111 protein-coding genes and 1 tRNA gene (2 of these 112 only partly in view) are annotated in these 113350 nt (G+C 62.9%); 66 read left to right on the top strand and 46 right to left on the bottom strand.

Going from position 1 to position 113350, the window contains the following annotated elements; genetic code table 11:
- Positions 1–237 carry the start of a peptidylprolyl isomerase gene (locus WNZ15_RS14965; RefSeq protein ID WP_342893786.1) on the bottom strand. It extends 651 nt beyond the left edge of the window, so 237 of the gene's 888 nt are visible here — the first part of the coding sequence; it begins with the start codon at positions 235–237; its stop codon lies beyond the left edge, outside the window.
- A 268-nt stretch (positions 238–505) separates the two neighbouring features.
- On the opposite strand from WNZ15_RS14965, the gene secA reads away from it, so the two are divergent.
- The 6 genes from secA (at position 506) to WNZ15_RS14935 (ending at position 8476) form a co-directional block, all read left to right on the top strand.
- Positions 506–3274 carry a preprotein translocase subunit SecA gene (gene secA / locus WNZ15_RS14960; protein WP_342893785.1) on the top strand — a complete coding sequence of 923 codons (2769 nt, stop codon included), beginning with the start codon at positions 506–508 and terminating at the stop codon, positions 3272–3274.
- Positions 3275–3377: 103 nt separating this feature from the next.
- Complete coding sequence (locus tag WNZ15_RS14955; RefSeq protein WP_342893784.1) at positions 3378–4427, top strand: glycosyltransferase family 2 protein; 1050 nt, start codon at positions 3378–3380, stop codon at positions 4425–4427.
- Entirely contained in the window at positions 4417–4848 is a 432-nt protein-coding gene (locus WNZ15_RS14950; RefSeq protein WP_342893783.1) for a GtrA family protein, read from the top strand. The genes WNZ15_RS14955 and WNZ15_RS14950 overlap by 11 nt, the downstream gene beginning before the upstream one ends.
- A gap of 17 nt (positions 4849–4865) precedes the next feature.
- Positions 4866–6371 carry a glycosyltransferase family 39 protein gene (locus WNZ15_RS14945; protein WP_342893782.1) on the top strand — a complete coding sequence of 502 codons (1506 nt, stop codon included), beginning with the start codon at positions 4866–4868 and terminating at the stop codon, positions 6369–6371.
- A gap of 55 nt (positions 6372–6426) precedes the next feature.
- Positions 6427–7641, top strand: coding sequence for an adenylate/guanylate cyclase domain-containing protein (locus tag WNZ15_RS14940; protein ID WP_342893781.1), 1215 nt, complete (start codon positions 6427–6429; stop codon positions 7639–7641).
- Between the two features lie 37 nt (positions 7642–7678).
- Positions 7679–8476: an alpha/beta fold hydrolase gene (locus WNZ15_RS14935; RefSeq protein WP_342893780.1), complete on the top strand. Its 798-nt coding sequence runs from the start codon at positions 7679–7681 to the stop codon at positions 8474–8476.
- Between the two features lie 42 nt (positions 8477–8518).
- Here WNZ15_RS14935 and WNZ15_RS14930 read toward each other — a convergent pair whose 3' ends face one another.
- Both WNZ15_RS14930 and WNZ15_RS14925 read right to left on the bottom strand, forming a co-directional pair.
- Complete coding sequence (locus tag WNZ15_RS14930) at positions 8519–9703, bottom strand: FAD-dependent oxidoreductase (RefSeq protein WP_342893779.1); 1185 nt, start codon at positions 9701–9703, stop codon at positions 8519–8521.
- A gap of 147 nt (positions 9704–9850) precedes the next feature.
- Positions 9851–11803, bottom strand: coding sequence for a methyl-accepting chemotaxis protein (locus WNZ15_RS14925; protein WP_342893778.1), 1953 nt, complete (start codon positions 11801–11803; stop codon positions 9851–9853).
- Between the two features lie 190 nt (positions 11804–11993).
- Between WNZ15_RS14925 and WNZ15_RS14920 the strand changes: the two genes are divergently transcribed.
- Positions 11994–12860, top strand: a complete 867-nt coding sequence (locus WNZ15_RS14920) for a DMT family transporter (RefSeq protein WP_342893777.1) — start codon at positions 11994–11996, stop codon at positions 12858–12860.
- A 35-nt stretch (positions 12861–12895) separates the two neighbouring features.
- Here the strand turns inward: WNZ15_RS14920 and WNZ15_RS14915 are convergent, their stop codons facing one another.
- Complete coding sequence (locus tag WNZ15_RS14915) at positions 12896–13822, bottom strand: YihY/virulence factor BrkB family protein (RefSeq protein WP_342893776.1); 927 nt, start codon at positions 13820–13822, stop codon at positions 12896–12898.
- Between the two features lie 126 nt (positions 13823–13948).
- Between WNZ15_RS14915 and WNZ15_RS14910 the strand changes: the two genes are divergently transcribed.
- Positions 13949–15649: an acyl-CoA dehydrogenase family protein gene (locus WNZ15_RS14910; RefSeq protein ID WP_342893775.1), complete on the top strand. Its 1701-nt coding sequence runs from the start codon at positions 13949–13951 to the stop codon at positions 15647–15649.
- A gap of 29 nt (positions 15650–15678) precedes the next feature.
- Here the strand turns inward: WNZ15_RS14910 and WNZ15_RS14905 are convergent, their stop codons facing one another.
- Positions 15679–16191 carry an MgtC/SapB family protein gene (locus WNZ15_RS14905; RefSeq protein WP_342893774.1) on the bottom strand — a complete coding sequence of 171 codons (513 nt, stop codon included), beginning with the start codon at positions 16189–16191 and terminating at the stop codon, positions 15679–15681.
- Positions 16192–16333: 142 nt separating this feature from the next.
- Here WNZ15_RS14905 and WNZ15_RS14900 point away from each other — a divergent pair, with 142 nt between their 5' ends.
- From WNZ15_RS14900 to WNZ15_RS14880, 5 genes are all read left to right on the top strand, one after another.
- On the top strand, positions 16334–16789 hold the full coding sequence (locus WNZ15_RS14900) for a host attachment family protein (RefSeq protein ID WP_342893773.1): 456 nt from the start codon (positions 16334–16336) through the stop codon (positions 16787–16789).
- A 37-nt stretch (positions 16790–16826) separates the two neighbouring features.
- Complete coding sequence (locus WNZ15_RS14895; protein ID WP_342893772.1) at positions 16827–17423, top strand: exopolysaccharide biosynthesis protein; 597 nt, start codon at positions 16827–16829, stop codon at positions 17421–17423.
- A gap of 134 nt (positions 17424–17557) precedes the next feature.
- Positions 17558–17725, top strand: a complete 168-nt coding sequence (locus WNZ15_RS14890; protein ID WP_342893771.1) for a hypothetical protein — start codon at positions 17558–17560, stop codon at positions 17723–17725.
- Positions 17726–17796: 71 nt separating this feature from the next.
- Positions 17797–18045, top strand: coding sequence for a hypothetical protein (locus WNZ15_RS14885; protein WP_342893770.1), 249 nt, complete (start codon positions 17797–17799; stop codon positions 18043–18045).
- A gap of 143 nt (positions 18046–18188) precedes the next feature.
- The gene (locus WNZ15_RS14880) at positions 18189–18563 is read left to right on the top strand and encodes a YkvA family protein (RefSeq protein ID WP_342893769.1); all 375 of its coding nucleotides are present in this window, start codon (positions 18189–18191) and stop codon (positions 18561–18563) included.
- A 551-nt stretch (positions 18564–19114) separates the two neighbouring features.
- Here the strand turns inward: WNZ15_RS14880 and WNZ15_RS14875 are convergent.
- Positions 19115–19606: a translation initiation factor IF-3 gene (locus WNZ15_RS14875; protein ID WP_342893768.1), complete on the bottom strand. Its 492-nt coding sequence runs from the start codon at positions 19604–19606 to the stop codon at positions 19115–19117.
- Positions 19607–19976: 370 nt separating this feature from the next.
- Between WNZ15_RS14875 and infC the strand changes: the two genes are divergently transcribed.
- Positions 19977–20516, top strand: a complete 540-nt coding sequence (gene infC / locus WNZ15_RS14870) for a translation initiation factor IF-3 (RefSeq protein WP_342893823.1) — start codon at positions 19977–19979, stop codon at positions 20514–20516.
- Positions 20517–20799: 283 nt separating this feature from the next.
- Here the strand turns inward: infC and WNZ15_RS14865 are convergent, their stop codons facing one another.
- The 3 genes from WNZ15_RS14865 to WNZ15_RS14855 all read right to left on the bottom strand — a co-directional run bounded on the left by WNZ15_RS14865 (position 20800) and on the right by WNZ15_RS14855 (position 23103).
- Positions 20800–21255, bottom strand: a complete 456-nt coding sequence (locus tag WNZ15_RS14865) for a hypothetical protein (protein ID WP_342893767.1) — start codon at positions 21253–21255, stop codon at positions 20800–20802.
- Positions 21256–21370: 115 nt separating this feature from the next.
- Entirely contained in the window at positions 21371–21838 is a 468-nt protein-coding gene (locus WNZ15_RS14860) for an Hpt domain-containing protein (protein WP_342893766.1), read from the bottom strand.
- A 359-nt stretch (positions 21839–22197) separates the two neighbouring features.
- Positions 22198–23103, bottom strand: coding sequence for an AraC family transcriptional regulator (locus WNZ15_RS14855; protein ID WP_342893765.1), 906 nt, complete (start codon positions 23101–23103; stop codon positions 22198–22200).
- Positions 23104–23198: 95 nt separating this feature from the next.
- Between WNZ15_RS14855 and WNZ15_RS14850 the strand changes: the two genes are divergently transcribed.
- Positions 23199–23948, top strand: coding sequence for an SDR family oxidoreductase (locus tag WNZ15_RS14850; RefSeq protein WP_342893764.1), 750 nt, complete (start codon positions 23199–23201; stop codon positions 23946–23948).
- A 33-nt stretch (positions 23949–23981) separates the two neighbouring features.
- Here WNZ15_RS14850 and WNZ15_RS14845 read toward each other — a convergent pair whose 3' ends face one another.
- Positions 23982–24989, bottom strand: coding sequence for a Gfo/Idh/MocA family oxidoreductase (locus tag WNZ15_RS14845; protein ID WP_342893763.1), 1008 nt, complete (start codon positions 24987–24989; stop codon positions 23982–23984).
- A 397-nt stretch (positions 24990–25386) separates the two neighbouring features.
- The gene (gene ppk2, locus WNZ15_RS14840; protein WP_342893762.1) at positions 25387–26295 is read right to left on the bottom strand and encodes a polyphosphate kinase 2; all 909 of its coding nucleotides are present in this window, start codon (positions 26293–26295) and stop codon (positions 25387–25389) included.
- Between the two features lie 334 nt (positions 26296–26629).
- Between ppk2 and WNZ15_RS14835 the strand changes: the two genes are divergently transcribed.
- The 7 genes from WNZ15_RS14835 (at position 26630) to WNZ15_RS14805 (ending at position 35116) form a co-directional block, all read left to right on the top strand.
- Complete coding sequence (locus WNZ15_RS14835; protein ID WP_342893761.1) at positions 26630–27301, top strand: TetR/AcrR family transcriptional regulator; 672 nt, start codon at positions 26630–26632, stop codon at positions 27299–27301.
- 1 nt (position 27302) lies between these two features.
- Complete coding sequence (locus tag WNZ15_RS14830) at positions 27303–28910, top strand: carboxyl transferase domain-containing protein (protein WP_342893760.1); 1608 nt, start codon at positions 27303–27305, stop codon at positions 28908–28910.
- Between the two features lie 3 nt (positions 28911–28913).
- Entirely contained in the window at positions 28914–29339 is a 426-nt protein-coding gene (locus WNZ15_RS14825; RefSeq protein ID WP_342893759.1) for an ASCH domain-containing protein, read from the top strand.
- 401 nt (positions 29340–29740) lie between these two features.
- Positions 29741–31735, top strand: a complete 1995-nt coding sequence (locus WNZ15_RS14820; protein ID WP_342893758.1) for an acetyl/propionyl/methylcrotonyl-CoA carboxylase subunit alpha — start codon at positions 29741–29743, stop codon at positions 31733–31735.
- Positions 31722–33350: an acyl-CoA synthetase gene (locus WNZ15_RS14815; protein ID WP_342893757.1), complete on the top strand. Its 1629-nt coding sequence runs from the start codon at positions 31722–31724 to the stop codon at positions 33348–33350. The genes WNZ15_RS14820 and WNZ15_RS14815 overlap by 14 nt, the downstream gene beginning before the upstream one ends.
- Before the next feature lie 105 nt (positions 33351–33455).
- Positions 33456–34316 (top strand): hydroxymethylglutaryl-CoA lyase, encoded by an 861-nt coding sequence (locus WNZ15_RS14810; RefSeq protein ID WP_342893756.1) that lies wholly within the window; start codon positions 33456–33458, stop codon positions 34314–34316.
- Positions 34313–35116 (top strand): crotonase/enoyl-CoA hydratase family protein, encoded by an 804-nt coding sequence (locus tag WNZ15_RS14805; RefSeq protein ID WP_342893755.1) that lies wholly within the window; start codon positions 34313–34315, stop codon positions 35114–35116. The genes WNZ15_RS14810 and WNZ15_RS14805 overlap by 4 nt, the downstream gene beginning before the upstream one ends.
- A 297-nt stretch (positions 35117–35413) precedes the next feature.
- Here WNZ15_RS14805 and WNZ15_RS14800 read toward each other — a convergent pair whose 3' ends face one another.
- From WNZ15_RS14800 to WNZ15_RS14775, 6 genes are all read right to left on the bottom strand, one after another.
- Positions 35414–36238 (bottom strand): hypothetical protein, encoded by an 825-nt coding sequence (locus tag WNZ15_RS14800; protein ID WP_342893754.1) that lies wholly within the window; start codon positions 36236–36238, stop codon positions 35414–35416.
- Between the two features lie 366 nt (positions 36239–36604).
- On the bottom strand, positions 36605–37423 hold the full coding sequence (locus WNZ15_RS14795) for a response regulator (RefSeq protein WP_342893753.1): 819 nt from the start codon (positions 37421–37423) through the stop codon (positions 36605–36607).
- A gap of 36 nt (positions 37424–37459) precedes the next feature.
- Positions 37460–39037, bottom strand: a complete 1578-nt coding sequence (locus WNZ15_RS14790) for a PAS-domain containing protein (RefSeq protein ID WP_342893752.1) — start codon at positions 39035–39037, stop codon at positions 37460–37462.
- A 361-nt stretch (positions 39038–39398) separates the two neighbouring features.
- Positions 39399–39474, bottom strand: a tRNA-Thr gene (locus WNZ15_RS14785).
- 171 nt (positions 39475–39645) lie between these two features.
- Positions 39646–41667 (bottom strand): heme biosynthesis HemY N-terminal domain-containing protein, encoded by a 2022-nt coding sequence (locus WNZ15_RS14780; RefSeq protein WP_342893751.1) that lies wholly within the window; start codon positions 41665–41667, stop codon positions 39646–39648.
- Positions 41668–41745: 78 nt separating this feature from the next.
- Positions 41746–43110: a mitofilin family membrane protein gene (locus WNZ15_RS14775; protein WP_342893750.1), complete on the bottom strand. Its 1365-nt coding sequence runs from the start codon at positions 43108–43110 to the stop codon at positions 41746–41748.
- Between the two features lie 67 nt (positions 43111–43177).
- Between WNZ15_RS14775 and WNZ15_RS14770 the strand changes: the two genes are divergently transcribed.
- Entirely contained in the window at positions 43178–43864 is a 687-nt protein-coding gene (locus WNZ15_RS14770) for a hypothetical protein (protein WP_342893749.1), read from the top strand.
- On the opposite strand, the gene WNZ15_RS14765 is transcribed toward WNZ15_RS14770, so the two are convergent.
- A complete protein-coding gene (locus WNZ15_RS14765) occupies positions 43861–44577 on the bottom strand; it encodes a uroporphyrinogen-III synthase (protein ID WP_342893748.1) in 717 nt (238 codons plus the stop codon). The two genes, WNZ15_RS14770 and WNZ15_RS14765, sit on opposite strands and share 4 nt — an antisense overlap.
- A gap of 2 nt (positions 44578–44579) precedes the next feature.
- Positions 44580–45506 (bottom strand): hydroxymethylbilane synthase, encoded by a 927-nt coding sequence (hemC, locus tag WNZ15_RS14760; protein ID WP_342893747.1) that lies wholly within the window; start codon positions 45504–45506, stop codon positions 44580–44582.
- 95 nt (positions 45507–45601) lie between these two features.
- Between hemC and tsaD the strand changes: the two genes are divergently transcribed.
- From tsaD to leuB, 11 genes are all read left to right on the top strand, one after another.
- Positions 45602–46708 (top strand): tRNA (adenosine(37)-N6)-threonylcarbamoyltransferase complex transferase subunit TsaD, encoded by a 1107-nt coding sequence (tsaD, locus tag WNZ15_RS14755; protein ID WP_342893746.1) that lies wholly within the window; start codon positions 45602–45604, stop codon positions 46706–46708.
- 104 nt (positions 46709–46812) lie between these two features.
- Positions 46813–47316, top strand: coding sequence for an NUDIX domain-containing protein (locus tag WNZ15_RS14750; protein ID WP_342893745.1), 504 nt, complete (start codon positions 46813–46815; stop codon positions 47314–47316).
- Between the two features lie 75 nt (positions 47317–47391).
- Positions 47392–47820, top strand: coding sequence for an NUDIX domain-containing protein (locus WNZ15_RS14745; RefSeq protein ID WP_342893744.1), 429 nt, complete (start codon positions 47392–47394; stop codon positions 47818–47820).
- The gene (locus WNZ15_RS14740; protein ID WP_342893743.1) at positions 47807–48814 is read left to right on the top strand and encodes an NAD(P)H-dependent glycerol-3-phosphate dehydrogenase; all 1008 of its coding nucleotides are present in this window, start codon (positions 47807–47809) and stop codon (positions 48812–48814) included. Before WNZ15_RS14745 ends, WNZ15_RS14740 begins: the two co-directional genes overlap by 14 nt.
- A gap of 231 nt (positions 48815–49045) precedes the next feature.
- Positions 49046–49336, top strand: coding sequence for a YciI family protein (locus WNZ15_RS14735; protein WP_342893742.1), 291 nt, complete (start codon positions 49046–49048; stop codon positions 49334–49336).
- A complete protein-coding gene (locus WNZ15_RS14730) occupies positions 49337–49762 on the top strand; it encodes an EVE domain-containing protein (RefSeq protein ID WP_342893741.1) in 426 nt (141 codons plus the stop codon).
- Between the two features lie 46 nt (positions 49763–49808).
- Entirely contained in the window at positions 49809–50474 is a 666-nt protein-coding gene (locus WNZ15_RS14725) for a 50S ribosomal protein L11 methyltransferase (RefSeq protein ID WP_342893740.1), read from the top strand.
- Between the two features lie 146 nt (positions 50475–50620).
- The gene (locus WNZ15_RS14720) at positions 50621–51793 is read left to right on the top strand and encodes a M20 aminoacylase family protein (protein WP_342893739.1); all 1173 of its coding nucleotides are present in this window, start codon (positions 50621–50623) and stop codon (positions 51791–51793) included.
- A gap of 299 nt (positions 51794–52092) precedes the next feature.
- The gene (locus WNZ15_RS14715; RefSeq protein WP_342893738.1) at positions 52093–52887 is read left to right on the top strand and encodes an ATP-binding protein; all 795 of its coding nucleotides are present in this window, start codon (positions 52093–52095) and stop codon (positions 52885–52887) included.
- Position 52888: 1 nt separating this feature from the next.
- A complete protein-coding gene (locus tag WNZ15_RS14710) occupies positions 52889–53662 on the top strand; it encodes a sulfite exporter TauE/SafE family protein (protein WP_342893737.1) in 774 nt (257 codons plus the stop codon).
- Between the two features lie 153 nt (positions 53663–53815).
- Entirely contained in the window at positions 53816–54928 is a 1113-nt protein-coding gene (gene leuB, locus WNZ15_RS14705) for a 3-isopropylmalate dehydrogenase (protein WP_342893736.1), read from the top strand.
- Between the two features lie 58 nt (positions 54929–54986).
- On the opposite strand, the gene WNZ15_RS14700 is transcribed toward leuB, so the two are convergent.
- Positions 54987–55673 (bottom strand): ElyC/SanA/YdcF family protein, encoded by a 687-nt coding sequence (locus WNZ15_RS14700; RefSeq protein WP_342893735.1) that lies wholly within the window; start codon positions 55671–55673, stop codon positions 54987–54989.
- A 251-nt stretch (positions 55674–55924) separates the two neighbouring features.
- On the opposite strand from WNZ15_RS14700, the gene WNZ15_RS14695 reads away from it, so the two are divergent.
- Both WNZ15_RS14695 and WNZ15_RS14690 read left to right on the top strand, forming a co-directional pair.
- Positions 55925–56344, top strand: coding sequence for a hypothetical protein (locus tag WNZ15_RS14695; protein WP_342893734.1), 420 nt, complete (start codon positions 55925–55927; stop codon positions 56342–56344).
- A gap of 7 nt (positions 56345–56351) precedes the next feature.
- Positions 56352–56741 carry a VOC family protein gene (locus WNZ15_RS14690; protein ID WP_342893733.1) on the top strand — a complete coding sequence of 130 codons (390 nt, stop codon included), beginning with the start codon at positions 56352–56354 and terminating at the stop codon, positions 56739–56741.
- Between the two features lie 33 nt (positions 56742–56774).
- Here WNZ15_RS14690 and WNZ15_RS14685 read toward each other — a convergent pair whose 3' ends face one another.
- The 3 genes from WNZ15_RS14685 to WNZ15_RS14675 all read right to left on the bottom strand — a co-directional run bounded on the left by WNZ15_RS14685 (position 56775) and on the right by WNZ15_RS14675 (position 59525).
- Complete coding sequence (locus WNZ15_RS14685; RefSeq protein WP_342893732.1) at positions 56775–57383, bottom strand: ferric reductase-like transmembrane domain-containing protein; 609 nt, start codon at positions 57381–57383, stop codon at positions 56775–56777.
- A 55-nt stretch (positions 57384–57438) separates the two neighbouring features.
- Complete coding sequence (locus WNZ15_RS14680) at positions 57439–58620, bottom strand: OsmC family protein (protein WP_342893731.1); 1182 nt, start codon at positions 58618–58620, stop codon at positions 57439–57441.
- A 161-nt stretch (positions 58621–58781) separates the two neighbouring features.
- Complete coding sequence (locus WNZ15_RS14675; RefSeq protein ID WP_342893730.1) at positions 58782–59525, bottom strand: GntR family transcriptional regulator; 744 nt, start codon at positions 59523–59525, stop codon at positions 58782–58784.
- 205 nt (positions 59526–59730) lie between these two features.
- Here WNZ15_RS14675 and WNZ15_RS14670 point away from each other — a divergent pair, with 205 nt between their 5' ends.
- From WNZ15_RS14670 to WNZ15_RS14640, 7 genes are all read left to right on the top strand, one after another.
- The gene (locus WNZ15_RS14670; protein ID WP_342893729.1) at positions 59731–60738 is read left to right on the top strand and encodes a TRAP transporter substrate-binding protein; all 1008 of its coding nucleotides are present in this window, start codon (positions 59731–59733) and stop codon (positions 60736–60738) included.
- A 103-nt stretch (positions 60739–60841) separates the two neighbouring features.
- Positions 60842–61603 carry a glutathione S-transferase family protein gene (locus tag WNZ15_RS14665; protein WP_342893728.1) on the top strand — a complete coding sequence of 254 codons (762 nt, stop codon included), beginning with the start codon at positions 60842–60844 and terminating at the stop codon, positions 61601–61603.
- A 23-nt stretch (positions 61604–61626) separates the two neighbouring features.
- Positions 61627–62166, top strand: a complete 540-nt coding sequence (locus WNZ15_RS14660) for a TRAP transporter small permease (protein ID WP_342893727.1) — start codon at positions 61627–61629, stop codon at positions 62164–62166.
- Positions 62163–63524 carry a TRAP transporter large permease gene (locus WNZ15_RS14655; RefSeq protein ID WP_342893726.1) on the top strand — a complete coding sequence of 454 codons (1362 nt, stop codon included), beginning with the start codon at positions 62163–62165 and terminating at the stop codon, positions 63522–63524. The genes WNZ15_RS14660 and WNZ15_RS14655 overlap by 4 nt, the downstream gene beginning before the upstream one ends.
- A gap of 18 nt (positions 63525–63542) precedes the next feature.
- Complete coding sequence (locus WNZ15_RS14650) at positions 63543–64982, top strand: aldehyde dehydrogenase family protein (RefSeq protein ID WP_342893725.1); 1440 nt, start codon at positions 63543–63545, stop codon at positions 64980–64982.
- Complete coding sequence (locus tag WNZ15_RS14645) at positions 64979–65800, top strand: glutathione S-transferase family protein (RefSeq protein ID WP_342893724.1); 822 nt, start codon at positions 64979–64981, stop codon at positions 65798–65800. The genes WNZ15_RS14650 and WNZ15_RS14645 overlap by 4 nt, the downstream gene beginning before the upstream one ends.
- Positions 65801–65815: 15 nt before the next feature.
- Entirely contained in the window at positions 65816–66571 is a 756-nt protein-coding gene (locus tag WNZ15_RS14640) for an SDR family oxidoreductase (protein ID WP_342893723.1), read from the top strand.
- Positions 66572–66668: 97 nt separating this feature from the next.
- Here the strand turns inward: WNZ15_RS14640 and ampH are convergent, their stop codons facing one another.
- The 7 genes from ampH to WNZ15_RS14605 form a co-directional block, all read right to left on the bottom strand.
- Positions 66669–67775: a D-alanyl-D-alanine-carboxypeptidase/endopeptidase AmpH gene (gene ampH, locus WNZ15_RS14635; protein WP_342893722.1), complete on the bottom strand. Its 1107-nt coding sequence runs from the start codon at positions 67773–67775 to the stop codon at positions 66669–66671.
- Between the two features lie 290 nt (positions 67776–68065).
- On the bottom strand, positions 68066–69373 hold the full coding sequence (gene chrA / locus WNZ15_RS14630) for a chromate efflux transporter (RefSeq protein WP_342893721.1): 1308 nt from the start codon (positions 69371–69373) through the stop codon (positions 68066–68068).
- Positions 69373–70236, bottom strand: a complete 864-nt coding sequence (locus WNZ15_RS14625) for a sulfurtransferase/chromate resistance protein (protein ID WP_342893720.1) — start codon at positions 70234–70236, stop codon at positions 69373–69375. The genes chrA and WNZ15_RS14625 overlap by 1 nt, the downstream gene beginning before the upstream one ends.
- A gap of 398 nt (positions 70237–70634) precedes the next feature.
- Positions 70635–71438 carry an inositol monophosphatase gene (locus WNZ15_RS14620; protein WP_342893719.1) on the bottom strand — a complete coding sequence of 268 codons (804 nt, stop codon included), beginning with the start codon at positions 71436–71438 and terminating at the stop codon, positions 70635–70637.
- Positions 71438–72499: an ABC transporter ATP-binding protein gene (locus WNZ15_RS14615; protein WP_342893718.1), complete on the bottom strand. Its 1062-nt coding sequence runs from the start codon at positions 72497–72499 to the stop codon at positions 71438–71440. Before WNZ15_RS14615 ends, WNZ15_RS14620 begins: the two co-directional genes overlap by 1 nt.
- Positions 72496–74706: an iron ABC transporter permease gene (locus WNZ15_RS14610; protein WP_342893717.1), complete on the bottom strand. Its 2211-nt coding sequence runs from the start codon at positions 74704–74706 to the stop codon at positions 72496–72498. Before WNZ15_RS14610 ends, WNZ15_RS14615 begins: the two co-directional genes overlap by 4 nt.
- A gap of 68 nt (positions 74707–74774) precedes the next feature.
- Complete coding sequence (locus WNZ15_RS14605) at positions 74775–75797, bottom strand: ABC transporter substrate-binding protein (RefSeq protein ID WP_342893716.1); 1023 nt, start codon at positions 75795–75797, stop codon at positions 74775–74777.
- Between the two features lie 153 nt (positions 75798–75950).
- Here WNZ15_RS14605 and WNZ15_RS14600 point away from each other — a divergent pair, with 153 nt between their 5' ends.
- Positions 75951–76946 carry a LacI family DNA-binding transcriptional regulator gene (locus tag WNZ15_RS14600; RefSeq protein ID WP_342893715.1) on the top strand — a complete coding sequence of 332 codons (996 nt, stop codon included), beginning with the start codon at positions 75951–75953 and terminating at the stop codon, positions 76944–76946.
- 29 nt (positions 76947–76975) lie between these two features.
- Here the strand turns inward: WNZ15_RS14600 and WNZ15_RS14595 are convergent, their stop codons facing one another.
- The 3 genes from WNZ15_RS14595 to WNZ15_RS14585 all read right to left on the bottom strand — a co-directional run bounded on the left by WNZ15_RS14595 (position 76976) and on the right by WNZ15_RS14585 (position 79776).
- Positions 76976–77695, bottom strand: a complete 720-nt coding sequence (locus WNZ15_RS14595) for a spermidine synthase (protein WP_342893714.1) — start codon at positions 77693–77695, stop codon at positions 76976–76978.
- 153 nt (positions 77696–77848) lie between these two features.
- Positions 77849–78280 (bottom strand): YqaA family protein, encoded by a 432-nt coding sequence (locus WNZ15_RS14590; RefSeq protein WP_342893713.1) that lies wholly within the window; start codon positions 78278–78280, stop codon positions 77849–77851.
- 458 nt (positions 78281–78738) lie between these two features.
- Positions 78739–79776 (bottom strand): aldo/keto reductase, encoded by a 1038-nt coding sequence (locus WNZ15_RS14585; RefSeq protein ID WP_342893712.1) that lies wholly within the window; start codon positions 79774–79776, stop codon positions 78739–78741.
- A gap of 100 nt (positions 79777–79876) precedes the next feature.
- Between WNZ15_RS14585 and WNZ15_RS14580 the strand changes: the two genes are divergently transcribed.
- The gene (locus WNZ15_RS14580) at positions 79877–80782 is read left to right on the top strand and encodes a LysR family transcriptional regulator (RefSeq protein ID WP_342893711.1); all 906 of its coding nucleotides are present in this window, start codon (positions 79877–79879) and stop codon (positions 80780–80782) included.
- 129 nt (positions 80783–80911) lie between these two features.
- Here the strand turns inward: WNZ15_RS14580 and WNZ15_RS14575 are convergent, their stop codons facing one another.
- Positions 80912–83125, bottom strand: coding sequence for an esterase-like activity of phytase family protein (locus WNZ15_RS14575; protein WP_342893710.1), 2214 nt, complete (start codon positions 83123–83125; stop codon positions 80912–80914).
- Positions 83126–83439: 314 nt separating this feature from the next.
- On the opposite strand from WNZ15_RS14575, the gene WNZ15_RS14570 reads away from it, so the two are divergent.
- Positions 83440–84639 carry a multidrug effflux MFS transporter gene (locus tag WNZ15_RS14570; protein ID WP_342893709.1) on the top strand — a complete coding sequence of 400 codons (1200 nt, stop codon included), beginning with the start codon at positions 83440–83442 and terminating at the stop codon, positions 84637–84639.
- 101 nt (positions 84640–84740) lie between these two features.
- On the opposite strand, the gene WNZ15_RS14565 is transcribed toward WNZ15_RS14570, so the two are convergent.
- Both WNZ15_RS14565 and WNZ15_RS14560 read right to left on the bottom strand, forming a co-directional pair.
- Positions 84741–85250: an arsenate reductase ArsC gene (locus WNZ15_RS14565; RefSeq protein ID WP_342893708.1), complete on the bottom strand. Its 510-nt coding sequence runs from the start codon at positions 85248–85250 to the stop codon at positions 84741–84743.
- 19 nt (positions 85251–85269) lie between these two features.
- Complete coding sequence (locus WNZ15_RS14560) at positions 85270–85605, bottom strand: metalloregulator ArsR/SmtB family transcription factor (protein WP_342893707.1); 336 nt, start codon at positions 85603–85605, stop codon at positions 85270–85272.
- Between the two features lie 156 nt (positions 85606–85761).
- Between WNZ15_RS14560 and WNZ15_RS14555 the strand changes: the two genes are divergently transcribed.
- The 13 genes from WNZ15_RS14555 to WNZ15_RS14495 all read left to right on the top strand — a co-directional run bounded on the left by WNZ15_RS14555 (position 85762) and on the right by WNZ15_RS14495 (position 98355).
- A complete protein-coding gene (locus tag WNZ15_RS14555; RefSeq protein WP_342893706.1) occupies positions 85762–86844 on the top strand; it encodes a pyridoxal-phosphate dependent enzyme in 1083 nt (360 codons plus the stop codon).
- The gene (locus WNZ15_RS14550) at positions 86837–87979 is read left to right on the top strand and encodes a Xaa-Pro peptidase family protein (RefSeq protein ID WP_342893705.1); all 1143 of its coding nucleotides are present in this window, start codon (positions 86837–86839) and stop codon (positions 87977–87979) included. The genes WNZ15_RS14555 and WNZ15_RS14550 overlap by 8 nt, the downstream gene beginning before the upstream one ends.
- Positions 87980–88026: 47 nt before the next feature.
- Positions 88027–88770, top strand: a complete 744-nt coding sequence (locus WNZ15_RS14545; protein ID WP_342893704.1) for an Asp/Glu racemase — start codon at positions 88027–88029, stop codon at positions 88768–88770.
- 164 nt (positions 88771–88934) lie between these two features.
- Positions 88935–89072: a hypothetical protein gene (locus tag WNZ15_RS14540; protein WP_342893703.1), complete on the top strand. Its 138-nt coding sequence runs from the start codon at positions 88935–88937 to the stop codon at positions 89070–89072.
- A gap of 107 nt (positions 89073–89179) precedes the next feature.
- Positions 89180–90214 carry an aspartate-semialdehyde dehydrogenase gene (locus tag WNZ15_RS14535; RefSeq protein ID WP_342893702.1) on the top strand — a complete coding sequence of 345 codons (1035 nt, stop codon included), beginning with the start codon at positions 89180–89182 and terminating at the stop codon, positions 90212–90214.
- A gap of 325 nt (positions 90215–90539) precedes the next feature.
- Positions 90540–90641: a pyrroloquinoline quinone precursor peptide PqqA gene (gene pqqA, locus WNZ15_RS14530; RefSeq protein ID WP_103223263.1), complete on the top strand. Its 102-nt coding sequence runs from the start codon at positions 90540–90542 to the stop codon at positions 90639–90641.
- 28 nt (positions 90642–90669) lie between these two features.
- The gene (gene pqqB / locus WNZ15_RS14525) at positions 90670–91617 is read left to right on the top strand and encodes a pyrroloquinoline quinone biosynthesis protein PqqB (protein WP_342893701.1); all 948 of its coding nucleotides are present in this window, start codon (positions 90670–90672) and stop codon (positions 91615–91617) included.
- Positions 91614–92465 (top strand): pyrroloquinoline-quinone synthase PqqC, encoded by an 852-nt coding sequence (gene pqqC, locus WNZ15_RS14520; RefSeq protein ID WP_342893700.1) that lies wholly within the window; start codon positions 91614–91616, stop codon positions 92463–92465. The genes pqqB and pqqC overlap by 4 nt, the downstream gene beginning before the upstream one ends.
- A gap of 4 nt (positions 92466–92469) precedes the next feature.
- On the top strand, positions 92470–92808 hold the full coding sequence (gene pqqD / locus WNZ15_RS14515; protein WP_342893699.1) for a pyrroloquinoline quinone biosynthesis peptide chaperone PqqD: 339 nt from the start codon (positions 92470–92472) through the stop codon (positions 92806–92808).
- Positions 92805–93920 (top strand): pyrroloquinoline quinone biosynthesis protein PqqE, encoded by a 1116-nt coding sequence (gene pqqE, locus WNZ15_RS14510; protein ID WP_342893698.1) that lies wholly within the window; start codon positions 92805–92807, stop codon positions 93918–93920. Before pqqD ends, pqqE begins: the two co-directional genes overlap by 4 nt.
- A gap of 286 nt (positions 93921–94206) precedes the next feature.
- Positions 94207–95922 (top strand): methyl-accepting chemotaxis protein, encoded by a 1716-nt coding sequence (locus tag WNZ15_RS14505; protein ID WP_342893697.1) that lies wholly within the window; start codon positions 94207–94209, stop codon positions 95920–95922.
- Positions 95923–96157: 235 nt separating this feature from the next.
- Entirely contained in the window at positions 96158–97051 is an 894-nt protein-coding gene (locus WNZ15_RS14500; RefSeq protein ID WP_342893696.1) for a DMT family transporter, read from the top strand.
- A gap of 221 nt (positions 97052–97272) precedes the next feature.
- Positions 97273–98355: an HD domain-containing phosphohydrolase gene (locus WNZ15_RS14495; protein ID WP_342893695.1), complete on the top strand. Its 1083-nt coding sequence runs from the start codon at positions 97273–97275 to the stop codon at positions 98353–98355.
- A 27-nt stretch (positions 98356–98382) separates the two neighbouring features.
- On the opposite strand, the gene WNZ15_RS14490 is transcribed toward WNZ15_RS14495, so the two are convergent.
- The 6 genes from WNZ15_RS14490 to WNZ15_RS14465 all read right to left on the bottom strand — a co-directional run bounded on the left by WNZ15_RS14490 (position 98383) and on the right by WNZ15_RS14465 (position 103763).
- Positions 98383–98925 carry a DinB family protein gene (locus WNZ15_RS14490; RefSeq protein WP_342893694.1) on the bottom strand — a complete coding sequence of 181 codons (543 nt, stop codon included), beginning with the start codon at positions 98923–98925 and terminating at the stop codon, positions 98383–98385.
- Positions 98922–99560 carry a carbonic anhydrase gene (locus WNZ15_RS14485; RefSeq protein ID WP_342893822.1) on the bottom strand — a complete coding sequence of 213 codons (639 nt, stop codon included), beginning with the start codon at positions 99558–99560 and terminating at the stop codon, positions 98922–98924. The genes WNZ15_RS14490 and WNZ15_RS14485 overlap by 4 nt, the downstream gene beginning before the upstream one ends.
- 186 nt (positions 99561–99746) lie before the next feature.
- Entirely contained in the window at positions 99747–100058 is a 312-nt protein-coding gene (locus tag WNZ15_RS14480) for a transcriptional regulator (RefSeq protein WP_342893693.1), read from the bottom strand.
- Between the two features lie 4 nt (positions 100059–100062).
- Complete coding sequence (locus WNZ15_RS14475; RefSeq protein ID WP_342893692.1) at positions 100063–101052, bottom strand: sodium-dependent bicarbonate transport family permease; 990 nt, start codon at positions 101050–101052, stop codon at positions 100063–100065.
- 156 nt (positions 101053–101208) lie between these two features.
- Positions 101209–101586 carry a hypothetical protein gene (locus WNZ15_RS14470; RefSeq protein WP_342893691.1) on the bottom strand — a complete coding sequence of 126 codons (378 nt, stop codon included), beginning with the start codon at positions 101584–101586 and terminating at the stop codon, positions 101209–101211.
- A 179-nt stretch (positions 101587–101765) separates the two neighbouring features.
- A complete protein-coding gene (locus WNZ15_RS14465) occupies positions 101766–103763 on the bottom strand; it encodes a protein meaA (protein WP_342893690.1) in 1998 nt (665 codons plus the stop codon).
- A gap of 283 nt (positions 103764–104046) precedes the next feature.
- Between WNZ15_RS14465 and ccrA the strand changes: the two genes are divergently transcribed.
- A complete protein-coding gene (gene ccrA, locus WNZ15_RS14460; protein WP_342893689.1) occupies positions 104047–105342 on the top strand; it encodes a crotonyl-CoA carboxylase/reductase in 1296 nt (431 codons plus the stop codon).
- A 190-nt stretch (positions 105343–105532) separates the two neighbouring features.
- Here ccrA and WNZ15_RS14455 read toward each other — a convergent pair whose 3' ends face one another.
- Positions 105533–106207: a class I SAM-dependent methyltransferase gene (locus tag WNZ15_RS14455; protein ID WP_342893688.1), complete on the bottom strand. Its 675-nt coding sequence runs from the start codon at positions 106205–106207 to the stop codon at positions 105533–105535.
- Between the two features lie 274 nt (positions 106208–106481).
- Here WNZ15_RS14455 and WNZ15_RS14450 point away from each other — a divergent pair, with 274 nt between their 5' ends.
- Entirely contained in the window at positions 106482–107033 is a 552-nt protein-coding gene (locus tag WNZ15_RS14450; protein WP_342893687.1) for a CAP domain-containing protein, read from the top strand.
- A gap of 19 nt (positions 107034–107052) precedes the next feature.
- Here WNZ15_RS14450 and WNZ15_RS14445 read toward each other — a convergent pair whose 3' ends face one another.
- Positions 107053–107571, bottom strand: a complete 519-nt coding sequence (locus WNZ15_RS14445; RefSeq protein ID WP_342893686.1) for an SH3 domain-containing protein — start codon at positions 107569–107571, stop codon at positions 107053–107055.
- A gap of 207 nt (positions 107572–107778) precedes the next feature.
- Here WNZ15_RS14445 and WNZ15_RS14440 point away from each other — a divergent pair, with 207 nt between their 5' ends.
- Positions 107779–108270: a hypothetical protein gene (locus WNZ15_RS14440; protein WP_342893685.1), complete on the top strand. Its 492-nt coding sequence runs from the start codon at positions 107779–107781 to the stop codon at positions 108268–108270.
- A gap of 75 nt (positions 108271–108345) precedes the next feature.
- Here WNZ15_RS14440 and WNZ15_RS14435 read toward each other — a convergent pair whose 3' ends face one another.
- The gene (locus WNZ15_RS14435; protein WP_342893684.1) at positions 108346–108882 is read right to left on the bottom strand and encodes a winged helix-turn-helix transcriptional regulator; all 537 of its coding nucleotides are present in this window, start codon (positions 108880–108882) and stop codon (positions 108346–108348) included.
- Positions 108883–108922: 40 nt separating this feature from the next.
- On the opposite strand from WNZ15_RS14435, the gene WNZ15_RS14430 reads away from it, so the two are divergent.
- Positions 108923–109297, top strand: a complete 375-nt coding sequence (locus tag WNZ15_RS14430; RefSeq protein WP_342893683.1) for a VOC family protein — start codon at positions 108923–108925, stop codon at positions 109295–109297.
- A 131-nt stretch (positions 109298–109428) separates the two neighbouring features.
- Here the strand turns inward: WNZ15_RS14430 and WNZ15_RS14425 are convergent, their stop codons facing one another.
- Positions 109429–110148 carry a GH25 family lysozyme gene (locus tag WNZ15_RS14425; RefSeq protein ID WP_342893682.1) on the bottom strand — a complete coding sequence of 240 codons (720 nt, stop codon included), beginning with the start codon at positions 110146–110148 and terminating at the stop codon, positions 109429–109431.
- A 188-nt stretch (positions 110149–110336) separates the two neighbouring features.
- On the opposite strand from WNZ15_RS14425, the gene WNZ15_RS14420 reads away from it, so the two are divergent.
- From WNZ15_RS14420 to xth, 3 genes are all read left to right on the top strand, one after another.
- Entirely contained in the window at positions 110337–111533 is a 1197-nt protein-coding gene (locus WNZ15_RS14420; protein ID WP_342893681.1) for a cation:proton antiporter, read from the top strand.
- A gap of 227 nt (positions 111534–111760) precedes the next feature.
- The gene (locus tag WNZ15_RS14415) at positions 111761–112657 is read left to right on the top strand and encodes a LysM peptidoglycan-binding domain-containing protein (protein WP_342893680.1); all 897 of its coding nucleotides are present in this window, start codon (positions 111761–111763) and stop codon (positions 112655–112657) included.
- A gap of 105 nt (positions 112658–112762) precedes the next feature.
- A protein-coding gene (gene xth / locus WNZ15_RS14410) for an exodeoxyribonuclease III (RefSeq protein WP_342893679.1) crosses the window boundary here: on the top strand, positions 112763–113350 show its 5' portion. 222 nt of this gene lie beyond the right edge of the window; 588 of the gene's 810 nt are visible here — the first part of the coding sequence; its start codon is at positions 112763–112765; its stop codon lies off the right edge, out of view.

The raw sequence follows: 113350 nt of genomic DNA, 5'->3' as shown, positions 1-113350 counted from the left end.
CATGTCGACCATGACGTCGAGAAGAATCTTGCGCCACTGGGCCGGCGGAAACCGCTGCAATTCCTGACCAAGATCCTTGGCGGCAAAAGCAATGTCTGCTTCCGTGATCTCCGCGTCGCCGACCTTTGCGACCACGTCGCCGGGTTCGGCGGCGGACAGCGAGACGGATCCGAGCGACAGGGCCAGAAAGGAAACGGCAAGCGCCCGGGCCGGCCCGCGCATCGAAATTCGGAACATGAGAAGTCCTTTACCTTTAGGAACAGTAATCTTTCTTCCCTCGATCAGGGAGGGCGTGGCTACATTGCGCATTCCTGCGGCGTTGACAAGCATACAGCCCCCTCTTATCTCTCGGGCGTTCTGGCTTGCGGGCCGGGATGGCATCTTTTCGGCCGCGTTTGCCGGCCAGCGCATTGCGTTCGGTGGCAACGTGGACAGCAATTGAGACGATTTCATGGGCAGGCGCCGGATTGCCGTTCGGCGCCGCCCCTTAGGGAAGGACCGCCACATGGCTGGCCTTGGCGCATTAGCACGTAAGATTTTCGGTTCGGCTAACGACCGGAAGGTAAAGGCATTTCGAGCAACGGTCGATCAGATCAACGAATTGGAGCCGGACCTTCAGGCTCTGTCGGATGATGCCCTCAGGGCCCGCACGGTGGAATTCCGCGAGCAACTGAAAAATGGCGCGAAACCGGATGACCTCCTCGTGCCGGCCTTTGCCACGGTGCGCGAGGCCGCCAGGCGCGCACTCGGACAGCGCCACTACGATGTTCAGCTGATCGGCGGCATGGTGCTGAATTCGGGCCAGATCGCCGAAATGCGCACCGGTGAGGGCAAGACGCTTGTCGCCACGGCGCCGGTCTATCTCAATGCACTGACCGGCAAGGGCGTCCACGTGGTCACCGTGAACGACTATCTGGCCCAGCGCGACAGCGAATGGATGGGCCAGGTCTACAAGTTCCTCGGCCTTTCGGTCGGCTGCATCACCCACGGCCTGTCCGACGAGGAACGGCGCGCGGCCTATGCCGCCGACGTGACCTACGGCACCAACAACGAATTCGGCTTCGACTACCTGCGTGACAACATGAAGCATGACCGCGAATCGATGGTTCAGCGGGATCATGCCTACGCCATCGTGGATGAGGTCGACTCGATCCTGGTCGACGAGGCCCGGACCCCGCTGATCATTTCCGGTCCCCTCGAGGACCGTTCGGAATTCTACAACACGGTCGATGCATTCATTCCGCATCTGACCGACGAGGATTTCGAACTCGACGAAAAGCAGCGCTCCGCGGCCTTCACCGAAGCCGGCAACGAGAAGCTCGAGAAGCTGCTCGGCGAGGCTGAACTGCTGAAGGGCGAGTCGCTCTATGACGTCGAGAACGTCTCCATCGTGCATCACCTGCAGCAGGCCCTGAAGGCGCACAAGCTGTTCCAGCGCGACAAGGACTATATCGTCCGCAATGACGAAGTCGTCATCATCGACGAGTTCACCGGCCGCATGATGCCTGGCCGGCGCTTCTCGGAGGGCCTGCACCAGGCGCTCGAAGCCCGCGAGAAGGTCCGGATCCAGCCGGAAAACCAGACGCTCGCCTCGATCACGTTCCAGAACTACTTCCGCATGTACGGCAAGCTGGCCGGCATGACCGGCACGGCCTCGACAGAAGCCGACGAATTCGCCGACATCTACAAGCTCGAGGTCGTCGAGATCCCGACCAATGTCACCGTCAGCCGGATCGACGACGACGACGAGGTCTACCGGACCGTTCAGGAAAAGTTCAACGCGATCGCCTTGCTGATCGACGACTGCAAGCAGCGCGGCCAGCCGATCCTGGTCGGCACGACATCGATCGAAAAGTCCGAGATGCTGGCTGAGCTTCTCAAGACCCACGGCTACAAGCAGATCGACCTGTCCGATCCGGCCGCCTTTGCCGCGGCTCAAAAGAAAGAGGACGGCAAGTCCAAGGTTTTCGCGGTGCTGAATGCCCGCTATCACGAGCAGGAAGCCTTCATCGTGGCCCAGGCGGGTCTGCCTGGCGCGGTCACCATCGCAACCAACATGGCCGGTCGCGGTACCGACATCCAGCTTGGCGGCAATGCCGACATGCAGATCGAAATGGAGCTCGGCGACATGCCGGCGGGCCCCGATCGGGATGCCAGGGAAACCGCGATCCGGGCCGAGGTCCAGAACCTCAAGCAGAAGGCGCTTGAGGCAGGCGGTCTCTACGTCATCGGCACCGAGCGTCACGAAAGCCGGCGGATAGACAACCAGCTGCGCGGCCGCTCCGGCCGTCAGGGCGATCCGGGCCACTCCAAGTTCTTCCTGTCGCTCCAGGACGACCTGATGCGCATCTTCGGCTCCGAACGCATGGACTCCATGCTGCAGAAGCTCGGTCTGGAGGAAGGTGAAGCGATCATCCACCCCTGGATCAACAAGGCGCTGGAGAAGGCGCAACAGAAGGTCGAGGCGCGCAATTTCGACATCCGCAAGAACCTTCTGAAGTTCGACGATGTCATGAACGACCAGCGCAAGGTGGTCTTCGATCAGCGCATCGAACTGATGGACAGCGACGCCATCCAGGACGCGGTTTCCGACATGCGCCACGATGTGATCGAAGGCCTTGTCAGCAGTCACATCCCCGAACGGGCCTATCCGGAGCAGTGGGACACGGAGGGCCTGCAGGAAGAGGTTCGCAAATACCTGAACCTCGACCTGCCCATCAAGGACTGGGCCGCGGAAGAAGGCATCGCCGACGAAGAGGTCAAGGATCGCCTGCTCAAGACCGCGGACGAGGCGATGGCGCAGAAAGTCGCCAAATACTCGCCGGACATCATGCGTCAGGTGGAAAAGGCGGTCCTGCTGCAGACCCTCGACAATCTGTGGCGCGAGCATCTGGCCAACCTCGATCACCTGCGCTCGGTGGTCGGCTTCCGCGGTTATGCCCAGCGCGACCCGCTGCAGGAATACAAGACGGAAGCCTTCACCCTGTTCGAATCCATGCTGGCGCAGCTCCGCCAGATGACCACCGCCCAGTTGCTGCGCGTCGAACTGGTCACCGAACAGCCCCCGCAGATGCCGGAAGAGCCGGAAATGCACGCCCATCACATCAACCCGCTCACCGGGGAAGACGAGATGGCACTTGCCGACAGCCAGGTCGGCCGTTCCGGCCAGCGTGATCCGGAAAATCCTGCTACGTGGGGCAAGGTCGGCCGGAACGAAGCCTGCCCCTGCGGCTCGGGCAAGAAATACAAGCACTGCCACGGCGCTCTCGTCTGACCGCCGGACAGCATTGCGACATGAAAGGCCAGTCCTGTCATCGGGCTGGCCTTTTTCATTTTTTTACGGCAGGTTGCGCCCACTGAAACGAGCTGAGCCACACATGAACGCACCCGCCGCCTCGAGCGTCTACATCTCCCGCCGGGAAGCCGCGCGTCCCGCCGCGCCCCTGCTGAGCATCATCGTGCCGGTCTTCAACGAGGAGGAGGTCATCGACCATTTCCTCGCCGCGACCCGGCCAGTGCTGGAGCAGACCGGACTGGCCTACGAATACGTGTTCATCGACGACGGCAGCCGGGACCGGACAGCGGATATCCTGACCCGGGAACTGGCCGCGGGACTTCCGGGCCGCCTTCTGGGACTGTCGCGCAACTTCGGCAAGGAGGCCGCTCTTTCCGCCGGGCTGGAAGCGGTCAGGGGCGATATTGCCGTCATCATCGACGTCGACCTGCAGGACCCGCCGGACCTGATCCCGCAGATGCTGGACGGGTGGCGCGCGGGCTACGATGTGGTCTACGGACTTCGGGTGGACCGCACCTCCGATACACTCATGAAGCGCTCGACCGCAGGCATGTTCTACCGGTTGTTCAACCGGCTCGCCCATATCGACATGCCCGCCAATGCCGGCGATTTCCGTCTGATCGACCGGGACGTCATCGACGCGTTGCTGCGCCTGCCGGAACGCAACCGGTTCATGAAGGGCCTGTTCGCCTGGGTCGGCTTTCCGGCCATGGCACTGCCCTATGAACGTCCGCCGCGCAAGGCCGGCACGGGCAAGTTCAACTACTGGAAGCTCTGGAACTTCGCACTGGATGGCCTGACCGGTTTCACCACGCTGCCCCTGCGGGTCTGGTTCTACGGCGGCGCCCTGATTTCGCTCGGTGCCTTTGCCTATGCGCTCTACCTGATCCTGAGCGTCTTCCTTTCGGGTGTCGATGTGCCCGGCTATGCGTCACTGATGGTGGCGCTGCTGTTTTTCTCCGGCGTTCAGCTGTTGTCGATCGGCATGATCGGCGAATACATCGCGCGCCTCTTCAACGAAGCCAAGCAGAGGCCGGTCTATATCCTGCAGGACGTGATCGAAAGCGGTCCATCCGCTGCAGCAGAGCCGGAAACAGGCGCCGGAACGGGCCGGGCCGGTAATGCCAGGTAACGCCCGGCGCCAGACCCTGAAGACGGAAACGGCGGCCGTCGGCAAATTCGCGATTGTCGGCGCCCTGGCCACCCTGACCCATGCCCTTGTCGCGGCGGGGTTGCTGCAATCCGGGATGCTGACAGCCTTTCCGGCGAACATCTGCGGGTTTCTGACCGCCTTTTCCGTCTCGTTCAGCGGTCACTATTTCTGGAGCTTCTCACACCTGCGCCAGGACGGCACGGCGCTGAAAAGCATGACCCGCTTCCTGGTCATCGCCGTGGCGGGCTTTGCACTCAATTCCTTCGTGCTGGCCCTCTGGCTCGAACTGACACCCTGGCCGGACCTTGTGGGTCTGCTGGTCTCGATCGCGATCGTCCCGGCCCTTTCCTTCCTCGGTGCGCGGTTGTGGGCCTTTTCCCACCGGCCGGCCGAAACCTGACCCTGGCGAGACCCGAAATGACCCCGGCACGCGCGGCAATCTGGTATTGCGGACTGGTCTGCCTCCTCTTCGCACTTGTGCCCAGCCTGACCTTTCCGACACCGCCACTCGACGTTGTCGAGGGCTTCGCATGGGGCCGGGAACTCCAGCTCGGATACACCAAACACCCACCGATGCAGGCCTGGCTGCTGGAACTCACCTACCGCCTGACCGGCGGCGGCACGTTCGGCGGCTACTGGCTGAGCGCTTTTTGCGCCGCCGCCGGCTACCTCCTGGTCTGGCGGCTCGCCAGGCGCCTCGGGCTGTCGGACCGGCAGGCGTTCTGGGCGGTCGTGCTGACCAGTGTCACGTTCTACTTCACCCTGCCGATGCCCGAATTCAATCCCAACATCCTGCAGGTTCCGGTCTGGGCCGGCATGATGCTGCTTTTTCACAGGGCTCTGGAAAAGGGCCGCCTGAGCGACTGGATCCTGCTCGGCGCGCTCGCTGCCTTCGGGCTCTACACGAAGTATTTCGTCCTGCTGCTGATCGGCACCATCGGCCTTTACACGCTGGTATTCGCCGATGCGCGGCGCATTGTGTTCACCGCCGGACCCTGGGTCTGCGCGCTGGTCTGTGCCGGTCTGACGGTGCCGCATGTCCTGTGGCTGATCGAGACGGATTTCCTGACGCTGCACTATGCGGCCAGCCGCAGCAAGGCCGCGCAATCGCTGCTCGACCACGCGGTCAATCCGGTGAATTTCCTGGGCGCGCAGATCGGCAACCATGCCGGTCTGTTTCTGGTCGTTCTCGCGGGGCTCGGCTGGACGACCCTGAGTCGTTTCTGCTCGTCCAGAAAACAGTCCGTCACCCGGCTTGCGCCGCTTCAGAACCGTTTCCTGCTCTGGTTCGCCTTCGTGCCGCTGGCGGTGGTCCTGTTCGCCTCCGCGCTCACCGGCGGCGAGTTCGAACACATGTGGGGCACGCCGATGTTCGTGCTGTCGGGAATTTTGACCGTCAGATATCTTGCCGTGCCGGCGATATGGGCTTTTCCCCGCAGGGCGATGGCGGCGGCAATCGCGATCCAGGCGATCTTTCTGGGCGTGCTTCTCGGTCAGGCACTGCTGGAGCCCCACTGGAAGCAGAAACAGACACGGCTCCACTATCCGGGCAAGGCCATCGCCGCGGATCTGGCCCACATCTGGAAAACGGAAACCGGGACGGAGCTTGCCTATGTCGCAGGCGATATGTGGTCCGCAGCCAACGTGACCCTGTTCGCCCCCGGGCGGCCGTCCATGTTCTACCGGCACAATCTGATGCTGAGCCCCTGGATCGACCCGCAAGACGTCCAGGACAAGGGCCTGATGATTGTCTGGCGGGGAGACCGGGAGACGCCGGAGAGCGACATGAGCGCACTTTATCCGGGCGCCACGCGCGACGGCTCCAGGTCGTTCCGCTACAGCACTCCGGCGGATCTGCCAGAGGCCATCGTCAACTGGATCGTCGTTCCACCGGGCAAGGTCACCCTGCCGCCTGTGAAATGACTCCAGGCCGCTGCCACGGGTGGAAACCGGGGTCAAAGATCTCTACCTTTGCGCCATGATCAGTATGGCGGAAATTGACGGCATCGAAGACTGGCTGATCGGCCAGGCCCTCGGCGCACCGGACATGGCGGCGATGTTCGGCGAAATGTGCGAACGTTTGCGCCGGTGCAACGTACCGGTCGACAGGGCCATGCTCGCCTGGTCGACACTGCACCCCCTGATCGAGGCCGAAATTGCGTTCTGGGAGAGCGGCAACGCCGTCCAGTACGAAAGGATCCCACATTCCGACGAGGACACCGAGGACTGGCTGCAAAGCCCTGTGCGCGCGGCCCTGATCAGCGGGGAACCGATGCTGCGCCGGCGGCTGGCCGGCGCCAATGCTCCGCAGGAATTTCCGCTGCTCGAAAATCTCTCCGCCTCGGGCTACACGGATTATCTGGTCATACCGACCGCTTTCGAAATCCCGGCCATCCCGAGCGAGTTCACTTCCACCGGCATTGTCGTCAGTTGGTCGACACGCGACGACAACGGATTTTCCGACGAGGCCCTGACGGCGATCCGGTACATTCAAAAACGGCTTGCCCTCGCCGCCCGCGCGACCATTGAAGGACAGATCAGCAAGACCATCGCCGAGACCTATCTGGGCACGATCGCCGGCAACAAGGTTCTCAGCGGTCAGATCCGGCACGGGGACGGAGAGACCATCGACGCGGTGATCTATTACAGCGACATGCGCAATTCGACGGCCATCGCCGAGTTTCTCGGACCCGACGCCTATCTGACATTTCTGAACACCTATTTCGAGGCAACCGCCGGCGCCATCCTGGACAAAGGCGGCGAAGTGCTCGACTTCATCGGCGATGCCGTCCTGGGCGTGTTCCCGATCGGCCGGCAGGGCCTTGACCAGGCCGTCAGTCAGGCCCTTTCGGCGGCGGATGAGACCCGCAGTCGGCTGCGGGCCCTCAACAGCGATCCGTCGCTGGCCCATCCCCTGAAAGCCGGCATCGCCCTCTCGGTCGGTTCGGTGATGTTCGGCAATATCGGCGTTGCCAGCAGGCTGACCTTTTCCGTGATCGGCCAGACGGTCCATGCCGCCGCCCGCATCGAAAGCCTCACCAAGTCCGTCGGAACCGATGTCCTCATGACGGAGGATGTCGCCCGGCTGGCCGCCGCCAGATCCAGACCGGTCGGCTCCTTCGAACTCAGCGGCTTCACGGACCCGCAGCCGCTTTTTTCCCTGGACGGGGCACCCCGTCCCGATAGATCCTGAAGCCCCTCATTTCAAACGCCTCAAAACAGCAGGAATCATGACAGACCAAAGCTCCGACGCTCCAATGCATCTGCCGGTCCGGGACCAGGCGTCGACAGACCCGGACACAGGTGCCCCGATCGTGCTTCTGCACGGCTTTGGCGGTGACAAGCAGACCTGGATCAACATCCAGACGGGTCTTGCGTCCGCAAAGCGGTCGCTTGCTTTCGATCTCCCGGGTCATGGCGATGCGCTCGGCTGGCCGCGGATCGGCAACGCCGGCGTGTCGGCCAAGGCCGTGGCACGGTCCCTGGAAGCCCTCGGCCTGACACGGGTACACCTGGTCGGCCATTCCATGGGCGGCGCGATCGCCGCACTGATCGCCCTGCGCGATCCGGAGCTGGTCGCCAGCATGACCTTGCTTGCTCCGGGAGGGTTCGGGCCGGAAATCAATCATCGCCTGTTGCGCCGTTACGCGGCGGCCACCGATCCGGACACCATGGAAACGCTTCTGGAGCAGTTTTTCGGCTGGGAATTCAAGCTGCCGAAATTTCTTGCAAGAACAGCCGCAGAAAGCCGGGCGCGACCGGGTGCGGCTGCGACGCTCGAGACGATCGCCGGCGAAATCATCGACGGCTCGGTGCAAAAGACGCTGCCGCGCGGCGAACTGGCGGCCCTGCCGATGCCGATCAAGGTGGTATGGGGCACCCAGGACCGCGTGCTGCCCACCCGCCAGGCGCACAAGTTGCCCGGCACCGTCGCCACCCACATCTTCGAGCGCGTCGGCCACATGGTCCATCTGGAAATCCCCCAGGAAACCATCCGGCTGATCCTGCAGAATGCGGCAACCGACTAGGTCGAGGGGGCGCACAAGAACACGCGCCGGGGAAGCCCGCCCCTAGGCCGCCGGCAGCAGGTCGTCGCGCCAGTTCTCGCCGATCACCCGGCGGGCCATCATGTGCGAGCGCGGCGAATTGATGCTGTCGACCGCGATCAGGCGCCCGGCCTGCAGATAGGCGACATAGAACTTGTGGTCGTCTGGCGAGCCGACGACCCTGGTGTCGTCATAGCCCTCCGAAAGGCCGGCGATCTGCAGCTTGATGTCGTACTGGTCGGACCAGAACCAGGGCATCGGGTCGTAATCAACGTCCTGGCCGACAAGGGACTGCGCCACCGCCTTGGCCTGGTCGATCGCGTTTTGAACGCTTTCCATGCGCACCGACCGCTGGTAGCGGCCCGAATAGAACCGGGTACAATCGCCGGCGGCGTGGATATCCGGGTCGCTGGTCTGGCCGCAGCCGTCGACCAGAATGCCATTGTCGACTTCAAGACCTGCCTCCGCGGCCAGACGGTCATTGGGTTCGGCGCCGACCGCGACAAGCACAAGGTCCGCAGGCACGACCTCTCCGCCCTGCAGCTTCACGCCTGTGACCGCGTCTCCACCCTCCAGGGACTCGATCCCGGTGTTCAGGCGCAGATCGACGCCGTGGCTCTCGTGCAGCCGGATGAAGAAGTCGGAGACCGTCTGGCTTACGACACGCTTCATCGGCCGGTCCTGCGCTTCGAGAACCGTGACGTCCTTGCCGAGTGCCCTGGCGACGGCGGCAACTTCCAGGCCGATGTATCCGGCGCCGACGATCACGATCCGCCCGGTCGCCTGGAGCCGGTCCCGGATCAGGTCCACATCTGCAATGGATCTCAGCGTGACGACGCCGTCCTTGTCGGCCCCGTCAAATTTGACAAGCCGGGCATGGGTGCCAGTTGCCAGAACGAGTTTGCCATAGGAAAGCGTGTCGCCGCTCTCCAGCTTCAGGCGTTTCGCGTCCCGGTCGATCGCGGCGACGCGCGTGTCTGGAATCAGGTCGATATTCTGGGTGGTGTAGAAGGCGGGCGGGCGCAGCCAGAGTCCCTCCGCGCCGATCTCGCCGGCAAGGAACTTCTTGGACAGCGGCGGCCGCTGGTAGGGCGGATGAGGTTCGTCGCCGATGAGACGCAGCGGACCTTCGAACCCGCCCTGCCGCAGGGAGTGGGCAACCTGTGCGCCTGCCTGGCCCGCACCGATGATGACGATGTCTTCCTGCATTCCGTCCGCCTTCTTAACGCTCGGCCGTTCGGCCTTTTGTCCCTCCCGCATGGCTAACACGAAGGACAGCCGTCCGCCAGAAGGGCGAAACGCCGCGTCGAAACCGGCGCGGCGTTTTCCGGACCCCAAAACCCCCGGTCGGTCACCTCAGGCGTTGCGCACCCCTTGCAGGAATCCGGCGACCTCCTCGCGGATCAGCGTGCCTTGCCGCCCGAGCGAGCCCGCGAGCTGTTCCACTTCCGAGCCGTTCGAGCGCGCCAGTTCGGCGGCCGCTCCGACAGCTTCCATGCGGGCGACCCCGATCCCGGACCGCTCCGATGCGTTGGAGACATTACGGGAAATCGCCTGAACCGCCTCGTCCTGCTGCTCCACCGCCTGGGCCACAGTCGATGCCAGCCCTTCCATGTCGGCAATGATCCGGTTGACATCCTCGATGGCCCGGACAGCCTGTCCGGACGATCCCTGGATCGCCTCGATCTGGGTGGCAATGTCTCCCGTTGCCCGCGAGGTCTGTTCGGCGAGTTGTTTCACTTCGGCGGCGACCACCGCGAAACCCTTGCCGGCTTCGCCGGCCCGGGCTGCCTCGATGGTCGCATTGAGCGCCAGCAGGTTGGTCTGGCTGGCAATATCCCGGATCAGGCCCATGACCTCTCCGATCCGGTCCGCAGCCCTGGACAGGTCTTCCATGGTGGTCACCGTCGATGCCGCGCTCCTGACCGCCTGCTGGGCCACTTCGGTCGACTTGTTCGCCTGGCCCGCGATTTCGGCAATGGACGCCGCGAGCTCTTCCGCCGAGTGATCGGCTGACATGACGTTGTCGGCGGCGGCACGCACCGCGCCGATCGCTTCCCCCGACTGGGTGGCGACGTCGTCGGCGGACTGCTCCATGGAATGCGAGGTCTGGCACAGCTCGTCATTGGCCCGGTCCAGACTGTCGAGCGCTCCGGAAACCGTGCCCTCGAACGCGCCGATCAGCACATCGAGGCGGGCGACCCGGTCTGCGCGGTCCTGATTTTCGCGATCCTGCGCCAGGGCAAGCTCCGCACGCTCGACCGCGTTGTCGCGGAACACCTGTACCGCGCGGGCCATGGAGGCCAGTTCCGCGCTGCCGCCGGTCTCCGGCAGGTCCAGATCCGTGTACCCGCCCGCCAGCGCCTCCATGGCCACCTGCAGACGGGCCAGGGGACGGGCGACCGACCGCCCGATGAGCAGGGCGATCGCGGGCAGGAGGATCAGCAGGACCAGAATAGTGCCGCCGATCGCGATGGCGGCGATCGAGCGCGCCGCGGCCAGTTGCGCGGTCGCCTCCTGTTTCAGGGTATCCGCTGCCGCATTCAGGGAAGCGATGCGAGGCGGCACCAGATCGAACAGCGCTTCAAGCGATTGCGCGGTCTGCGCCTTTTCGCCATTGGCCGCCGTATAGCCGTCAAACGCGGCCTTGTAGCTGGCCATATCGCCGGCAAGCTTCTCCTTGATGGCGTCGGAGATATAGACCTTTTTCAGGAGCTTCTCGAATGCGGCGAACTCGGCCTCGAACATCTCCAGCGACTGCGTGCCGGCATTGCGCGTGAATTCCTTTTCGGCCAGCTGGACACTCAGGATGGCACGGGCGAGCTTTTCAAAGTCGGGACCGCCGCCGAATTTCATTTCCTCCGCGAGACGGTCCTTGACCGCCCCGGCAAATCCGTCGAGACCGGCCAGGTATCCTTGCGAGCCGTCATAGCCGATCTTCTGCTGAATGGCGTCCAGCGCGCGGAAGGCTTCCATGGCCTCGGCAAGCACGGCACCGACATCGGCCACCTCGGCTTGATGGTCGGCAGCGGCCGGATTTCCGGCTATCTCCACCAGGATCGCATGCGCCCGCGACATCGCCTCGGAAAAGACAGCAAGGCTTGTTGCGGAAGGCGCGCTGATATAGTGCTTTTCCTGCGTCCTCAGTCCGACCGCCGCTTCCGAGAGCTTGCCGACCTGTTCCGTCAGCAGAGAACTGCCCCCCATGTGCGCGAAAGCGGTGTCCACTTCTTTCTGGCTCCAGAAGAAGACAGCGCCTATTGCCAGAAGTCCCACAATGGTGAAAAGACTGAGCGAGAGAATTCGCATCCTGACCGGCAATCCGGACAGGAAGCGAAAAGAAGATTGAGTTCTGAAGGTCACCAGCGTATGCCCCATATCAGCCGTGTATTGACCCTGAGACTTGGTCGAAATCACCAATTTCCTGTTAATATCAGGTAGTTATTCCGCTCGTAAAACGCCTAAATTTTCGGCGACCCTCCTCCTTTTGAGGCAACTTTTGAAACTCCTTGCCAAATTCGCTCCGGTGATCTTCGTCCTGCTGTGGTCCACCGGATTTGTCGGGTCGAAACTCGGCGCGCCCTACATCGATCCGATGGTCTTTCTGACCGTACGGTTTGCCGCTGTCCTGCCCGTGCTGATGCTGCTTGCCCTGGTGCTGGCGAAGTCCTGGCCGACCACGATTCCCGCCATCCTGCACTGCGTCGTCACCGGCATACTGGTGCACGGCATTTATCTCGGCGGCGTGTTCTGGGCCATCAAGCAGGGCATGCCGGCAGGCGCGTCGTCGATCATCGTCGGGTTGCAGCCGGTCCTGACGGCCCTGATGGCGGTTGCGCTCCTGAGCGAGACCATCTCCTGGAAGCACTGGCTTTCAATGGCGATCGGCGCTCTCGGGCTCGCTCTTGTGCTCGGTCCGGGGTTCGATCTGGGCGGCAGCGGCATCACCGTGACCACCGTCGGCGTGGTGCTGATCGCCGTCATCGCCATCAGTGCGGGCACGGTCTACCAGAAACGCTTCGTGCAGCGCACGGACCTGCTGGCCGCCACGGTCTGGCAATATGTCGGCGCCCTGGTCGTCACCGCGCCGCTCAGCCTGACCGAGAGCTGGCAGATCACCTGGTCCGGTGAATTGATCTTCGCGATGACCTGGCTGGTTCTCGTGCTGTCCGTGGGCGCTGTTCTGCTGCTGATGCTGCTGATCCGCGAAGGCGCCGTGTCGAAGGTTGCCAGCCTGTTCTACCTGGTTCCGGTGGCCACGGCCGTGGAAAGCTATTTCCTGTTCGGCGAAACCCTGACCGCCGTCCAGATCGCGGGCATGGTGCTGGTGATCAGTGCCGTACTGACCATCCGCAAGACCGGCTGAATGCGGCGCCTTGCGGCGCAACCCTGCAGACCAGGTCAGACATCCGCTTCCGGTTTCAAGGGCAGCCGGCTGACGCGCCGCTGCCAGTAGAGCCGCTGACGGGAGATCGCGGCGTTGAGTTCACCGCCGAGGATGAACACCAGCGCGCAGATGTAAAGGAAGATCATCGCGGTCATGATCCCGGCCAGCCCGCCGTAGGTGGAGACGTAATTGGCGAAGCTGGCCAGATAGGCGCCAAAGGTGCTGCCGGCAAAAATCCACATGACCAGGGTTGCCAGCACGCCCGGCCACAGGTCCCGGAAGGAACGGTCGCCGGACGGCAACAGCCAGTGCGTGATGAACAGTCCGATGATCAGCAGCGAACCGGCCAGCGAGAAACGGGCAACATTGATGGACAGCAGGAACGTTTCGACCTGGGGCACATACACCTTGAGCGTTTCGAGTGCCAACGGCGCCAGGACGACAAGGAACGTGTAGGCCAGCAAGATGCCGGCGCCCAGGAGGACCAGCCCCAGGGATTGCAGGCGCAGGAGAATGAACGAACGGGTTTCCTGCTGCCGGTACGCCCGGTTCAGGGCCGTGCGCAGCGCCTCGACGCCATTGGAGGAAAACCAGAGCGCCGCGACCGCACCGAAGGTCAGCAGGTCTCCGCGCCTCACGGTCAGAACGTTGTGGATCTCGCGGACCACCGGCGAGGCAACGCTTTGCGGCCAGGCCTCGAACAACAGACCGGAAACAGTGTCGGCCGCGCCGGTCATTCCCAGAAACGCGGCCAGGGACGCGATGAAGATCAACAGGGGAAAAACCGCCAGGAGGCCGGACAGGGCGACGTGACTGGCCATGGCGAAGCCGTCGTCGCGGGTGAAATGGCCGATTGCATCCTTCAGGACCGCGTAAATGACCAGAACTGTCTGTCGGGCGCTCATGATCCTGATCTGGCCCGGAGCCAGGGGCTCCGTCAAGACCGGCTTCCAAAAAGCCTCTCAGCCAAAAGGTCTATAAATTCATCCTCGACAAATGCGGGTGTGCGACGCAACATAGCTTCAACAAAAAGCGCTGCTGCGCAACAAATGAAAACGGAGATCATCATGTCCACCGCAGCCCTGCCCGCAGCAGAATCACCTGCCCGTCCGCCTGTCGATCTTCAGGAACGCACGGCAGCCGCCGTTGTGGCGCTCGACCGGCTGCTTGATCTGGCGGCGCGGCGGGTGCGCGATCTGGTGATCAGGGATGGCCGCATCTCCGCCGCGCGGATGGAGGAAGAACAGCGGGCAACCCATGGTCTGGCCTGGCTGGCGACGTATGTCGAGGCCCTGCGCCAGCTGGATGCCTATGCCCGCCGCCTCGCGTCCGAAGGCCGCTATGGCCCTCTGGAAGACGGAATCGTTCAACTGGGCTTCGCCGAATATCTGGCGCAGATCTTCGGCGGCATTCCGATGAACCAGGGCGAATTCGTTCGCCTTGCGGACCTGGGCATCACACGGGAGGAGGCAAACGCGAGCCTCACACCCGAAATTGCGGCCCTGATCGAAACCGGCAACACCCCGGGCATCCGCGACGGCATCACCGGCCTGATCCGCGACCAGGCCGGCCATTCGACCTTCGGTGACCCGGGCCTTGATGAAACCATGGAGCAGATCCGCAACGAGATGCGGCGTTTCGCGGAAGACACCGTCGTGCCCCACGCCCACGAATGGCATCTGAAAAATGACTATATCCCGATGGACGTGGTCACCCAGATGTCGGAGCTCGGCGTCTTCGGCCTCACCATTCCGGAAGAATTCGGCGGCCTCGGTCTCGGCAAGGAAGCCATGTGCGTGGTCTCCGAGGAACTGTCTCGCGCGTATATCGGCGTCGGCTCGCTTGGCACCCGCTCCGAAATCGCCGCCGAACTGATCCTGTGCGGCGGCACCGAGGAGCAGAAACAGCATTGGCTGCCGAAAATCGCTTCCGGCAAAATCCTGCCGACCGCCGTTTTCACCGAACCCAACACAGGTTCCGATCTCGCCTCGCTGAAAACCCGCGCGGTGAAGGACGGCGATGTCTGGAAGGTCTCGGGCAACAAGACCTGGATCACCCACCCGGTGCGCGCGGATATCATGACCCTTCTGGTCCGCACCAATCCGGAAGAGCCGGGCTACAAGGGCCTGTCCATGTTCATCGCGGAAAAGCCCCGCGGCACGGACGCGGATCCGTTCCCGGCCGAGGGCATGAGCGGCGGCGAGATCGAGGTCCTCGGCTACCGCGGCATGAAAGAATACGAGATTGCCTTCGACGGCTTTGAGGTCAAGGGCGACAACCTGCTCGGCCAGGTCGAGGGCGAAGGTTTCAAGCAGCTGATGCAGACCTTTGAAGGTGCGCGCATCCAGACCGCCGCCCGCGCTCTCGGTGTCGCCCAGTCCGCGCTCGATCTCGGCCTCAGATATGCCGGGGAACGGGTCCAGTTCGGCAAGGAACTGGTCAACTTTCCGCGGGTCTCCGACAAGCTGGCCCTGATGACCGCCGAACTGATGATCGCCCGGCAACTCACCTATTTCTCCTCGTGGCAGAAAGACAGCGGCAAACGCTGCGACCTGGAAGCCGGCATGGCCAAGCTGCTCGGTGCCCGGGTCGCGTGGACCGCGGCCGACAATGCCCTCCAGATCCATGGCGGCAACGGCTTTGCCCTTGAATACGAGATCTCCCGCGTGTTGTGCGATGCCCGCATTCTGAACATCTTTGAAGGCGCGGCCGAAATCCAGGCGCAGGTCATCGCACGGCGGCTGCTGGAAACGCGCGGCAATTCCTGACGTCCGGCCGCCAGCTTGAAGGCGGCCTGTCAGGCGCGACCGCCGTCACCCCGGGCCGCGCGGCGCCTCGTAATCCGGCGTTCGAGTGCGCCCACCAGAGCGAGGACGGTCACCACCAGTGCCGTGGCCACGCAGGCGATGCCGATCTGGCCGACGCCGCAGGCGGTCCCGATAGCCCCGGCCAGCCACATGGACGCCCCGGTGGTCACATTTCGCACCCGGTCTCCCTGAGAAAAGATCAGGCCGGCGGAAAGGAACGCGACCCCGGCGGTGACGGCTTCCACAAGCCGCAGCGGATCGACATTGACGTTGGACGCCCCCTCGAAGGGCAGCTCGGCCAGTTCCTGGCTGACCAGGAGAAACAGGCAGGATGCGAACGCGATCAGCATGTGCGTGCGCAGCCCCGCATCCTTGCCGCGCCCTTCCCGTTCGAACCCGATGACACCGCCAAGCAGGATCGCGGCGATCATGCGCAGTGCCATGATCTCCGCTGGAAAAGCTGCAAAGTCGAAATTGAACTCTGCGGCGATCCGCTCGGACATGATTTTCGCGCCTTCCGCTGTAAACTGACCTGACCCGAAAACGCACGGTACTGAAAAACGGTTCCGTTTCCGTCATCGCATCTTTTCGGAACGGATCGGATTTCAGACCGTTTACCGCTGACAATTCCGACAGGAGGACCAGATGAGTTCATCAATCCGCTTGAAGCATGATGGCTGGATCGTTGTGGCCGACGGCGCCAAGGCACTTTTTCTGCGCAATGAAGGCGACGAAAAATTCCCCAACCTGGAGATCTTCAAGAAGAAGGAACAGGACAACCCGGCCACGCACGATCAGGGCACGGACCGTCCGGGCCGCCTCAGCGACGGTCCCGGCGCCCATCGCAGCGCGGTCGCCGAAACCGACTGGCACTCACTGGCCGAGGATCGGTTCGCGTCGGAACTGTCGGACATTCTCTACAAGCGCGCCCACAAGGGGGATTTCAGCCAGCTCGTGCTGGTCGCCGCGCCATCGGTACTGGGGGAGATCCGCAAAAACCTGCACAAGGAGGTCGCCTCGAAGGTGATCGCAGAGATCGACAAGGATCTCACCAATCACGAGATCGGCGATATCGAGACGATCGTCTTCGAAAAAAGTTGATGCCCGATTCGACGGCAGCCGGCCGAAGGTGCCTTCCATGACCCGTACCAGTCAGGAGAGCGTTGCGCTCACCGACCTGATCGACAGGACCGTCGACGTGGCGTGGCGGGACACCTTGCGGCTCGGCCGTGTCGTCGACACGTTCGAACAGACCGGTTTCGCCGCGCTGATCATGATCCCCGCGGCCGCGGTGGTAACACCGCTCAGCGGCATTCCCCTGTTTTCCAGCCTGTGCGGCCTGACAATTGCCCTGTTCTCGGTCCAGTGGCTGATCGGCAGGGACCAGGTCTGGCTGCCGCAGTGGCTCGGCCGGCGCAGCCTGGCCGGGTCGAAGGTGCGCGAGGCAATGACAAGGCTGCGTCCGGCAGCCGCCTGGCTCGACGATCATTCGCACACCCGCGTGCGCTTCCTGTTCCACCGGCCGTTCCGGTTCCTGCTGCCTCTGTCCTGCGCGCTGTTCGGCGCCTTCATGCCACTGCTCGAACTGGTCCCGTTCTCCTCGTCGCTGCTCGGCGGAGCCGTCTGCCTGATCGCCTTCTCGCGGATGACCCGCGACGGTCTCTACGCGCTCATCGCGATCTTGCCCGTGGGGGCGGCTGTCTGGGCTGTGTACGCCCTGGTTCTCAGTGGCTGAACCGGGTTCCCGCGCGGGCACACGCTTGAGGCAGCCTCCCTGTCCGCGTTGGAACAAAGCCGCGCCCCGGACGTTTACGAAGGTGCCCTGCGAAAGCGGCAGGCACCGTCAACACGCGACAGCGCGAGGTTCAGATGATGACCCAGCAAGGATTTCAGGAAGACGCTCACCGGCAGGACATCCGCCTGGAAGAGCAGATCCGAAGGCAGGAAGACCGCAACTGGAAAGGCCTTGCCATCGGCTTCGGGCTGAGCGGCGCGATCCTGGCACTGCTCGCGCTCACCTTCATGCTCACCTACTAGATCGGCGGGCATCGAGCCGGAAACCACATGATGCGGACAACAGACCATTTCGACCAACAGGGAGACATCCGATGACCAGCCCGGTCAACGACCAGATCGCCAAAATTCTGAGTGACAGGAGCCGCAGCCGGGAAGACCGGGTCGCCGAACTTCTGAAGATGCGCGAGGACGCCCGCGCCCTGGAACGCGCCGCCACGGAAAGCCCGATGGGCAACGACCGGGCGGGCACGTCGGGGCTGCTGGAAATCGACCGGGCCCTGGAACGGCTCGGGCACACTGAGCTGGCCGAAGCCGACGAGAACAGCCCGGCAACGCTTTGAAAAGCGCTGACCGGAAGGGCTTCCTTCAGGTACCGGACGGACGCCCCGGGGGCGGCCGGGCCCTGCCTGGTCGCAGCGGGTTATTGAACAGGCCGACTGCAGGACCTATTTTCCGGAAGCAGGAAAACGACAGGCGCAGGACCATGACCACGACCTTTGAAGACTTGGGCTTCGACCCCGAAATCCTCGGCCCGGAAGACGAGCAGAAAAAGTCCATACGGGAAAAGCTGCTTGCCACCGCCCGCAAGGCGGCCCGGCAGGTGCCGTTCATGGAGGACGTCGTCGCGGGCTACTACTGCGCGCTCGACCCGGCGACCCCGGTCAAGGTGCGCGCGACACTGCTGGCCTCCCTTGCCTATTTCGTGATGCCGCTCGACACCATCCCGGATTTTATCCTCGGAGTGGGTTTCGGGGACGACGCTGCGGTGCTGATGGCCGCATTCGCGTTGATCCGCCGGCACATGCGCGACGATCACTACCACGCCGCACGCGAGGCGTTGAAGGACGGCGACCTCTGATACCATCCGCATTTGATAGGAACCCATTTGACCGCATTTGGAGGGTGTTCGGCAAGGAGCGCGTTGCAGGGCGATGTGGATATCGGCCAAGACGCGCGACGCGGCAGAACACCCTCCAAATGCGGCCTTCGGTGGCTTGTTCCGGCTTGCCGAACAGCGTTGCGCTGCTTGAACGGTCAACCAGACCGTCCTGCGCAGCGCGCCTCGTCGGCCAATTGGGACAATGCCATCAAATGGGTTCCTATCAAATGCGGATGGTATTGAGACCTCCCCAGGTCCCGGCTTGCTGACAAACTCTCGGTTGGTCCTTCCGGACAAGTACAGCGACGCTGCGCGCTGATCCCGAACCCCGCATGTCAGCGCGAGCGAAGGCGAGCACCGGAGCAAGCCAGGCATCTGAAATCATTATTAAAGACGCGCTTGCAGCGCGAAGTAACCGCTGGATTCCGGCTCTGGCCATGCAGCTGCGCTGCAGACCGGTCGGAATGACCCGGTGAGTTTGTCAGCAGTCTGAGATCTCCCCAGGTCCGGTTTCCCGGCGGAAACGCCGCTCAGTCGCGCCGCAACGCGCCCTCATCTTTACCGGACCGGTCGTTCGTGGTCGGCAAGGATGTCCGCCCGGATCTGCCGTGCCATAGGCCGGAGGTACGCCCGGCAACGCCCCAATAAACGGCACCGGCGATGAAACCGGCCGCCAGGGTAATCGCACTGCCGGGACGGACGCTTCCCGGTTCCGCTTCGCCACCAAGGCTCCATACGGCAAACGCAAGCGCCCCGGCCGCCCCCACATGGAAGATCAGCCCGCGCAGCCGCACCGCCTCGGCAACCGCAATCAACAGGCCGGCCGGCACCAGCGCGGTTGCACCGACAACACTCGCCCCGACCAGGCCGGTGCCGATCATGGTTGCGAATGCCACCGGATCGTCTTCCGGATGACCGGCTCGAAAGAACCCCCAGGCCAGGAACAGGCCGCTGGCCAGAACGGCGAGAATGAAGCCGGTCACCACCTTGAGAAGCTGATAGATGAATTTTCCACCGTCCAAATCCCGGATCCTTCTTGATCGGAGTGTTTCGGCTTCTTACTTGATCCTCCACTGGCCGGATTGCAACCCGGATGGCTGGTGCGCACTGGTCGGCCATCCCGAACCGGCCACAGGAGACAGGGACCCGAGATAAGCGCCCGAGACTGGAGCCCGAGACCGTCCCCCCGAGAAAGCCGGCCTCGCAAAAACATTGCCCGGCAGACGCTGATGCACCGAATTCGGTTGACTTTTGGCCAGTTTCGCAGGAGCTTAGGGGATGGCGTCAGGCCACGCATGCTTAATCCCCTTGGTACAGATGTTCCGAGGCTTTTCGCGCATGATTAAAGCCAGTTCCTGACATCACGTTGAAACGATAGAGGAGATTGCGACCATTCGCCGTCCGTTCCGCGCCCCGCCTCCTACAAAGGAAGGCCCGCGCACAAACCAAGAAATTCGCGTACGCGAAGTCCAGTTGATCGATCACGAAGGCGCTAACCGTGGCGTCATACTGACAGAAGAGGCGATGGGCATCGCCATGGATGCAGGGCTTGATCTCGTCGAGATTCAGCCGAATGCCAATCCGCCCGTCTGCAAGATCCTGGACTATGGCCGCTACAAATATCAGGCCCAGAAGAAAGCCGCAGAGACCCGCAAGAAGCAGAAGACCGTCGAGATCAAGGAGATCAAGATGCGTCCGAACATCGACACCCATGATTATGAGGTGAAGATGAAGAACATGCTGCGTTTCTTCAATGACGGCGACAAGGTGAAGGTCACACTCCGCTTCCGGGGACGCGAAATGGCGCACCAGGACCTGGGCATGAAGCTGCTCAACAAGGTCCGTGAGGAAACCAACGAGATCGCCAAGGTCGAATCCAATCCCAAGCTGGAAGGCCGCCAGATGGTGATGGTACTGGCACCCATCAAATAGGCTGCCGCATCCTGCTGCTGAATTTCAAGACCCCGCTCCGGCGGGGTTTTTTTGTTGCCGCTTGCCCTCAGAACCATCGAGGCGACGCGGCAGGTCGCAGTTTCACCATACGGTTTCAGTGATTGTAAACGGCTCCAGGGTATCGTCACGGCAATTTCCGCGCACCGCCGCGGAACATCCTGTTTCCGGAGGTCCGCAGCCGATGATCAAAGCACTCTATGTCGATGACGACGAGGATATCGCCTCGATCGTGGAACTGTGTCTCGACCTTACGGCGCCTCTCTCACCTGCTTGAAATATGGCTCCTGATACTTCTCCTGCAGGTCCTCCCCGGTGAGGATCTCAAGACCCGCAGATGTCCGGTCGACCCGCACAAGTTCGCGGCCACGCGCCCCGACGCCGATGTACCGGAACTGGAAGTATTCCGGACGGCCTCTGAGAATCGCCTGAAAATCGTAGCCATCCGGCCGCGCCAGAGCGCTTCCGACGAGCCGTCCAGCGATTCAATGCCGCCGTTTTGCAAGCTTCGGATCAACCTCTGGACCGGCGATGTCTCGGCGACCGTCATCAGGTCGTTGGCGATCTGATGGTAAGCAAGGCTGAAGCGCTGCGACAGCAGGCGCGCTTCGGCGGCCAGTTTGACTTCGGCGAGTTGGAGAGTCTCCGACCGTATCCGTGAATAGGACAGCGCACCGATCGCCAGTGTGGACAGGGCGACGCAAAAAGCCGTGAGGATCATGATCCTCTTCTTGAGGCTCCCCGTCAGATTCAGGTCACCGAATTTCGCGATGTATCTTCTGAAAGAGGTCGTCCCGTCCTGTGACATGATGCGTCCCTGTCGCTTGATCCCCGGCTTAGAACTCGCTCCGACAACCGGGCAGATATGTGCGTATGCAATTGCGGCCACCGGCCTTGGCCTCGTTGAGCGCTGTATCCGCCAGCGCCAGCAGCGCTTCGCCGCCACGCTCGTCCTTCGACCCGGCCAGGCCGCAGCTGAAGGTCACATGAAAGACCTGATCGCTCGCAAGGAACTCGATCCGCTCGGCCAGTTCGTTCACTGCCTGAACGATTACGCTCACGTCTGCACCGGCGTCGACGAGTCCTTCGACCTTCCCGGCCGGTTCGGCCAGATCCTCGCATCCGAACATCCGGGCACTCCCGACAATGCGGTGGGCGATGAAGCGGACCGCGTCGAAATCCGGACCGCCGGCCTGGCTTGCTGCCGTGTCTCCATTCGCGATCAGCTCGGCCCTGTCATGATTGAGACGCTTTTCGAATGCTGTGAAAAGTTGTGCAGCTCTCGCCTGGACCGCTTCAGTCATGACATTCTTCACTCACTATTACATGTGCGATGTCACGATTAAGTTGTTAAAATAACTTTATTGCAATTATTCATTGTAAAAAGTGCTTAATACGAGAATTTTCTGAGTTTAAAATAAGAAATTATGCCGATACTTCGCTCATAAAGTGCAAAATTTCTATAGGCAATTTTTTGTAAAATATGGAAAAGTACTTATTTTTCCGCGAAATTTCAGACTCAAATGCCTAAAAATTGCAGAAAAAAGTATGTTTCTCTACGTAATTTCGTCGTTTAGTCCCTCTGTTTGCTGGTTCAACGCCGAATCGCACCTGCTTCGGACTATCAAACCCGGACACGGAACGCGCCGGCACCACGAGCACGCTATTCCGCGCGCACCGCCTTCGCATACCGCGCGGGCGCCTGGCCGACATGACGGGTGAAGGCTGTGCTGAACGCACTGGATGACCCGTAACCGATCCTGTCTGACACGTCCGCGATGCTGTGCCTGCCCGCGCGCAACAGGTGCTTTGCAAGTGACATTCGCCAGTTCATCAGATAGCCCATTGGCGGAATTCCGACGATCCGGGTGAATCGCGTGAAGAAGGCGGAGCGGGAAAGTCCCCCCAGGACGGCCAGTTCGGGCACCGTCCAGGCACGGTCCGGAGCTGCATGCATGGTTCGCAAGACGGGACCGACACGCGCGTCGGCCAGGCCGCGCAACAGGCCGGAGGGCGCATCCGTGTGTTCGGAACAGCGAAACGCCTCGATCAGGAGAACCTGCAGGAGGTGTTCCACCACAACCTCCCGCGCCGGGCGATCCGCACGCGCTTCGTCACGAACCAGGGCAGCCAGCGTGGCGAGACGGCCTTCGCCGCGCACAACGACCAGATCGGGCAGCAGTGAAACCAGAAGCTCCGCGTCCGGGCTCGCGAAACTGCAATGTCCGACAAGTTGCTGGACTTCCGCCGGACCGTCCTGCCCTCCGATGCGGAAAATTCCGTCCTCGCCCGCAACAGGGCGGCTGACCAGCCCGGGAGGCGGGGGTGGATCAAGGCTAGAGACCGTGAACGCGGCCACCGCCGGTATCAGCACGAAATCACCGGCGCTCAATTCCATCGCCGGCTTGCCGTCGATCTCCAGGCAGATCCGGCCGGCAAGCAGCATGCAATAGAACAGTTCGTCCACATCCTCCCGGCGCACCCGGAAGGGTCCGGATGCCTCGGCCAGCTTCGAATAGGGCGCCTGCGGACGCAGAAGCGAGATCATCTCGGAGAGCGGATCGGACATTCAGGACTTTCAAAAACAAATAAGAGACTTTCCATTATAGATAGATTGATCGATTTCGCCAAAATCACAAGCATCCATTCCAAGGAGATTGTGTCATGAAATCGGTGATGATTACCGGATGTTCCTCGGGTTTCGGTCTGGAGACCGCAAGCCGTTTCCTCGATCGCGGCTGGTCCGTGGTTGCAACGATGCGCAATCCGGATGAGGCGCTTCTGCCGGCCTCGGACCGTCTGCGGATGCTCCCTCTGGACGTGACCGACCGCGACAGCATCGCCCGGGCCGTCGAGGCGGCAGGCCCGATTGACGCGTTGGTCAACAATGCCGGCATCGGCTTTCTGTCCTGCTTCGAAGGCACGCCCCTGGAGGCGATCCGCACTCTGTTCGAGACCAACACCTTCGGATCCTTTGACTTGATCCGGGCGGTGCTGCCGCAAATGCGTTCGAGAAAGGCCGGCGTCATCGTCAACGTGTCTTCCAGCGTGACGCTGAAACCGCTGCCGCTGCTGCCGGTCTACACGGCCAGCAAGGCCGCCGTGAACGCCTTTACCGAGTGTCTGGCCCTGGAGCTGGCGCCCCTGGGCATCCGGGTACGGCTGGTGCTGCCGGGACGGGCACCGACAACAAGCTTCGGCCAGAAGGCCAGGACACTGGGGGCAGACGCGAAGGATCCGCCGGCGGACTACAAACCCTTCATCGACGACGTCATGAGCAGCTTCATGGCGATTGCGGACCAGGAGCTGACCCTTCCGGCGGATGTGGTCGATGCCGTCTGGAGAGCCGTGACCGATCCGGCCTGTCCCCTGCGCCTGCCGGCCGGCAGCGACGCCGTGGCTCTGGCCGCCTAGCCGGGCCGATGCCGGGACGCGGGGGCTACAGGATCAGGTGACATCCACCCAGCCGCCCTTGTCCGCCGAGGCGAACAGCGCGTCCAGGATCTTCATGTTCTGGACGGCGTCCTCCGCGCCATGGTGCAGCGGCATTTCCCCGGTGATCGCCCTGCCGAAGACGTCGACCAGCTCGCCATACTGGTCACAAGGGGCAATGGTCTGCGTTTCCATGGCGCGATCCCCGAGCATCGAGCCGTCGTCGAGGCGGATCTGGACAGCCTCCCCCTGGGGCGCATTCACCGGGATGACGATCTCCAAACGCTTTTTCGTGCCCACCAGATTGAACCGCTGATAGGGCGTCAACTGGGTGGAGACGACAAAATTCAGGTGCCGGTTCCGGCCGAAATCCAGCAGGGCGCTGGTCATCCGGTCCGTGCCGAATTCCGGATCCCGGTCGACCAGCGACACCACCCGCTGCGGCTCCGCATCGAAGAAATAGCGGCCCGCCAGCATGGTGTAACAGCCGATATCGTAGAGCGCACCACCACCGATATCGGCCATGTTGCGGATATTGCCCGGGTCGTCGTTGAAATAGCTGAAGAAGCACTGGATGGCCTTGAGCTCGCCCAGGTCTCCGGAGCGCACGATCTCGCGCGCCCTGATCCACTGGGGATGGGCTCGCACCATGAAGTTCTCCGCGATCAGCCTGTCCTTCGGCAGATCGAGCAACCTGGCGGCTTCCGCCGCATCGAGCGCGATCGGCTTTTCGCACAGGACATGCTTGCCCGCCTCCACCGCCTGCACCGTCACCGGAACATGCAGGTGATTGGGCAGCGGATTGTAGATGGCATCGATGTCCGGATCGGCGAGCAGCTCCTCGTAGGAGCCATAGGCCTTCTCGATGCCGAGATCGGTCGCCGCGGCCTGTGCCTTGTCGAGCGCCCTGGAGGCGATGGCACATGCGGCTCCGGTCTGCGACCGCCGAATACCCGGAATGACTTTTTCCAGGCCGATTTTTGCGGTGGAGACGATCCCCCAGCGAATTTTCTTCCCATTCATCCCGGGCATCCTTCCCTTGTCTTTTTTCCAGTTTTTGAGGCACGCCCCTCAGTTGGCATGAATGACAAGGGTCTTGCAAGGGCGGTCACCGCGCCGGAAGGCTTGCGGTGTGACTGGCATTTGTCCGGGATCGCGTGCTCCAGGAGGATGTGGCCGATCTTTCGAGACGCCGCTTCGCGGCTCCTCAGGATGAGGGGGAGGCTTTGGCGCGTTCTGGCATTCCCGGACCTCTCAAAACCCACGGTCTCATCCTGAGGAGCACGCTCGCGCGCGTCTCGAAGGATCGGCCAGACACACGACAGACAACCTGCCACCTGTCAGGCCGGCCCGTGTACCGAATCAGAAACAGGCGCGCCGGTGCGAACGCGCCCGCGGTTTCAACCAGGATTGGCGTGCCTCAGAATTTCTGCGGCACGTAGAGGTGCTCCGGCAGGACCTTGCGTTCGTAGTCGGAGTTGTAGACGCGCTCCGGCAGGGTGATCGGGTCGTGCGGCACGTCCTCATAGGGGATCATCGACAGAAGGTGGCTGATGCAGTTGAGCCGTGCCTGTTTCTTGTCGTTGCCCTCGACGATGAACCACGGCGCCTCGGGAATGTTGGTCCGCTCGAAGGTCTCTTCCTTGGCCTTGGTGTAATCTTCCCAGCGCACGCGCGATTCCAGGTCCATCGGCGACAGCTTCCACTGCTTCAGCGGATCGTGGATGCGCATCAGGAAGCGCAACTGCTGCTCCTCGTCGGTGATGGAGAACCAGTATTTGATCAGGCGGACACCCGAGCGCACGATCATCCGCTCGAATTCGGGAACGTCGTTGAAGAACTGCTCGACCTGGTTGTCATCGGCAAAGCCCATGACCCGCTCGACACCGGAACGGTTGTACCAGGACCGGTCGAACAGCACCATTTCGCCGGCCGCCGGCAGATGCGGTACGTAGCGCTGGAAATACCATTGGGTCTTTTCGCGGTCGGTCGGCGCCGGAAGTGCGACCACGCGGGCGACCCGGGGGTTGAGACGCTGGGCGATGCGCTTGATGACGCCGCCCTTGCCGGCGGCATCGCGGCCTTCGAACACGATGACGATCTTCTCGCCCGTGTGCTGGACCCAGTCCTGCAGTTTCACCAGTTCCGACTGCAGGCGCAGCAGTTCGTGGAAATAGGTGTTCCGCTCGACCGGGGACTTGTGCTTCTTGTCCGAGATGAACGCAAGATCCTTGGCGACAAGAAGATCGTCGATCTCCATTTCCAGCTCTTCGTCCAGACTGTCCGCCCATTCGGTTTCAACCCAGGTCTTTGCGCTGTCTTCGGTCATCCGTCGGTCCCTTTGTACAATTGAGGCGAAACGCTCAAGGTCGGCGCGCAGTCATTCCAGCCGATTGCGCGCACGGATCAGTTTTCATGTGCTTGGTCATCCGCCCTTCTGGTGAACGCCGGATACCGTAGGACTGTGAACAGGTTATCCATGTAAGTTTTTTGACAGTCATGCCGGTTTATTCCAAGTGCGTGAATTATGACCCGCCTGAGGAACCTGTTTTAACGCTCTTTGGCACTGCAGGCCATCGTGTGCCTCAGGCTGCGCCTCGCCCTCAAAATCTTCTTGTAACTGAATGGTCGTTCATTTACTTTCAGGAGCAGGGAGGAGCCTGATGAGCGACGCAGCCGTTCAAACGCAGATACGCAGCCCGGCCCGGGCGAAGGGTCAGGAAACCGCCGCGCGTGTCCGCGAGGCGGCGCTGAAGCGCTTTGCCGCCGCCGGTTACGCCGCCGTGTCGATGCGCGAGATCGCCGCCGATGTCGGCGTCAGGCCCGGAGCGCTCTACAATCATTTCCCGACCAAACAGGACATCCTGAAGGACCTGATGCTGTCGCATATGGCCGAATTGCACGCCGCCTGGGTCGACAGCGGCGAGCCGGCGGCCATGGACCCGCTGGAGCATTTCGTGCGCTTCCACATTTGCTACCACCTGGAGCGGGCGGACGAGGTGTTCATTTCCTACATGGAACTGAGAAATCTCGAGCCGGCGAACTTCGACCTCGTCGAGGCCGAGCGCCGCCGCTACGAGGCGGTCCTTGCCGGCATTCTCGAAGACGGCACCGCCGCCGGACGCTACGCCGTTCAGGACGCCATGGTCACGACCCGCGCGATCATCGCCATGCTGACCGGCATTCCGGCCTGGTTCCGCGACGGCGGACGCCTGTCCAGGCCGGACATCGAAGAGCTTTATCTGGATCTGGTGCGCAAGGCCGTCGCACCGGAGACCGGATCACCGGGAACTGGCACACGGTCCCGTGAACAATCCCCAAGGGAGATCGGATGACATGAGCATCCTGAAGTCGAGCCTTTCGCCCAGAAGCGAGCAATTCGCCGCCAACAGGGTCGCCCATGAGGCGGCCATGGACACGGTCCGGGCGGCCGCGCAAACCGCGCTCGACGGCGGCGGCGAGACCGCCCGTCAGCGCCATGTCTCCCGCGGCAAGATCCTGCCGCGCGAACGTGTCTCGCGCCTGCTCGATCCCGGATCGCCCTTTCTGGAAGTTGGCATGCTGGCGGCCAACGGCCTGTATGACGGTGCGGCCCCCGCCGCCGGGATGATCGCCGGCATCGGCCGGGTGGAGGGCCAGGAGGTCATGATCCTGGCCAATGACGCCACGGTCAAGGGCGGCACCTACTATCCGATGTCGGTCAAGAAACACCTGCGCGCGCAGGAGATCGCCACCGAGAACAACCTGCCCTGCATCTACCTTGTCGACAGCGGCGGCGCCAACCTGCCCAACCAGGACGAGGTCTTCGCGGACCGGGACCATTTCGGCCGGATATTCTTCAACCAGGCCAACATGTCGGCGAAAGGCATTGCCCAGATTGCCGTCGTCATGGGCTCTTGCACGGCGGGCGGAGCCTATGTGCCGGCCATGTCCGACGAGACCATCATCGTCCGCAACCAGGGCACCATCTTTCTGGCAGGCCCGCCGCTCGTCAAGGCGGCCACGGGCGAGGAAGTCACGGCGGAGGATCTCGGCGGCGGCGACGTGCACACGCGCCTGTCCGGTGTTGCCGATCACCTGGCGCGCGACGACGCCCACGCCCTGGCCCTGGCCCGGCGCGCGATCGCCAGCCTCAACCGCTCGAAGTCGCCGTCCGTTACCCTGCAAAGCCCCGAAGACCCGCTCTACGACCCGGAGGAAATCCTCGGCGTGGTGCCGGCGGACCTGAAGACACCCTATGACATCCGCGAGGTGATCGCCCGCACGGTCGACGGTTCCCGGTTCGACGAATTCAAGGCGCGCTACGGCACCACGCTGGTCTGCGGTTTCGCCCATATCCATGGCATGCCCGTCGGCATCGTCGCCAACAACGGCGTCCTGTTCTCCGAAAGCGCGGTCAAGGGCGCCCATTTCGTCGAACTCTGCTCCCAGCGCAAGGTGCCGCTGGTGTTCCTGCAGAACATCACCGGCTTCATGGTCGGCCGGAAGTACGAAAGCGGCGGCATCGCCAAGGACGGCGCCAAGCTGGTCACCGCGGTTGCCACCACCTCCGTTCCCAAGATCACCATGCTGGTCGGCGGCTCCTTCGGCGCCGGAAACTACGGCATGTGCGGCCGGGCCTACGGCCCGCGTTTCCTGTGGACCTGGCCGAATTCCAGGATCTCGGTGATGGGCGGCGAACAGGCCGCCGGGGTGCTCGCCACCGTCCGCCGCGACGGCATCGAACGCAAGGGCGGTTCCTGGTCCCCGGACGAGGAACAGGCCTTCAAGCAGCCGATCGTCGACCAGTTCGAGGAACAGGGCCACCCGCTCTACGCCACCGCGCGCCTGTGGGACGACGGCATCATCGACCCGCGCAAGACCCGCGATATCCTTGGCCTGTCGCTTTCGGCCGCGCTCAATGCGCCCATTGAAGCCACGCGCTTCGGCCTGTTCAGGATGTAAGCCATGTCGATCGACGACCTGAAACAAAAGTATCCGGGTGCCGAAACCTTCAAGTTCGGCGACAGCCGGGAGCTGAGCGACCAGCTGATTGCATTGGTTCGTTCAGGCACCAAGACGGCCACCTGCGGCGCCCTGCGTGATTTTCAGGACGGTGGCGACGCCATGCCGGTTGCGGGCCGTCGCGACATTGCGCTCAACTGGGACGGGTCCCCAGCCCTGGTCATCGAAACGCTCGAGGTGACTGTCACGCGCTATTGCGACGTGACCGAGGATTTCGCGCGCGCGGAAGGCGAAAACGAGGACCTTGCCGGCTGGCGCCGGGACCATCAGGCCTTTTTTGCACGCAATGGCGGCTTCGATCCGGTCATGGAACTGGTCTGTGAAAGGTTCAGGATCGTTGAGGACCTGCAATCGGAGTGGAACAGATGAGCCGAATGGAGAAACGCGCTACGGCGCGTTCAGAAGATGAGGTGCCATCATGAAGGCTCATGGAAAAGTGGCAGACCATTTTCGAACTGAGAAAGTTACCACTCTCTCGATCCAATCGTGTGAAGGCTCCATCCAACCCGGTGACATACCGGAAAGTGACACCTTCAAAAATGAAGTGCTCGACGCAGAAACGCGAGACCGGTCCTGTTTGACAGGCGTAGAGCTTCGAAACGGCGTCCAGGTTGTTGCAGCGCTTGATTGCGACTTCGCCAATTTCCACACAAGCAACGGCCAAATCCTCCGGGTCGCAGATCCAGACAAGGAGAGGGAGTGATGCTGTATGATCCGAACCTCAAGGCCAAAGTCCATCTGAGAACCGCGCTCGGGAGGGCGGAGAGCTGATGTTCAAGAAAATCCTCATTGCCAACCGCGGCGAAATCGCCTGCCGGGTCATGGAAACGGCCGCAAAACTCGGCATCAGGACCGTTGCCGTCTATTCTGACGCCGATGCAGGTGCGAAACATGTGGCCATGGCCGACGAGGCCTATTCCATCGGTCCGGCCCCCGTTGCCGAAAGCTATCTGAAAATCGACGCAATCATCGAAGTCTGCCGCCAGAGCGGCGCCGAAGCCGTGCACCCGGGCTATGGCTTCCTCTCCGAGAACCCGGACTTCGTCGACGCGCTCGACAGGGCCGGCATCGCCTTCATAGGGCCGAGCGCCGCGTCCATCCGCGCCATGGGCCTGAAGGACGCCGCCAAGGCCTTGATGGTCAAGTCGGGCGTCCCGGTGGTTCCCGGCTATCACGGCGACAACCAGGAGGCGGATTTCCTCAAGCTCCAGGCAGGGCGGATCGGCTATCCCGTCCTGATCAAGGCCCGCGCCGGCGGCGGCGGCAAGGGCATGCGCCGCGTCGATGGCCCGCAGGATTTCGCCGAGGCCCTCAGGGGCGCGAAGCGCGAGGGCGAGGCCAGTTTCGGCGACGGCCGCGTCCTGATCGAGAAATACCTCACCATGCCGCGTCACATCGAGATCCAGGTCTTCGGCGACAGCCACGGCAATGCGGTGCATCTGTTCGAGCGCGACTGCTCGCTGCAGCGCCGCCACCAGAAGGTGATCGAGGAAGCCCCGGCTCCCGGCATGTCGGAAGAGATGCGCAGCGCCATGGGCAAAGCCGCTGTGACGGCAGCCAGGGCGATCGATTATTGCGGCGCCGGCACCATCGAGTTCATCGCCGATGTCTCCGAAGGCCTGCGGGCGGACCGCTTCTACTTCATGGAAATGAACACCCGCCTGCAAGTGGAACATCCGGTCACCGAAATGATCACCGGCGAGGATCTGGTGGAATGGCAGCTCCGCGTCGCCTCCGGCGAGCCCTTGCCGAAATCACAGGAGGACCTGTCCTTCGACGGCTGGGCGTTTGAAGCCCGGCTTTATGCCGAAGACGCTCCGAAAGGGTTTCTGCCGGCCATCGGCACGTTGGAACATCTTGCCCTGCCCGAGACAAGCGCCCGGATCGACAGCGGCGTGCGTGCGGGCGACGACATCACGCCCTACTACGACCCGATGATCGCCAAGATCATCGCGCACGGACCGACGCGCGAGGCCGCCCTCGGCAAGCTCCTGGCCAGCCTGGAAGCCACGGAAGTTGCCGGCTGCGTCACCAATGCCGGCTTTCTCGCCGCACTCTGCCGCCATGCGGGCTTTGCCGGTGGCGAGGTTGACACCGGCCTGATCGATCGTGATCTCGAGGAGCTGATCGCGGAGCCGGCCATGCCGGAAGACGCCATCGCTCTGGCGGCGCTGACCGCGCTCGGCCTGACCCGGCCGGCCCGTGGCGCCGATCCGTTCGAGACACTGGCAGGCTGGCTGATCTGGAGCGCCTCGCGCCAGTTCGCGCTTCTGGAAATAGCCGGTGACCGGCGCGATGTGGAGGTTCATGCGCTTGGAAACCGGCGCTTTGCGGTCCATCTGGAAGACGGCGCCCGCGACTACGCGCTGATCGAGGTCGACGCCGGCGCGATCACCTACGAATGCGGCGGCCGCCGCGCCCGGGCGGTCGTTGCCAGCGGCCGCAAGGGCCTGACGGTCTTCATGGGCGGCCATGCCTATCCGGTCGGATTGCCCGATACGCTGAGCGCGGACGAGGAGGCCGGCGCCGCGGGTGATCAGTTGATCGCGCCGATGCCCGGGCTGGTGAAGGTGCTGACCGCAAAGACCGGCGATGCCGTTACCAAGGGCCAGCCCCTGCTGGTTCTGGAGGCGATGAAGATGGAGCACACGCTGCGGGCTCCCCGGGACGGCGCCATCGGCGAAGTGCTCGTCAGCGAAGGCGACCAGGTGACCGACGGCACCCTTCTTCTGGCCCTTGCGGAGGAAACCGATGCTGCCGCCTGATGCCACCAGCTACGGGACCCTGGCCAGAACCTTCGTCTGGGACATTCCGGACAGGTTCAATATCGGCGTCGCCGTGTGCGACGCCTGGGCCGACAGGGAACCGGAGCGTGAAGCGCTGGTCTTTGTCGACGAGGACGGCGATATCGCCCGCTACAGCTATGCCGATCTCAGGCGCCTGTCGAACCAGTTGGCCAATCTGCTCAGGAGCCGTGGTGTGCAGCCCGGCGACCGGATCGGTGTCCTGCTGCCCCAGCGCCCGGAAACCGCCTATGCTCATATCGCTGCCCTGAAACTGGGCGCGATCACTATCCCCCTGTTCACGCTGTTCGGCGAGGAAGCGCTGGAATACCGGCTGCGCGACTCCGGCGCGAAGGTTGTGGTGACGGACCTCGGCGGCGCCGCCAGGCTTGCCCCCCTGCGGGACCAGCTTCCCGACCTCACCACGGTGTTCTGCGTCGACGGCGAGGACGGCAGCGCCCTTGACCTGGCCAGCCACATGGCCGGGCATGAAGACACGTTCCACGCTTTCGAAACGGCTGCCGACGATCCGGCCATCATCATCTACACATCCGGCACGACCGGGCAGCCCAAGGGCGCGTTGCACGGCCACCGGGTGTTGCTCGGTCATCTGCCCGGGGTAGAGATGAGCCACGATTTTCTCGGCCAGCCCGGCGACCGCATCTGGACCCCCGCCGACTGGGCCTGGATCGGCGGGCTGCTCGATGTGTTGCTGCCCGCGCTCTATCTGGGCGTGCCGGTGGTGGCCTGCCGGTTCCGGAAATTCACCGCGGAAGCCGCATTCCAGCTTCTTCAGGACCAGAAGATCCGCAATACCTTCCTGCCGCCGACCGCGCTCAAGATGATGCGCCAGGTGGCCGATCCGGACCAACGCTGGACGCTGGATCTGCGCTCGGTCGCCTCCGGCGGTGAAACACTCGGCGCGGAGCTGATCGCGTGGGGCCGCAAGGCCTTCGGCCTGACCATCAACGAATTCTACGGCCAGACCGAGTGCAACATGGTTGTCTCCAGCTGCGCTGCTCTGATGGACGCCCGGCCGGGCGTCATGGGCCGCGCGGTGCCCGGCCACCAGGTCGGCGTCGTCGGCGCGGAGGGCCAGGAACTTCCGGCGGACACCCAGGGCAACATCGCCGTCAGGCGCCCGGACCCGGTGATGTTCCTGGGCTACTGGAACAATCCGGAAGCAACGGAAAAGAAATTCGCCGGCGACTGGCTGCTGACCGGTGACACCGGCATGAAGGATACCGACGGCTGGATCCGCTTCGTCGGCCGGGACGACGATGTCATCACTTCGTCCGGCTACCGCATCGGACCGGGCGAGATCGAGGACTGCCTGATCAGGCATCCGGCTGTTGCCATGGCCGGTGTTGTCGGCAAGCCGGACGACCGGCGCACGGAGATCGTGAAGGCCTATGTTGTGCTCAAGAGCGGCTTTGAAGCCTCTGACGAACTGGCAGAGGAGATTGCCGGTTTCGTCAAGACCCGCCTGGCCGCCCACGAATACCCGCGCGAGGTCGCATTCGTGGATACCCTGCCGCTGACCACCACCGGCAAGGTGATCCGCCGCGAACTGCGTGCTAGAGCTGAGGAAGAATGACCAGCCCCCTTTCACGTTGATCCGGACAAGTGCCGCGCCGGCCGCGCACCGATCCGCAATGACACGACCTGGCGCACGCCGCCTCTCAACCAGATGAGCTCAGAAATGTCCGACTTCGTTACCATCTTTGAAATGGGACCGCGCGACGGCTTGCAGAACGAAAAGCTGTTCGTGCCGACCGCACGGAAAATCGACCTGGTGGATCGCCTGTCGGCCTGCGGCTTCCGCAAGATCGAGGTGACCAGCTTCGTCAGTCCGAAGTGGGTGCCGCAGATGGCCGATGCGCAGGACGTGATGGAAGGCATCTACCGGCATCCGGCCGTCGACTATGCGGTGCTGACCCCCAACGTCAAGGGCTACACCGCCGCCCGCCATGCCTCTGCAGACGAAGTCGCGATTTTCGGCTCGGCTTCCGAGGGTTTTTCCAGAAAGAACATCAATTGCTCGGTTGCCGAGAGCATCGAGCGTTTCAAGCCGCTGCTGGAGAAAGCCCGCCACGACGACCTTCCGGTCCGGGGCTACGTGTCCTGCGTCACCGACTGCCCCTATGACGGCGAGACGCCGCCGGAGAAGGTTGCCGAGGTCGCCGGAACCCTTTTCGAACTCGGCTGCTACGAAATTTCCCTGGGCGACACCATCGGCGCCGCCACCCCGCAGACCACCGCCCGGATGCTTGATGCCGTTCTGGAAGCGGTCCCCGCCGAAAAGCTCGCCGGCCATTTCCACGACACCAAGGGGCGGGCGCTGGACAATATCGAAGTCGGTCTGGACAAGGGGCTGCGCACGTTCGACAGCGCGGTCGGCGGCCTGGGCGGCTGCCCCTACGCACCCGGTGCAAAGGGCAACGTCGCCACCGAGGCCGTTGTCGCCCTGATGGCCGGGAGAGGCTTCGAAACCGGCATCAATGGCGAACTCCTCTCCGACGTCGCCGCCTTTGCGCGAACCCTCAGGAGTGTCGACCCATGACATTCGAGACGATTTCCATCTCCACGGACGCGCGCGGCGTTGCCACTCTGACACTCGACCGGCCGGACAAGCACAATTCCCTGTCCGCGCGCATGATCGACGAGCTGACGCAGGCGGCGGTCGAACTGGGCTCTGACGACGCGGTCCGCGTGGTTGTGCTGACCGGGGCCGGGGCCAGCTTCTGCGCCGGTGGCGATCTCGGCTGGATGCGCGAACAGATGACGGCCAGCCGCGAAACGCGCATCACGGAAGCCCGCAAGCTCGCCATGATGCTTCGGGCGCTCAACGAGATGCCGAAACCCCTGATCGGGCGCGTTCAGGGGCAGGCCTTCGGGGGCGGCATCGGCATGATGAGTGTCTGCGACACGGTCATTGCCGTGGACAGCGCGAAATTCGGCCTGACGGAAACCCGGCTCGGCTTGATCCCGGCCACCATCAGCCCCTATGTGCTGGCCCGCATGGGCGAGGGCAAGGCACGGCGGGTGTTCATGTCGGCGCGCATTTTCAGTGCCAGGGAAGCCCGCGATCTGGATCTCGCCGCGAAAGTGGTTTCGGAAGACGCGCTCAATGAGGCGATCGAGAAAGAGATCAAGCCCTATCTCGGCGCGGCTCCGGCCGCCGTTGCCGCCGCCAAGGCGCTGGCGCGCAGTCTCGGCCCGGCAATCACCGACACGGTCATCGACGACAGCATCCGCCGCCTTGCCGATATCTGGGAAACCGCGGAAGCCCGCGAAGGCATCGCCGCCTTTTTCGACAAACGCAAACCGGACTGGGTGGGGACTGATACCAAGCGCAGTTGAAAGGAACCCGTTTGATGGCATTGTCCCGGTTCGCCGACGAGGCGCGTTGCGAAGGGCGGTCTGGTTGACCGTTCAAGCAGCGCAACGCTGCTCGGTGAGCCGGAACAAGCCACCGCAGGCCGCGTTTGGAGACTGTTCTGCCGTGTCGCGCGTCTTGACCGATGATCCACATCGCTCTGCGACGTGCTCCTTGCCGAACAATCTCCAAACGCGGTCGAACGGGTTCCTTTCAATTGCGATTGGTATGATACCCGTTCCGACGGCCGACACCACAACCGGCAGGGCGGGAAACCATGCTCAATGCCCCGCGCTGCGCCTTGCATGTTCGATCAGGGCGGCGATGCGGGCGACTTCCTTCTGCTCGGAAACCGGCGCTTCCTTCTCTGGACCGCCATAGAGGCGCTCGCGGCGTTCCCGGATCTTCCGGCGCTGATATTCGCTGATGCCTTCGGGAAGCTCCAGCCCGGCACGGTCGATGTCGATCAGGATACGCTTGAGATCCGGCACCAGCTCCGACGAAATCGTGAAGGTTGCGCTGTCCTTGCGCTTGAACACCAGGGTCTTGGTACTTTCCGCGCCATTCAGAAGCACGGCCGCGCGCGGGCCGATGGAGCCGATAGTCGCCTGGAACCAGGCCACCCAGCCGGAGGCCTGCCAGAGGCGGACGTCAATCCTTTTCAGCTCCTCGTACATCACCCGCACCCTGAGGCCGAACTGCGTGAATTCGAAACCGTTGCTGAAGAACCGGACCCAGGACGTTTCCTGCCGGACCGCGACCGAGAACAGCACCAGCGACACCGATGCCGGTCCCAGGCAGAACAATGCCGCCAGAGCCGCCGCACCGCCCCAGTCGCCCATTCCGATGAAGGCGATGGAAAAGAACACGATGCCGAATGTGAAGCCGATCATGTCGAGCACGGCGACGGTCGGCACGCTCACCGGCCTGACGGCGCCCGATGGCGCTTTCGGCTTCGGCGGAGCGGCGTAGATACCGGCCGCGGCGATCAGGCACAGCAGACCGCTCAGCATCGACATGAAAAAATATGTGCCCACGATGCCGAGCACGCACAGGCCAAGCGGCAGGATCCGCCGAATATATTCAAGCTTAGCTGTTTTGCCCACACCGTTCTCCGAGCATCCAGGCAGTGAAACCGATACGAACTGGAGGAGACTTACTGATTCTGCCATTGAATCAACTGAGCCGGTGCAAATCAAGAAGCCGTTCAAACTATCCAGAAACAATGTCGCCGTGCGGCAAGATCCGGCCTGAAATCCCCAGGATACGCTCCCCGGGCAAGCGGCAGGAAATCTCCTGAACCGCGATCATGAACGGTGATCCTTTCGCCAGCCTTGCCGATCCCCGGCACGACCGCAGGAACGGCCTACGCGGAGGCACGGGCCTCAAAGGCTCCGGAAAAAGCGCGGCCCGGTTCCGGCGCCCCGGTTTCGGGCGCGGCAGACGGACTTCGCGCCGAACGCAGGCCCCTGTCAGGCCTTCATTTTCCGCATCAGAAGCTTGAATACCTCAATCGGCGGATACGGATATTCAATCATGTTGCTGATGCCGGCATCCCTGATGCTCTCGCGTTGTTCCTGCGAAAGCTTGGGGGGCGCCAGCAACACGGAGAGACCCTTCCAGTCTTTGCTGATGTCCTCCGTTACATATTTCAAATAGTAATGCACAACCTTGCTGTACACGATAAACAGTATGTCGGATTCCCCGACAGAAAAGCTTTTCTTGACCAGCTGATTTTCCGTGATGATGGAAACGGCGCATCCCAGATCCTTGAGCGCGTTCAGGATCGGCTGCACGGAGGCCGGATTCTGGGCGACAAAGGAGACCTTGAGATCCTCGGTCGTCGCTCTCTGCTTCTGAATTGCGTTGTAGATGCGCCGGAACTTCATCTGGTTCTGTTTTTTCACCCGGGTCACCTGCCCCAGACTCGCTTCCACCGTCGCGAGAAGCAGGTCGTAGTCGACCGGCTTGGTGAGATAGTCGTCCACACCGAGCCTCTTGCCCGCGACAAGGTCGTCACGGGTTGCTTTCGCGGTCAGAAAGATAAACGGCACGTCGTTGAGGCTCGGCCGGTTCTGACGCAGATGCGTCAGCAGACCGGGACCGTCCAGCTTCGGCATCATCATGTCGCTGATGATCAGGTCGGGTTTTTCCTCCTTGAGAATCGCAAGGGCCGCCTGTCCGTCTTTTGCGGTCAACACTTCGTAATTCTCGTCCTCAAGCTCTTCCTTCAGATCCTGAAGGAGCATGTCTTCATCTTCGACACACAGGATTCTGGCTTTCTCGGACATGTTCTGTTCACCCATGCTGTGAATGTTGGCTTCTGTTCAACCGGCGCGCGCGGCTCTACGGCAACCCTGCTGATCGATGACGGGCAAAGACATCGTTATTGTCGTGCCCTGGCCAACCTGACTTTCGACATGAATTTTTCCGCCGTGTTTTTGCAAAATCATCTGCGTCATGTTGAGACCTATTCCGGTTCCGGCGATGCCGCTCGAGGTGGAGGCACGGAAATAACGCTTGAAGATGTTCGGAAGTTCCTCCGCAGGGATGCCCACACCTTCATCCCTGACGGACAGCAGCACCTGGCCGCCGGCTTCGGAACCCGTCACGTAAACCGTCGAGTTCTCATGGGAGTATTTGACCGCATTGGAAAGCAGGTTGGAGACGCTCTGTTCGATCAGTTTCTTGTCGAGATCGATGGTGTCAGGCAGGAACGTCACGTCGACCGCAATGCTGTGCGTTCTGGTGATCGCCTGATACCGGTCGCAGACGGACTGGACGAGCCTGCCGAGGTCAACCTGCTCCCGCTCGATTTCCATTCCGATCGACTGGGTTTGCGAAAAATTGAGGAAACGGTCGATCAGATACTGCATCCGTTCGACGGACTCGCGGATATTGCCGAGCCGTTCCTTCAGCGTCTCCGGCACCACCTTGTCGATCCGTCTCAGCAACCTCTGCGCGTTGCTGTCGATGATTGCAAGGGGTGTCCTGAATTCGTGAGATGCCATGGACACGAACTCACGCTGCATCTCGTTCAGTTCTTTTTCCTTCCTGAGGTGCCGGACCAGCTCGTCCGTGTGGCTCTGGAGAACGGAATGCTGCTCCTTGTAGGTCGTGATGTCCGTATAGACCGAAAGCATTCCGCCTTCGTCGGTCCTGGTTCTGGTGATCTTGTACCAGCAGCCGTTCGGGTACTTCCGTTCTCCCCACATGGCCGCATGCGACAGGTCGTCGAGCGTCCTGTCCGGCTCGTCCGGAAAGACAGAACGGATCACGTCGCTCAGGTGAACCTTGCGCACCAGAAAGGCCGGTAACTGCGGATAGATCTCGAACATCTTGTTGTTGGCCAGAACCACTTTCCCGTCCGCGTCGGAAATTATCAGCCCGTCCTTGATCGCGTTGATTGAACTCAGAAGCATGTCCTGATGAACCGCCAGTTCGCGGGTTCGCTCTCCCAGGGATGTCTCCAACTGGTCCCGCATCTCCTTCAACGCGTTTTCCTGCTGATGCTCGGCGGTTATGTCGGTATAGAGCGTTATGAATCCGCCGTTCGTCATGGGCGTGCCCTGGACGCGAATGACGGTTCCGTCCGGCCGCGTGCGAACGAAATCATGCGGCACGAACATTTTTGCCAGATCGATCCGGACACGTACCAGTTTTTCGGTGTCACCCGGCCCGTAGTCGCCGCGCTCCGCGTTGTACCGGAAGACACCTCTCAGGCTTCTGTCCTTCTGCAGCAGATCGATCGGAAGCTGCAAGAGCGCCATTGCGGTGTGGTTCATCATCACCAGATCGAGGTTCCGGTCCATGACTGAAAATCCCTGGTGGATCGACGAGGACAGGGCATCGAGCAACACACCCGGATCGAAATCGCTGTAAATGAAATGCTTCGGTTTGCTCATGGCGCCACGTTCGTTTCCTCTTCCCGTCAGGAAATCTGTCTCCACGAAAATAACAAAGGGTAAAAACCTGTAACATACGGCATAAACTTGCAATAATTTCTACAAATATTCGCACTTCTTACAATAACAAAAACTAAAAACTAAATTCACGTGATGAACAAATATACGCATTAATTACAATTATACTTAAATTGCCAATTTTATACTTTTGGAAAACGGATTCGACCACCCGCACGTGCGTGCCCGGCAGCGCCATCGCGCGGCCGCCCCGCAAACCGGTGCCGACGTCTTCAATCGGGCCAATGGCCGGAACGGGACAACGCCGGAACAGGAGAATGTGGGACCTGGAAAAATCGGGAAGTGGTGCCGCTTGCAGGACTCGAACCTGCGACCCCATCATTACGAATGATGTGCTCTACCACCTGAGCTAAAGCGGCGATGTCTGACCAAGGTCAGGCGACGCGCGATGCGGCGCGAAGATCCGGCAAAGGCCGAATGCGCCGCTAATTACCGGAGCTTGCGGTCAGATGCAAGCGCGGAGTGATGCTTCCCGGCGGAAGATCACAGCTTCTCCGGCGCCCCCCGGAAAAATCTGGCCGTGTGCCGGATCAGTTGAAGAACCGCGGCCGGGTCGTTTTGGCCGCGCTGTCCGTCTCGTCGTCATCCGGCCCCGGATCGTCCGGCATGCGCGACAGCGGAAACTCGATCGGCCGGTTCAGATTGTCCTTGCCGCCGCCGGCCGGAGGAGCCGACGCCTGTTCGCCCGCGCCTGCCTTGACGGGTCCTTCCGCCGCCTGCGCGTCGTCTGTCACGGCGACAGGCTGTGGTGCGCTCGCCTGCTTGTCTTTTGCGGCTCCAGTGCCCGCAGGGTCGGGCCCGGACGGTTTCGCATCCGTCTTGCCTGCCCCGTCGTCCGTTTTGCTGCCTGCGGCAGGAATCTCACCGGCGGTCTGCGCAGCAGCGCCGGTCGCAGGTTGCGGCCCAGTTTCAGGCCCGGTTTCAGGCCCAGCTTCAGGTGCCGTTTTCAGCCCGGCTGCGGTGTCCGCTTCCGACGCGGCGTCCGGCAGATCCTTCAGCGGCGGACTGAACCGGACATCGTCCGTCGTGCCCTCATAGCCCTGCTTTCCGGGCAGCACCGCTGACGCGGACGGCTTTGACGCCCCCGTTTCAATCGGCTCCGCTTCGAGGACAACCGTTCCCGCGTCGCCCTTGCCCGTGTCAGGTCCCGGCTCTTCCGGTCGGGTTTGCGCGGCAGAAGACTGACCGATGACGGGCAGTGCCGGAGCCTCGAACAGACTGTCTTCCAGAATGGCACCATCGTCTTCCGGCAGGCTTTCCGGTGTGAGCCAACGGAACGCATCGAGTTTGCCGGTCACGGGCGAGACCGCCTGCCAATCGGCGGAGATGACACCGTCCGCCATCCAGACCTTGTCCATCTGGGCCGAAACCGCGCGGGCCAGCCAGTCGCGCATCCTGCCCCGGTCGCCGTGCTCGGCTTCCTCAAGCTCGGCCATCAGCAGAAACGCCTTCCGGGTCGGCTCGGACTGCAGCACCTTTTTCAACTGCGCGCGCGCTTCGTCGAATTCACGTGCTTCCAGCGCGGCCCTGGCGACCGCCAGGGCGCCTTCCGGCGTGTTCGCCCGCTGGGCGGACAGCGACTTGACACGCTTCAGGCGGTCGACGGCGGAATCTCCCGTGCGCACATGCGCATAGGTTTCGGCCAGATCCGGATGTGGAAACAGGCGCCAGGTGGCCTCCAGAACCTTGGAGGCCTTGCGGATATCGCCCCGGCGGGTCGCAAGCCGCGACGTCAGCACCGCGGCCGGAACCAGATCGAGCGCCAGCCCGTGCGCTTCCTTGGCCAGCGAATAGGCCCGTTCCGGCTCGCCGTCCTCCAGTTTGGTGGCAAGAGCCGTCAGGATGACAGCGCGCTGGCGCCGGTAGGTTTTCTTGTCGATCAGCTTGGCCGCGTAATTGCGTTCCAGCGACTTCAGCGCCTCGTCCCAGTGATGGGCAACGGCCTGATAGCCGAGCACGGCCTTGCCGGCCCATTCCAGCCCCGGTGCGGTCTTGGCGGCTTCTTCCGCATAATGACGGGCGGCCACAGGCTCCTTGTGCCGCTCCGCTTCGACAAACAGGCCATGAAGCCCCAGCGCCTTGGTCGCGGGATCCTCCAGCATGGCTTCGAACCGTTGGCGGGCTTCGTCGTCCTTGCCCGCAAGCTGGGCGGTCTGTGCAAGCAGCAACTTTGCCGCCGGCTCCTCTTCAAGCAGACGGTCCGCGTCCACCGCATGACGGCGCGCCAGTTTGGCATTGCCGGTTCCCAGCGCGATCAGGCCCTGGGACAGAGCCGCGTAGCCCTTGTCCTGACGGCGGCGGCGGAAAAACCGGCTGGCGATATGCGGCGACTTCAGGATGACCCGGATCACCCAGACCACCGCGAGGAAAATCGCCAGCAGTATGCCCACGACCACCGCGGCAACGCCCGGCGTCTGCTCCCAGGAGATCGGCACCGTGTTCGGATCGGGACTGGCCCACTCGACGGAAATCGTGCCCGGCAGGTCCGTGAGCCAGGCAAAACCAAGCGCGACGGCAAACAAAAGCGCGATAAAGAGAAGGACGCGGATCATGTAGCTCGCTCCCGAGAGTTACCGGTCAAGACCGGCTGAATGTCGCAATGCCGGGTCAGCCGGATATCCGGCCGCCGGTCAATTATCTTTGCCCGCCAGTGCATTGAGCACTTCCTGCGAGGCCTTGTCGGTCAGATCGTTGACTTCCACACGGGCCTGCGCGCGCGCGGCCCAGTCCGCCGCCACCCCCTGGCTGTCGCCCGGCAGCTCCTGATAGGCGGCCAGCGCGGCCTTCAGGTCTCCGGACGAGACGGCGGTCTCCATGCGGCGCAGCACAGCGTCCGGTCCGGTTCCCTCATCGTCGCCGAGCCCGCGCACGCTGACGATCGATCTGGCGCTCGACAGCAGGCTGTCCAGAACGTCGCCCGTGCGGTCCGGTTCGGAAAAGGTCTGGTAGATCTTGCGTCCGACCGGCGGGAACCCCGCGATCAGCACGGAGACAGGTTCCACGCCGGTTTTCGCATGGGCTTCCAGCGCGGAAAGGTCGATATCAGCGGGCAGACCGGCCTTCACCGCCGCCAGTTCGGTCTCATAGGCCCGGCCGGAATCGACGGCGGATTTCAGCGCGGACACGGACAGCGCTCTGGCGGCGACTTCCCGCGCCGTGGCGTCGCCCATGGTCGCCTCGACCGCGGCCAGACGTTTGGAGATCGCGTCGAGGTCGGAGCGGACGCTTTCCAGCGCGGCCGTATTTGCGGCCCCGACCGACTTGATGTCCGCGGCCAGGCTGGACAGCGTTTCCGTCGCCCGCGCCTGGCTGTCGGCAAGTGTCTTCAGCGAGACGTCCGAGGTCGAGACGGCAGCCTGGGCCGCCTTCGCAGTCGCCTCCGCGCTCGCGGTGCGGCTTTCGACGCCGGAAAGTGCCGTCTTGAAATCGGACAGTTGAGCCTCGAGGCCGGAGACGGACCCGGACAGCTTGTCAGCCGCCGCGGCGGAAGATCCCGTGTCTTTCTCAAGTGCCGAAAGCCGTTGTTCCAGCGGCGCAAGGTCAACCGGCGGCTGGCCCTGATCTGGGGATTTCGCGGTATCCTCGAGCGCGGTCAGCCGATCCTGCAGCGGTTTCAGGTCGACCGGTGCGCCAGCGGCGCCGCCGCTTGTACCCGCGGACATGTCCGCGCGCAGGCTTTCAAGATCCGTCTTGAGGGCCTCCACCGCGGGCGCGAGATTCGCCGATGCCGCGGACGTGGCCTCCGACAAGGTGCTTTCCAGCTCTGAAACCTTGCTTTCCAGCGCCGAGACAGCGCCGCTCGTGGACTGGCGGGACACGGTCGACGTGACGTCACCGAGCTTTTCCTCAAGGTCCGCAATCTTGCGTTCCGCCGCGCCGAGAGCACTTGTGAGTTGCTGGTCCGGTTCCTGCGGCAGGTCGACGAGGCCGGCCTTGTAGAGACCGTAGCCGCCGCCCAACACCAGGAATCCGCCGATCACAGCGGCAACAAGCACACCGAACGCGCCGATCCCGCCGCTCTCTTCGGCTGCGGGCGGACTGGAGAAGGCCGTTGAAGCGGACGTGCGCGACGCGCCGGACGCTCCGCTCTCTGGTGCCGACGGCCGGCTGGTCGAGGCGGATGCCGTGCTGGTGGTCGCGGTTTTTGCAGAGGTTCCGGAAGAAGCCGATTTCGAATCGCTCGCCTTGCCGGCGGCGGACGTTGAAGAAGTGGAAGACGCCGGTGAGGATCCGCTCGCGGATCCGGCTGCTCCTGCTGGAGAGGATCCCGGAGTACGGGCTGAACCCTGGCTGGAGGAGGTCGGCCCGGAACCAGAACTTGCGCTCGAACTAGCACCCGAACCAGCACTGGAGCTTGTGCCGGTACCGGAAGACGCCCCGGCGCTGCCCGTGCTCGCGGCTCCGCTCACGCCGCCCGGTCTGGACGTGCTGCCGGTGGAAGAAGGCGTTCCGGGTCTGGCACCGACCTTGTCGGCGGTGAGGTCGATGGTGACCGGACGTTTGGAGGACGCGGTGGATGACGACGCGGCGCTGCTGCCCGGCTTGTCCGACCCGCCGGACCCGGTCCCGTCCCGGCCTCCGGCCGATGAGGATGCGCCGCCAGAGGGTTTCTTGTCCGTCGTCATTTCATCTCCTCCTGAACCAGAACCGGTTCCAAGACCTTCACTATACACACCTCTTTGCGAAGCGGTACCGCGACATCAAAGACTTTTGCGCGCTGCAATAGAACGACTCCCCGGTTCTGGTTAAGACCGTGTTAAAACCAGCTCCAGCAAGGCGTCTTCATTCGGCGCAGCGGCCGTTTTCAAGGGCAATATGCCCGACAGGGGCGCCGCTGCCTGCGACGACAGGGCGTAGCCCTGCAATCCGGAAAAAATGTGTCCCAGACCATGGAAACGCACAAGGTCGTTCAATGTTTCCGCCGTTCGTTTCGAATAGATCAGCACGCCGTCGCATGCCCCCCTCAATAGCAGGTCCAGAACATCCGGCGGCAAGGCGCCGGCCGGATCCATCCGGTAGACGGAAACCGTGCGGCAGGACACATTGCCGGCGGCCAGTCTCCCCTCCAGATCGCCGGCCCGGTCCGCCGCCGCCGGATAAAGCACGACGCCGGCATCGTTCGACGCCTGCGACCGCAGAACCAGATCGGCGAGCGCCCCGACATCGCCTTGCGCGGAGAGGACGTCTGCAAAGCCCGCGTTCCGGCAGACCGCCGCTGTCGCATCACCGACCGTATAGACCGGCAGCGCCCGCAGTGCGCCGATCTGCGGATGGGTTTCCAGGACGGCAACCGTGCGCCGGCTTGAGACCGCCAGGGCGGTGACGCCCGAAAGGTCGAAGTGGTCGGGCAGGGTCTCCCGCGTGACCAGAAGAGGCGCCTCGTCGGCGACATGGCCGGCGGCGCGCAACCTGTCCGCCGTGCGCCGGCAGTCCGGCTGTGGCCTTGTCACCAGAAAACGCATGGTCAATGACCCGCGAGAAATCCGGGGCCCATCAAGGCCTTCAGGGTCTCCCCGGCGGAAATGCCGATCTCGATCGCGTTGGCCGGCGCGCCGCTGCCCGAGGTCACATGCGCCTGCGAGCCATCCGGCTTCAGCACGATGCCCCTGAATTGCAGCAGTCCGTCCCGGATCGTGGCAAGACCGCCGATAGGCGTCCGGCAGGATCCGTCGAGAACGGCGAGGAACGCCCGTTCCGCATCGAGCCTGACCTGGGTCTCGGGATCGTGGATCGCCGCGAGCATCGCACGCGTGGCCTCGTCGTCCGTGCGGCTTTCGATGCAGATCGCTCCCTGACCGACCGCCGGCAGAAATTCGTCGACCTCCAGCAAGCTGGTGATTTCATCTTCCAGGCCAAGGCGTCTCAGGCCCGCGGCCGCCAGAAGGGTCGCGTCCACCTCCCCCTCGGCCAGCTTGCGCAGCCGGGTCTGCAGATTGCCGCGATACATCACGACTTCGATGTCCGGCCTCAGCCGCTTGATCATCGCCTGCCTGCGCAGGGAACTGGATCCGACGACGGCGCCCTGCGGCAGATCCGTCAGCGTGTTTGCCCTGGGCGACAGGAACGCGTCGCGCACGTCCTCGCGCGGCAGAAACGCCGTCAGTTCCAGACCGGTCGGCAGAACCGTCGGCATGTCCTTGGACGAATGAACGGCAAGATCTATGCGTCCGTCGATCAGGGCTTCCTCGATCTCCTTGGTGAACAGGCCCTTGCCGCCCACTTCCGACAGGGGCCTGTCCTGAATCCGGTCGCCGGACGTCTTGATGACCACGATCTCAAAGGCATCTTCGGGAAGCCGGTGGGCCGCCATCAGCCGGTCACGGGTTTCATTGGCCTGCGCCAATGCCAGGGCGCTGCCGCGCGTTCCGATGCGCAAAGGATTTGATTGCAAGGCTTACCGTCCAGATGCTACGCCCGGCGGAAATACCCCGGGAAACTGATTTGCTTCGTTGAAGTGTCCTAGCACAGGCCAACACTGCAAGACCAATGACCTCAGTCAATTCGAAAGACAATGCGACCGATTTGACGGTCCTCGGCATCGAGACCAGCTGCGACGAGACCGCGGCTGCAGTCGTGCGGGGCCCGGCGCGGAAGGAAATCCTTTCAAATACCATCCGCTCCCAGATCGACGAGCATTCCGAATTCGGCGGCGTGGTTCCCGAAATCGCCGCCCGCGCCCATATTGAAATTCTCGACCGGATCGTTGCCGAGGCCATGCGCGAGGCCGATTGCTCCTGGGACGACATCGACGCCGTCGCCGCCACGGCCGGCCCCGGCCTGATCGGCGGCGTCATCGTCGGTTTCATGACCGCCAAGGCCATCGCCATGGCGGCGGGCAAGCCGATCGTCGGTGTAAACCACCTGGAAGGCCATGCGCTGACCGCCCGGCTGACGGACGACCTGAGTTTCCCGTTCCTGCTGCTGCTCGTCTCCGGCGGCCACAGCCAGTTTCTGCTGGTACGCGGCGTCGGCGACTACGAACGGCTCGGCACGACCATCGACGACGCCATCGGCGAAGCCTTCGACAAGACCGCGAAGCTGCTCGGCCTGCCCTATCCCGGCGGTCCCCACGTGGAGAAGATGGCCGCCCGGGGAGACGTCACCCGGTTCAGGCTGCCGCGCCCGCTGCTCGACCGGCCCGGCCTCGACATGTCCTTTGCCGGACTGAAAACCGCCCTCAGGACCCAGGCCAAGAAACTGGAACCGGTCGACGAGCAGACCGTCGCCGACCTGTGCGCCGCCTTCCAGCGGGCCGTGTCCGATGTTCTGGCAAGGCGGACCGCCTCCGCCCTCGACCTTTTCCGGCAGCGGCATCCGGGAGCGGACCCTGCGATCGTCGTCGCAGGCGGCGTTGCCGCCAATCAGGAGATCCGGCGGAGCCTGCAGTCTGCAGCCGACGAGGCCGGGGCCCGGTTCATTGCGCCGCCCATGAACCTGTGCACGGACAATGCGGCCATGATCGCCTGGGCCGGCATCGAACGGTTGCAGCTGGGCCCGGTCGACGACATGGGCCTGTCGCCGCGCCCGCGCTGGCCCCTCGACGCCACCAATGCCGGCGTTCTCGGCGCCGGCAAGAAGGGGGCCAAGGTTTGAAGACATTTGCCGGGTTCAAGCGGTCCGGTCGCGGCTTTGCCCTTTTGCCCGCCTCCCGGGGCTGTTAGGAAGCCCTTGCGTTTTTCAACAGGGACATTTTGAAGATGCGGCTCTACTACAAGGCCTATGTCTACCTGACCTGCGGCACGGATCTTCTGGTCTTTGACGAGCCTGACACGCCTTATCTCGGCCCTCAGGTTCCCGGCGGCACGATCGATCCGGGCGAGAGTTTCCTGCACGGAGCCATGCGCGAGTTCGCCGAAGAGACCGGCCTGGTCATCGACGCGGCCTTCGACCATTTTTCAAGCCAGGACATCCCGTTCGGGGCCATGCCTCCGGTCGGCCAGTTCCGCGCGCCGCCGAACCGGCCGCTGATGGGCCGTCACATCCGGCGCAACTATCACGTCCGGCTGGCCGAGCGGCCGCGGGACACCTGGGAGCATTACGAGATGTTTCCGAGCGCCGGCGGCGATCCGATTCGCTGCCGGTTCTTCTGGATTGACCTGTTCGGCGAAAAGGCGCGCGACGAGGAGACTTTCTTTGCCGCCTTCGGCGCGCCGCTGACCGACCTGCGCGGCCGTGTGGCCGGCTTCTCCAGAGCCGCCTGAGGACCTCGTCAGCTCAAGGATTTCAGCGTGAAAATCTATCACAAGGCCTATGTTTACCTGACCTGCGGACCGGAATTGCTGGTATTTGTCGAACCGGACCATCCCGATCCGGACATTCAGGTTCCCGGAGGCACGCTGGACCCGGGCGAAAGCTATCTTCAGGCCGCCCGGCGTGAATTTTTCGAAGAAACAGGACTTTCCTTGGATATCGCGCTCGAATCGTTCGCGGACCAGGATCACATCATCAAGGATGTGCCCGGAAGTCTCTCCGGCTTGCATCGTCGACGGCATTTTCACGGCCATATTCGTGAAAAGCCCGCTGTGGAATGGGAACATTTCGAAATGACGCCGAGTTCAGGCGGGCCGCCAATCCGGTTCCGCCTGTTCTGGGTCGATCTTTTCGCCAACGATGCGCCGCCCAAGACCTTGTTCTTTGAAGAGTTTGGAGCGCAACTTGATACATTACGGTCGCGGATGGAAAGGCAGAACGATGGGCGCCATTAAGACAATCGGCGTCATTGGCGGCGGCGCCTGGGGAACGGCGCTGGCCCTCACGGCCGCCCGTGCCGGGCGGGACGTGCGCCAATGGGCCCGCGATCCCGGGATCGTGTCCGATATCCGTGCCCGCAGGCAGAACCCGCGGTATCTTCCCGGCATCACCTTCGACGAGGATCTGAACGCAACCGGGTCCCTTGCGGAGGCCGCTGACGCGGATGCCGTCCTGCTGGTCACCCCGGCGCAGACCACCCGCTCCATTCTGGCCGCCCTCAAGAAGACGGGCGCGGTCCGCGGGCCGGTCCTGTTGTGCGCCAAGGGCATCGAACAGTCCTCCGGCAAGCTGTTGTCGAAGGTCATGAGCGAGGAACTGCCCGGCGTGGAGCCTTGCGTGCTTTCCGGGCCGAGCTTTGCCGACGACGTGGCGCGCGGCCTTCCCACCGCCGTCACCATTGCCGCCAATTCCACCAAGACCGCCCTGAGCCTGTGCGAGGCGCTGCAGTCTCCCAGTTTCCGTCCCTATGCCTCGATCGACATCCTCGGCACGCAGATCGGCGGCGCATTGAAAAACGTGCTGGCAATAGCCTGCGGGGCCGTCGCCGGCCGGAAACTCGGCGCCAGTGCGCAGGCCGCCCTCACCGCTCGGGGCTTCGCGGAACTCTCCCGCCTCGGCACGGCCATGGGTGCGCAAAGCGAAACGCTGACAGGACTGTCCGGCTTAGGTGACCTTGTGCTGACCTGCTCTTCCAGCCACTCACGCAATTTTTCCTTCGGCCTGCGCCTCGGGGAAGGCTTCATGGCCTCCGAACTGATTTCCGCCGGCGGGAAACTCGCCGAAGGTGCCTATTCGGCCCGTGTTGCCGTCAAGCTCGCGGAAAAACACGACGTCGAGGTGCCGATCTGCGAAACCGTCGCAAGGATGATCGACGAGCACCAGACCATCGACGACGCGCTCAACACCCTCATGGCCCGGCCGCTCAAGGCGGAAACGGAAGGGATGTGAATAGTTTCCGCCTGCCGCCGCGCCGCCCTCGGGAAACACGCTGTGCTGTCCCGGAGGCGGGGCGGGCGCCTCGGAAATTGCAGCGTCTTTTTCGGGACAGACCCTCGGTCTTCCCGGCAGGAAGCGCTTCTTTTTGGACACCCGACCGATCCGGCAGGTCCACCCCCATTGAGTTTGTCTCTCCCCGGCCCTAGGTTCGTCCCGGAATCGACAATCTGAAGGCCTCATTTCATGCTCTATGCCCTGATCTGCACCGACAAGCACGGCGCCCTGCAAACTCGTCTCGACAACCGCACGGCGCATCTGGAGTTTCTCAACGGCCTGGGCGGCAGCCTCAAGGCCGCCGGTCCGTTTCTGGATGACGACGGCAACATGACCGGCTCGCTGGTGGTGATCGAGGCCAGCAATCGCGACGAGATCCTGGCGATTTCGCAGGAAGACCCTTACGCGCGCGCCGGTCTGTTCGAGAGCGTTGAAATCCGCCCGTGGAACTGGGCCATCAAGAATCCGGAGACGAAATAAGTGCAATACTGGCTGATCAAATCAGAACCGGACAAATGGTCCTGGGAGCAGCAGAAGGCCAGGGGCGACCTCGGTGAACAGTGGGATGGCATTCGCAACTACCAGGCCCGCAACAACATGCGCGCCATGGAAATCGGCGACAAGGCCTTCTTCTACCATTCCAACATCGGCAAGGAAGTGGTCGGCATCGTCGAGGTCTGCAGCGAGATCCACCCGGACACCACCATTGACGACCCGCGCTGGGAATGCGTGGACTTCAAGGCGGTCCGCGACCTGCCGAAGCCGGTGACGCTGGCCGATGTCAAGGCCGAGCCGCGGCTCGAGAAGATGGCCCTGGTCACCTCCATGCGCCTGTCCGTGCAGCCGGTGACGGCGGAAGAATGGAAGATCGTCTGCGAAATGGGCGGCCTGAAGAAACCCGCCTGAAAACCTCTTCCGGCGGCCCGTCCGGCCCGCTCAACCGGTGAAGCGCATGCCGCCCGTCAAGGACCCTTTCGACTTCATCCGCCGGGAGACCCGGATAAAGCCTGTGCCGCATGCGGAGGAAATCCGGCTGCATGTGGCCGATGAGGCCATGGCGCTGTGGCAGAAGACCGAGGATGATCTGGGCGCGCTGGGCCTCGCGCCGCCTTTCTGGGCTTTTGCCTGGGCGGGCGGACAGGGGCTTGCGCGCTACCTTCTCGACACCCCGGATCTGGTGCGGGGCAAACGCGTGGTCGATTTTGCCTGCGGCTCGGGCCTGGTCGGCATCGCCGCCATGATGGCCGGAGCCGCCTCCTGTCATGCGGTCGATATCGACCCCTTCGCGGCAGCCGCCACACGCATGAACGCAGCGTTGAACAACGTTGCGCTCAGCATTGAAACCGCAGACATGACGCAAGGCGCGGTGCCGCAGGCGGATCTCGTCATTTGCGGCGATGTCTTCTACGACAAGCACATGGCCGACGGGGTGCTGGCGTTTCTGGATCGGCTGCTCGTGGACGGCATCGACGTGCTGGTCGGCGATCCGGGCCGGTCCTATCTGCCGCGCTCCCGCCTGACCGAGCTGGCGGTCTACAGCGTCCCGGTGGTCGGCGCCCTGGAAGACAGTGAGATCAAACGAACGTTTGTCTATCGGCTGGCCCCGAAAACAGCCTGAAATCGACGAACTCCTGGCTCCATTGCGCGCTCGAATGCCGCACCGCAAAGTTTTTCAACAACACCACTTTCTCTTTTTGCAGCTTGCGATAGGGTTACGCCTTGAGCGAGCGCCGCTCTTGATGTCAGTGCTTCCAGGAGTCCTTCATGCCCATCGTCAACCGCCTTGCCGATCTTGCCGACGAGATCACGGCATGGCGCCATGATTTTCACGAGAACCCTGAAATTCTCTACGAAACCGTCCGGACAGCCGGCAAGGTGGCCGAACTTCTGGAGAGCTTCGGCCTGGACGAAGTCACCACGGGCATCGGCAGGACCGGCGTGGTCGGCGTGATCAAGGGCCGGAACGGCGGCGCCGGCAGGACCGTCGGCCTGCGCGCGGACATGGATGCTCTGCCGATCGAGGAAATCACGGGCAAACCCTACGCCTCCAAGGTGCCCGGCAAGATGCATGCCTGCGGCCATGACGGCCATACCGCCATGCTGCTCGGCGCGGCGAAATATCTCGCCGAAACCCGCAATTTCGACGGCACGGTCATTGTCATCTTCCAGCCTGCGGAAGAAGGCGGCGCCGGAGCGAAAGCCATGATCGACGATGGCCTGATGACCCGCTGGCCGATGGAGGAAGTCTACGGCATGCACAATTACCCGGGCCTGCCGGTCGGCGAATTCGCCATCCGCAAGGGCCCGATCATGGCCGCGACCGACGAGTTTCGCATCACGGTGACCGGCAGGGGTGGTCATGCCGCCAAGCCGCACGAGACCATTGATCCCATCGTCGTCGGGTCGCAGATCGTCTCCGCGCTGCAGACCATCGCCAGCCGCAATGCCAACCCGCTCGATTCCGTCGTGGTTTCCGTCACCGTCTTCAATGGCGGCAATGCCTTCAACGTCATTCCCCAGGAGGTCACCCTGCGCGGGACCGTGCGGACCCTCAGCCCGGGCATGCGCGATCTGGCCCAGGCCCGCATGGAAACCATCGTCCGCTCCGTCGGTGAGGCTTTCGGCGCGAAGGCCGAGCTGGAATTCCGGCGCGGTTATCCGGTCACGACCAACCACGATGCGCAGACGGATTTCGCCGCCGAAATCGCCGAGGGCATTGCCGGCGCAGGCAAGGTCGACCGCGAGATCGAGCCGATGATGGGCGGCGAGGATTTTTCCTACATGCTTGAGGAACGGCCCGGCGCCTTCATCTTCGCCGGCAACGGCGACAGTGCCGGCCTGCATCACCCGGCATACGATTTCAACGACGACCTCATTCCGGTCGGCTGTTCCTACTGGGTGAAACTGGTCGAAACCGCCCTCCCCCCGGCAGCCTGACGGGAATAGTCGCCTTTTCCTGCGTCACCAACTCTGGTTGTCTGCAGGGTCCGACAAGACCGCGAAGGTCCTCGATCTGCTCCGTCAATGGAGGACTTGCTCCACGCGCAACCGGGGCAGCGGACATTTTGTCGGAATTTCGGCATGACCGCTCGTTGTCCTTCTCCCCCCTTACGGGGGAGAGAGACGCAAGCGGCATGGCTCCCTCTTCGCACTACGCTCAAGCGGGATGACGACGGCGGGATTTTGTCCTAGAAAGAACGCCCGTTCCGACCGGCGTTTTCACTGGACATTCCTGCATGACGCTTTCCCCGTTCAAACTCTCCTTTCTGGCGACCTATGTTCTTGTGGGCGCCGTGGTCGGCGTCCTGGTGATCCATCCCCTGAACCTGATGGTGATCTGGTGGGAACTGGCGCGCGCGCCCGAGGCAACGCCGGGATTCTATCAGTTCCTGTCCGCCCGGTTGTGGCTGCTGATCGTGCCCCGGCATCTCGACGTCGCGGTCGCCTACACGGGTCTCGGCGCCATCGTCGGCCTCGCCTTCGGCATTTTCACCCGCAACTACATGCGAACAACCGAAGCCTATCGCTCCCTGCGCGAGGAGCAGACCGCCTTCGTGCCGGACCTGATGCAGCAGGGGGAAACCCACCGGGTCGAATTCAAATCCTCCCTGCGCTGGGACCTGAAGGAAAACTGCGTCAACCGGAACCTGGAGAAGGTCGTCGCCAAGACCCTGGCCGGGTTCTACAATGCCGAAGGCGGCCATCTTCTCATCGGCGTTGACGACGATGGCCGGCCGCTCGGCCTCGATCCCGATCTGGCGACCCTGAAGAGCCCCGATCTCGATTCCTTCGAGCGCACCATCAACGACATCGTCTCCAGGGCCCTCGGCGGCGACCTGTGCCCCTACCTTCATACCGTCTTTGCCAGGGTGGAGGACAAGGATGTCGCCATGATCATCGTCAGCCCCGCACCACGGGCGGTTTACATGGAGGAAAACAAGGCCTCGGTGTTTTACCTGCGCAGCGGCAATTCCACCCGCAGGCTCGATGTGCGCGAGGCGGTCAATTACGCCAACACGAGATGGTCGTGACGTGAGCAGCATTCTGAGCCTCGCCTTTCCCGACCAGCTTGGCACGGCGGCGACAGTTTTCCTGATCCTGACGAGTTTCTTCACCTCCGCCCTGACGGCCGCCGTCGGGCTTGGCGGCGGCGTGGCGCTGATCGCGGTCATGGCGGCGGTGATGCCCGCCGGGGCGCTGGTGCCCGTTCATGGTGTTGTCCAGCTCGGCTCGAACGCCGGGCGGGCAATCGTGCAACTGAAACACGTCGACTGGCTGATCGCACTCTGGTTTGCCGTGGGCGCCGCTTTCGGCGCGGCGATCGGCGGCGCGATCGCAATCGAACTGCCCGCCGCGATCCTGAAAGCCGGCATCAGCCTGTTCGTGCTGTGGGTGGTCTGGGGCAAGGCACCCAAATTCGGCAAGGCGCGCAAACGTGCCATGGCAGGCGCCGGCTTTGCCTCCACGTTTCTGTCGATGTTCTTCGGCGCCGCCGGCCCGATCGGCGGTGCGGTTCTTGCCACGCTGGGTCTGCCGCGTCACGGCTTCGTTGCCAATCAGGCGGTCACGGCGCTGATCATGCATGTCTTCAAGATCGTCGTCTTCGGCCTGCTCGGCTTCGCCTTCGCGCCCTGGGCAGGCCTGATCGTGCTCATGATCGCGAGCGGTTTCCTCGGCACGCTCGCCGGCAGCCGCCTGCTGGGCCGGATGGAGGAAAAGACCTTCAGGACCGGCTTCAGATGGGTGATGACCGCCCTGGCGGCGAACCTGCTCTGGCAGGCTGTCCGAAGCTGGCCAGGGGCCTAGTCCGAATCCCGCGCGACGGCCAGGTTTTCTTCCGGATTGACCTTTCACCTCTCCAAGCTTGAGTTCTTCGCAACTGGCCTGGCCTTGAAACACAAGGGCCGACGCGGTAACCCAGCGGGAACGAATTTCAAAACAATGCGGGATGGAACGTCCATGGCTTCTCAAAATCTTCTGCTTCTGCCCGGCGACGGCATCGGCCCGGAAATCATGCCGGAAGTGAAAAAGGTCATTGCCTGGTTCAATGACAAGGGCGGCATGTCCTTTGAAACCGATGAAGGCCTTGTCGGCGGCTCGGCCTATGACGCCCACGGCCAGTCGATCTCCGAGGAAGACATGGCCAAGGCCATGGCGGCGGATGCCGTGATTTTCGGCGCCGTCGGCGGCCCGAAATGGGATGACGTTCCCTATGAAGTGCGCCCGGAAGCCGGTCTCCTGCGCCTGCGCAAGGACATGCAGCTCTTTGCCAACCTGCGCCCCGCCATCTGTTATCCGGCGCTGGCCGATGCCTCGTCCCTGAAAAAGGATATCATCGAGGGTCTCGATATCCTGATCGTGCGCGAACTGACCGGCGGCGTCTATTTTGGCGAACCGAAGGAAATCCGCGATCTCGGCAACGGCCAGAAGCGCGGTATCGATACCCAGGTCTACGACACCTACGAGATCGAACGCATCGCCGGTGTCGCTTTCGAACTGGCCCGCACGCGGAACAACAAGGTCACGTCCATGGAAAAACGGAACGTGATGAAATCCGGCGTTCTGTGGAACGAGGTCGTCAGCCAGACCCACAAGAACGCCTACCAGGACGTTCAGCTCGAGCACATGCTGGCCGATGCCGGCGGCATGCAGCTCGTCCGCTGGCCCAAGCAGTTCGACGTCATCGTCACCGACAACCTGTTCGGCGACATGCTGTCGGACGTTGCCGCGATGCTGACCGGCTCGCTCGGCATGCTGCCGTCGGCCTCCCTCGGCGCTCCGGATGCCGTCACCGGCAAGCGCAAGGCGCTGTACGAGCCGGTCCACGGCTCCGCACCGGACATTGCCGGCACCGGCGCCGCCAACCCGATCGCCATGATCGCCAGCTTCGCCATGGCCCTGCGCTACTCTTTCGAACAGGTCGCTGCGGCCGACAAGCTGGACCAGGCGATCGCCAATGCCCTCGGCAAGGGCCTGCGCACCAAGGACATCGCCGCGGCAGGCGAAGCCACCATCTCCACCTCCGCAATGGGTGATGCCATTGTTGCCGAGCTGGACGCGCTCGGCGCCTGACGGCCTCATCAGCGTTTGCACCACGAGCCGCCAGCGGGTATCCCGGTGGCGGCTTTTCCTAGCCGGCGAGCATCCTGATCCGCTCCAGCCGGGCGCGCACCGGTTCGATGCTGAACTCGCCCATTGCGCCGTAGGCCTCGAGCCGAAGAACCTCGCCCCAGACAAGTCCCCGCGAGAGGTCACTCCTGAACCAGCCCTGCCGCGTCATGCTGACCATCCGGCCCCGGGGCAGGGACTTTTCGATTTCATACGGAGACACCATGACCTCGATATCGGGAAAGAAGCTCTTCATCGTCAGGAAGACCCGCTGAGCCGCATAGGCGTGGCAGACGCAGACGACCCGGTCATCGTCCACGACCCTGAGCCTGTCATGTAGATTTGCGACGTTCTCTTTCGTGTTCAGTGACCGTCTTTCCAGAAACAGATATTCGGTCTGTCCGGCAAGACTGCAGGTCGCCGGATCGCTGAAAATCAGGTCATAGATTGCCTGAGCTTCGCTGAGCCCCGGCCGGATTTCGGAAAAGGCCTTGAACGCCGACGGCATGCCGCCTGTCAGCGCGAGGATCTTCGTCAGGCCTTTTTTCAATTCGGCCATCGTCTTGTGCGCCGCCGCCGTCACGCCAAGATTTGTTCCGAAGGTCACCAGGATGTTGCCCTCCGCACGCGGGCTCTCATAAAAACAGAGTTCGGTGATCTCGTGAATGAGTTCGTCGTTCAATGCTGGCGGCATTGATAGTTTCGGCACGATTTGATCCATGATAGATCTCGATCCAGAGACTGAAAGCCGAAAGGACGGATGAGTTCGAACGCATGAATTAGCTTCGTTCCACATGTGTCTCACGAACCAGTGACGTCCGGATGAACCGGGCCGGCACTGTCAGCATGGGCCCCTCAGAGCGAAACCGGATGCTCCGCTACCCGATGAGCGAGAAGCGCCTCACCGATACCGATCAATAGAAAAATACACCCGCAAGAATTGCAAGACAAGATCACCTCATGAACGAAGACAAACTCGCGCCTTTTCTCGGCACCTGGATCCTCGATTCGGAGGAAAGCGACTTCGAGCAGGGGGATCCGCCGAAGAGCGCCACCTTGAAGATCGACGACAATTTCGGCATGGCCGTGTTCACGATGAACCAGGTCGATGCCGACGGCGAGATCACCAACGACACGTTCGAGGCCATGCCCGACGGGCCGGAGGTCAAGCTGGGCAAAAGCGGTCTGGTGGACGCCATGCGCCTCGTCTTTCAGGGCGACGACAAGCTTGTCTCCGAGGCGCGCCGGGGCGGACTGACCCTCATGAAGGCCGAACGCGAACTGTCCGACGACGGCCGCACCCTGACCGTGACCCAGACCGTGCATCTGGTCGACGTCGCCAGCTTCACCAACATCTCCGTCTACCGGAAAGCGCAGTAGGCCATCCATGAAACAGGTCATCGGCGCCGTGACGCTGGTCGTGCCGGACTATGACCGGGCGATCGCGTTCTACACGCAAAAGCTCGGTTTCGACCTGATCGGCGACACGCCTCTGTCGGACACGAAACGCTGGGTTCTCGTCGCACCGAAGGGCAGTACCGAAACCCGCCTGCTGCTCGCCCGGGCCGATGGCCCGGACCAGCAGGCGACCATCGGCAACCAGGCGGGAGGGCGGGTGTTCCTGTTCCTGAACACGGATGATTTCGACCGGGATTACCAGGCAATGCAGGACGCAGGCGTCACTTTTCTGGAGCCTCCCCGCACGGAGCCTTACGGCAAGGTCGCCGTGTTCCAGGATCCGTTCGGCAACAAATGGGACCTCATCGAGCACCGCTGACAGCCTGGCGTCCAGGCCGGACCTGCTCGGAAGCTATCCTGCGGCGGGTGACCATCTGCGCGAAAGATTGGACCAGACCCGGTACAGCTCCAGCAGGCCCAGCGGCACGAAATGCACCAGTGCGGGAGCGACACCGCCCCAATCGTGAAGGGCCGCCCAATGGAGAAGTGTGAAGATCGCGGCCGCGTAAACGGCCCGCTGCAACATCTTCCAGCGCCGTCCAAGCGTCCGGACCCATCCGTCGGTTGACGTGACCGCCAGCGGCACGAAGATGAGGAACGCAACCCAGCCGGTCCAGATGGATAGCCTGGCAATTTCCTGGCCAGCAAAGGCGAGGGCTCCCATGTCCACCAGATAGAGCACGGTATGCAACGCGGCGTAGCCAAAGGCCGCGACACCGAGATAGCGCCGCCTCCTGAGCAGCCAGCGCGGACCGCGCCATCCCTTCAAGAGCATCGTCAGCGGCGTGAGCATCATGGCGATGATCATGAAGCGTGCAGCGAACTCGCCTGTCGGATGCAGAAGGTCGTGGACGGTTTTCAGATCACCCGACGCAAGACCGGCAATCATCGGAATGGCCGGCAGGCTCAGGATCGCCCAGAAGGTGTAGGGATGGTTCAAGACCGTCTTCACTGACGACATGACTGGCTCCTATTGTCGAATTCCGGTTGCGCCGCGACGACGTGTCCGCACCGGGTCAGACGCGCTGAACCTTGAGCCTGGTCTTCAGATCCGTGCGGCAGAAGGCGTGCAGGAAACAGGTCTTCTCGGAAATATCCAGCATCTCCTGTGCGGTTTCGTCGCTCTCCCCCGTCTCCAGGTAGACATGGGTCTCGATCGGATCCGCTTCACCGGCCCGGCCCGTGCCGCCACTCGCGCCGCCCAGGCTGAAATGGGTGTCCTGAACGATGCGGTAATCCGGAAGATCCAGTTTCAGCATGGACACGAAACGACCGAACTGGGTCATGAAGCAGAAGGCGATCCCGGCGCTGATCAGCGTATTGGCATCCGGGGCGCGCCCGTCTTCGGAACTCAGGAACCGGAACGACGTGCCATAGGGCGAATACTGCATCTGCTGGAGATCCTTGATGCCGTCCTCGCGCAGAACGGCGACGGCCCCGATGTTGAGCCTCCGGTCCTGTTCGTCCGACAGGGACGAGCCGCCGGCCGTGGTCCCCTTGACGACATCCTTTTTCGGCGTCGGGCCGACCGGCTCCATGAGCGTCAGGTCGCCGGCCGCCCGCCGGGCCAGATCAAAATGGTTGCCCGGATCCGGGAACAGAGCGCCGTCCAATTCGGCGACCTGTGCCGTGGCCAGTTCGCGGCCGTTCTTGCCGAGCTTGAACAGGCTCTCCAGCTGGCCCCGCATCAGCCCGTTGAGCGGCGAGGCATATGTGGCGTTGATCAGGAACGCGTTCAGGGACGCATCATCCAGGTCGCAATCGATCTCGACCTGCAGATCGATGTTCTCCGCGCCACCCACCATGGTGCGCTTCGGCATGGACCCCTTCATGGTGTAATAATTGTCCTGGATCAGCTTCAGCTTGCGGATCTCGACACCCTGCTTTCCGGCCAGTGCCAGGATCTCGTTCATGAAGCTCGCGACCATGCCGGTGGACAGAAACGCCAGCGGGCACGGCGCCGCGTCGTGGCCATTGAGATAAGGGCCTTCGTCGGAGACCAGCCGCCACGTGTCGCCGGTTTTCGCCGACCGCACCAGCGCTTCCTTCTGGAAACCGGACAGGGACCGGATCCAGGTGCGCAAGGCATCTCCCTTGCGGTTCGCGGGGGTATCGATCCCGACTTCCCCGGCGTTTGCAACCTTGAAGAACGGCACGACACCGCTTTCGCGGATAACGTCTTTTCCCATCGCCGCCATCGGCATGTCTCCTTGATCCGTTTGAAGTGCTGTGCGCGGAGAGATTTCCGGCGTTGAGTGTCGATATGGCCCGACCGGCCGCCTGCGGACCGTCTGCCTGTCAAGCGGCGTGTTTCAATTGATCCACCGCCACGGCGAACCCGGCTCCCGGGTCGGGTCTGTCAGGTGTCTATTCCGGAATAGGCGACCAGGTCGGCGACGGTCAGGTTGGCGTCGCGCTTCTCGAACATGCGGATATATTCGATCATCGTATGCGAATGCTCCCGCATCACGCCTTCCGCGCGAACCGCATCCCCCTTTTCAATGGCCTCGAAGATCACCTGGTGTTGTGCGTTGCCCAGCCGCAAGCGAAAAAAGCCGCGTTCGACCTGGTCCGGCGTGTCGGCGACCGCCCGGTCGAAGACCATTGATCCCACGGCCAGCATGGGCAGATGGCTGATCTGATCGCAGGTGTAACCGACATAATCGTTGCCGCAGGCAGCCAGTATCGTCGTATGGAAGATCTTGTTCGCCGCCTGCATCTGCCGGATCACTTCGTTGTCGATCCGGCCCAGACTGATTTGCCTGTCGATCGCCTCGATGGCGCGCGCCATGTCCGGCAGGTACGTCGCCCGGTCCGGGGACTGGGCCATAAGCCGTGCGGCCAGGCTTTCCAGATGTCCGCGGACCTGAACCGCCTGCAGAATATCTTCGACGTTCGGGCTCTGGACCTGATAACCGCGGCCTTCGCCGCGCAGGATCACCCCTTCTCGCTCCAAAAGACGAAGGGCCAGTCGGACCGGGGTCCTGGAGACGTTGTGGGTCGCGCAGAGCTGCGCTTCCGACAGGCGTTCGCCTTCTTCGTAGGCCCCGTTGATGATGTCGGCCCTGATACGCGCGGCAAGTTCTGTGTCGATGGATTCCATCCTGTCATACAGTCCATTTGGGATCCCAAAGTCAATCGAAAACGACGTTCTTCAGAATTTTTTTGCAAAAATCACTTGATTTGGGATCCTTTTCCGGTGTTCCCTAGCTGTGACGCGGTGAAAATCCGCCGAGGCAGGCTGCCGCGACCTGGGTTTGGGATCCCAAAAACGCATTCGCCTGCCATGCCAATCTCGGGAGGAACCAATGGCAATCACTCGTTTCAAACTGGCCCTTGCACTTGCAGCAGCAGTCGGGTTTTCCGCACAACCGGTCTCGGCCGAAGAGCTGACCGTGGCCACCTTCGTGCCGCCGCAGCACCACACCAACACGGTCATGTTCAAATGGTTCGGGGAGGAACTGGAAAAGCGGTCCGGGGGCACCCTGACCATGAAGCTGTTCCCCGCCGGCCAGCTCGGTGCGGGTCCGGTCCAGCAATACAAGCGCGCGGTCGAAGGCGTCGCGGACATCACCTTCGGTGTGTCCGCCTATACGCCCGCGCTCTTTCCCAAGACCATGCTTGCCATCCTGCCAGGGACGCCCGAGAACGCAGACGAGTCCACCCGCCGCATCTGGGCCAATTTCGATGAGTACCTCGCCGACGAATACACCGATGTGAAGGTTCTCGCCGTGGGAACAGTCGCGGGCAACCTCTGGGTCGGCACACGGAACGTGTCGACCATGGAGGGGTTGAAAGGCGCCAAGCTGGTACCCTATGCGGCAATGACAACACCGCTCGTCGAAGCGCTCGGCGCGGTGCCGGTGCAGATGCCGGTGACCGAAATGTACACGGGCATCAGCACCGGCACGATCGACTCGGCAATGGCCTCGTACAACAACCTGACCCCGCCCTGGAATTTCTGGGATGTGTCCACCCATGTGGTCGAGAACGTGCCGGTCAATTTTGCCGTCACATTCGCCGTCATGAACAAGGAGCGGTACATGGGTCTTTCTGAAGAGCATCGCGCGATCATCGACGAGCTTGCCGGGTTGCCCATGTCGCTCAAGCTGGCGGAATCATTCGATGGTGCCGACGAGCGTTCCAAGAAGATGATTGCCGAAGCCGACAAGGGCTACGAGTGGATCGTGGTTTCGGATGACGAGCGCGCCAAGATGGACGCGGCGGTCGCCGTCGGCCTCGATGAGGTCTTCGCGGATTACGAAACCAGAGGCATCGCGAACGCCCGCGAGATCTACGACGCGCTCAACCGGTAATTCGCCGGCGCGTGCAATCGCATTCCGGACAGGGCCAGGCCTGCCTGCACCGCCCTGTCCGGGGCCAGTTCTCCTGAACGTTCCATCACGAATAGGGTGTCCAATGGTCGTCATCGTCCCGTCCAACAAGGCTGTACAGGCTTTCGAGGGGCTTCATCTTTATCACGGTGATATCTCGAACTGCTCGATGCGGGTCCGCATGACCCTGATCGAGAAAGGTCTGCCCTGGACCAGTCATCATCTCGATCTGAAGAAGAAAGAGAATATTTCGGAAGCCTATTTCGGCATCAATCCGAATGGGCTGGTCCCGGCGCTGGTCGATGACGGCGTGGTGCATATCGAGTCCAACGACATCATCGACTATCTCGACGACGCCTACCCCGAACCGTCCTTGCGCGGCGAAAACGCGGACGGAATGCTTGAGTGGCTTCGCCTGGCCGCATCCATCCACGTGCCCGCCGTCAAGCCCTATGTCTATGCGACCAGGATCGCCAAAAAGGTCAAGAAGACGGCCGAGGAAGAAAAGAAATACGCCGAACTTCAGAAGAATAATGAGCTCAAGTCGTTTCACTCGAAACACGCGGGCACAGGCCAGTTCAGCGCTCAGGACCTGGCAAGGTCGGAAGCGATTCTCGCGGAGTGCTTCACGAAGCTCGACCAGGCACTGGAAAACAACGCCTGGATCATGGGGGACCGGTTCACCCTGGCCGATATTTCATGGGTCCCGCTCCATTTCGTTCTCGTCGGCTGCGGCTATCCGTTCGAAAAGTTTCCGAATGTCTCGCGATGGGCTGCGGCTTTCCAGACCAGGAAGAGCTTTCAGGAAGGCATCCTGAAGTGGTGTCCCGATTTTTCAAAGGTTTGAAAACGGCTCGAGGGAGGGGTGAGATGTCAAACGAGAAAAGAATTTCCGGGCTGACCGGCCTGCTGGACGCCGTGCTGATCCGGGTCTCCCTGATCTGTGGTGGTGCAACGCTCATTTTCATGACCGGCTTTTCGGTCTGGAACGTGCTGATCATGCGCAAGGCCCTGAACAACCCTGTCGTCGGCGCCGAGGATCTGCTGGTCCTGGCGCTTGTGGTGATCGTCGCGCTGTCGATACCGCTCGGCGCACGGACCGGAGCACATATCGAAATCGAAGTGCTGGAAAGCAGCATGTCGGCCGGATTCGCAAGATGGTCGATGGTCCTCGTCAAGGTGTTTTCAAGCGGGCTCCTCGCTTTCATGGCGTGGCGGTTGTGGCATGCCGGCCTGAGTGCCGAGCGCTTCGGCGAGACGACCCAGCAACTGCTGATCTCGTTCGAGCCTTTCTATTACGCCCTGTCCGTCTCGGTCGCTCTTTACGCCATGATCCTGCTCCTGGACATCTGGCGGCTCGTGCGCGGGGACAAGATCACTCTGCTTAGAACAGGTGGCGGACCACTATGATCAACATGACCGTTCTGGGCCTTCTCGGCCTGCTTTCCCTGTTCGTGTTGCTGGCACTGCGCATGCCCGTCGCCCTGTCCATGCTGGGCGTGGGTTTCATCGGCACGGCCGTCGCCAATGCCAACAAGTTCATCGGCATCGGCATGACCTCCGACCAGGCCTGGGCGCGGGGCTGGAAAATCGCGTTTTCGAACCTCTCCGGGGAAACCTTCGAGGCCGCGTCGAACTTCAATCTGCTGGTGATCCCGATGTTCGTGCTGATGGGCAATCTGGCGGGTGTCTCGGGCATGTCGAACGACCTCTTCACGGCCGCCTATCGCTGGATGGGACACATGCGCGGCGGGCTGGCCTCCGCCACCATCGCCGCCTGCGCGGGTTTCGCCGCTCTGTCGGGATCGTCGCTTGCCTCCGCTGTCACCATGGGCCGCGTCGCCCTGCCGGAGATGAAGCGCTACAAGTATTCGGACAGCCTGGCGACCGGGTCGGTGGCCGCCGGCGGCACTCTCGGTTTCCTGATCCCCCCGTCCGGCGGCATGATCATTTACGCCGTGCTGACGGAACAGTCGATCGGGCGGCTGTTCATGGCCGGGATCATTCCGGGCATCATCCTCACCCTCCTGTTCATCGGGGCGATCTATCTGGTGGTGGCGCGCAAGCCCGAGGCGGGCCCGCGCGGCGAACGCTCCGGGCGCACGGAACGCCTGATCGCCCTGAGAAGGGCGGCACCGATCCTCGGCGTCGTGCTGGTGACAATCGGCGGCATGTACACAGGCTTCTTCACCCCGGTCGAAGCATCCTCCGTCGGCGCCTTCTTCACCTTCCTCGTGGCCCTCTGGCGCAGGTCGCTCAACCTGAAGGCCACGCGCGACGTGATTCTTCAGACGATGAACGCAACTGCCACCGTCTTTCTGATCATCATCGGGGCCTTCGTCTTCATACCCTTCATGTCGCTGACCGAACTGCCTGCGCAGCTGGTCACCCTGCTCACCTCGCTGCCCATCGGCGGTGTGGGCGTACTCCTCTTGATCATTCTTGCCTACATGTTCCTGGGCATGTTCCTGGAATCCATGGCAATGCTGGTGCTGACCATCCCGGTCGTGATCCCGATCGCGATGGGCATGGGCTGGGACCTGGTCTGGTTCGGCATCATCGTGGTGATCGTGCTGGAAATGGGCATGATCAGTCCACCGGTCGGCATCAACGTCTTCATTGTCAAATCGATCGCGCCCGAGGTGCCCATGAGCCAGATCTTCCGCGGCATCTGGCCCTTCTGGTTCGCCATGGCCGCAATGCTCGGCCTTCTCATCCTTTTCCCCCAGATCGCGCTTTTCCTGCCGCAGACGATTGTCGGCGGATAGCGATAAAGGAGTCGTCACATGGACGCTAAACCGGATTTCAGGACACTGCAGCATTTCATCGCGGGTGACTGGGTCGACGCTGCCGGCGGCAGAACGTTCGAAGTGCTGAACCCGCTGGACGACAGTCTCTATGCCCGCGCGGCCCGGGGCAGCGGCGATGACATGCGCAAGGCCGTCGCGGCCGCCGCGGCCGCCTTCGGGAATTACCGCGAAACCCTGCCCAGGGAACGCGAACGCTGGTTGCTGCGCATCGCCGAAATCATGGAGGAACGGAAACAGGACCTGCTCGACTGCCTGATCGACGAAATAGGCTCTCCGGTCCAGAAGGCCATGTTCGAATTCGACAAGGGCCTGACCATGATCCGCGCGGCGGCCGGCATGTGCCGCAACGTGCGTGGCGAGACCATTCCCTCGGACGCGCCGGGCAAATTCTCCATGTCGATCCGCGAGCCGCTCGGCGTCGTCGCCGTGATCACGCCGTTCAATGTGCCGCTGATCAAGACGACGCGCCTTGTCGCCAATGCCCTGGCGGTCGGCAACACGGTGGTGCATCTGCCTTCGGAAATGGCCCCCCATCTGAGCCTGCTGTTCGCGGAAATCGTGGCCGAGGCCGGTTTCCCGGCCGGAGCCTACAACGTGGTCACCGGCTACGGCCATGAAATCGGCGACGATCTGACCGGTCACGAGACCGTCGATTTCGTCACCTTCACCGGTTCTTCCGTGGTCGGTCAGCACATCAGCGAGATCTGTGCCAGGAACAAGACACCCAACACGCTGGAACTCGGCGGCAAGAGCCCGACCGTCATTCTCGCCGATGCGGACCTTGAAAAGGCCGTCCCGCTGGCAGCGCGTTCGATCTTCATGTTCGGCGGCCAGGCCTGCATCGGTTCCAGCCGGTTCTATGTCGAACGTCCCGTCTACGACGAATTCGTCAAACGGTTCGCGGCGATCGCGTCGAAGGTCGGCATGGGGGACCTGCGCGATCCGGCCACGGTCATCGCGCCGATCATCTCGGAGCGGCAGCGCGCCCGGGTCAGGGATCACATTGCCGATGCCGTTGCAAAGGGCGCGACCATCGTGACCGGCGGCGACTGGGAGGGCAATCGCTGCCGGCCGACCCTTCTGACCGGTGTTACCGGAGACATGACTGTCTGCAGGTCGGAAACCTTCGGACCGGTCACCGCAATCTATCCGATCGACAGCTACGAGGAGGGTCTGGAGAAGGCCAACGACACCGACTACGGCCTGTCCTCGGCGATCTTCACCAGGGACATCGACAAGGCCTTTCACTTCGCCCGCAACATCGGCGCGGGCATGTGCCACATCAACGGCCCCACCATCCATGACGAGGCCCATGTGCCCTTCGGCGGCAATGGCGCAAGCGGGGTCGGTCGCGAAGGCACCGATTCCGACATGGAGGCGATGACGGAACTGAAATGGGTCACGGTGCAGCTATGACATTCACACTCTATCATCACGGATCTTCCGTCTGCGCCGCCAAGGTGCGGTTCGCCATGGCGGAAAAGAAACTCGCCTGGGATGGCGTCTATATCGACATCCTCAAGGGCGAACAGTTCGAGCCGGACTATCTGAAGCTCAATCCCAAGGGCGTGGTGCCGACACTGGTTCATGACGGCACCGTCATTCCCGACAGCACGGTCATCATCGAATATCTCGACCAGATCGCGCCGGAATCCAGCGTTCATCCGACCGACCCCTGGGAACGGGCGCAGGTGCGTTACTGGACCAAGGCGGTCGACGAGGATCTGCATCCGGCCTGCGGCGCGGTTACTTTCGTCTGCTCGCACAGGCACACCGTCCTGAAGAAGCTCGGACCCGAAGGCGTGCGGAAATTCCTCGCCTCCACCCCCTCCATGTCCGTGACATCCGACTGGAAAAGCCGCAAGGACAGCTTTACCCGCCATGGCTTCGACGCGCCCGGCGCGACGGAAATGGTCAAGCTCTACGACACCTATCTCCACAAGATGGAAGTCGCGCTGAGCGGCGACGACGACTGGCTGGTCGGCAACAGGTTTTCCATCGCCGATATCGCCATGACGCCCTACGTCAATCGCCTGGCGATGATGTCGATGCGCGGCATGTGGGAAAACGGGCGCCTGCCCCATGTCGACAACTGGTTCGCCCGCATCGAGGCCCGGCCCAATTTCCGGAAGTGCCTGATCGACTGGGTGCCGGAAGACCTGACCAACGATCTGCGCGATAACGGGGCCAAGAGCTGGCCTGAAGTCGCGAGAATTCTTCAAATCGGACTCTGAACAAGGGAGGCGTCCATGGGCCGTCTGGAAGGAAAAACCGCAGTCATTACCGGTGCCGCTCAAGGCATCGGTTCCCTCATGGCCAAAGCCATGGCCGACGAAGGGGCCAAGGTACTTGTGACGGATGTGCAAGACACAGCCAGCGCGGTACAGGCGATCACCGATGCCGGAGGTACAGCCCTAGGCATGAAGGTCGATGTGACCTCGAACGACGATCTCAAAGCCATGGTCGAAACGGCAAGGACCGAACTTGGCGGGCTGGACATCATGGTCAACAACGCCTCGATCTTCGCCACGATCAAGCCCAGGCCCTTTTTCGAGATCAGCGACGACGAGTTCGACCTGATCATGCGGGTCAATGCCCGCGGCGTTCACCAGGTCATGCGCGCAATCGTGCCGACGATGATCAAGGCCGGTGGCGGCAAGGTCGTCAACATCGCCTCCGGCACGTTCTATTACGGACCGCCGGGCCTGTCGCACTACACTGCGTCCAAGGGCGCCGTGATCGCGCTGACCCGCTGCCACGCGCGTGAGCTGGGCGACATGAACATCCAGGTCAACGCCATCGCCCCAGGGCTCACCGAAAGCGCGGGCGTTCGGGCCAATGACGGCTTCGACATGGCCCGCGGCCCCACGGTCGCCACCCGGTCGATCAAGCGCGAGATGCTGCCGGAGGACCTTTTGGGGACCCTCCTGTACCTTGCCTCGTCCGACAGCAACTTCGTCACCGGCCAGACCCTGAATGTGGACGGCGGCAAGGTCAACATCTGACGCACCGCCGCCCGGAGCGCAGTCCAACCGCAAAAAAAGACGGCCGGGCTTTTCTGGAAAGCCCGGCCGGATTTTCAGGACGTCGGCGACAGCTCCGTCAGCGCGGTGCCAGGATGGCGATCAGTTCGTTGGCGACGTTGGCCATTTCCATGCCGGCGGAAAAGTTGAACTGGCTGATGGAGATGAAGACGCCGACGCCGCGGCTCGGTGCGAACGCCAGGTAGCTCAGCAGCCCTTCGCTGCCGCCTGCCTTCTGGATGATCAGCGGGCTGTCGCCCTCCGGCATCATGATGACCCAGCCGAGACCCATGGCGTTCATGTGGCCGGACTCGTCCAGACCATAGACCGGGTTCATGCCGTCACGCATCGCCCAGGCCGCGTGGCTGATCCCCCGGGCTTCCGCGCCCTCGCTGCCGAACCGGTCGAGGTTCCATTCAAGATACCGCAGCATGTCGTTGGCGGTGGTGTAGAGTTGCGAGGCTCCCGATCTGTTGGCGAACTGCGCGCCCGGAACCATCTCGTTGCCTTCCCAGTCATAGCCCGTCATGACCGTGTCGCCGGTGGGTCTTTCATACCCTGTCGCGGTCAGCCCGATCGGATCGAGAACCTTTTCCTTCAGCAGCGCGTCATACGGCTTGTCCGCCGCCCCCGACAGGGCCATCGCCAGCAGGTCGAAACCGACATTGGAATACAGCATCCCGGTGCCGGGCGTGAACAGCAGGCCCGCGTCCTTCAGGTTGGCCTGGAAAGAGGCGTCGCTGTATCGTTCGACATCCGGAACTTCCTGCAACTCGCGCTTCAGGCCACCGGCATGGGTGGCAAGATCGACGAGGCGGATCTTGTGGCCGTCGCGCTCGGGCAGCGTGTCGACCAGGTCGATCAGCGGGCCGGCCGGGTCGGTCAGCGCGACGGTGCCCTCGGCGGCAAGGGTCGCCAGCGTCAGGCCCGTGAACGACTTGGTAATGGAGCCGACGTTGATCGCCGTGTCCGCGTCCGGCGTCTTGCCATTGCCCTTTTTGGTCTCGCCCAGCCCGTAAAAGGCGGTTTCGCCATCGCGTACCGCGGCAATCACCAGTCCCGGCACGCCGGTGTCGAGGTAGAAGATCTGACCAGTGAATTCAATGGCTTCCTGAAGAAGCGCGTCTTCGGCCGCAGCCGGTGCTGCCGCGACAAGAAAGGCAAGGGTAATGGCTTTGAACTTCATGAACATGTCCCGAAAAATACGAATGCATCGGCATCCAATGGTTGCGATCCGGGGACGGTAGCCCCGCACGGTGCACCATGCCAGAAAAAACTGGAACCGGCCGGGACCTGCTCTGGCCAAGTCGTGGCGGCCACAGGATCCCGGGGCGCCGGGAACCACTGCCCGCCGGCAACTTCCTGACACATCCGCCTTGCCCGGAGCTTGCGGGAGACGTGCCTGGCACCTGTTGGCCGATGACAGGCAAGTGCCTGACCGGACCGCCGGACCCGGCTCTCCTGACCGCCCGCCTGTCAGGCCTGCGCCAGAAGTAGTCCGAGCAGCGCGCAGACCGCCAGGGTGAGCGGTATGCCCTTGTGCAGGCGCAGCATGAGCAGGCCCGCGACCAGCGTCAGCACCGGCACCCGCCAGTCCAGTGTGGTCACATCCGGCACCAGCGGCCGAAGCGGCCCGAATTCCTGCCGGGTGACATCCGAAAACGTGACCTGCAGGGCGAACCAGATCGACAGGTTCAGGATCACGCCGACAACCGCCGCCGTGATGGCGTCCAGCGCACTTTTCAGTTTCGGCATGGCATGAAGCCGCTCGATATAGGGCGCACCGGCAAAGACCCATAGGAAGCACGGCACGAAGGTCGCCCATAGCGTGACTGCGGCACCGGCAGCCCCCATGACAAGATCCGGTCCGCCTGCTCCATCGCGCGCTGCCGCCAGAAAACCGACAAACTCTGTGACCAGGATCAGCGGCCCCGGCGTGGTCTCGGCAAGACCGAGCGCATCCGCCATTTCCGCCGCGCTCAGCCAGCCGAACCCGTTGACCGCCTCCTGCGCCATATAGGCCAGCACCGCATAGGCGCCGCCGAAGGTGACCGTCGCCAGCACCGAGAAGAACCGGCCGATTTCGCCCAGAACCTGCCCGGGAAAGACAAATTCCAGCAAGAGCAGCGGACACCACCACAGCGCCAGCCAGACCAGGATTGTCCGTACCGTGCCCCAATGGCTGACAGACGCCCCGCCCTGCGCAACCTCACCAGCAGTCCCGCTCCCGTTCCCCGAAACCAAGCCAACCGCAGCGGCAGCTGCTATCACCAGCGGATAGGGCGCATCGAAGACGAACAGCGCGACGAAGGCGCCCGCCGCGATCCAATAGTGCAGCGGCCGGGTGAGCGCCCGCCGGGAGATGCGCAGCAGCGCCTCGAGCACGATCACCAGAACCGCCGCCTTGACGCCCAGAAACAGCGCCTGAACCAGCGGCAGCGCCCCGAAGGTCACGTAAAGCGCGGCCAGCAGCAGCATCAGCGCCGCCCCCGGCAGCACGAACAGCAGCCCCGCCACAAGCCCGCCGACCATGCCGTGCATCCGCCAGCCCGCATAGGTCGCCAGTTGCATGGCTTCCGGCCCGGGCAGAAGCATGCAGAACGACAGCGCGTTCAAAAAGGTCTGCTCTGACAGCCAGCGGCGGTCCTCGACCACCTCCCGGTGCATCAGCGCGATCTGGGCCGCGGGCCCGCCGAACGACAGCACCCCGATCCGCGCCCAGACCCGCGTCGCAGCGGCAAGGGACGGCACGCCGTCCCCATTCGCGGTTTCATTCGCCGTCATCAGGACCACGGCTCCGCTTTGGTGGCAGATGAGGAGGCCGGGGTGGAGGCTGAACTGGAAGATGGAATCCAGTCGTGGCCTTCCTCGAACCCGTCCCGCGCCCAGCGATAGAGCGCGTCATAGACGGTCATGCCGGCATCAAGCTGCTTCACATCGTCCGAATACTGCCGCGACAGGCCGACCGAGACCGCCAGCAGGCCCGCCGCCTGGGGCGATAGATCGTGCCGGTTGGTGTCGGCGGCGCGAATGACATCCGCCAGACGCTCCAGAGCCGCGCTCTTGAGCTCGAATGTCTCCAGCATCGTATCGAAGGTGCAGCGGTCGCCGTGGTGCGAGAAATGCACGTTCTCGACGTCGAACGGCGTCGCGCCATAACGGCTCGCCACGCCTTCCACCTCGACGGGGGACACGAACAGAAACCTTGCCTTTGGGTCGACAAACCGGCGGATCAGCCACGGGCACGCGATGCGGTCGATTTTCGGACGGTGCCGTGTGACCCACAGCGTCGCGCCATCGACCGGCTCCGGAATAGATCCGGCGGGGATCCGCAGGGTTCCGGGCGTGTCCCGCCAGGCATACATGCCGCCGGACAGATATTCCGCCTGAACCCCTTCCGTGCGCAGCCAGGCGACCAGCCCCTGACTGAGCTTGATCCCGCGCTGGCAGGTGATGACGCAAGCCCTGCCGTCCAGCCGCTCGACAAGCCCGCGCTTGTCCGTATGCGGGTGCCGGAACGAGCCGGGGATGAAATACGGATCCTCGTCGAAGTCCGGATCGATGGAAATATCGACGATCACCGGACAGTCCGGCGTGCCGATCAGGCGTTGCAGATTGGAGATGGTGATTTCATTGGGGGCTGGCATTTTCGGCTCCTTGATCCTCAATCGAACACACTTGCCGCCGCCACCGGCGCCGAAACAAATGTCGCTCGCGAATCTTGAGCCTGAGCCTCACGGGGCGTTCGCAGGAACCCCATGGGGAAGGAGTAGCGGTGTGGTGCGGGGGTGTCAACGGGGGGAGCGACCTGCGAGGCTAAGCCCAGCCCTCACGGTTGTCATTCCGGACAAGTGCAGCTTGCTGCGCGCTGATCCGGAATCCAGCGCATCAGCGCGAGCGTGAGCGAGCACGGGTTTTCTTAATTCATCACTTTGAAAATGGCCGCGCCTGCGGCGCGAAGGGGGCGCTCGATTCCGGGTCGTCGCGCAGCTTGCGCTGCACTTGCCCGGAATGACATTAGAGAGGCTGGCGCTCCGTGGCCCCCCTACCAATCCGGCGCAGACCCAAAGTCACAAATATCCCGGAGTTCATCATACGCCCCGGCCGACGCCCCCAGGACCGGTGCGGGGAGGGTCAGGCCCGGGCCGTCCGGGAACGGCAGGATGCGGCCGCCGGCCTCGAGGATCAGGACATAGCCCGCCATGCAATCCCAGGCGTTCATGCGGGGCTCGGCATAGCCGACCAGCCGTCCGGCGGCGACCCAGGCCAGCATCAACGCGCCGGAGCCGTAGCGCATCCAGCCGACACCGGCGTCCATAAGCTCGGTCAGCATCCGGCCGACGCGATCGCTCGCCACCCGGTCGTTCGCGCCGATGCCCAGCAGACCGGCGCGCAGGTCGCCGTCGAGGGCACGGATAGGCTCCCCGTTCAGCGTCGCGCCCTGCCCCCGGCAAGCCACGAACAGCTCGTCCAGTATCGGCGCGTAAATCACGCCCAGCACCGGTCCGTCGCCGTCGCGGGCGCCGATGGAAACGCACCAGCCCGGCAGGCCGTTCAGATAGGGCGCCGTCCCGTCGATCGGATCGAGCACCCAGGTGAAGCCGGAGCTGCCTTCGCTCAATCCGTGTTCCTCTCCCAGGATCGCGTCCTCGGGAAACGTCTTTTCGAGCGCGTCGCGGATCAGCGTTTCGACTTCCCGGTCCGCCTCGGACACCAGATCCGTCACATGGCGCTTCGTCTCGACGACAAGCGCGTCGCGCCGGCGGAAATAGTCCAGTGCCAGATCTCCGCCACGCCGGGCCAGATCGACGGCCAGCTTGAGTCGCTCCGCATTCATGTCGTTCGTCATCATGCACCTCCAGGGATGAGCGCAACACCGCGCGGGCGTACTTCCAGGGCAACCGCGGTACCCGACGGCAAAGGCATGTCGCTCTCATCGTCGACCACGAAAATCTGTCCCAGCGGACCGTCGATTTCATATTCGACATGATCGCCGAGATAGGCGGAAGAGGCGATGGTGCCCTTTATGCCCGTGCCTTCGGTTGTCACTTTCAGCGCGTTCGAGCGCAGCGATATCTGCGTGGGCCCCGGCAACTGGCCCCTGGAGGGCAAGGACAGCGTCACACCGCCCAGTTCAACCTGCGCGGCATCGCCATTGACCGAGATCACGCGGCCCTCGACCACATTCGCTTCGCCGATGAAGTCGGCGATGAAGTCCGAGGCAGGAGATTCGTAAAGTTCGCGAGGCGTGCCGATCTGCGCGATCTTGCCCTCCTTCATCACCACGATGGTGTCGGAGACGGCGAGCGCTTCCTCCTGATCGTGGGTGACGTAGACGGCGGTGAGGCCGATCCGCTGCTGCAAGTCGCGAATGTCCGTGCGCACCTTGCGGCGCAGCCGCGCATCGAGGTTCGACAGCGGCTCGTCCAGCAGCAGCACCTGCGGCTCCAGCACCAGCGCCCTTGCCACCGCGACCCGCTGCTGCTGACCGCCGGAAAGCTCCGCCGGCAACCGGCCCGCGAGGCCGGACAGGCCCACCAGTTCCAGCGCCTCTTCCGCGCGCTTGCGCGCCTCGGCCGATTTCATGCCGCCCGCTTCCAGCCCGTAGGCAACGTTCTGGCCGACGCGCATATGCGGGAACAGCGCATAGCTCTGGAACACCATCGACACGTCCCGCCGGTCGGCAGGCAGGCGGGTGACATCGTCGCCGCCGATCAGGATCTGCCCGTCCGTCGGGCTCTCCAGCCCCGCCAGCATCCGCAGCGTCGTTGTCTTGCCGCAGCCGGACGGCCCCAGCAGGGTGACCAGCTTGCCGGGTTCAATGTCCAGCGTCAGATCGGGAATGGCGGTGAAACTGCCGAAGGACTTCCGCACGTTGCGGAACGCCACAGCGCCTTTTGTCTGCGTCATGCTCGTGCTTCCTTTGCAGAGAAACTGGAATTGGCGGCCTTTTCCTCACCCCGCCGGATACGGCGTTCCCCGACCAGCAGCTGGAAGCCGCCGATGACGGTGATCATCACCAGGATCAGGACCGAGGAATAGGCGATCGCGATGCCGTATTCGCCGTTCTCGACCAGCCCGACGATATAGGCTGTGGCCATGTTGTATTTCGCGCTGACCAGAAAGATCACCGCCGAGATCGAGGTGATTGCCCGCACGAAACTGTAGACCAGCGCGGCGAGTATCGCCGGGCGCATGAGGGGCAGGATCACCTTGCGCATGGTCCGCCCGGAGCTCGCCCCCAGCGTCAGCGAAGCCTCGTCGAGCGAGCCGTCGAGCTGCGCCATGGCGGCGACCCCGCCGCGTACGCCCACGGGCATGTTGCGGAAGACGAAGCAGGCAATCAGGATCGCTGCGGTGCCGGTCATCTGCAGCGGCGGCAGGTTGAAGGCCATGATGTAGCTGATGCCGATCACCGTGCCGGGAATGGCAAAGCTCATCATCAGCGCGAATTCGAACACCGAACGCCCCGGGAACCTCTGGCGTACGATCAGCCATGCGGTCAGCAGCCCCACCGCCGCGGTCAGCGGTGCGGCGATCAGCGCAATCTCCATCGTCGTCCAGAAACTGTCCCAGGCAACGCCGGTCCAAAGCACGCCGTTGTCCCAGCCAACGCCGAAGGCCTTGGCGTAGTGGTCGAGCGTCAGGGAATGATCGAGCCCCCAGATCTTCACGAAACCGCCGAACAGGATCATCGCATAGACCGTGATGGTGAAGGCCGCCCAGGCGACGGCCACCGTGATCACTGGCAAGCCGACCCGGCGCGGCAGACTGATATGCCGCCCGCCGTCGCCTTTGCCGGTCACCGTCGCATAGTTGCGCCCGGACAGCCAAAGCCGCTGCGCCAGGAAGGCCGAAAGGGTGAAGACCAGCAGGATCATCGCCAGCACCGCCGCGCGGGACGGATCGTTCTGCGCCCCCACCACGGCGAAAAAGATTTCGGTCGACAGCACGCCGCCGGAGCCACCCAGCACCAGCGGGTTGCCGAAGTCGGCCATCGACTCGATGAAGCCGATCAGAAAGGCGTTCGCCAGCCCCGGCGCCATCAGCGGCAGCGAGACCTTGCGGAAGGTCCGCCAGCGGTCGGACCGCAGCGTCTGGCTGGCCTCTTCCATCGACGGGCTGATCCCGTCCACGACCCCGATCAGGACGAGGAAGGAAATCGGCGTGAAACTCAGCATCTGGGCGATCCATATGCCGGTCAGGCCATAGAGCCAGCGGCCCAGTTCCCAGCCCGTGGCGGCTTCGATTACCTGGGTCAGCGATCCGGACCGGCCAAGCAGCATGGTCAGGGCGAGGCCGACGACGAAGGGCGGTGTGATGATCGGCAGCACCGTCAAAAGGCGCAGCGACTTCTTGAATCTGAAGCCCGTGCGCGTAGCCACCAGCGCGAACACCAGTCCCAGCAATGTCGTCCCGGTCGCGGTGCAGATCGCCAGGAAGAAGGTGCGCCATGCGACCCCGCAGTTTCCGCCCCAGAAGCACGCCAGCGACCAGATTTTCGGATCGACGATGTTCCGGCGCACGCCTTCGCTGGTGAAGGAGCCGTCGAACTCCTGGAACGCACCGGTGAACATCGACACCAGCGGATAAAAGACAAAGGTGGCGACCAGCAGCACCAGCAGCGTGATCGCGCCGAGCACGAAAGCATCGCCCTTGAGCGCACCGCGTTCAGCGGCGCCAAAAGCGATCATCAGGGCAAAGAGCGTGCCCATCACGATGGCGCCGGCGCCGAAGGCCGGTTGCCCGGCAACTTCGCCGAAACCCGCTTCCAGCAGCCCCCAGTTCCAGCCGCGCAGGCCGATGGCCAGCCCCTCGGCCAGCATCCAGGTCAGACCCGCCGCGCCGACGGCAATCAGCGCACCGCCGCGTTTTCCGGGAGCCTGTGTCACCCGCAGCAAGACGGCAACGGCGAGCAGCGCCAGAACCGGCCAGAGCTGCCAGCGCCCCGTCAGTCCCTGCACCAGGCCCGGCCAGAGTTTTTCTGAAGAAATGAAATCTTCCAGCCATTCGAAGCTGAAGAAGCCCGAGCGAATGCGGTACCAGGGCAACGCGATCAACGCGAAGACCCCGGCCGCAAGGATCAGATCGAGCCTGCGGTTGTCTCTGGATGTCATGGATCGGTCCGATGGGTCTGGAAGGCAAGGCAGCGGGTGACCGGAAGGCCACCCGCCCTGTCAGGGATTTACTGGAGCGGCAACGAGCCGACCTCTTTATCCCAGCGCGCCAGCAGCGCCTTGCGCCGGTCCGCACTGCCGTATTCGGCGAAGTCGTAATCGATCAGCTTGATCGTCGACAGATCCGGAGCTTCCTTGGGCGGCTTTGCACTGGCGTTGGAGGGGATCTGGAACGAACCTGCCTCCGGCATCATGCTCTGGACTTCCGCCGTCAGTACCCAATCGTAAAATGTCTTTGCAGCTTCGGGGTTTTGAGCCCCCTCGACCATGGACATGGAGCCGATTTCATAGCCCGTACCCTCACAAGGGGCGACAACGCCGATCGGGAAACCCGATACTGCCTGCGCGACGGCGTCATGCTGGAACACGATCCCCAGGCCGGTTTCGCCGCGCGCGGCGGCCTTCACAGGCGCACTGCCCGACTTGGTGTATTGCGAGACATTGGCGTGCATCTTCTTGAGGAAGTCGAACGCCTCGTCTTCACCGAGCAATTGCACCAGCGTCGCCAGCGTCGTGTAGGCGGTGCCAGACGAGTTCGGGTCGGCGATCTGGATCTCGCCCTTCAGCGCCGGATCCAGCAGGTCAGCCCAGCACTTCGGCTCAGAGATGCCCTTTCCTTCAAGAATTTCGGTGTTGTAGCCCCAACCGAGCGCACCGGAATAAACCCCCACAGTGTGATAGTCGGAAACCTTGGCCTGGCCTTGCGCCCAGTCCTGAAGCTCAGCCAGCATGGGCGATTCATACTTCGCGCTCAGCCCGTCCTGGCCGGCCTGAAGATGCGGATCGCCGGTGCCGCCCCACCACAGATCGGTTTGCGGGTTGCGGGCCTCCGCCCGGATCTTTGCAAAAGCCTCTCCCGACGACAGACGCACCATGTTCACGTCGATGTCCGAATGACTGGCCTCGAATTCGCTGACCAGCTTTTCGCAGATCACCACGTCAGCCGAACAGATCAGATTCAGCTCGTCCGCCATTGCACTGGCAGGCAACAAGGCAAAACCGCCCAGAAGGGCATATTTCAATGACTTCATGATTTCCTCCCATTTTCCCAAAAATCTGGGAATAGATGCTATGCACACCTGTGCATCAAATTGCAATCAACCTCAGCGTTTGTCAATAAAGTGTCAGAAAAATAGGATAATTAGATCGAAAGAGGCAGATGCACAGCATTGCAGAGGGTTCACATGATCAAGAACAAGGTAAGCGCGAAGGATGTTGCGGAACTGGCCGGTGTGTCGCGCACGGCCGTCTCCCGGGCGTTTACACCCGGCGCATCCGTCTCTTCCGAAACCCGGGCCAAGGTGCACGCGGCGGCCGAAACACTGGGCTACCACGTCAACAATCTTGCGCGCGGACTTCTGACCTCTAAGACAGGCATCGTTGCACTGATTGCCGGCGAGATTCAGACCCCCTACCGGTCCTTTCTGCTCGCCACTCTGTCCGAGAAGCTGCAGGCAGCAGGCAAGGTCGGCCTGCTCATCAATACAGACCGCTCGGACGAAAGCGTTGCGCAAGCGCTGCGGCAGGCCATTTCCTATCGCACGGATGCAGCCATCGTACTGTCCGGCATGCCTGATGCCTCCCTGGCCGAAACCTGTCTTCGCAATGGCATGCGTCTGGTCCTGATCAATCGCAACGAGGAACGGGCCGGCGCCTTGCGGGTCAGGGTGGACGATCTTGCTGCCGGGCGGCAGGCCTTCGCCTCGCTTGCGGCCGCCGGGTGCAAACGCCCGGCGCTTGCCTCCTCCAAGGCAGGAACCCCCAGCCTGGAAGACCGCTGCAGGGGGTTTCGCGCAGCCGCCGCAGAGGCGGGATGCGAGGTCATCGAGGAGGCGAGCGGAATGACATCCTACCAGACCGGGCTGGACGTGGGCACACGGCTGCTGACCCGCACTCAAAGACCGGACGGCATCTTTTGCGTGACGGACCTGATCGCCTGCGGCGTCGTCGACGCGGCCCGCCGCCGGTTCAAACTGCGTGTGCCGGAAGATGTTTCCGTGATCGGTTTCGACGATATCGAGCAGGCTTCGTGGGAAAGCTACAACCTGACGACCTTTCGCCAGCCGGCGGAACAAATTGCCGAGGCCGCAGTCACCTATCTATCCGAAGCGCAGGACGACACACCGCGCACGGTCACGCTCCAGTCGCGCCTGATCTGGCGCGGCAGCATCCTCGCCTGAAGGTCGCGAGCCATCTCCCGGACCTCACCTCAGACCTTCCGCCCCAGATACACCGCCTGGGTCACTTCACGCCCGTCCTGCAGCGGGTTCGCGAAGACGACCGGCTCGGCCCAGGCCTCCTCGAAGGCCTCGCCGAGCAAATCCGTGATCGCCCCGTCCGGGGCCTCGTCGGACCACAGGCCGACAACCCCGCCGGGCTTCAAGAACCGCTTCAGACCGCGCAGGCCTTCGGCGGTGTAGAACCCTTCCGACCCGCCATGCAGCAGGCGCTCCGGCGTGTGGTCGATGTCGATCAGGATGGCATCGTATTGACGGGCGGGCCTGTCCGGATCGAAGCCGGTGTCCGACGCCGCCTGGGCAAAGAAATCCCCCTGCACCAGCTTGCAGCGCGGGTCGTCGGCCAGTTCGGTCTTCATCGGCACCAGCCCTTCCCGGTGCCAGCGGATCACCGGCTCCAGCAGGTCGACAACCGTGAGCCGGGCAACGGTGTCATGCGCCAGCGCGGCCTTTGCGGTGTAGCCGAGGCCCAGCCCGCCCACCAGCACATCCAGATCCCCGCCCTTCAACGCCGCGACCCCCAGATCGGCCAGCGCCACTTCCGAAGCTGTGAACAGGCTCGACATCAGGTGCTCTTCGCCGAGCAGTATCTCGAAGACATCGGTCTTGAGGGCGAGGATATGCCGCCGCCGCAGGGAGATCGCGCCGATGGGCGTGGGTGAATAGTCGAGTTCTTCAAACAATGCGCTCATCAGGGCACCATGGCGATGGATTGGCGCTTTGGGAAGAGCGGACCTTCGGCAGAGACACAAATCGCCATGGACATCATGGCCAAGCCAAGCCGAACGAGCAGGCCTCTCCACTTGCTCCCGCCCCCTCGAGCCGGGACCCCGGTGGCCTGCCTCTCAGAACACCTGCAGGGTCACCAGCGCGACAATCAGATAACGCGCCGTCTTGGCGATCGCCACCAGGATGGCGAAACTCCAGAAGGGTTCCCTCAGCACACCGGCGGCCAGGGTCAGCGGGTCGCCGATCACCGGTGCCCAGCTCATCAGCAGGGACCAGCGGCCGTAGCGGCGGTACCAGCCGGTGGCGCGTGCCAGCTTCTCGGGCTTGAGCGGAAACCAGGACGCGTCAGAGAACGCCGCGGCGCCGCGACCAAGCCCCCAGTTGACCATGGACCCGAGCGTGTTGCCGAGGCTGGCCGCGGCAACCAGCAGGACGACGGGCTCGGTTCCGGCGGCAATCAGCCCGGAAAGCCCGAGTTCGGACTGGGCCGGCAGAAGCGTCGCCGCCAGGAACGAAATCCCGAAGAGGCCGATGAGGCTGGCGCTCATGGGGCGGGACGGGCCGGCATATTCAGGAGGAAGATCATGGCCCTCCTATACGACAAAACGCGGAGCTTGCCATAGACTCTCGAGAGAAGCCGTCCGGCATCCACGCTCTCTGACGTCATGAACGCATTTCGAAAGAGATTGCCTGACCACATCCAAGGCGGCCTTCCCCGACTTGATCGGGGAAGGCATCGGGGAGGAGGCGACCATCTCGCAAGAACGGTGGACGTAATCGCTCCCGGCCGGGCAAAGCTCTTGAAGGGGGGCGGAGCGCCGGAAACCCGGTCACACCTGCACATCGCCCGCGGCAGACCTAGGACCCCTGATCCATCATTTTCGCTGCGCTGCCTCCGCGATGACGATGCCAAGAAAAAAGACCCGGCAGCCAAAGGTGCCGGGTCTTTCGCGGCGAACCCGGTACGCGCCATCGCCCGTGCCGGGTGCCCCGGGCACCTGTGCTCCTACCCGGCGAGTGGCGGACTCAACCGGGCGAAGCCTTCCTGCCTCCGGTAGGGGAAATGCGGATAAGGCGCCGTGACCGCACTGGCGGCGTCCAGCCTGCCGATCTGCTCACCCGAGAGCGACCAGCCGACCGCGCCGATGTTCTGGCGAAGCTGGTCTTCATTGCGCGCGCCTATGATGACGGAGGAGACCGTCGGACGCTGCACAAGCCAGTTGAGCGCGACCTGCGGCACGGTTTTCCCGGTCTCGCGACTCACCTCGTCCAACACATCCACCACGTTGAAAAGATGGTCGTCTTCCACGGGCGGACCGAAATCGGCGGTCTCGTGCAGACGGCTTCCTTCGGGCAGCGGCACGCCCCGTCTGATCTTGCCGGTCAGCCGCCCCCAGCCGAGCGGGCTCCAGACGAGCGCCCCGATCCCCTGATCGGCACCGAGCGGCATCAGATCCCACTCGTAGTCGCGCCCGATCAGCGAATAATAGACCTGATTGGCGACGTACCGCGGCCAGGCGTTTTTTTCTGCGGCCGCCAGCGACTTCATGATCTGCCAGCCGGAAAAGTTGGAGACGCCGGCATAGCGGATCTTGCCGTCCCGCACGAGCGTGTCCAGCGTGGCAAGCACCTCCTCCACCGGTGTGAAGGCGTCGAAGGCATGGAGCTGGAAAATGTCGATGCGATCCGTACCGAGCCGCTTCAGCGCGTCTTCCACCGACCGGATCAACCGCAGCCGCGACGACCCTGCCTCATTCGGCCCGTCCCCCATGGGCAGGCCTGCCTTTGTCGAGATCAGCACCTTGTCCCGCCGCCCCTTGAGCGCCGCGCCGAGGACTTCTTCCGACGCGCCGCCGGAATAGACATCGGCAGTGTCGAAGAGATTGATCCCCGCTTCGAGACAGATGTCGACAAGGCGGCCGGCTTCCTTGACGCCGGTATTCCCCCAGGCGCCGAACAAGGGCCCCGATCCGCCAAAGGTGCCGGCGCCGAAACTCAGGACAGGGACTTTCAGACCGGACCGGCCGAGCGTGCGATATTCCATTGGATGTTCCTTTCGATTGTCGCGCTGAGCGAAAGATAGACGCGGATCCTTTGTTGAATTAGAATGCCGTCAAGAATATCATCTGTGAATTGAAGGAAAGATGGAGCGCTCCCAGGTCAATCGGTCCGGAGAAATGGAAGTCTTCGTGCAAGTGGTGGAGCAAGGCGGCTTTTCAGCTGCCGCCCGCACCTGCCTGATGACACCGTCCGCCGTCAGCAAACTTGTGTCGCGCCTGGAGGCCAGGCTGGGCGTGCGGCTGGTCAACCGCTCGACGCGCGCCCTTCAGCTCACTCCCGAAGGCTGTGCGTTCTATGAACGATCCTCGGGCATCCTTGCGGATATGGAGGACGCGGAGCGCAGCGCACGCGCCGGAGAAGAGCCTGTCGGCCGCATCCGCCTCAACACCAGCGCGTCCTACGCGGCCCATGTCCTGGCGCCGGTCCTGCCGGTCTTCCTGGAGCTTCATCCCGGCATCACGCTTGATCTCGTCCAGACCGACAGGGTCGTCGACCTGCTGGCGGAGCGGACGGATGTGGCGGTGCGCGCCGGCCCGATGAAGAGTTCAAGCCTCGTCGCCCGCAAACTTGGCGAGACCGCCATGGTCATCGTCGGTTCTCCCGCCTACCTCGAGCGATTTGGAACACCTGCCGGCGTTGAGGATCTTCAGAAGCATTCCCGGCTGGGGTTCGGCTATGCCAGAACGGTCGATGGCTGGCCGCTGAAGGACAAGGGCGGGACGATCGTGCTGCCGGTTGCCGGCCGCGTGCAGGCAAGCGACGGCGAGGCCCTTCGCCGGCTCACCCTGAGCGGAAACGGGCTCGCCCGGCTGGCCGCCTTCACAGTCCGCGACGATATCGCCGCCGGCCGTCTTATCCCCGTGCTCGATCATCTCAATCCCGGTGACAGGGAAGCCTTTCATGCCCTCCATATCGGCCAGGGCGGTCCGTTGCCCTCCCGTGTCCGGGCTCTGCTCGACTACCTGGCGGACCATGGCAGGGTTTCCTGAGGTCTCTGGACCCGGGCACCAGGCGTTCATGCGACCGTTTCAAACGAATGAAGGCCCGGCAGCCGAAGCCGCCGGGCCTTCCGTCAGGTCCTGGCCTGAAAGTTCGGGGAGGACCTTGAACGATTTGCCTCAGTTCAGGCGGGACACCGGGCCGAGGTCGATGAGCTGGGTTTCACCCGGCGCATCGTCGACGCCGTCATTGTCGGTCACCAGGATCAGGCGGCCGTCGGCGGTGATGGTCAGGCCTTCCGGCTTGTCCAGAACCCAGCCCTTGCCCTTGGCCATGGCCGGCAGGATGTCCATCGCGAAGTGCTTGTCCAGAACCGGAAGCGTCTCGCCATGGGCCGCGGGCGTGACGCCCTTCAGCGAAATCGTGGTGATCTGCTTGATGGCGGCATCCTCACCACCCTTGTTGTCGCGCTCCAGGATGGCGAAGTCGCCCTCGCCCATGGAGACGATTTCAGACAGGCCGACCCAGCCGCCGGCGGCGCTTTTCGGCGCGTCGAGCGGATAGTGGACGAAGCCCCAGGACTTGTCCGCCGGGTTGTAGATGGCGATCTTGCTGTGACCCTTCGGATCGTCCTTCCACTCGCGCTGAACGGCGACGGCGACGAGCGTCTGGCCGCCCATTTCGAATTCGGCGACGCCTTCAAAGGAGAAGCGCTGCGCCTGGTCGATCAGAGACTGCGGCAGGGTGATTTCCTCGCTCACCGCACCATCGGCACCGACCTTCAGCAACAGATGCCTGCGGTCGTTTTCCGGATGGCCTTCTGACGCCAGCCAGAAGCCACCGTCTTTCGCGACCGAAATGCCTTCCAGGTCCAGCTTGGACTGGTTGAAACCGGTGACCGTCACATAGGAAGTGATCTTCGCCGGCTTGGAGGCGATGTCCAGCGTGTAGATGCGGGCATCGTCATAGAAGCTGTCGCTGACCGCGTAGAGCGTGTTGGCATCCTGCGGGTCCGCTGCGAGAGCCGACAACGCGCCCCAGCCGATCGGCGCATGCTTTTCCGGGTCAAGCATGGAGACAATCGACGGATAGGCCGGAGCCTCGGCGCCGTACTGGTAGAGCGAGACATGCGAGCGCACACCGTCTTCGTCCACCTCGTTGGCAACCGCGAACAGATCCCGGTTCGGGATTGCCAGCAGGCCTTCCGGACCGACATGGGTCGGCAGAAGCTGAACGAATTCCGGCTCGGCGCCGGTGTCCTTGTAGACCGCCACGAAATTGCCGCGCTCGGAATTGACGAAGATCAGCGTCTCGCCGCCGAACGCGCCGATGGCGACGCCTTCCGGCTCGGTGCCCTTCTTGGCGGCCCGCTTGGCCGGGTAATGACCGTGCGACATGCTCAGATGTTCCATCTGGTTGCCACTGTCGAACAGAACGTCGCCCTTGGAGTTCCAGATCGTGAAGCCGCGCGAGCCGCCTTCATAGTCGCCTTCGTTGGCCGTTACGAACCGCTCGTCGTCGATCCAGGCAACCGCATCCGGCTCTCGCCGGACATCTTCCGTGGAACCCGAGGCATCGCTCATGCGGGCCTTGGAGACCGGAATGTTTTCAGCGGACGCCGTGCCGGCGGAGAAATGCGCGGTCACGTCGCCGCTTGCCAGGTCGACAATCGCGATGTGGTTGTTTTCCTGCAGGGTGACGACAGCCTGGTTCTTCGAGTTGATGGAAACGAATTCCGGCTCCGGATCGGTCGGCGCCACCTCGGCCAGACCGGTCATGTCAACGATGCGGACCGCGTCGCAATTGGTCGGCATACCGTTGTCGTCGAGGTCGAAGATCGCAAGATGGCCGGCCGGCATCTGCGGGATGACGCCGTCATTGAGGTCTTCGTCGCGCTCGTTCTCGATGGCGATGGCAACGAACTTTCCGTCCGGCGAGATCGCAACGCTGTCCGGCTGGCCCTTGGCGTCGCATGTCGCGGTGATGCCCATGCCATCCAGCGCGATCACGGCCATGTGGCCGGTGGCATTGATGAAGTCTTCGCTTGTGTTGACACCGGCGTAGGCGGCCCTGGCGCCGACGGCAACGGATGTCGGCTCACCGCCGAGCGCGACGCGCGCCAGCGGCTGGACATTCAGCGGATTGGCGGCATTGACGAACACGATCGCCTCGCCGGGGCTGTCGGTGAAGGCCAGCGTGCGGCCGTCCCTGGAAGCGTAGATGATTTCGGCAACCGTCTCCGTCGCCTTGTCGGCACCATCCGGCAGGGTCTTGTAGACCGGGTAGGAATTGATGCGCTCGAAATAACCGGCCTGGGCAGCCGGAACGGCCCCGAGGCCGAACAATACGGCAAGACTGACACCTTTTAAAAAACGTCCGCGAAGGTTCGCCACTGCACTTGCTCCCACAAATGTCGAGTTAAAGATGGCGGCAAGCTAGAAGGGCTCCTTGCAAGATCGGTGACACTTGAATGAAGCTTTGATGACACACGGCGGTGGATGGAATCTTCAGGCGGTTTTTCCGGCATCCGGGAAGACACATCCGCAAGTCCAATGAGCTTGCGACGCAACCCGGATATGCGATTTTCGCAAGGCTTCAGACCAGAAAGGACTCGACTTCGATAGCCGGGTCTTCCACTCTGGTGGTTCCCCATGTTTCGCGCCTGTTGTGCTTTTGTGCCCAGGCGCCGGTTTTATCGGAACATTTCATGCAGATCGGATTTGTGCGCGCCGCAGTCGTGCTCGGGCTCTTGGCTGTAGTCGGCCCGTTCGCAATCGACCTCTACCTGCCGGCGATGCCAGAAATCGTGCGCGACCTGAACACCGACGACGCGGCGGTCCACATGACCTTCACGGTCTATTTCATCGCCTTCGGTCTGGCGCAGATGATCTACGGACCTCTGGCCGACCGGTTCGGCCGCAAGATGCCGGTTTTCATCGGCCTCGTCGTGTTTATCGCCGGCTCCGCGCTGTGCGCGGCGGCGCCGGATGTCTCGACGCTGACGATCGGCCGCTTCGTCCAGGCGCTTGGCGCGGCCGCCCCGATGGTGATCGTGCGCGCCGTCGTGCGCGACCTGCACACGGGCAGCCGGGCGACCCGGCTGATGGCGCTCGTCATGCTGGTCATCAGCATCTCGCCGATGCTGGCACCGTTGACCGGCAGCGTGATCATACAATTCGGCAGCTGGCGGCTGATTTTTGGCGTTCTTGCAATCTTGGCATTCGCCGCAATGGTGCAAATGGCCTTCCTGTTGCCTGAAACACTGCCGCCGGAGCGCCGCGCACGGATCGATGCGGTCGCGATGATCCGCAGCGCGGTCTATCTGCTCAGGGATGCCCGGTTCATGGGCCTGACCCTGATCAGCGGTTTTTCGCTGGCCAGTTTCTTCGTATTCATCGCCGCCGCGCCGCTGGTCTACATGAGCCATTACGGACTGACACCGACGGGCTTCAGCCTGGTGTTCGCACTCAACGCCGTCGGTTTCTTCGCGTCATCGCAATTCGCGGCAACATTCGGCGAACGTTTCGGCATGGGCCGTGTCGCCCTGCTGGCGGTCTGCGGCTTCGCCGCGGCAACGTCGCTGCTGTTCGTGCTGGTCTGGAGCGGCATCGACGACCTGCCGGTGCTCATGGCCCTGCTGTTTCTCGGCAACACCTGCCTCGGACAGGTCATCGCCCCGACCATGGTGATGTCCCTGGAAGAGCACGGCGAGCATGCCGGCATGGCCTCGTCCCTGGGCGGTACGTTCCAGATGGTGTCCGGCGGCGTGATGATTCTGATTTGCAGTCCGTTCTTCGACCGCACGCCGCTGCCGCTGGTCGGCGCGGTCGCGGCCTGTGCGCTGACGGCTCTGATCATCGCCCTGCTGACCCTGCGCCCGGCACGGCGCCACAACGCGCCGGCCTGAAAACAGATCACCCTGCGCCCGGATGAGCACAGGGTGGGTCGAATGCTGAGGGCGTCAGAGACCGGATGGCGTCACGTCGGGCGGGTGCCCGACGCGGCAGTTCAGGCCGGCTCGTGGGCGGACGTGCCGATCTGGTCCAGTTTCTTCTGCAGGGACAATTTGTCCAGGGACGTCATCGGCAGGTTCATGAAGATCGAAATGCGGTTGTTCAGCATGCGGAAGGCGTCGCTATACGCCAGCCGCCGCTCGGCTTCCGTACCTTCAACCGCCGCAGGATCCGGCAGCCCCCAGTGAGCCGACATCGGCTGGCCGGGCCAAACCGGGCAGACTTCGCTGGCGGCGTTGTCACACACGGTGAAGACGAAATCCATCACCGGGGCACCAGGTTCCGCGAACTCGCTCCAGTCCTTGGAGCGAAGCTCGTCGGTCTTGAAATTGAGTTTATTCAGCAGTTCCAGAGCTTCGGGCCGAACACTGCCGTTCGGGTGAGAGCCGGCGGAATAGGCCTTGAAACGGCCCTGTCCGTCCCTGTTCAGGATGGATTCGGCCAGAATGGACCGGGCGGAATTGCCGGTGCAGAGAAAAAGCACGTTATAGACTTCGTCCGACATTGGGGTCTCCCAGCGTGGTTTACGATTTATGGCAGGCAATCGTTTCCATGACCTGCGCGCATAATTCCGGATGACCGCCGCAGCAGTCAGCCATCAGGAACGTCAACAGTTGCCTGGTGCCGTCCAGATCCGCGAAATAGCGGATGATCCGGCCCTCGCGTTCGTTGCGGACAAGACCCGCCTGCAGCAGCACCGACAGGTTGGCCGACATCGTGTTCTGGCGAACGCCCAGCGCCTCGCCGATGTCACCTGCGCTCATGCCGGCGGGACCCGCTTTGATCAGAAGCCGGAACACATCCAGCCGTGTTTTCTGGCTGAGCGCCCCGAAGGCACCCAAGGCATCATTTATATCCATAAATCATGATATCCCGATTTATGGAAGTTTTACAAGCCCCGGATTGCTGTCGCGATAACACCGCGCGTTGGACGGAAACCGTCATTTGGCGCCGGAGCACTTGAAATTGGCGGTGACTGCTGATGACCTGTGCCATCGACACGATCAAGGTGGCCCATGGACATACTGAAAAATCCCTGGCTTGGCGAAGGCCTGCCCGACCCCGAAGGCCTTGCGGAGGGCACGATCTCCGAAACCCCGGTGGCGGCGGAGACCTTTCTGGCAGGAAGCCCGGACGGAGGCCCGACCTTGCTCCTGGACCGCAGGGATATTGCGCAGGCTTTCGGCATCGGCGCGCTTTACCTCAAGGACGAGCGCAACCGGATGGGTCTTGGCAGCTTCAAGGCGCTCGGCGCGGCCTATGCGATCGCCAAACGGGCCGGGCAGAAAGTCCGGGACGGCAATGCGGATGACCCTGGAACATCTCTCGAGGGCGTGACCTTCGCCTGCGCCAGCGCGGGCAACCACGGGCTGTCGCTCGCCACCGGCGCGCCGCTCTACGGAGCGAAGGCGGCCGTTTTTGTTTCCGAAACGGTGCCGGAAGCCTTTGCGGTGCGGCTTCGGCAAACGGGGGCGACGGTTGTCAGGGCCGGCGCCACCTACGAGGACAGCATGGCGGAAGCCGAACGGCAGGCCGAGGCCAACGGATGGGTGCTTCTTCCCGACAGCACCTGGCCGGGCATGACCGGCGCCGGACGGGACGTGATGGAAGGCTACCTGATCATGGGCACCGAAATTTCGCGGCAGATACCCGAGCCGCCAACCCACGTGTTCTTGCAGGCCGGTGTCGGCGGTCTTGCCGCCGCTTGCGCGTTCAGCGCCCGGGCCACCTGGGGCCGGGACGTCACCATCGTGGTGGCGGAACCGGACTTCGCGCCCGCGCTCAAGGCCAGCATCCAGGCCGGCAAGGCGGTCACCGCGCCCGGCCCCGTCTCGATCATGGGACGGCTCGACTGCAAGGAACCGTCGCACCTGGCATTGAAATATCTGGCGCGGGAAGCAGACATCTTCGCGACGATTTCGGATGAAGAGGCAGCCGAAACGGTCGCCCTGCTCGCGGAGTACGATCTGGCAACGACGGCATCGGGCGCCGCCGGCATCGCCGCCCTGCATCATGCCGGCGCCCACGCCCGCGCGCTGAACTTCGGCCCGGAGACACGCGCGCTCTGTTATCTTTCGGAAGGCCCGGAGGATGGCTGAGCCGGACTTTCCCGAAGCCGAGTTCGCGGCACGCACCGAACGGGCGCAGCGTGCCATGCGCGCCGCCGGTCTCGACGCGCTGTTCTTCACCACGGAAGCTGAGGTCCGGTATTTTTCCGGATTCAGGACACCCTTCTGGCAAAGTCCGACCCGGCCGTGGTTCCTGGTGGTGCCGGCCGGCGGCAAGCCGGTTGCGGTGATCCCGCAGATCGGCGCCCACCTGATGGCCACCACCTGGCTGGACGACATCCGCACCTTCTCCGCACCGCATCCCGTCGATGACGGCATCGGCGCGCTGGCGGACGCCTTGAAGGAGTACAGCCGGATCGGCATGCCCATGGGCCGGGAAAGTTCGCTGCGCATGCCCCTGGCCGATTTCATGACGCTGCAGGTCCGCCTGACCGGCGCGGAATTCGTCAATGCCACGGATCTGGTCCAGGCCCTCAGAATGGTGAAATCGGAAGCTGAAATAGGGCGATTGCGCGACATCTGCCGGATCGGGTCGGCGGCCTTTGCCAATGCGCCCAGCCTGTTCCATGAGGGGCAGCCCCTGAGCGGCGTGTTCCGGGCGTTCCGGATCGAACTGCTGAACCAGGGCGCCGATGACGTTCCGTATCTTGTCGGCGGCGCGGGCCAGGGCGGCTATGGCGACGTGATCTCGCCGCCGAACGAACGGGAACTGAAGGCCGGCGACGTTCTGATGCTCGACACCGGCGCTACCAGAACCGGTTACTTCTGCGACTTCGACCGCAACTTCGCGATCGGAACGGCCTCCGAGGCCGTCAGGCGCGCCCATGAGACGCTTGTTGCGGCGGTGAAAGCTGCTGCGGCCATTGCCCGGCCCGGACAAACCTGCGCCGACCTGTACCGGGCCATGGCGGACACGATCGGCCAGGGCGAAGGCGATGTCGGCCGGTTCGGTCACGGTCTTGGCATGCAGTTGACCGAAGCCCCGTCCCTGACCGGTTTCGACGAGACGGTGCTTCGCGAGCGCATGGTGCTGACGCTCGAGCCGGGCATTGATCTGGGCGCCGGCAAAATGATGGTCCACGAGGAAAACATCGTCATTCGCGACGGGGATCCGGACTTCCTGAGCGTTCCCGCCGGACCGGACATTCCGGTCATCGGCGGCTGATTTTCGGAGACAGGGGCTTGAAAGACAGGGGCTTGAAAGGCAGGGGCATGAAACTGAGCTTTGAAACAGACACTGGCCCGGGAGAAAAGGCGGCGCTTGGGCTGATCGTTCTGCGCGCGGACGAAACCATCGAAAGCGAATTTCGCAGCCTGTTCGATCTGGACGGCGTCGCCCTGTATCACACCCGGATCGAAAGCGCGCCGCAGGTCACGCCGGAAACCCTGATGCAGATGAAATCGGGCCTCGCCGGTGCCGCCGCGCTCCTGCCCTCGAACCGTCCGCTCGATGCCGTCGCCTATGCCTGCACATCCGGGGCGACCATGATCGGGCCGGAAGCCGTCACCGAAGCCATCCGCCGGGTTCACCCGCAAGCGCAGGCAACCAATCCGGCCAGCGCGGTTGCTGCCGCGCTGAAGCAGTTGAAGGTTACGCGGGTCGGCGTGGTCTCGCCTTATGTGGCCAGCGTTTCCGATGCGGTCTGCGCATTCCTGAAAGAAAACGGCCTGGACCCTGTCACGGTCGGTTCTTTCGACCAGAGCGAGGAAGCCGTCGTCGCGCGCATTGCCCTGGCGTCCGTGGAGGAAGCCATCTGCAGGGTCGGCAGCGACCCGAAGGTGGAGGCCGTATTCGCGTCCTGCACGAACCTGCGCACCTTCAAGGTGATCGAGGCTTGCGAGCAGCGGCTGGGCAAACCGGTCATCAGCTCCAATCTGGCGCTGGCCTGGCACATGATGGTCCTTGCCGGCCTTCCCTGGAAGTCGGCCGGACCAGGCCGCCTTTTCCACGCATAGACAGACTGCGATACATTTTCCGGGCATCCTGAATCCGGAAGATACGCGCTTTCGCACCGGCCGCAGGCAAGGAGGATCGGGCCGGTCTCGGCTTTACCTGTTGACTTTGGCGGGATTCCGGGCAAGAACTCCGCCGTCTCAAGTTTTGACGATTGCGAGTTCCGATGACCCGGCTGAAAGCCGACATTCTGGATATGATGTCCCAGGCCCTTGCCAGCGCGACCTTTATGCGCGGCGAGACCCTGACGGCTGCCGCAACCGCTCCTAAACGCACCACCAAGACCACCAAAACCACCGCTTGACGGTGCCGCTCATCCCGTCTCCCCGGGGATGGGAGGCGCCAGGAGCCGGCAGCGCCCCTCAACGGGCAGGCCGGCGGAGCGGGGAGACGGACAAGGATTAGTCAGACATGGGTTTCAAGATCGCAATCGCAGGCGCCACCGGCAATGTCGGCCGCGAGATGCTGGACATTCTGGCCGAACGCGGCTTTCCGGCGGATGAAGTCGTCGCCCTCGCCTCAAGGCGCTCCCAGGGGACGGACGTCTCCTTCGGCGACAAGACGCTGAAGGTCCAGGCAATGGAGAACTACGATTTCTCCGACACCGACATCTGTCTCATGTCCGCTGGCGGCACCGTTTCCAAGGAATGGTCGCCGAAGATTGCCGCAAAAGGCTGTGTCGTCATCGACAACTCCTCTGCGTGGCGCTACGACGCGGACGTGCCCCTGATCGTACCGGAAGTGAATGCCGACGCCATCACCGGCTTTACCAGGAAGAACATCATCGCCAACCCGAACTGCTCCACGGCGCAGCTCGTCGTGGCGCTGAAGCCACTGCATGACCACGCCAAGATCAAGCGCATCGTCGTGTCGACCTACCAGTCGGTTTCCGGCGGCGGCAAGGAGGCGATGGAGGAACTGTTCAACCAGACCCGTGCCATCTTCGTCAACGATCCGATCGAACCGCAAAAGTTCACCAAGCGCATCGCCTTCAACGTGATCCCGCACATCGACGACTTCATGGAAGACGGCTACACCAAGGAAGAATGGAAGGTGCTGGCCGAAACCAAGAAGATGCTCGACCCGGCCATCAAGGTGACCTGCACCGCCGTGCGTGTTCCCGTGTTCATCGGTCATTCGGAAAGCATCAACATCGAGTTCGAGAACGAGATCTCCGCAGACGAGGCGCGCGGCATCCTGCGTGAAGCGCCGGGCTGTCTCGTCATCGACAAGCAGGAAGATGGCGGCTACATCACTCCCTATGAGAGCGCCGGCGAGGACGCGACCTACATTTCCCGCATCCGCGAGGATGCGACGGTCGAGAACGGTCTCAACCTGTGGGTCGTCTCCGACAACCTGCGCAAGGGCGCCGCGCTCAACACCGTCCAGATTGCCGAGGTCCTGATCAACCGCGGCCTGATCTCTCCGAAAAAAGCGGCGGCCTGAGTTTTTTAAAGCCGATCCGGACCGGTGCGCTTCGGCGCACCGGTCCGGACGATCGACAGGCGCCCGGCATCCCTCTGCAAGGGGTCTCGACCGGAACGTGCAATCCTCCGATTGCCACCATCGACTTTTTTGCATCGCAACAGGCGCCTTGCCGCCATTTCTTGCGACCTTCCGGAAAATCCGCGCGCGATCAAATGCTTGATCGCAACAAGTGCGGCCGCCCCCCTGCGCACGCCCGAATAAAAACACCGACTAAGGTGGCGCCTGCGAGCAGGGATGCCCAATGTTAAGCTTTCCCCTCATGTTAACCAGAGGAGGAGATGACATGAAAACCTGGAAAAAGCCCGCAATGACCGCCGTTGAAGCCGGTTTCGAAGTCACGCGCTACATGCCTGCTGAAATCGGCACCTGCGGCCGCAAGAAATAATTCGGCACCACGCAGGGGGAGGCACCCGGTGAAAATAAGGGTCCTCGGTTCCGCGGCCGGCGGCGGCTTTCCGCAATGGAATTGCAACGCCCCGCTCAGCCGCGCCGTGCGTGAAAAAAGGCCCGGCTTTCTGGCCCGGACGCAATCGAGCATCGCTGCGAGCGCGGACGGTCGAGGCTGGGCTGTTTTCAATGCCTCTCCGGATATCCGGGAGCAGATTGCCGCGAGCCCGGACCTGCAGCCCCGGGCGGACGGCCCGCTCCGGCATACGCCGATCGGAGCCGTTGTCCTGACCAACGCCGATGTGGACCACATTGCCGGGCTCCTCTCCCTGCGTGAGCGCGAACCTTTCATTCTTTATGCGACGGCCCGGGTCCTGAAGACCCTTGCCGAAAACAGCATCTTCCAGGTCCTGAACCCCGAGGTGGTGGAACGGCGAGAACTTCCCCTTGAAGGCACGACCGTCCTGGAAGGCCCCGGAGGCCCTCTCGGCCTGACCGCCGAGACCTTTGCCGTCCCCGGCAAGGTGGCCCTGTTTCTCGAAAACGAGAACGACCGGAATTTCGGCACGGCTGCGGGCGACACCATCGGCATCGCCCTGCGCGTATCGGATGCGCCAATCGCGCAAGAGCCCGACAAAACCCTTTTCTACATTCCCGGCTGCGCCGCCGTAACCGATGCCCTGCGCGAGCGGATCGACGGCGGCGCATGCCTCATGTTCGACGGCACGGTTTTTCACGACACGGAGATGGCGGATACGGGTGTCGGCAGCAAGACCGGTGCCCGCATGGGACATATGGCCATCGGCGGAGCGACCGGCACTTTGAAGGCGCTGAAGGATGTCGATCTCGGCCGCAGGATCTTCGTGCACATCAACAACACCAACCCCATCCTCGACCCCGGATCACAAGCCGCGAAAACGGTGACAGCGGCAGGCTGGGAGATCGGCTATGACGGGATGGAGTTGACGCTATGACGAAAACGGCGACGGCAAGGGCTGTTCAAGGCGCCGAGAAGTCCGGCGCTCGATCGGGCACCCAATCGGGCGTGACCCCATCGGCGGCCGACGAAATCCGCAAGGCCGGACGCCTGCTTTCGGCCTCGGAACTGGAACAGACGCTGCGGACCGCCGGTTTCGATCGCTATCATATTCATCATCCCTTTCACAAACTCATGAACGCGGGAGACCTCAGCAAGGCGCAGATGCAGGCCTGGGCCCTCAACCGCTATTGTTATCAGGCAGCAATCCCGAAGAAGGACGCCCTCATCCTGTCCCGTTCCGAGGACCCGGACTTCCGGCGCGAGTGGCGCAAGCGCATCGTCGATCATGATGGCGGTGACGGCGCGGAAAAGGACGGCGGCATCAAGCGCTGGCTGAAACTGGCCGACGGGCTCGGGCTCGACACGGACATGGTCCAGTCCCGCAAATACGCCTTGCCCGCGACCCGCTTTGCCGTTCAGGCCTATATCGACCTGGTCTCCCGGTCCTCCCTGCTGGTTGCGGTTGCCTCGTCCCTGACCGAACTGTTTTCACCGGTCGCCATCGGCGAACGTGTTCCCGCGATGCTCGCGCGCTACGATTACATCACCGAGGACACGCTCGCCTATTTCAAGCCGCGCCTGCATCAGGCGCCACGCGATGCAGAGCACGCGCTCGATCTCGTCACGGTGTGGGCCGATACGCCGGACAGGCAGGCCGACGCCGTCGAGGCGCTCTTTGCCAAATGCGATATCCTGTGGTCGATGCTCGATGCCCTGCATTTTGCCTATGTGGAACCGGGCCTGATCGCGCCTGGCGCCTTCCGTCCGGCCGGCACGGAGTAGACCCGTGACAGCCCTGCGCCAACGCACAAAAGTAACCTCGGCGAGCCGGCCCGCACTGCCCTCTCACGTCCACCTGCGCTACGACGGCCTGAGAGCACGATGGGTGGTGCTCGCTCCCGAGAAGGTGCTCTGGCCGGACGAGATCAGCGCGGACATCCTCAGCCGCTGCACCGGCGATGCCACCGTCTCGGAAATCGCCGAAAGCCTCGCCCGGGTCTACAACGCACCCGCCGCTGACATCGCTCCGGATGTCATCGCCTTCCTCCAGGAATGGTCCGACCGGCTGCTGGTCCGCTGCCGCCCGGAAGCGCAAGGACGACAAGATCACGGATCCCGGCCATGACCGGTCAGACCGAAAGTCCCGTTCCCGGTCCACCGCTGGGCATGCTGGCCGAACTGACCCATCGCTGCCCGCTGCAATGCGGCTATTGTTCCAATCCGGTCGAACTGCTCAAGGCCAACCGGGAACTGGACACGCAAACCTGGCTCGATACATTCACCCAGGCGGCCGATCTCGGCATCCTTCAGGTGCACCTGTCCGGCGGAGAACCGACCCTGCGCAAGGACCTGGACGTGCTGATCGGATGTCTGAGCGCCCGGGGTGTCTATACCAATCTCATCACCGCCGCGGTTACCCTCACCCTGGAACGTCTCGAAACCTACGTCGACGCCGGCCTCGACCACGCCCAGGTCAGTTTCCAGGGCGCCCACGCGGACACGACGGAGCTGATCGGCCACTACAAGAACGCACATCACAAGAAACGTCAGGCGGCGGCCTGGATACGGGAGCTCGGCCTGCCTCTCACCGTCAATGCGCCGATTCACAAGCTCAACATTCACGAAGTTCCGGACTTCGTTGCCCTTGCCCTGGAACTCGGCGCCGAACGGCTGGAAATCGCCAATGTCCAATACTACGGCTGGGCCTACCTGAACCGGGCCGCGCTTCTGCCCGACTACGATGCGGTCATGCGCCAGGTCGCGTTCGTCGAAACGGCACGCGAGGACCTGAAGGGCATCCTCAACATCGATTTCGTGACCCCGGACTATTATGCCGACTACCCGAAGCCCTGCATGGGCGGCTGGGCCTCGGATGCTTTCATGATCACGCCGGATGGCACCGTGCTGCCGTGTCACGCGGCACAGACGATCACGTCCATGGCGTTCCACACGGTCAACGAGAGGTCCCTGCGGGAGATCTGGGAAAGCTCGGAAGCCTTCAACCGCTTTCGTGGCCACGACTGGATGCCCGAGCCTTGCCGCTCCTGCGACAGGAAGGAGATCGATTTCGGCGGCTGCCGCTGTCAGGCCTTCGCCATGACCGGCGACGCCGCCGCGACCGACCCGACCTGTATCAAGTCGCCCCATCATGCCGCCCTGCGTGACCTTCCGCCCGCGGAACCGATCAGCAGACGGGTCATCGGTGCGGGGTCGCCACGCGCGCCTGCGCAGGCCTGACACTCGAAGGCGGCGCATCCTCCCTCGCGGACCTCTCCGTGCGCGACAACCCGAATCACCTCACCCTGACCTGCGTGACGATGACGGCAGCAGCGGAAGAAAAGACGTCCCAAAACGCCGGATTTGTCCGCTTCAGCAGCCCGTCACTCCAAAAATTTAAGTAATATTGCCAATATTTACTCGTCAAATGAGAAAAAATGGCGCATTTCCGGGATATGTAACGCCCGTTACCTTTGGCTTAAGTATTTTGCCTGACCATACCGCCGGGAGAGAAGAGAGGGCTTCGATGAATAATATCTTCGCTCGGCTGAGCGTGACATCCACTTTGGCGGTCGTGTCCGCCGGTGTCCTGACCGTTTCCATGTTTGTGGTCGGCGTCATTCTTTATCAGGTTGCGCATGAACAGGCGCAGGACACTGCTCTGAAGAAACAGGACGTCAACCTGCGTGTTGCAGCAACAATACTGGAAGAACGTGTTGAAGGCGCACGGATAAGCTGGAAATCGGACGGCAATGTCTCGAAGATCGAACTTGCCGAAATTCCAAGCTTCGAAAACCACGACATGATCGACGTGATCGGCCGCATGACGGGCGAGACGGCAACGGTGTTCGCCTGGGATCCCGAAACGAGGGATTTCTGGCGCAAGTCCACCAACATCATCAAGGGTGACGGCAAACGCGCCGTCGGCACGCCTCTCGGCAAGAACGGCGCCGTCTATCCCATCGTGACGAAGGGAACCACCTTCAACGGCCAGGCGACCATTCTCGGCAAGGACTATTACACGGTCTACCAGCCGATCTTCTCCGGCACGGGTGAAACCATCGGCATCCTCTATGCCGGGGTCGAAAAAGCGGCCGTGCAGGCCAATGTGACCCAGTTGATGAGCCGATATGGTCTCTGGGCCCTGCCGGTTGTCCTGATCTCCGTGCTGTTGCTGATTTATGCGATCGGCCGTCAGATGCGCCCGATCACCCGGCTCGCCGAGATTACCGAGGACATCGCCCGGGACAACCTGGAAACAGAGGTTCCGTTCAAGGACCGTACCGACCAGATCGGCATCCTTGCCAATGCGGTCAACACGCTGAGGACCCGAGCCAAAGAGCGGTTTGAGCTTGCGGACCAGCAGCGGGAATCCGAAGAGGCGGCAGCCGGTCGGCAGAACACGGTTCAGGACCTGATCGGTACGTTCCGGAACAGCATTTCCAATGTTCTCGGGTCCGTCGACGAAACCGTTCACGGCCTTGAAGACACCGCCGGCAGGCTTTCGGACCTGTCCGGCCAGAGTGCCGCCAGCGCAACGGAAACGCTCAACTCAGCCGACGATGCGACCTCCAGCGTCCAGACCGTGGCAAGTGCCGCCGAAGAACTGTCCGCCTCCATCGGTGAAATCTCGCGTCAGGTTTCCCAGACCACGGAAGTCGTCGGCCGCGCCACGGAAGGCACACGGGTCACCAACGAAAAGGTCGAGGGCCTCGCTGCCTCCGCCTCGAAGATCGGTGAAGTCGTCACGCTCATCCAGGCAATCGCCGAACAGACCAACCTGCTGGCCCTCAACGCCACGATCGAGGCCGCACGGGCCGGAGAAGCAGGCAAGGGCTTTGCCGTCGTTGCGGCTGAAGTGAAGGAGCTGGCCACCCAGACGTCCAAGGCGACCGAGGAAATCAGCGCCCAGATCACCGCGATCCAGGAAGCCACCAAGGAGTCGGTCAACGCCATCGCCGAGATCACGACCATCATGGAAGAGGTGAACTCCTACACCGGCACCATCGCCGCCGCGGTCGACGAACAGGGGTCTGCAACGGGCGAAATCTCGCAAAATGCCCAGAAGGCAGCGGAAGGCACGACCTTCGTCTCCTCGCGCATGTCGGATCTCTCCGGCACGGTGAACGAGACGTCGGAATCGTCCCAGGCGGTTCTGGACGCGTCGGGCCAGCTCGCATCGCGGACGGAAGAACTGAAACAGGAAGTCGAGAACTTCCTGCGCAATGTCGCCGCAGCCTGAACAGGCCGGTTCCTGACAACCGGATCCAGCGAAATCCGGCAAGACAATTCCGGAGCGCGGTGGCCAGCCACCGCGCTCTTTCCATGTCCGGCCCGCCAGGATCGGCGATTGACCGGCAATGCTCTCTTCCGTGTTGCCAGGAACGTGAAAAAGAACGACAAGACCCGCACTTCCACTCCATGGAGCTGAGCAAACCGGCCGACGCGCCCTTCCTGTCCAGAAAACCGTAATCTCAATGTTTCTCTACGAAGCCGCCGCCCTCGGGGCCGCCTCGCTCTGGGCCCTCACGGGCTTGCTGTCCGCCGGGCCCTCCCTGCATCTGGGAGCTATCGCGTTCAATTGCACGCGAATGGTGCTGGTGGCTGTGATGCTGGGCCTCTGGGTGGCTGCGACCACCGGCTGGGCGTCCATCGGCAACGACCATCTCGCACCATTGGTCCTGTCCGGTTTCATCGGCATCTTTCTGGGTGACACCGCCCTGTTCCTGACCCTCAACCGCATGGGGCCGCGCCGGACGGCCATGCTGTTTTCCCTCAACGCGCCGATGTCGGCGATCCTCGGCTGGCTGGTTCTGGACGAATATCTGTCTCCGGTACAAGTCGGCGGGCTCCTGCTGACTTTTCTCGGCGTCCTGCTGGCCATCCGTTTCGGCAAACGCAAGTCGCAACTGCACAAATGGGAGAACATAAAGGGCCCGCTCTGGGTCGGCGTCCTGGTCGGCCTCGCCGCCGCCCTGTCCCAGTCTGTCGGATCCCTGATCGCCCGTCCGATCATGGAGGCGGGCGCGGATCCTGTTGCCGCCTCGAGCATCCGGGTCGCCGTTGCGGCCCTCGGACTTGTGGTTCTGACCCGGCTGCCCGTGTCCTGGGTGAAACCGTCCGGCAGCCTGACCCTGCCCATCGTCGGCATCATCGCCGTCTCCGGCCTGCTCGGCATGGGTCTCGGCATGACCCTGATCCTGTATGCGCTTTCCGGCGGCGAAGTCGGCATCGTGGCCACCCTGTCCGCCACGACACCTGTGGTGATGTTGCCGATGATGTGGTGGCGCACAGGTGAAATGCCCGCTCTCGGCGCCTGGGCGGGCGCGGCACTCGTGGTGGCCGGCAGCGCGTTGCTGTTCGCGAGTTAGCAGACCTCGCCCCCCAGGCCTCACCCGACGGCCGCTGCCCCGGCCGGCAATCCGGCTCCACCGGCAGGACAGTTCAACAAAAGTATATCGTTAAAAATAACAATATTCACGGATCGAATTTATCAGAAAGCCCCGATTCTTGTGATTTTTTTAAGTCTTTCTTACGAATACCGAATTAGCTTTCATGTGATATATCATTTATTCTGAGTATTCACGCCACCATGCAGGTAATACTTTCCGCATCGGACCTGACAAAGATCTCGAAGCAATTCCTGTGCATCGCTTCGACCTACCCGGCCAAGCTGGTGAGGTTTCCCGATCTGGATCCGGATGTGCCGTCCGATGCTGTGATGATTGCGGACTTTCTCGCCGCCCCGCTGGACCATCTGCACCATCTGAAAGCCCTGCGGGACAGGTCCGGATTCCGGATGATCGGCCTTGTCGATTTGCAGAACCGCCGGCAAGTCATGCAGGTGCGTGAACTTGGCTGCCACGAGCTTGTCGACAGAAACGACTCCTCCAACACTCTCCTGGGCAAATTGCGCGGCAAACTCGGAGACTACGCCCAGCCTCAGCTCGACGGCTCTGTCTGCGAACAGGTCAGGGCCGCCGTAACGCACACATGCGCATCGCTCAACGAGATGACGGCAGCCGCGCTCAATGGCACGCCCCTGCCAGTTCGAAAACTCGTCGAGAGCGCGCGGGATATCGCCGCCACGATCGAGTCGGAGGGCATAGACGCATGGCTTTCCGCCGTTCAGCAGCATCACAGCCATACCTTTTGCCATACGATGATGGTGACGGGTCACACCATCAGATTTTCCAAGGCACTCGGACTTCCCGAACCGGACCAGATCCGTCTCGGTCTTGGCGCGCTGGTGCACGACCTCGGAAAAATCAAGATCCCGCTGTCGATTCTGGACAAGCCCGGCAGGCTTACGGATGCGGAACGCAAGCTTGTCAACCGGCATCCGGACCATGGCAGGCAGATCCTGGAAACCTCCGGGGGCGTGCCGGAAGACGCCTGTGACATCGCCGTGTCACATCATGAATTCATCGACGGAACCGGCTACCCGAAGGGCCTGAAGGGAAGCCAGATTTCGAGGTCCGTGCGGATCGTGACGATCTGCGACATCTATTCGGCGCTGACGGAGAAACGGGCCTACAAGGACAGCTACAGTCCCAGGCAGGCCTTTTCGATCCTGAACGAAATGGACGGCAAGCTCGACACCAAGCTGCTGCGCTCGTTTCGGGACACGGTCTTCAGCAACGATCTGGGGCAGTTGCGGCGCGCGGCCGTCTGATTTCGGACGGTGACGGTTCCGCCGCCGTCAGGCTGTATCACCTTCAGCCAGATCCGGCATGAACGGCAGGTCGGTCACGCCGATATCAATCCCCGCCTGGTTCAGAAGCGTCGACAATTGCCCGCGATGGTGGGTCTGGTGATTGAACATGTGGGTCACGAGCAGCCAACGCGGCCGGCTGCGCGCGATGCCGTCCATCCCGCTTGTCCACTGAAGATCTCCGGCGAGCCAGTCCGGCGTCAACTCTTCGCAGAACGCCGAAATGTCGCCGCACATCGCCAGGTGGGCCGCCTTCAGGGCCTCGAAATCCTCGTAGAGATCGACGCCCATGCCCTTGATCTCATAGCTGCGCCCGGTGAACCGGCCCATCCAGGCCCTGTCCGCGAAGAGAATGTGATTGAGCGTGGAGTGCACCGAGCGAAAGAAGGCGCCTTTGTCCGCTTTCCTGTCCGCGTCGCTCATCTGCCCCGCCGCCGCATAGGCCCTCTCCGTCATCAAGGCGTTATAGGCTGCCATGCGCCGGTAGAGCACGGGAAAACCCATGTCCGGTTCGTTGTTGTCCCGGGTCATGGAGCACCTTCAGCAATGTCCGGCTCGGCCTTGTCGAAGTGCTGCGTTTCCGGGTCCATCACACGCAATTCGCCGGACCCGATGTCGAACCAGGCCCCGTGGATCTGCAGCACGCCCTGCTGAACGGCGCGTTCGATGAACGGGAAGGTCATCAGGTTTTTCAGCGACTGCCGGATGCCGGCATATTCCATGGCGAGCTGCGGGTCGTCCACCTTGTCGATCGGCATGCAGGCCATCGCGATCGCCGCAGGCTCCAGCAGCTTGATCCAGCGGCCGATGAACTCGCCGGTGGCCAGCGGCGCATTGGCGTTTTCACGGAAAGCTTTCACACCGCCGCACTGGCCGTGGCCCATGATGACGATATGCTTCACCTTGAGGCCGCCGACCGCGAATTCGATCGCCGCGCTGGTGCCGTGCTGGCCTTCGGTATCCTCGTAGGGCGGCACAAGGTTGGCCACATTGCGCACCACGAACAATTCGCCTGGTCCGACATTGAAAATACCTTCCGGGGTCACCCGGCTGTCGCAGCAGGAAATCACCATCACCTCGGGCGTCTGACCGTACACCGCCAGGCGCTCATGCGTTTCCTTGTAGCGGACGAAACCCTTGTTGAGAAAGCGGCCATACCCGGTCATGAGGTGCGTTGGAAAATTCAAGGATGCGCCTCCAGCACTTTCGAGCCGAACCGGCTCGTGTTTCACTTGGGTCATACCACCAGACAAGGGGAATGCAAATCAATCAATCGCGGAGCCGGAACCCGCGGCAGATCGGGAGAAATTTGAGCCGGGTGCCGCCTCCCATCGGGTCGCCGCCCGCCCGCCTCAGAACCTTTCGGCCCGCAGCACAGCGCAATCGCTTACTGAAATGACGCCGATATGCCGCTCGACGACCGCAAAAGCGGCTTCCAGAAGCAGGTCCAGCCGATCCGGACGGATGATGCAGACGATGGCCACCATGCCGCCCGCCCGGGACACCTGGCCCTCGCGGCTCCAGCGCCCGGACAGACCGCTGCCGCCCATGACCGGCAGGATCGTGTAGCCGGTGACACCGGCCCCGTCGAGCGCGTCGGTAAGCCGGGTTTCCATCGGCGCTTCGATGATGATCTCGACCCGCTTGGCGTCTTTCGTATCCACGGCTTTATCCTCCGGTTGCCTGGGCGATGCTGAGGTAGAGGGGAATTCCGATCGTAAGGTTGAAAGGAAAGGTAATCCCCAGGGACATTGTCAGATAAATGGACGGGTTGGCCTCGGGCAGGGCGACCCGCATCGCCGCCGGAACGGCGATATAGGAGGCCGACGCGCTGAGGGTCATCAGCAGCACCGTCCCTCCCGTGGACAGGCCGACAAGACTGGCCGCGGCAAGGCCGGCGACAGACCCCAGTATCGGCATCAGGATGCCGAACCCGATCAAGCCCGGCCGCAATTGCCCGGCGCTGGCCCGGAGCCCCCGTCCGGCAACCAGGCCCATGTCCAGAAGAAACAGGCACAGCACACCCTTGAACGGCGCGACGATGAAACTCTCGATGTCGGCGAGTCCCTTCGGTCCGGACAGAAGCCCGATCACGAACGATCCGATGAGCAGAACAATCGACCCGTTCAGGAGGATTTCGCGCCAGAGACCGGACATTCTCCCGGAGCGGCCCGATCCGTCCGCCGGGGCCCTCGCCGCCAGCCACAGCGCCGACAGGATCGCCGGCGCTTCCATCACGGCCGCGACGGCAACCAGGTACCCTTCGCTTGCCAGACCCTGGCTCTGCAGAACCGACGTCGCCGCCACGAAGGTCACGATGGAAATGGATCCGTAATGCCCGGCAACTGCGGCGGCGTCTGTTGTGTTGAGGGAGGTCATCACCCGCAGCAGAGCGAATGCCGCGAACGGAATGGCGAAGGACAGCACCAGACCGGCCAGGAGCGAGAGGAGCAAACCGGCGTCGACACCGTGCCCACTGACACTGACCCCGCCCTTGAATCCGATCGCGAACAGCAGATAGATCGACAGGGTCTTTGCGGCAGCTTCAGGAACCGAAAGATCCGAGCGTACGAGTGCCGCACCCAGCCCGAGAGCGAAAAAGAGAATGATCGGCGACAGCAGGTTCTGCGCCGCAAGGTTTACGATGGTTTCGGTCAACGCCGTTGAGCCTCCTTGCCCTGAACCGCCCCTGGCCATGCAACAAGCGGCGCGATATACGCATCAATACGTATGTTGCTGCAATTTGGGAAGTCTGTGAAGCCGATCAAGTGTTGATCGGTTCAGGGCTTTTTGGAGGCGCAATATCCGGTGCGCTCAGGTCGCCACATTGACCGCATGCGCAGGCTCGTCGTCGCCGCGGTCCTCATAGGCATGACGGATATTGTCCGCGGGAAGCCGGTTGACCGGCCCGGGCAGGGGATGGACCGGACCGTGATCGATACCCGGCTCCAGCGCCTGCAACGCGGCCGCGCGATACGCCGCGACGCCGTCGAGCGTGTGATTTTCAATGTGGTGTGCATCGACAAGGACGGCCGGGTTATCCTCGGGCCTGCCGGTGTCTGTGTCCTGGCGCTCTGCGGTGTCACGCTTTTTTCTGCGGTCATGGCCGGCATCGTCACCGTCCCGGTCCGCGGGATACTCTGTCGCATGCGCCACGACCTGGGCCGATACCGGCCGCTCAATCGTCGCCATTCCGGCCTCCTGGCCATTCAGAGAACTGCCGCCTTTCTGGCGGCACCCTATGAATCTCTCAACAAAGAGTTAACAAAGCTTTACGTAGTGTTAACCCACTGTTTCACAGGGAACAAACCACCTGGCGAATCAGCGAAGTGGCACGAGGCCGTTGCTGCAACGACGGCTCCGCCTGAACGTCAGGCCGCCTTCGGCGCGCCGCTGCCGACGATCCGGACCACGTCGGCCATGATGTCGGTGAGCTGGAAATCCTTGGGCGTGTAGACGGCAGCAACGCCCATGGCCTTGAGCTCGGCGGCGTCTTCGTCCGGAATGATCCCGCCGACAACGACCGGTATGTCGTCCGCACCGGCCGCCCGCAGCCTGTCCACCACGTCCCGCACCAGCGCAAGATGAGATCCGGACAGGATGGAGAGGCCGATGACATGAACGTCTTCCTCGACAGCCGCGTTGACGATCTGGTCGGGCGTCAGGCGAATGCCCTCATAGACGACTTCCATGCCGCAGTCCCTTGCGCGCACCGCGATCTGCTCCGCCCCGTTGGAATGCCCGTCGAGGCCGGGTTTTCCGACCAGGAACTTGAGCCGCCGGCCGAGTTTCCCGGAGACCGTTTCGACCTCGCCGCGCACGGCTTCCAGGTCGGTTCCGTCCTCGCGCATGCTCTGGCCCACACCTGTCGGCGCCCGGTATTCTCCGAACACCTCGCGCAGGGTGCGGCCCCATTCCCCGGTGGTCGCACCGACCCTGGCCGCGGCGATGGACGGCTCCATGATGTTGCGGCCTTCCTGCGCCGCCGCCTTCAGGGCGCCGAGCGCGGCTTCCACCGCGGCTGTGTCGCGCTCCGCGCGCCAGGCCCTGATTTTCTCGATCGCTTCTTCCTCGACATGCTCGGGCACGGTCAGAATGCCGCCATCCTCGCCTGCCGCAAGCGGCGAGGGTTCGCTGTCGGTCCATCTGTTGACACCGACAACCACCTGGTCGCCTGCCTCGATGGCCGCCAGCCGCGCGGAGTTGGAGTCCACAAGCTGGCGCTTCATGTAGCTGGAATCCACCGCCGCCACCGCGCCGCCCATGGCATCGATCCGCGCGAGTTCCGCGCGTGCTTCATCCTTCAGCGCGTCCACCTTCCGGGTGATCTCGGCGGAACCGTCGAAGATGTCCGCATATTCGAGAAGATCGGTCTCATAGGCGACAATCTGCTGCATCCGGAGCGACCATTGCTGGTCGAAGGGGCGCGGCAGGCCGAGCGCCTCGTTCCAGGCCGGCAATTGCACCGCGCGGGCACGGGCATTTTTGGACAACACCACGGCCAGCATCTCAATCAGGATACGGTAGACGTTGTTTTCCGGCTGCGGCTCGGTCAGGCCGAGCGAATTCACCTGCACACCGTAGCGGAAGCGCCGGTAGCGCTCGTCCTCGACGCCGTAGCGGCCCCGGCAGATTTCGTCCCACAATTCGGTGAACGCGCGCATCTTGCACATCTCGGTGATGAAGCGCATGCCCGCGTTGACGAAGAAGGATATCCGGCCCACCGCCTTGGGGAAATCCTCTTCCGGAATCGCCCCTCCGGCCTTCATCGAATCCAGAATGGCAACCGCCGTGGCAAGGGCGAAGGACAGTTCCTGCACCGGTGTCGCCCCGGCTTCCTGCAGATGATAGGAACAGACATTCATCGGGTTCCATTTGGGCATGTTGGAATAGGTCCAGGCAATCACGTCCGTGGTCAGTTTCAGGGACGGCGCTGGCGGAAACACATACGTGCCCCGGGACAGATATTCCTTGATGATGTCGTTCTGTGTGGTGCCGGCAAGAAGCGTGCGGTCCGCCCCCTGCTCGTCAGCCGCCGCGACATAAAGCGCCAGCAACCAGGGTGCGGTCGCATTGATCGTCATCGACGTGTTCATGCGCTCCAGCGGGATGTCCCGGAACAGGGTGCGCATGTCGCCCAGATGCGCCACCGGCACCCCGACCTTGCCGACCTCGCCGCGCGCGAGCAGGTCGTCCGGGTCGTAGCCTGTCTGGGTCGGCAGGTCGAACGCCACCGACAGTCCGGTTTGTCCCTTGGCAAGATTGCCACGGTACAGCTTGTTTGAATCCGCTGCCGTCGAATGCCCCGCATAGGTGCGGAAAATCCAGGGACGGTCCTTGTGCTGCCCCGTTTCGCCCGTCGCACTCATGCCGCTCATCCTCCTGAGGCGCTCACGCGCCTGTTTTTCTTCGGGTCTACGGCAGCACGTCCGCCTGCGTCTCCCGGTCGGACAGAGGTGTGCCGGAGTTTGCGCACCCGCGAAACTCTCTCTTGCAATGCAAAATACGCTTGGCACCAAAACGCAAGTTAAGCAATAGTCGTATAGATATGAGCCGGGTTTTTGAACGATAGTTGCGCAAAATCGGGTTTTTGCCCGAGCAACCGTTGTGCAATTGCGAGATTCTAAGGCCAACAAGCCCTGGGAGGGGAGAATGACAGCAGCCGCCGAAGCCAATGACAACCGAACGCGCGAGGACGCTCCGGTGAAAGACCTCTACGAAATCGGTGAGATTCCGCCGCTCGGTCACGTGCCGAAAAACATGTACGCCTGGGCCATCCGGCGCGACCGGCACGGGCCGCCTGAAGACGCCATGCAGCTCGAGGTCGTGCCGACCTGGGAGCTGGACAGCCACGAGGTTCTGGTTCTGGTGATGGCCGCAGGCGTCAACTACAACGGTATCTGGGCGGGTCTCGGCGAACCGATCAGCCCCTTCGACGGCCATGGCGCGCCCTATCATATCGCCGGATCGGATGCCTCCGGCATCGTCTGGGCCGTCGGCGACAAGGTCAAGCGCTGGAAGGTCGGCGACGAGGTCGTGGTGCACTGCAATCAGGACGATGGCGACGACGAGGAATGCAACGGCGGCGATCCGATGTTCTCCACGTCCCAGCGCATCTGGGGCTACGAGACCCCGGACGGTTCGTTCTCGCAGTTCACGCGTGTCCAGGCGCAGCAGCTGATGCCGCGCCCGAAGCACCTGACCTGGGAGGAAAGCGCCTGCTACACGCTGACGCTGGCCACCGCCTACCGCATGCTGTTCGGCCATCACCCCCATGAACTCAAGCCCGGTCAGAACGTTCTGGTCTGGGGCGCTTCCGGCGGCCTCGGTTCCTATGCCATCCAGTTGATCACGGCGGCAGGCGCCAACGCGATCGGCGTGATCTCGGACGAGGACAAGCGCCAGTTCGTCCTGGATCTCGGCGCCAAGGGCGTCGTCAACCGCAAGGACTTCAAGTGCTGGGGCCAGTTGCCGAAGGTCAATTCGCCCGAATACGGTGAGTGGTTTCAGGAAGTCCGCAAGTTCGGCAAGGCCATCTGGGAGTTCACCGGCAAGGGCAACAATGTCGATATCGTCTTCGAGCACCCCGGCGAGGCGACTTTCCCGGTCTCCACCTTCGTGTGCAAGAAAGGCGGCATGGTCGTGATCTGCGCGGGTACTTCGGGCTTCAACTGCACCTTCGATGTCCGCTACATGTGGATGCACCAGAAGCGCCTGCAGGGCTCGCACTTCGCGCATCTGCAACAGGCCTCGGCGGCCAACAAGCTGATGATCGAGCGGCGCATCGACCCGTATATGTCAGAAGTGTTTCCCTGGGACCAGATCCCGAAGGCCCATACCAAGATGTGGAAGAACCAGCATGCTCCCGGCAACATGTCGGTTCTCGTCTGTGCCCCGACGACCGGTCTGAGAACCTACGAGGACGTCGTTGACGCGTGCAAGCGCTGACGGCCTGAATTCCCGGTACGACCAAAGAGTGTCAGGGCATCGCGGTGTATTGGACAAGACGCGCCGCGTTGCGCGCCTTGCAGGCAACGGGCGTCGGACGGCCCGTGATCAACACTTTCTGGCAGAACGCCGGAACCGCATGAAAGCCGGCCGGCCCGTGTTCCGCGGGCCGGTTTTTTTTTGCTGGTCGCTATGGCGCCCGGCCAACCCATCCCCGGAACGTGAATCCGGCGTAAAACAATTCAATATCCGTAAAACCGGCTTCACACAGAAGCTCCCGATCGCGTTCTGGCGAGAGAACCGGCAGACGTTGTTTCATCGCGGCGATGCCCGCCCCGGCTTCGGGGCCTGTCCCTCCGGAAGCAGACGAGAAGGCTGCGAACCGTCCAAGCCACCTGTCCTTGCCGCCGGCCTCCACCGGGAAGCTGTGGTGGGCGGCAACGAAAGCCGCGCAGGGCGTCAGACGCCGGCGTATTTCGCGCAGCGTCCGCAATCGCTCCGCTTCTTCCAGAAAATGCAGGGTGAGAAGACAGGTTGCCCCATCGAAGGGGCCCGCCGGCGCGTGCTCAATGTAGCCCTCGTGAAAGGTCACGCGTCCACGGGAGCAGCCGAGTTCCACCCGGGCCTGGTTCAGCATTTCGGTTGAAGGGTCCACACCGCAGAACCGCCACGTCGGATACATCCCGGCGAAGGCCTTCAGCTCCAGCCCGCCACCGGCGCCCAGAACCAGAACATGCGCGTCCTGCCGGGCCCGTTCCGCCAGCAGGATGCCGGCCATGCGGTGCAGGTCCCGGAGACCCGGCACCAGCCGCGCCGTCCTGTCGGCATATCCCGACACGGCGGCAGGGTCCGAGAATGAGGACATTGCATACTCCCTCGCGGGCGGCGCGGACGGATCAAGGCATCAAGCGGGACGGGCCGGCCCCGGTGCCAAATTATGTAACTTTATATGTTACAAGAAATATCGGAAATCAAGTGGCCGCGACTGCCGGGCAAACCGGATGCTGCCGGAGGCGTCAGCCCTGTTCGCTCGAACCGCGCCGCAATTCTGCTCAACTGTGGCCCCATCACCGTTGCAGCCAGGGCGAATCACGCCCCTTGCAAGAAAACGGGACCTCAAGACCTTGATCCTTTCTCTGATGAGCCCTCGCATCCTGATGGGCGCCGTTGCCGGCGCGGCCGCACTCACCCTCGCCGCCTGCATGGGCGACCGGACGCAGACCCCGCCGTTCTACCAGGACATGGCGCGGGTGGACGGTCAGGTCGACGCGGCAACCGCCGCGCAGATGATCTCCCAGTACCGGATCAACAACGGCCTGCTGCCGGTCAAACCGGATCCCCGGCTCACCACAATCGCAAAATCCCAGGCGGATGCCATGGCGGCGGCCGGAACCGTCAAGGCCTCGCTTGCGCCGAGCCAGCAACTCGCCGCCCGCATGGCCTCGATCGGGGAGCCCAAGACGGAGGCGGCAGAAAATGTCAGCGCCGGCTACCGGACCTTCGCCGAGGCATTTTCGGGATGGCGGGAATCACCCAAGCACAATCAGGTTCTCCTGACCGGCGACGCCACCCGTCTGGGCATTGCGACCACCTATGCCTCCAATGCCAAGCACAAGGTGTTCTGGTCGTTGGTCATGGCCGGACCGGCACCGACAGCCGCCTCCGCACAGGCCCTGACACCGGCTCGATAGACCGGTCACGCCGCAGGCTTCAGCACACCTGATGCTCGAAATATCGGTCAGGGTAGCGCGGGCACGGCTCGTTGCGGGGAAGGGGCTGGCCGTAGGGATAGCCCTGTGCGGGCGGCAAGACCCTGGGCTGTGCCGGCACCGGCTGCACGGCAACCGGAGGCCCGCCCTTGTAGACGGGGCCGCCACTCGGATAAATCCGGTAGTTGCCCCGGTAGCGCGGCACGCCAAGATGGATACCGGCGCTCGGCAGCGGCCGGCCGTAATAGATACCGTCTCCGCCATAGCTCAGGTATTTCCCGGAGACCCAGCCCTTCATGTTGACGAAGGCGGCATCACACCATCTGAAATCGGCGGTGCAGCCGAACACGGTCACGCCGCCGCCCCGTGGAACGGTGGCGATCACCGGGTAGTTTGTCCCCGGACCGGCACGCATGTTCAGGTTCGCGGTCGTATAGGCGATTGCCGGACGGGACTGCGCGGCGGCCGGCAAGGCCGTCAGGGCCACCGCGATCAACGCCAGCGACAAGCGGATCAACATGTTCAAAACTCCGAAAATCTGCGCCCCGGCACCCACAACCAGTGCGGAGACAACATGGCAAAAATATAGCGTCGCATGCTTTCCTCGACGTGTTCGTCGCCGCATATTCGCCCTGTTGGCTTGCGTCCGGCTTGCGTTCGCGGCTTGATGGGTTCGGTTGCGGTCTTTCATTCGCAGCAAACGGGCAAAGATTCGGGGCACAGCACCATGCAACAGACTCACTTTATCGCGGCCGGACTCGCAGCGTCGCTGCTCTGGCTTGCCGCCGTAACCGGCCCGGCGGCGGCCTTCGACGCCCATGCGGGTTATTATTACCCGGAGCCTCAAACGCGGGAGGTCTATGTTTCCGAACTCACACCCTCGCCCGATGCCGGCAAGACTTCGCGGGCAGCGTTCGTCATCGGGCTGGCGGGCCGGCACGAAGAGCGCGGCCGCGTGATCGGATACCATCTGTTTGCGAAGGGTGCCGACCTTGAGAAGCTGATCATCGTGGCGACCGGCGACGGTCAGTACAACACGCTGTACCGGTTGCGCGCGCTGCTGGCCTCGCTGACCTCGATGGCCCGCTCAACGGAGCTCTTCGCGCGCTCCAGCCAGCCGCAGGATCTGAATTTTCTCGATTTCTGCAAAATGATCGGCTTCACCCAGGTCACCGTCAGCAACGGCAGGGACGTGGCTCACCAGATCGCCGTTCGCTAGGATAGAGCCGAAAAGCCGGGCCGGCTTCTCTTGAGGCTGTGGACACTGAAGTTTCGCAGCCTCCAGGGAACGGCTTCAAAGGCTCAGTCCTATGGCCCGGTTGATTGTCTGCCCCGCATTTACCGCCTGATAGGTCGGAAACGGCGTGCGTTGTGACACATCGATCTCACGCCGAAGCCACTCTCGTTCTTCGAGCATCCCCAGTGACTTGGAAAGTGCGCGATCTGTAATCGCCCCCAGACCGGACCTGATGGCGGAAAACCGGCTGGGAGCCTCCGTCAATGCCAGGATAGGCACGGGCCAGCTTCGTTTCAAAATACCAAAACCGTCCTCGCCTGGTGCTGCTTCCAGGATGCGGTGGGCCATGGCGGCGGCGACCTTGCCTTGCTCCGTCAAACGGAATTCCGGCCGGAGCGGGTGGCCATGGCCCGGGTTTTTCTCAAGCAGGTCCAACTGGATCAGGAGCTCCAGGCTGGCGGCAAAGGCACTGCGCGACGCCGTGGTTGCTGCGATCAACGGTGCCTGCCGGCCTGGAACGCCGGAATGCAGCAGCGCCAGTGTCTTCAGGGACCAGGCTTTCGATGTGAGCTTGACAAGCAGAGGCATATCCATGAATTATATCTACTATATTTTTGCTACAGAGGAAAGTTTCATGCCTGTCGTTTCTTTGGAAAACACCATCACCCTCGCCCTGTCGGTGCGTGACCGCCATGCCAGTGCGGACTGGTATGAGAAGAACCTGGGCTTCGAGCTGCTGATGCATATCGATGAGGCCGGCTGGAGCGAAATGCGGACCAAAACGGAAGGCGTCACCCTTGGACTGGGCGAGCAGATGGAACCGTCTCCGGGCAACCTGGTGCCCGTGTTTGGTATTGCGGATATTGCGTCGGCCCGGGCAGCCCTTGAAAGGGAGAACGTTAAATTCGACGGCGAGACCGAAACCATAGAAGGCATGGTCAGCACCGCCACATTCTACGATCCGGACGGCAATGCGCTCATGCTGGCGCAAGATCTGACACAACAATAGTTTTCGGTCGAACCCGAGCCGTCGGAAGAACCCGCCCGCTTGTGGCCGGCCGCCAGGCCCTCGATCGACAACACGACTTGCAAGTCAGGACGTGTGAGGATTTTCTCGCACGTCTTTTCCATTGCTCCAGCCTAGCGCTTCAAGTCGCCATTCAACCAGTCGCGGAACTGGGACTTGGTACCGAAGAACGCGTTGCGGTCGACATCGCCGCGGATGCCCGGAACCCGGCCTTCCGCCGTATACTGCCAGAACACCCAGTCGTCGCGCTGGTCGTAGATGTTGTTCGGGAAATTGGCGACGGACCGCAGCCAGAACTGCTCGTTCTTGAGTGCTCCGACCATCCGGTCCCGGTGGAAGTCGACCGACGAGTAGATCACCGGACGTTTGCCGTAGTGCTTTTCCATTTCGTCGAGGAAGATCTTCATGTCGCGCAGGATCTGCGCACGCGCCGGACGCTTCTGGCAGGTCTTGGAATGGGCGTTCCACTCCATGTCCAGAACCAGCGGAATGGCCTGCGGGTCAACGGGAACGATCTCTTTCACCCAGGTGATCTGTTCCTCGACCGGCCGGCAGAAATAGTAGAAATGATAGGCGCCGCGCGGCACACCGGCCTGGCGCGCTCCGACCCAGTTGTCGACGAACCGCGGATCGACATGATCACCGCCCTCCGTCGCCTTGATCCATGCGAAGGCGACCCCCGACCGCTTGGCCGCCACCCAGTCGATGTCACCCTGCCAGCGCGAGATGTCGATGCCGTGCACCGCATAGTCTTCCGGTGTCGGATCGGGAAAGTCATATGCCGCGCAGGAGCCCAGGAACAGGACCCCGAAGACCGAACAAAATTGTTTCACCAGTTCCAGCACAGCGTCCTCGAGAAGGTTAAAAAAAGCTTTCCGCCCTGGTCCAAAATGCGTGGGATTTCCTAACGGAGTATGGACGGATTGACGATTTTTCAGCAAAAATACGTATCGGCCTTTGCCCTGGCCCCGGGTTTGCGGCGGATCAAGGACCTTTCGGACCGCACGGGTCATGAAGAGCGATGGAAATCGCCCACACACTGATGGCTATCGGCGCCTTGCTGCTCATCGGCATGCTGGCCGACGAGATCGGTCACCGCACGCAATTGCCGCGTGTAACCCTGCTGATCCTGTGCGGACTTGCCGCCGGCCCGGCGATGCTGAACCTTCTGCCGGACAACCTGACCGCGCTCTACGACACGCTTTCGGTGCTGGCACTGTCCATGGTCGCGTTTCTGCTCGGCGGCAAACTCTCCAGGGTGCACCTCAGGAACAGCGGCAGCGCTGTTGCAATCATCTCTGTCAGCGCGGTCGTCGCCACCGCCGCCATCGTCTTTTCCGGATTGTGGCTCCTTGGCGTGCCGGCGGCCCTGGCGCTGGTGCTGGCGGCGCTCGCCACCGCGACGGACCCGGCCGCGACCAACGACGTCATCCGCCAGGACAAGGCCAGTGGACCGTTCACCTCGATCCTGTCCGGCATCGTCGCCGTCGACGACATCTGGGGCATCCTGGTGTTCGCCCTGTGCCTGATGGGCGCGCAGGCCCTCACCGGCGGCGACGGGTCGGGCGCCTTGCTGCACGCGGCATGGGAAACGGCCGGATCGATCCTGCTGGGTGTCTTCATCGGCCTGCCCGCCGGCTACCTGTCCGGCCGCATCAAGCCCGGCGATCCGACACTGGCCGAAGCTCTCGGCATTGTCTTTCTGACCGCAGGACTGGCCCTGTGGCTGGACCTGTCGTTCCTGCTGGCCGGCATTGCCTGCGGTGCGACAGTGGTCAATTCCGGACGTCATCACAGCCGCCCCTTTCATGAAATCGAACATGTCGAATGGCCGTTCATGATCTTTTTCTTCGTGCTGGCCGGCGCGTCCCTGGAACCGGCCCGGCTTTGGGACCTCGGCCTGCTGGGCGGCGGCTACATCGTCCTCCGGCTGGTGGGCCGTCTCGTCGGCGGCTGGCTCGGCGGCAGGGTCTCCCCCGGCGCCGGCAGGAAGGACAGCTATCTGTTCGGCCTGTCGCTGCTGCCCCAGGCAGGCGTTGCCCTGGGCATGGCACTCGTGGCCGCCGAAACCCTGCCGCAATTCCGGAGCGAGATCCTGACCGTGATCATCGGCTCGACCGTCGTATTCGAGCTTGTGGGCCCGGCACTCACGCACCAGGCGCTGCGTTTGGCGGGCGAGACCGGCAAGGCACCGCCCGAAGACGATACGGACACGTAACATCCGGGCCGCGACCACGCCGTGCCTCGGCGTCCCCGCACTATCTCCGATGACTTTCTTCTTCCGCGACTGCCCGAAATGCCTTCGGTGGCCGCTTTCCTCCCCTGCCTCCGGAAATCACCCGGCAGATTGCGCGCACCTGTGACCGCCGTCACGGCATCAACGGGCGCGCGGCCTATTGTTCAAGAACAAGGTCCGTTCAGGTCTATGAGACGAAAGGCATGGTCATGGCATCCCCTCCGCATCTTCCGCCTCTGGCGGCGGATTATGAAAAAAAGCCCGCGTCGGTTCACTATTTCTACAACGAATACGCCCCCGTCGACATGTCCCGATACGCGTTCTACCGCGTCGTCAACGGTGACACCCTGGAGAACATCGCGGTCCGTGTCGGCACCTCGGCGAAAAATCTCCTCAAGGAATGCTTCGGGACCACCGATCCGAGGGAAGTGAACTGGTACCTGCGCAACAAGATCGGCTGCAAGGAGCTAGGTCCGCAAGGAAAGAACTTTGCGTTTTCCATAGCCGCGGACCCGGGCAAGATCTGTCTGCCGCTCAAATGGGCCGCAAGGCTTGAAAAGAAGATCCGATACCCCGACCCCAGAATTTACCGGATCTTTCCGGAGCTGCCCAACTACAAGCAGGACAACGACAATGGTTGCTGGGCGGCCGCGCTCGCGAATGTCTACGACTGGGGCAAGTCGTCCCCCGGCCGGAAGGTCGAGGACGCTCTGGAGGAAATTGATCCGGAATTCGCGCAACGATATCGCGACGAAAAATTCATCACCGGCCCGGATGCCAAGACGCTCTTTGAAAAAGCCAGACTGGCAAATCTGAATATCAACAAATACACGATCAACGAAGACACGGCGTTCGCCGTTGACGACTCGACGATTCTGGAATTCCTCGATTTCGTGGAAAGAAACGCTCCTTTCATCATGCTGCAGAGTGCAAAGGGCCTCTGGACCCACTGGATTGTCATAAACGGTTTCGAGTGGACCAGTGCCAACGAATTGTGGTTGCGCTATTTCGATCCGGGCGACAAGGCCGTCTATTTCGCCCGCGCGGAAAAGATCCTGCGCAAGTGCTACAACGCCCCGACCCTGTTTCCGAAGGCCTACGGTTAGGTCCCGACCGGTGCAGGGGCGGCTGGCGATCGCCAAAATCGTTGCACTCGCCGGTCAAATCCTTATGACTCGGGATACCTTCGAACCTCCCCCGGCAAGGATCTCATGACCGATCGTCTCAAGCTCGTCACCTGGAACATCAACTCCGTGCGCCTGCGCATGCCGATCGTCGAACAGCTGATCGAGGAAACCGCGCCGGACGTGATCTGCCTCCAGGAGACCAAGTGCCCGGACGCCAACTTTCCGGAAAACGCCTTCCGCAAGGCCGGCTACGAGCACATGGCCATCAACGGCCAGAAGGGCTATCACGGGGTCGCGACCCTGTCCCGCCTGCCATTGAGCAACATCGAGAAACGCGGCTTCTGCGACATGGGCGACAGCCGCCACGTGGCCGTCGACGTGCCGTTCAACGGATCCAGCCTGCGGCTGCACAATTTCTATGTGCCGGCAGGCGGCGACGAACCAAACCGCGACATCAACCCGAAATTCGGTCACAAGCTCGATTTCATGGCCGAGATGCAGGCCTGGCTTAAGGGTGCGGAAACAGCGAAGCCGGCCGTGCTTGTGGGCGATCTGAACGTGGCCCCGTATGAGCAGGACGTCTGGTCGCACAAGAAACTGTTGAAAGTCGTCTCGCACACGCCCGTGGAGACCGAGCTTTTTGAAAACTTGCGCGAGACCGGCGGCTGGCTG

The organism is Roseibium sp. AS2 (assembly GCF_038900065.1).
Taxonomy (GTDB): Bacteria; Pseudomonadota; Alphaproteobacteria; order Rhizobiales; family Stappiaceae; genus Roseibium.
The sequence above is the reverse complement of the archived record's forward strand: the minus strand, read 5'-3'. Positions and strand labels throughout refer to the sequence as shown.

Bases quoted from the DNA above. Each gene is read 5' to 3' on its own strand.
- secA (WP_342893785.1), top strand. From the start codon at position 506: ATGGCTGGCCTTGGCGCATTAGCACGTAAGATTTTCGGTTCGGCTAAC.
- WNZ15_RS14955 (WP_342893784.1), top strand. From the start codon at position 3,378: ATGAACGCACCCGCCGCCTCGAGCGTCTACATCTCCCGCCGGGAAGCC.
- WNZ15_RS14950 (WP_342893783.1), top strand. From the start codon at position 4,417: ATGCCAGGTAACGCCCGGCGCCAGACCCTGAAGACGGAAACGGCGGCC.
- WNZ15_RS14945 (WP_342893782.1), top strand. From the start codon at position 4,866: ATGACCCCGGCACGCGCGGCAATCTGGTATTGCGGACTGGTCTGCCTC.
- WNZ15_RS14940 (WP_342893781.1), top strand. From the start codon at position 6,427: ATGATCAGTATGGCGGAAATTGACGGCATCGAAGACTGGCTGATCGGC.
- WNZ15_RS14935 (WP_342893780.1), top strand. From the start codon at position 7,679: ATGACAGACCAAAGCTCCGACGCTCCAATGCATCTGCCGGTCCGGGAC.
- WNZ15_RS14930 (WP_342893779.1), bottom strand. From the start codon at position 9,703: ATGCAGGAAGACATCGTCATCATCGGTGCGGGCCAGGCAGGCGCACAG.
- WNZ15_RS14925 (WP_342893778.1), bottom strand. From the start codon at position 11,803: ATGCGAATTCTCTCGCTCAGTCTTTTCACCATTGTGGGACTTCTGGCA.
- WNZ15_RS14910 (WP_342893775.1), top strand. From the start codon at position 13,949: ATGTCCACCGCAGCCCTGCCCGCAGCAGAATCACCTGCCCGTCCGCCT.
- WNZ15_RS14905 (WP_342893774.1), bottom strand. From the start codon at position 16,191: ATGTCCGAGCGGATCGCCGCAGAGTTCAATTTCGACTTTGCAGCTTTT.
- WNZ15_RS14900 (WP_342893773.1), top strand. From the start codon at position 16,334: ATGAGTTCATCAATCCGCTTGAAGCATGATGGCTGGATCGTTGTGGCC.
- WNZ15_RS14895 (WP_342893772.1), top strand. From the start codon at position 16,827: ATGACCCGTACCAGTCAGGAGAGCGTTGCGCTCACCGACCTGATCGAC.
- WNZ15_RS14890 (WP_342893771.1), top strand. From the start codon at position 17,558: ATGATGACCCAGCAAGGATTTCAGGAAGACGCTCACCGGCAGGACATC.
- WNZ15_RS14885 (WP_342893770.1), top strand. From the start codon at position 17,797: ATGACCAGCCCGGTCAACGACCAGATCGCCAAAATTCTGAGTGACAGG.
- WNZ15_RS14880 (WP_342893769.1), top strand. From the start codon at position 18,189: ATGACCACGACCTTTGAAGACTTGGGCTTCGACCCCGAAATCCTCGGC.
- WNZ15_RS14865 (WP_342893767.1), bottom strand. From the start codon at position 21,255: ATGATCCTCACGGCTTTTTGCGTCGCCCTGTCCACACTGGCGATCGGT.
- WNZ15_RS14860 (WP_342893766.1), bottom strand. From the start codon at position 21,838: ATGACTGAAGCGGTCCAGGCGAGAGCTGCACAACTTTTCACAGCATTC.
- WNZ15_RS14855 (WP_342893765.1), bottom strand. From the start codon at position 23,103: ATGTCCGATCCGCTCTCCGAGATGATCTCGCTTCTGCGTCCGCAGGCG.
- WNZ15_RS14850 (WP_342893764.1), top strand. From the start codon at position 23,199: ATGAAATCGGTGATGATTACCGGATGTTCCTCGGGTTTCGGTCTGGAG.
- WNZ15_RS14845 (WP_342893763.1), bottom strand. From the start codon at position 24,989: ATGAATGGGAAGAAAATTCGCTGGGGGATCGTCTCCACCGCAAAAATC.
- ppk2 (WP_342893762.1), bottom strand. From the start codon at position 26,295: ATGACCGAAGACAGCGCAAAGACCTGGGTTGAAACCGAATGGGCGGAC.
- WNZ15_RS14835 (WP_342893761.1), top strand. From the start codon at position 26,630: ATGAGCGACGCAGCCGTTCAAACGCAGATACGCAGCCCGGCCCGGGCG.
- WNZ15_RS14830 (WP_342893760.1), top strand. From the start codon at position 27,303: ATGAGCATCCTGAAGTCGAGCCTTTCGCCCAGAAGCGAGCAATTCGCC.
- WNZ15_RS14825 (WP_342893759.1), top strand. From the start codon at position 28,914: ATGTCGATCGACGACCTGAAACAAAAGTATCCGGGTGCCGAAACCTTC.
- WNZ15_RS14820 (WP_342893758.1), top strand. From the start codon at position 29,741: ATGTTCAAGAAAATCCTCATTGCCAACCGCGGCGAAATCGCCTGCCGG.
- WNZ15_RS14815 (WP_342893757.1), top strand. From the start codon at position 31,722: ATGCTGCCGCCTGATGCCACCAGCTACGGGACCCTGGCCAGAACCTTC.
- WNZ15_RS14810 (WP_342893756.1), top strand. From the start codon at position 33,456: ATGTCCGACTTCGTTACCATCTTTGAAATGGGACCGCGCGACGGCTTG.
- WNZ15_RS14805 (WP_342893755.1), top strand. From the start codon at position 34,313: ATGACATTCGAGACGATTTCCATCTCCACGGACGCGCGCGGCGTTGCC.
- WNZ15_RS14795 (WP_342893753.1), bottom strand. From the start codon at position 37,423: ATGTCCGAGAAAGCCAGAATCCTGTGTGTCGAAGATGAAGACATGCTC.
- WNZ15_RS14790 (WP_342893752.1), bottom strand. From the start codon at position 39,037: ATGAGCAAACCGAAGCATTTCATTTACAGCGATTTCGATCCGGGTGTG.
- WNZ15_RS14780 (WP_342893751.1), bottom strand. From the start codon at position 41,667: ATGATCCGCGTCCTTCTCTTTATCGCGCTTTTGTTTGCCGTCGCGCTT.
- WNZ15_RS14765 (WP_342893748.1), bottom strand. From the start codon at position 44,577: ATGCGTTTTCTGGTGACAAGGCCACAGCCGGACTGCCGGCGCACGGCG.
- tsaD (WP_342893746.1), top strand. From the start codon at position 45,602: ATGACCTCAGTCAATTCGAAAGACAATGCGACCGATTTGACGGTCCTC.
- WNZ15_RS14750 (WP_342893745.1), top strand. From the start codon at position 46,813: ATGCGGCTCTACTACAAGGCCTATGTCTACCTGACCTGCGGCACGGAT.
- WNZ15_RS14740 (WP_342893743.1), top strand. From the start codon at position 47,807: ATGGGCGCCATTAAGACAATCGGCGTCATTGGCGGCGGCGCCTGGGGA.
- WNZ15_RS14735 (WP_342893742.1), top strand. From the start codon at position 49,046: ATGCTCTATGCCCTGATCTGCACCGACAAGCACGGCGCCCTGCAAACT.
- WNZ15_RS14725 (WP_342893740.1), top strand. From the start codon at position 49,809: ATGCCGCCCGTCAAGGACCCTTTCGACTTCATCCGCCGGGAGACCCGG.
- WNZ15_RS14720 (WP_342893739.1), top strand. From the start codon at position 50,621: ATGCCCATCGTCAACCGCCTTGCCGATCTTGCCGACGAGATCACGGCA.
- WNZ15_RS14715 (WP_342893738.1), top strand. From the start codon at position 52,093: ATGACGCTTTCCCCGTTCAAACTCTCCTTTCTGGCGACCTATGTTCTT.
- leuB (WP_342893736.1), top strand. From the start codon at position 53,816: ATGGCTTCTCAAAATCTTCTGCTTCTGCCCGGCGACGGCATCGGCCCG.
- WNZ15_RS14695 (WP_342893734.1), top strand. From the start codon at position 55,925: ATGAACGAAGACAAACTCGCGCCTTTTCTCGGCACCTGGATCCTCGAT.
- WNZ15_RS14690 (WP_342893733.1), top strand. From the start codon at position 56,352: ATGAAACAGGTCATCGGCGCCGTGACGCTGGTCGTGCCGGACTATGAC.
- WNZ15_RS14685 (WP_342893732.1), bottom strand. From the start codon at position 57,383: ATGTCGTCAGTGAAGACGGTCTTGAACCATCCCTACACCTTCTGGGCG.
- WNZ15_RS14680 (WP_342893731.1), bottom strand. From the start codon at position 58,620: ATGGCGGCGATGGGAAAAGACGTTATCCGCGAAAGCGGTGTCGTGCCG.
- WNZ15_RS14675 (WP_342893730.1), bottom strand. From the start codon at position 59,525: ATGGAATCCATCGACACAGAACTTGCCGCGCGTATCAGGGCCGACATC.
- WNZ15_RS14670 (WP_342893729.1), top strand. From the start codon at position 59,731: ATGGCAATCACTCGTTTCAAACTGGCCCTTGCACTTGCAGCAGCAGTC.
- WNZ15_RS14665 (WP_342893728.1), top strand. From the start codon at position 60,842: ATGGTCGTCATCGTCCCGTCCAACAAGGCTGTACAGGCTTTCGAGGGG.
- WNZ15_RS14660 (WP_342893727.1), top strand. From the start codon at position 61,627: ATGTCAAACGAGAAAAGAATTTCCGGGCTGACCGGCCTGCTGGACGCC.
- WNZ15_RS14655 (WP_342893726.1), top strand. From the start codon at position 62,163: ATGATCAACATGACCGTTCTGGGCCTTCTCGGCCTGCTTTCCCTGTTC.
- WNZ15_RS14650 (WP_342893725.1), top strand. From the start codon at position 63,543: ATGGACGCTAAACCGGATTTCAGGACACTGCAGCATTTCATCGCGGGT.
- WNZ15_RS14645 (WP_342893724.1), top strand. From the start codon at position 64,979: ATGACATTCACACTCTATCATCACGGATCTTCCGTCTGCGCCGCCAAG.
- WNZ15_RS14640 (WP_342893723.1), top strand. From the start codon at position 65,816: ATGGGCCGTCTGGAAGGAAAAACCGCAGTCATTACCGGTGCCGCTCAA.
- ampH (WP_342893722.1), bottom strand. From the start codon at position 67,775: ATGAAGTTCAAAGCCATTACCCTTGCCTTTCTTGTCGCGGCAGCACCG.
- chrA (WP_342893721.1), bottom strand. From the start codon at position 69,373: ATGACGGCGAATGAAACCGCGAATGGGGACGGCGTGCCGTCCCTTGCC.
- WNZ15_RS14625 (WP_342893720.1), bottom strand. From the start codon at position 70,236: ATGCCAGCCCCCAATGAAATCACCATCTCCAATCTGCAACGCCTGATC.
- WNZ15_RS14620 (WP_342893719.1), bottom strand. From the start codon at position 71,438: ATGACGAACGACATGAATGCGGAGCGACTCAAGCTGGCCGTCGATCTG.
- WNZ15_RS14615 (WP_342893718.1), bottom strand. From the start codon at position 72,499: ATGACGCAGACAAAAGGCGCTGTGGCGTTCCGCAACGTGCGGAAGTCC.
- WNZ15_RS14610 (WP_342893717.1), bottom strand. From the start codon at position 74,706: ATGACATCCAGAGACAACCGCAGGCTCGATCTGATCCTTGCGGCCGGG.
- WNZ15_RS14605 (WP_342893716.1), bottom strand. From the start codon at position 75,797: ATGAAGTCATTGAAATATGCCCTTCTGGGCGGTTTTGCCTTGTTGCCT.
- WNZ15_RS14600 (WP_342893715.1), top strand. From the start codon at position 75,951: ATGATCAAGAACAAGGTAAGCGCGAAGGATGTTGCGGAACTGGCCGGT.
- WNZ15_RS14595 (WP_342893714.1), bottom strand. From the start codon at position 77,695: ATGAGCGCATTGTTTGAAGAACTCGACTATTCACCCACGCCCATCGGC.
- WNZ15_RS14590 (WP_342893713.1), bottom strand. From the start codon at position 78,280: ATGAGCGCCAGCCTCATCGGCCTCTTCGGGATTTCGTTCCTGGCGGCG.
- WNZ15_RS14585 (WP_342893712.1), bottom strand. From the start codon at position 79,776: ATGGAATATCGCACGCTCGGCCGGTCCGGTCTGAAAGTCCCTGTCCTG.
- WNZ15_RS14580 (WP_342893711.1), top strand. From the start codon at position 79,877: ATGGAGCGCTCCCAGGTCAATCGGTCCGGAGAAATGGAAGTCTTCGTG.
- WNZ15_RS14570 (WP_342893709.1), top strand. From the start codon at position 83,440: ATGCAGATCGGATTTGTGCGCGCCGCAGTCGTGCTCGGGCTCTTGGCT.
- WNZ15_RS14565 (WP_342893708.1), bottom strand. From the start codon at position 85,250: ATGTCGGACGAAGTCTATAACGTGCTTTTTCTCTGCACCGGCAATTCC.
- WNZ15_RS14560 (WP_342893707.1), bottom strand. From the start codon at position 85,605: ATGGATATAAATGATGCCTTGGGTGCCTTCGGGGCGCTCAGCCAGAAA.
- WNZ15_RS14555 (WP_342893706.1), top strand. From the start codon at position 85,762: ATGGACATACTGAAAAATCCCTGGCTTGGCGAAGGCCTGCCCGACCCC.
- WNZ15_RS14550 (WP_342893705.1), top strand. From the start codon at position 86,837: ATGGCTGAGCCGGACTTTCCCGAAGCCGAGTTCGCGGCACGCACCGAA.
- WNZ15_RS14545 (WP_342893704.1), top strand. From the start codon at position 88,027: ATGAAACTGAGCTTTGAAACAGACACTGGCCCGGGAGAAAAGGCGGCG.
- WNZ15_RS14540 (WP_342893703.1), top strand. From the start codon at position 88,935: ATGACCCGGCTGAAAGCCGACATTCTGGATATGATGTCCCAGGCCCTT.
- WNZ15_RS14535 (WP_342893702.1), top strand. From the start codon at position 89,180: ATGGGTTTCAAGATCGCAATCGCAGGCGCCACCGGCAATGTCGGCCGC.
- pqqA (WP_103223263.1), top strand. From the start codon at position 90,540: ATGAAAACCTGGAAAAAGCCCGCAATGACCGCCGTTGAAGCCGGTTTC.
- pqqC (WP_342893700.1), top strand. From the start codon at position 91,614: ATGACGAAAACGGCGACGGCAAGGGCTGTTCAAGGCGCCGAGAAGTCC.
- pqqE (WP_342893698.1), top strand. From the start codon at position 92,805: ATGACCGGTCAGACCGAAAGTCCCGTTCCCGGTCCACCGCTGGGCATG.
- WNZ15_RS14505 (WP_342893697.1), top strand. From the start codon at position 94,207: ATGAATAATATCTTCGCTCGGCTGAGCGTGACATCCACTTTGGCGGTC.
- WNZ15_RS14500 (WP_342893696.1), top strand. From the start codon at position 96,158: ATGTTTCTCTACGAAGCCGCCGCCCTCGGGGCCGCCTCGCTCTGGGCC.
- WNZ15_RS14495 (WP_342893695.1), top strand. From the start codon at position 97,273: ATGCAGGTAATACTTTCCGCATCGGACCTGACAAAGATCTCGAAGCAA.
- WNZ15_RS14490 (WP_342893694.1), bottom strand. From the start codon at position 98,925: ATGACCCGGGACAACAACGAACCGGACATGGGTTTTCCCGTGCTCTAC.
- WNZ15_RS14485 (WP_342893822.1), bottom strand. From the start codon at position 99,560: ATGACCGGGTATGGCCGCTTTCTCAACAAGGGTTTCGTCCGCTACAAG.
- WNZ15_RS14470 (WP_342893691.1), bottom strand. From the start codon at position 101,586: ATGGCGACGATTGAGCGGCCGGTATCGGCCCAGGTCGTGGCGCATGCG.
- WNZ15_RS14465 (WP_342893690.1), bottom strand. From the start codon at position 103,763: ATGAGTGCGACGGGCGAAACGGGGCAGCACAAGGACCGTCCCTGGATT.
- ccrA (WP_342893689.1), top strand. From the start codon at position 104,047: ATGACAGCAGCCGCCGAAGCCAATGACAACCGAACGCGCGAGGACGCT.
- WNZ15_RS14455 (WP_342893688.1), bottom strand. From the start codon at position 106,207: ATGTCCTCATTCTCGGACCCTGCCGCCGTGTCGGGATATGCCGACAGG.
- WNZ15_RS14450 (WP_342893687.1), top strand. From the start codon at position 106,482: ATGAGCCCTCGCATCCTGATGGGCGCCGTTGCCGGCGCGGCCGCACTC.
- WNZ15_RS14445 (WP_342893686.1), bottom strand. From the start codon at position 107,571: ATGTTGATCCGCTTGTCGCTGGCGTTGATCGCGGTGGCCCTGACGGCC.
- WNZ15_RS14440 (WP_342893685.1), top strand. From the start codon at position 107,779: ATGCAACAGACTCACTTTATCGCGGCCGGACTCGCAGCGTCGCTGCTC.
- WNZ15_RS14435 (WP_342893684.1), bottom strand. From the start codon at position 108,882: ATGGATATGCCTCTGCTTGTCAAGCTCACATCGAAAGCCTGGTCCCTG.
- WNZ15_RS14430 (WP_342893683.1), top strand. From the start codon at position 108,923: ATGCCTGTCGTTTCTTTGGAAAACACCATCACCCTCGCCCTGTCGGTG.
- WNZ15_RS14420 (WP_342893681.1), top strand. From the start codon at position 110,337: ATGGAAATCGCCCACACACTGATGGCTATCGGCGCCTTGCTGCTCATC.
- WNZ15_RS14415 (WP_342893680.1), top strand. From the start codon at position 111,761: ATGGCATCCCCTCCGCATCTTCCGCCTCTGGCGGCGGATTATGAAAAA.